The sequence below is a fragment of the Winogradskyella sp. PC D3.3 genome (genome assembly GCF_054366245.1).
On sequence record NZ_CM135962.1, the window covers coordinates 2,319,360 to 2,432,500 of the forward strand.

The 113,141-nt window shown below is 33.2% G+C and carries 106 protein-coding genes, 3 tRNA genes and 4 pseudogenes (1 of these 113 only partly in view); 49 read left to right on the forward strand and 64 right to left on the reverse strand.

The genetic code is table 11. From position 1 onward, the window contains the following. The 13 genes from ACXGSQ_RS10115 to ACXGSQ_RS10175 form a co-directional block, all read right to left on the reverse strand. Nucleotides 1–830, reverse strand: partial view of an NAD(P)/FAD-dependent oxidoreductase gene (locus tag ACXGSQ_RS10115; RefSeq protein WP_458626079.1) — the 5' portion only. 436 nt of this gene lie to the left of the window's left edge; only the first 830 of its 1,266 coding nucleotides appear in the window; it begins with the start codon at nucleotides 828–830; its stop codon lies beyond the left edge, outside the window. 44 nt (nucleotides 831–874) lie between these two features. Next, nucleotides 875–2,467: an oleate hydratase gene (locus ACXGSQ_RS10120; protein WP_458626080.1), complete on the reverse strand. Its 1,593-nt coding sequence runs from the start codon at nucleotides 2,465–2,467 to the stop codon at nucleotides 875–877. 177 nt (nucleotides 2,468–2,644) lie between these two features. After that, nucleotides 2,645–3,211, reverse strand: a complete 567-nt coding sequence (locus ACXGSQ_RS10125; RefSeq protein WP_458626081.1) for an HdeD family acid-resistance protein — start codon at nucleotides 3,209–3,211, stop codon at nucleotides 2,645–2,647. A 12-nt stretch (nucleotides 3,212–3,223) separates the two neighbouring features. Further along, entirely contained in the window at nucleotides 3,224–3,724 is a 501-nt protein-coding gene (locus tag ACXGSQ_RS10130) for a hypothetical protein (protein WP_458626082.1), read from the reverse strand. Next, the gene (locus ACXGSQ_RS10135) at nucleotides 3,721–4,182 is read right to left on the reverse strand and encodes a hypothetical protein (RefSeq protein ID WP_458626083.1); all 462 of its coding nucleotides are present in this window, start codon (nucleotides 4,180–4,182) and stop codon (nucleotides 3,721–3,723) included. Before ACXGSQ_RS10135 ends, ACXGSQ_RS10130 begins: the two co-directional genes overlap by 4 nt. Nucleotides 4,183–4,194: 12 nt before the next feature. Next, complete coding sequence (locus ACXGSQ_RS10140; RefSeq protein ID WP_458626084.1) at nucleotides 4,195–4,902, reverse strand: 2,3-bisphosphoglycerate-dependent phosphoglycerate mutase; 708 nt, start codon at nucleotides 4,900–4,902, stop codon at nucleotides 4,195–4,197. A 48-nt stretch (nucleotides 4,903–4,950) separates the two neighbouring features. Further along, nucleotides 4,951–5,769: a DUF1269 domain-containing protein gene (locus ACXGSQ_RS10145; RefSeq protein WP_458626085.1), complete on the reverse strand. Its 819-nt coding sequence runs from the start codon at nucleotides 5,767–5,769 to the stop codon at nucleotides 4,951–4,953. Between the two features lie 33 nt (nucleotides 5,770–5,802). Next, on the reverse strand, nucleotides 5,803–6,315 hold the full coding sequence (locus ACXGSQ_RS10150; RefSeq protein WP_458626086.1) for a ferritin: 513 nt from the start codon (nucleotides 6,313–6,315) through the stop codon (nucleotides 5,803–5,805). A 199-nt stretch (nucleotides 6,316–6,514) separates the two neighbouring features. Beyond that, on the reverse strand, nucleotides 6,515–8,197 hold the full coding sequence (locus tag ACXGSQ_RS10155) for an ABC1 kinase family protein (RefSeq protein ID WP_458626087.1): 1,683 nt from the start codon (nucleotides 8,195–8,197) through the stop codon (nucleotides 6,515–6,517). Nucleotides 8,198–8,216: 19 nt separating this feature from the next. Then, complete coding sequence (locus tag ACXGSQ_RS10160) at nucleotides 8,217–8,603, reverse strand: hypothetical protein (RefSeq protein ID WP_458626088.1); 387 nt, start codon at nucleotides 8,601–8,603, stop codon at nucleotides 8,217–8,219. 21 nt (nucleotides 8,604–8,624) lie between these two features. Further along, nucleotides 8,625–8,990, reverse strand: a complete 366-nt coding sequence (locus ACXGSQ_RS10165; RefSeq protein WP_458626089.1) for an arsenate reductase family protein — start codon at nucleotides 8,988–8,990, stop codon at nucleotides 8,625–8,627. Between the two features lie 19 nt (nucleotides 8,991–9,009). Further along, nucleotides 9,010–9,237 carry a hypothetical protein gene (locus ACXGSQ_RS10170; protein WP_458626090.1) on the reverse strand — a complete coding sequence of 76 codons (228 nt, stop codon included), beginning with the start codon at nucleotides 9,235–9,237 and terminating at the stop codon, nucleotides 9,010–9,012. 138 nt (nucleotides 9,238–9,375) lie between these two features. Continuing rightward, entirely contained in the window at nucleotides 9,376–9,834 is a 459-nt protein-coding gene (locus tag ACXGSQ_RS10175; protein ID WP_458626091.1) for a hypothetical protein, read from the reverse strand. Between the two features lie 151 nt (nucleotides 9,835–9,985). Between ACXGSQ_RS10175 and ACXGSQ_RS10180 the strand changes: the two genes are divergently transcribed. Then, complete coding sequence (locus tag ACXGSQ_RS10180) at nucleotides 9,986–10,858, forward strand: universal stress protein (protein WP_458626092.1); 873 nt, start codon at nucleotides 9,986–9,988, stop codon at nucleotides 10,856–10,858. Between the two features lie 258 nt (nucleotides 10,859–11,116). Continuing rightward, the gene (locus ACXGSQ_RS10185) at nucleotides 11,117–12,124 is read left to right on the forward strand and encodes a 2-hydroxyacid dehydrogenase (RefSeq protein ID WP_458626093.1); all 1,008 of its coding nucleotides are present in this window, start codon (nucleotides 11,117–11,119) and stop codon (nucleotides 12,122–12,124) included. Nucleotides 12,125–12,144: 20 nt separating this feature from the next. Here ACXGSQ_RS10185 and ACXGSQ_RS10190 read toward each other — a convergent pair whose 3' ends face one another. Continuing rightward, the gene (locus tag ACXGSQ_RS10190; RefSeq protein WP_458626094.1) at nucleotides 12,145–12,369 is read right to left on the reverse strand and encodes a heavy-metal-associated domain-containing protein; all 225 of its coding nucleotides are present in this window, start codon (nucleotides 12,367–12,369) and stop codon (nucleotides 12,145–12,147) included. Between the two features lie 133 nt (nucleotides 12,370–12,502). On the opposite strand from ACXGSQ_RS10190, the gene ACXGSQ_RS10195 reads away from it, so the two are divergent. Genes ACXGSQ_RS10195 through ACXGSQ_RS10205 form a run of 3 tightly spaced genes read left to right on the forward strand, consistent with a single transcriptional unit; the run spans nucleotide 12,503 to nucleotide 15,047 of the window. Continuing rightward, nucleotides 12,503–13,285 (forward strand): MlaE family ABC transporter permease, encoded by a 783-nt coding sequence (locus ACXGSQ_RS10195; protein WP_458626095.1) that lies wholly within the window; start codon nucleotides 12,503–12,505, stop codon nucleotides 13,283–13,285. Then, nucleotides 13,282–14,049 carry an ABC transporter ATP-binding protein gene (locus ACXGSQ_RS10200; protein WP_458626096.1) on the forward strand — a complete coding sequence of 256 codons (768 nt, stop codon included), beginning with the start codon at nucleotides 13,282–13,284 and terminating at the stop codon, nucleotides 14,047–14,049. The genes ACXGSQ_RS10195 and ACXGSQ_RS10200 overlap by 4 nt, the downstream gene beginning before the upstream one ends. Next, nucleotides 14,046–15,047 carry an MlaD family protein gene (locus tag ACXGSQ_RS10205; protein ID WP_458626097.1) on the forward strand — a complete coding sequence of 334 codons (1,002 nt, stop codon included), beginning with the start codon at nucleotides 14,046–14,048 and terminating at the stop codon, nucleotides 15,045–15,047. The genes ACXGSQ_RS10200 and ACXGSQ_RS10205 overlap by 4 nt, the downstream gene beginning before the upstream one ends. 51 nt (nucleotides 15,048–15,098) lie before the next feature. Here the strand turns inward: ACXGSQ_RS10205 and ACXGSQ_RS10210 are convergent, their stop codons facing one another. The 10 genes from ACXGSQ_RS10210 to ACXGSQ_RS10255 all read right to left on the reverse strand — a co-directional run bounded on the left by ACXGSQ_RS10210 (nucleotide 15,099) and on the right by ACXGSQ_RS10255 (nucleotide 23,044). After that, a complete protein-coding gene (locus ACXGSQ_RS10210; protein ID WP_458626098.1) occupies nucleotides 15,099–16,334 on the reverse strand; it encodes a metallophosphoesterase in 1,236 nt (411 codons plus the stop codon). Between the two features lie 174 nt (nucleotides 16,335–16,508). After that, nucleotides 16,509–17,429 (reverse strand): mechanosensitive ion channel family protein, encoded by a 921-nt coding sequence (locus tag ACXGSQ_RS10215; protein WP_458626099.1) that lies wholly within the window; start codon nucleotides 17,427–17,429, stop codon nucleotides 16,509–16,511. Between the two features lie 11 nt (nucleotides 17,430–17,440). Beyond that, nucleotides 17,441–17,737 (reverse strand): chaperone modulator CbpM, encoded by a 297-nt coding sequence (locus tag ACXGSQ_RS10220; RefSeq protein ID WP_458626100.1) that lies wholly within the window; start codon nucleotides 17,735–17,737, stop codon nucleotides 17,441–17,443. Between the two features lies 1 nt (nucleotide 17,738). Then, entirely contained in the window at nucleotides 17,739–18,635 is an 897-nt protein-coding gene (locus tag ACXGSQ_RS10225; RefSeq protein WP_458626101.1) for a DnaJ C-terminal domain-containing protein, read from the reverse strand. Further along, a complete protein-coding gene (locus tag ACXGSQ_RS10230) occupies nucleotides 18,635–18,847 on the reverse strand; it encodes a hypothetical protein (RefSeq protein WP_458626102.1) in 213 nt (70 codons plus the stop codon). Before ACXGSQ_RS10230 ends, ACXGSQ_RS10225 begins: the two co-directional genes overlap by 1 nt. Nucleotides 18,848–18,929: 82 nt before the next feature. After that, entirely contained in the window at nucleotides 18,930–19,604 is a 675-nt protein-coding gene (locus ACXGSQ_RS10235) for an ABC transporter ATP-binding protein (protein ID WP_458626103.1), read from the reverse strand. A gap of 1 nt (nucleotide 19,605) precedes the next feature. Then, nucleotides 19,606–20,868 carry an ABC transporter permease gene (locus tag ACXGSQ_RS10240; protein WP_458626104.1) on the reverse strand — a complete coding sequence of 421 codons (1,263 nt, stop codon included), beginning with the start codon at nucleotides 20,866–20,868 and terminating at the stop codon, nucleotides 19,606–19,608. After that, nucleotides 20,868–21,947: an efflux RND transporter periplasmic adaptor subunit gene (locus ACXGSQ_RS10245; RefSeq protein ID WP_458626105.1), complete on the reverse strand. Its 1,080-nt coding sequence runs from the start codon at nucleotides 21,945–21,947 to the stop codon at nucleotides 20,868–20,870. The genes ACXGSQ_RS10240 and ACXGSQ_RS10245 overlap by 1 nt, the downstream gene beginning before the upstream one ends. A 6-nt stretch (nucleotides 21,948–21,953) precedes the next feature. Continuing rightward, nucleotides 21,954–22,565 (reverse strand): WG repeat-containing protein, encoded by a 612-nt coding sequence (locus tag ACXGSQ_RS10250; protein ID WP_458626106.1) that lies wholly within the window; start codon nucleotides 22,563–22,565, stop codon nucleotides 21,954–21,956. A gap of 92 nt (nucleotides 22,566–22,657) precedes the next feature. Further along, nucleotides 22,658–23,044, reverse strand: coding sequence for a hypothetical protein (locus ACXGSQ_RS10255; protein ID WP_458626107.1), 387 nt, complete (start codon nucleotides 23,042–23,044; stop codon nucleotides 22,658–22,660). Nucleotides 23,045–23,201: 157 nt separating this feature from the next. Between ACXGSQ_RS10255 and ACXGSQ_RS10260 the strand changes: the two genes are divergently transcribed. From ACXGSQ_RS10260 to ACXGSQ_RS10340, 17 genes are all read left to right on the forward strand, one after another. Beyond that, nucleotides 23,202–25,082: a PAS domain-containing sensor histidine kinase gene (locus ACXGSQ_RS10260; RefSeq protein WP_458626108.1), complete on the forward strand. Its 1,881-nt coding sequence runs from the start codon at nucleotides 23,202–23,204 to the stop codon at nucleotides 25,080–25,082. Then, a complete protein-coding gene (locus tag ACXGSQ_RS10265) occupies nucleotides 25,079–26,011 on the forward strand; it encodes a response regulator (protein ID WP_458626109.1) in 933 nt (310 codons plus the stop codon). Before ACXGSQ_RS10260 ends, ACXGSQ_RS10265 begins: the two co-directional genes overlap by 4 nt. Nucleotides 26,012–26,043: 32 nt before the next feature. Then, on the forward strand, nucleotides 26,044–26,133 hold the full coding sequence (locus tag ACXGSQ_RS10270; RefSeq protein WP_458626110.1) for a hypothetical protein: 90 nt from the start codon (nucleotides 26,044–26,046) through the stop codon (nucleotides 26,131–26,133). Nucleotides 26,134–26,217: 84 nt separating this feature from the next. Further along, nucleotides 26,218–27,078, forward strand: a complete 861-nt coding sequence (locus ACXGSQ_RS10275; protein WP_458626111.1) for a universal stress protein — start codon at nucleotides 26,218–26,220, stop codon at nucleotides 27,076–27,078. Further along, a complete protein-coding gene (locus ACXGSQ_RS10280; RefSeq protein ID WP_458626112.1) occupies nucleotides 27,071–27,457 on the forward strand; it encodes a hypothetical protein in 387 nt (128 codons plus the stop codon). Before ACXGSQ_RS10275 ends, ACXGSQ_RS10280 begins: the two co-directional genes overlap by 8 nt. A gap of 365 nt (nucleotides 27,458–27,822) precedes the next feature. Next, on the forward strand, nucleotides 27,823–28,671 hold the full coding sequence (locus ACXGSQ_RS10285; protein WP_458626113.1) for a universal stress protein: 849 nt from the start codon (nucleotides 27,823–27,825) through the stop codon (nucleotides 28,669–28,671). Between the two features lie 5 nt (nucleotides 28,672–28,676). Continuing rightward, nucleotides 28,677–29,513: a universal stress protein gene (locus tag ACXGSQ_RS10290; protein ID WP_458626114.1), complete on the forward strand. Its 837-nt coding sequence runs from the start codon at nucleotides 28,677–28,679 to the stop codon at nucleotides 29,511–29,513. Between the two features lie 61 nt (nucleotides 29,514–29,574). After that, a complete protein-coding gene (locus ACXGSQ_RS10295; RefSeq protein WP_458626115.1) occupies nucleotides 29,575–30,426 on the forward strand; it encodes an ATP cone domain-containing protein in 852 nt (283 codons plus the stop codon). A 5-nt stretch (nucleotides 30,427–30,431) separates the two neighbouring features. After that, nucleotides 30,432–31,805: an MBL fold metallo-hydrolase RNA specificity domain-containing protein gene (locus tag ACXGSQ_RS10300; RefSeq protein ID WP_458626116.1), complete on the forward strand. Its 1,374-nt coding sequence runs from the start codon at nucleotides 30,432–30,434 to the stop codon at nucleotides 31,803–31,805. Between the two features lie 109 nt (nucleotides 31,806–31,914). Beyond that, on the forward strand, nucleotides 31,915–32,367 hold the full coding sequence (locus ACXGSQ_RS10305) for an Hsp20/alpha crystallin family protein (RefSeq protein ID WP_458626117.1): 453 nt from the start codon (nucleotides 31,915–31,917) through the stop codon (nucleotides 32,365–32,367). Between the two features lie 61 nt (nucleotides 32,368–32,428). Continuing rightward, nucleotides 32,429–32,878 (forward strand): hypothetical protein, encoded by a 450-nt coding sequence (locus ACXGSQ_RS10310; protein WP_458626118.1) that lies wholly within the window; start codon nucleotides 32,429–32,431, stop codon nucleotides 32,876–32,878. Between the two features lie 425 nt (nucleotides 32,879–33,303). Next, entirely contained in the window at nucleotides 33,304–33,933 is a 630-nt protein-coding gene (locus ACXGSQ_RS10315) for an NAD(P)H-dependent oxidoreductase (protein ID WP_458626119.1), read from the forward strand. Nucleotides 33,934–34,011: 78 nt separating this feature from the next. Then, the gene (locus ACXGSQ_RS10320) at nucleotides 34,012–35,214 is read left to right on the forward strand and encodes a DegT/DnrJ/EryC1/StrS family aminotransferase (RefSeq protein WP_458626120.1); all 1,203 of its coding nucleotides are present in this window, start codon (nucleotides 34,012–34,014) and stop codon (nucleotides 35,212–35,214) included. A gap of 446 nt (nucleotides 35,215–35,660) precedes the next feature. Beyond that, nucleotides 35,661–37,589, forward strand: a complete 1,929-nt coding sequence (locus ACXGSQ_RS10325) for a tail fiber domain-containing protein (protein ID WP_458626121.1) — start codon at nucleotides 35,661–35,663, stop codon at nucleotides 37,587–37,589. Nucleotides 37,590–37,708: 119 nt separating this feature from the next. Then, nucleotides 37,709–40,420, forward strand: coding sequence for a tail fiber domain-containing protein (locus ACXGSQ_RS10330; protein ID WP_458626122.1), 2,712 nt, complete (start codon nucleotides 37,709–37,711; stop codon nucleotides 40,418–40,420). 296 nt (nucleotides 40,421–40,716) lie between these two features. Next, on the forward strand, nucleotides 40,717–41,619 hold the full coding sequence (locus ACXGSQ_RS10335; protein ID WP_458626123.1) for a hemagglutinin protein: 903 nt from the start codon (nucleotides 40,717–40,719) through the stop codon (nucleotides 41,617–41,619). Between the two features lie 17 nt (nucleotides 41,620–41,636). Then, on the forward strand, nucleotides 41,637–42,530 hold the full coding sequence (locus ACXGSQ_RS10340; protein WP_458626124.1) for a T9SS type A sorting domain-containing protein: 894 nt from the start codon (nucleotides 41,637–41,639) through the stop codon (nucleotides 42,528–42,530). Nucleotides 42,531–42,542: 12 nt separating this feature from the next. Here ACXGSQ_RS10340 and ribB read toward each other — a convergent pair whose 3' ends face one another. The 8 genes from ribB to pheT form a co-directional block, all read right to left on the reverse strand. Further along, on the reverse strand, nucleotides 42,543–43,694 hold the full coding sequence (ribB, locus tag ACXGSQ_RS10345; RefSeq protein ID WP_458626125.1) for a 3,4-dihydroxy-2-butanone-4-phosphate synthase: 1,152 nt from the start codon (nucleotides 43,692–43,694) through the stop codon (nucleotides 42,543–42,545). A 32-nt stretch (nucleotides 43,695–43,726) separates the two neighbouring features. Continuing rightward, nucleotides 43,727–45,730, reverse strand: coding sequence for an LptF/LptG family permease (locus ACXGSQ_RS10350; RefSeq protein WP_458626126.1), 2,004 nt, complete (start codon nucleotides 45,728–45,730; stop codon nucleotides 43,727–43,729). A gap of 17 nt (nucleotides 45,731–45,747) precedes the next feature. Beyond that, nucleotides 45,748–46,389 (reverse strand): LolA family protein, encoded by a 642-nt coding sequence (locus ACXGSQ_RS10355; protein WP_458626127.1) that lies wholly within the window; start codon nucleotides 46,387–46,389, stop codon nucleotides 45,748–45,750. A 66-nt stretch (nucleotides 46,390–46,455) separates the two neighbouring features. Next, complete coding sequence (locus tag ACXGSQ_RS10360; RefSeq protein ID WP_458626128.1) at nucleotides 46,456–48,903, reverse strand: FtsK/SpoIIIE family DNA translocase; 2,448 nt, start codon at nucleotides 48,901–48,903, stop codon at nucleotides 46,456–46,458. A gap of 34 nt (nucleotides 48,904–48,937) precedes the next feature. Then, nucleotides 48,938–49,741: a M15 family metallopeptidase gene (locus ACXGSQ_RS10365; RefSeq protein WP_458626129.1), complete on the reverse strand. Its 804-nt coding sequence runs from the start codon at nucleotides 49,739–49,741 to the stop codon at nucleotides 48,938–48,940. A 136-nt stretch (nucleotides 49,742–49,877) separates the two neighbouring features. Continuing rightward, entirely contained in the window at nucleotides 49,878–50,246 is a 369-nt protein-coding gene (locus ACXGSQ_RS10370) for a diacylglycerol kinase (protein ID WP_458626130.1), read from the reverse strand. 7 nt (nucleotides 50,247–50,253) lie between these two features. Then, a complete protein-coding gene (gene tpx, locus ACXGSQ_RS10375) occupies nucleotides 50,254–50,754 on the reverse strand; it encodes a thiol peroxidase (protein WP_458626131.1) in 501 nt (166 codons plus the stop codon). A gap of 212 nt (nucleotides 50,755–50,966) precedes the next feature. Continuing rightward, nucleotides 50,967–53,393, reverse strand: coding sequence for a phenylalanine--tRNA ligase subunit beta (pheT, locus tag ACXGSQ_RS10380; protein WP_458626132.1), 2,427 nt, complete (start codon nucleotides 53,391–53,393; stop codon nucleotides 50,967–50,969). Nucleotides 53,394–53,662: 269 nt separating this feature from the next. On the opposite strand from pheT, the gene ACXGSQ_RS10385 reads away from it, so the two are divergent. After that, the gene (locus ACXGSQ_RS10385; RefSeq protein ID WP_458626133.1) at nucleotides 53,663–54,877 is read left to right on the forward strand and encodes a peroxiredoxin family protein; all 1,215 of its coding nucleotides are present in this window, start codon (nucleotides 53,663–53,665) and stop codon (nucleotides 54,875–54,877) included. 221 nt (nucleotides 54,878–55,098) lie between these two features. Here ACXGSQ_RS10385 and ACXGSQ_RS10390 read toward each other — a convergent pair whose 3' ends face one another. The 5 genes from ACXGSQ_RS10390 to ACXGSQ_RS10410 are packed head-to-tail and all read right to left on the reverse strand — an operon-like array spanning nucleotide 55,099 to nucleotide 57,348. Beyond that, entirely contained in the window at nucleotides 55,099–55,311 is a 213-nt protein-coding gene (locus ACXGSQ_RS10390; RefSeq protein ID WP_458626134.1) for a hypothetical protein, read from the reverse strand. Between the two features lie 50 nt (nucleotides 55,312–55,361). Next, nucleotides 55,362–56,339, reverse strand: coding sequence for a permease (locus tag ACXGSQ_RS10395; protein WP_458626135.1), 978 nt, complete (start codon nucleotides 56,337–56,339; stop codon nucleotides 55,362–55,364). Continuing rightward, nucleotides 56,332–56,739 (reverse strand): OsmC family protein, encoded by a 408-nt coding sequence (locus ACXGSQ_RS10400; RefSeq protein ID WP_458626136.1) that lies wholly within the window; start codon nucleotides 56,737–56,739, stop codon nucleotides 56,332–56,334. The genes ACXGSQ_RS10395 and ACXGSQ_RS10400 overlap by 8 nt, the downstream gene beginning before the upstream one ends. A 15-nt stretch (nucleotides 56,740–56,754) precedes the next feature. Beyond that, nucleotides 56,755–56,991, reverse strand: a complete 237-nt coding sequence (locus ACXGSQ_RS10405) for a thioredoxin family protein (RefSeq protein WP_458626137.1) — start codon at nucleotides 56,989–56,991, stop codon at nucleotides 56,755–56,757. A 51-nt stretch (nucleotides 56,992–57,042) separates the two neighbouring features. Beyond that, a complete protein-coding gene (locus ACXGSQ_RS10410; protein WP_458626138.1) occupies nucleotides 57,043–57,348 on the reverse strand; it encodes an ArsR/SmtB family transcription factor in 306 nt (101 codons plus the stop codon). A gap of 249 nt (nucleotides 57,349–57,597) precedes the next feature. On the opposite strand from ACXGSQ_RS10410, the gene ACXGSQ_RS10415 reads away from it, so the two are divergent. Together ACXGSQ_RS10415 and ACXGSQ_RS10420 are read left to right on the forward strand one after the other, a co-directional pair. Further along, nucleotides 57,598–57,753, forward strand: a complete 156-nt coding sequence (locus tag ACXGSQ_RS10415; protein ID WP_458626139.1) for a YqaE/Pmp3 family membrane protein — start codon at nucleotides 57,598–57,600, stop codon at nucleotides 57,751–57,753. Nucleotides 57,754–57,767: 14 nt separating this feature from the next. Beyond that, nucleotides 57,768–58,400, forward strand: coding sequence for an SDR family oxidoreductase (locus ACXGSQ_RS10420; RefSeq protein WP_458626140.1), 633 nt, complete (start codon nucleotides 57,768–57,770; stop codon nucleotides 58,398–58,400). Between the two features lie 119 nt (nucleotides 58,401–58,519). On the opposite strand, the gene recG is transcribed toward ACXGSQ_RS10420, so the two are convergent. From recG to ACXGSQ_RS10450, 6 genes are all read right to left on the reverse strand, one after another. After that, nucleotides 58,520–60,622 (reverse strand): ATP-dependent DNA helicase RecG, encoded by a 2,103-nt coding sequence (gene recG, locus ACXGSQ_RS10425; RefSeq protein WP_458626141.1) that lies wholly within the window; start codon nucleotides 60,620–60,622, stop codon nucleotides 58,520–58,522. 193 nt (nucleotides 60,623–60,815) lie between these two features. Then, complete coding sequence (locus tag ACXGSQ_RS10430) at nucleotides 60,816–62,273, reverse strand: AMP-binding protein (RefSeq protein WP_458626142.1); 1,458 nt, start codon at nucleotides 62,271–62,273, stop codon at nucleotides 60,816–60,818. Between the two features lie 12 nt (nucleotides 62,274–62,285). Continuing rightward, entirely contained in the window at nucleotides 62,286–63,266 is a 981-nt protein-coding gene (gene nadE / locus ACXGSQ_RS10435; RefSeq protein ID WP_458626143.1) for an NAD(+) synthase, read from the reverse strand. A gap of 8 nt (nucleotides 63,267–63,274) precedes the next feature. Then, nucleotides 63,275–65,266 carry an asparagine synthase (glutamine-hydrolyzing) gene (gene asnB / locus ACXGSQ_RS10440; protein ID WP_458626144.1) on the reverse strand — a complete coding sequence of 664 codons (1,992 nt, stop codon included), beginning with the start codon at nucleotides 65,264–65,266 and terminating at the stop codon, nucleotides 63,275–63,277. A 23-nt stretch (nucleotides 65,267–65,289) separates the two neighbouring features. Beyond that, nucleotides 65,290–65,538, reverse strand: coding sequence for an acyl carrier protein (locus tag ACXGSQ_RS10445; RefSeq protein ID WP_458626145.1), 249 nt, complete (start codon nucleotides 65,536–65,538; stop codon nucleotides 65,290–65,292). Between the two features lie 189 nt (nucleotides 65,539–65,727). Then, on the reverse strand, nucleotides 65,728–66,330 hold the full coding sequence (locus ACXGSQ_RS10450) for an acyltransferase (RefSeq protein WP_458626146.1): 603 nt from the start codon (nucleotides 66,328–66,330) through the stop codon (nucleotides 65,728–65,730). A 400-nt stretch (nucleotides 66,331–66,730) separates the two neighbouring features. On the opposite strand from ACXGSQ_RS10450, the gene ACXGSQ_RS10455 reads away from it, so the two are divergent. Genes ACXGSQ_RS10455 through ACXGSQ_RS10470 form a run of 4 tightly spaced genes read left to right on the forward strand, consistent with a single transcriptional unit; the run spans nucleotide 66,731 to nucleotide 71,726 of the window. Beyond that, a complete protein-coding gene (locus ACXGSQ_RS10455) occupies nucleotides 66,731–68,698 on the forward strand; it encodes a M1 family metallopeptidase (protein WP_458626147.1) in 1,968 nt (655 codons plus the stop codon). Beyond that, complete coding sequence (locus tag ACXGSQ_RS10460; protein ID WP_458626148.1) at nucleotides 68,698–69,603, forward strand: patatin-like phospholipase family protein; 906 nt, start codon at nucleotides 68,698–68,700, stop codon at nucleotides 69,601–69,603. The genes ACXGSQ_RS10455 and ACXGSQ_RS10460 overlap by 1 nt, the downstream gene beginning before the upstream one ends. Nucleotides 69,604–69,645: 42 nt before the next feature. After that, on the forward strand, nucleotides 69,646–70,530 hold the full coding sequence (locus ACXGSQ_RS10465; RefSeq protein WP_458626149.1) for a patatin-like phospholipase family protein: 885 nt from the start codon (nucleotides 69,646–69,648) through the stop codon (nucleotides 70,528–70,530). Between the two features lie 53 nt (nucleotides 70,531–70,583). Continuing rightward, nucleotides 70,584–71,726 (forward strand): lycopene cyclase family protein, encoded by a 1,143-nt coding sequence (locus ACXGSQ_RS10470; protein WP_458626150.1) that lies wholly within the window; start codon nucleotides 70,584–70,586, stop codon nucleotides 71,724–71,726. A gap of 58 nt (nucleotides 71,727–71,784) precedes the next feature. On the opposite strand, the gene ACXGSQ_RS10475 is transcribed toward ACXGSQ_RS10470, so the two are convergent. Together ACXGSQ_RS10475 and ACXGSQ_RS10480 are read right to left on the reverse strand one after the other, a co-directional pair. Beyond that, nucleotides 71,785–72,024, reverse strand: a complete 240-nt coding sequence (locus tag ACXGSQ_RS10475; RefSeq protein ID WP_458626151.1) for a hypothetical protein — start codon at nucleotides 72,022–72,024, stop codon at nucleotides 71,785–71,787. A 40-nt stretch (nucleotides 72,025–72,064) separates the two neighbouring features. Further along, nucleotides 72,065–72,523 carry an SRPBCC family protein gene (locus tag ACXGSQ_RS10480; protein WP_458626152.1) on the reverse strand — a complete coding sequence of 153 codons (459 nt, stop codon included), beginning with the start codon at nucleotides 72,521–72,523 and terminating at the stop codon, nucleotides 72,065–72,067. A 253-nt stretch (nucleotides 72,524–72,776) separates the two neighbouring features. Between ACXGSQ_RS10480 and ACXGSQ_RS10485 the strand changes: the two genes are divergently transcribed. The 9 genes from ACXGSQ_RS10485 to ACXGSQ_RS10525 all read left to right on the forward strand — a co-directional run bounded on the left by ACXGSQ_RS10485 (nucleotide 72,777) and on the right by ACXGSQ_RS10525 (nucleotide 85,344). Continuing rightward, nucleotides 72,777–74,720: a peptidylprolyl isomerase gene (locus ACXGSQ_RS10485; RefSeq protein ID WP_458626153.1), complete on the forward strand. Its 1,944-nt coding sequence runs from the start codon at nucleotides 72,777–72,779 to the stop codon at nucleotides 74,718–74,720. A 66-nt stretch (nucleotides 74,721–74,786) separates the two neighbouring features. Beyond that, the gene (locus ACXGSQ_RS10490; RefSeq protein WP_458626154.1) at nucleotides 74,787–75,584 is read left to right on the forward strand and encodes a peptidyl-prolyl cis-trans isomerase; all 798 of its coding nucleotides are present in this window, start codon (nucleotides 74,787–74,789) and stop codon (nucleotides 75,582–75,584) included. Continuing rightward, nucleotides 75,532–76,986, forward strand: a complete 1,455-nt coding sequence (locus ACXGSQ_RS10495; protein ID WP_458626155.1) for a peptidylprolyl isomerase — start codon at nucleotides 75,532–75,534, stop codon at nucleotides 76,984–76,986. The genes ACXGSQ_RS10490 and ACXGSQ_RS10495 overlap by 53 nt, the downstream gene beginning before the upstream one ends. Before the next feature lie 6 nt (nucleotides 76,987–76,992). After that, entirely contained in the window at nucleotides 76,993–77,946 is a 954-nt protein-coding gene (locus ACXGSQ_RS10500) for an AAA family ATPase (protein WP_458626156.1), read from the forward strand. 361 nt (nucleotides 77,947–78,307) lie between these two features. Next, entirely contained in the window at nucleotides 78,308–80,578 is a 2,271-nt protein-coding gene (locus tag ACXGSQ_RS10505) for an aconitate hydratase (protein WP_458626157.1), read from the forward strand. Nucleotides 80,579–80,695: 117 nt separating this feature from the next. Further along, entirely contained in the window at nucleotides 80,696–82,963 is a 2,268-nt protein-coding gene (locus ACXGSQ_RS10510; protein ID WP_458626158.1) for a T9SS type A sorting domain-containing protein, read from the forward strand. Nucleotides 82,964–83,071: 108 nt separating this feature from the next. Further along, nucleotides 83,072–83,743, forward strand: a complete 672-nt coding sequence (locus ACXGSQ_RS10515) for a Crp/Fnr family transcriptional regulator (RefSeq protein ID WP_458626159.1) — start codon at nucleotides 83,072–83,074, stop codon at nucleotides 83,741–83,743. A gap of 72 nt (nucleotides 83,744–83,815) precedes the next feature. Beyond that, a complete protein-coding gene (locus tag ACXGSQ_RS10520) occupies nucleotides 83,816–84,694 on the forward strand; it encodes an anti-sigma factor (protein ID WP_458626160.1) in 879 nt (292 codons plus the stop codon). A gap of 74 nt (nucleotides 84,695–84,768) precedes the next feature. Continuing rightward, entirely contained in the window at nucleotides 84,769–85,344 is a 576-nt protein-coding gene (locus tag ACXGSQ_RS10525; protein WP_458626161.1) for a TlpA family protein disulfide reductase, read from the forward strand. Nucleotide 85,345: 1 nt separating this feature from the next. Here ACXGSQ_RS10525 and ACXGSQ_RS10530 read toward each other — a convergent pair whose 3' ends face one another. The 7 genes and pseudogenes from ACXGSQ_RS10530 to ACXGSQ_RS10560 form a co-directional block, all read right to left on the reverse strand. Then, a complete protein-coding gene (locus ACXGSQ_RS10530; RefSeq protein WP_458626162.1) occupies nucleotides 85,346–85,792 on the reverse strand; it encodes a sterol desaturase family protein in 447 nt (148 codons plus the stop codon). Nucleotides 85,793–85,798: 6 nt separating this feature from the next. Beyond that, nucleotides 85,799–86,637, reverse strand: a pseudogene (locus ACXGSQ_RS10535) (phytoene/squalene synthase family protein). 19 nt (nucleotides 86,638–86,656) lie between these two features. Next, nucleotides 86,657–88,117 (reverse strand): phytoene desaturase family protein, encoded by a 1,461-nt coding sequence (locus tag ACXGSQ_RS10540; RefSeq protein ID WP_458626163.1) that lies wholly within the window; start codon nucleotides 88,115–88,117, stop codon nucleotides 86,657–86,659. Continuing rightward, complete coding sequence (locus tag ACXGSQ_RS10545; protein ID WP_458626164.1) at nucleotides 88,110–89,021, reverse strand: MerR family transcriptional regulator; 912 nt, start codon at nucleotides 89,019–89,021, stop codon at nucleotides 88,110–88,112. The genes ACXGSQ_RS10540 and ACXGSQ_RS10545 overlap by 8 nt, the downstream gene beginning before the upstream one ends. 154 nt (nucleotides 89,022–89,175) lie before the next feature. Beyond that, a tRNA-Leu gene (locus ACXGSQ_RS10550) sits at nucleotides 89,176–89,259 on the reverse strand. Nucleotides 89,260–89,313: 54 nt separating this feature from the next. Then, nucleotides 89,314–89,386: transfer RNA gene (locus tag ACXGSQ_RS10555), tRNA-Lys, on the reverse strand. Between the two features lie 292 nt (nucleotides 89,387–89,678). Next, nucleotides 89,679–89,751, reverse strand: a tRNA-Lys gene (locus tag ACXGSQ_RS10560). Between the two features lie 130 nt (nucleotides 89,752–89,881). On the opposite strand from ACXGSQ_RS10560, the gene ACXGSQ_RS10565 reads away from it, so the two are divergent. Next, nucleotides 89,882–90,403 carry a shikimate kinase gene (locus tag ACXGSQ_RS10565; RefSeq protein WP_458626165.1) on the forward strand — a complete coding sequence of 174 codons (522 nt, stop codon included), beginning with the start codon at nucleotides 89,882–89,884 and terminating at the stop codon, nucleotides 90,401–90,403. Here ACXGSQ_RS10565 and ACXGSQ_RS10570 read toward each other — a convergent pair. Genes ACXGSQ_RS10570 through ACXGSQ_RS10580 form a run of 3 tightly spaced genes read right to left on the reverse strand, consistent with a single transcriptional unit; the run spans nucleotide 90,395 to nucleotide 91,884 of the window. Next, nucleotides 90,395–90,898, reverse strand: a complete 504-nt coding sequence (locus ACXGSQ_RS10570; RefSeq protein ID WP_458626166.1) for a phosphoribosyltransferase family protein — start codon at nucleotides 90,896–90,898, stop codon at nucleotides 90,395–90,397. The genes ACXGSQ_RS10565 and ACXGSQ_RS10570 overlap by 9 nt on opposite strands. Beyond that, entirely contained in the window at nucleotides 90,898–91,485 is a 588-nt protein-coding gene (locus ACXGSQ_RS10575) for a methyltransferase domain-containing protein (RefSeq protein WP_458626167.1), read from the reverse strand. Before ACXGSQ_RS10575 ends, ACXGSQ_RS10570 begins: the two co-directional genes overlap by 1 nt. Before the next feature lie 24 nt (nucleotides 91,486–91,509). Beyond that, nucleotides 91,510–91,884 carry an RNA-binding S4 domain-containing protein gene (locus ACXGSQ_RS10580; protein ID WP_458626168.1) on the reverse strand — a complete coding sequence of 125 codons (375 nt, stop codon included), beginning with the start codon at nucleotides 91,882–91,884 and terminating at the stop codon, nucleotides 91,510–91,512. 134 nt (nucleotides 91,885–92,018) lie between these two features. Here ACXGSQ_RS10580 and ACXGSQ_RS10585 point away from each other — a divergent pair, with 134 nt between their 5' ends. Beyond that, entirely contained in the window at nucleotides 92,019–93,071 is a 1,053-nt protein-coding gene (locus tag ACXGSQ_RS10585) for an FKBP-type peptidyl-prolyl cis-trans isomerase (protein ID WP_458626169.1), read from the forward strand. Between the two features lie 72 nt (nucleotides 93,072–93,143). On the opposite strand, the gene ACXGSQ_RS10590 is transcribed toward ACXGSQ_RS10585, so the two are convergent. The 3 genes from ACXGSQ_RS10590 to ACXGSQ_RS10600 all read right to left on the reverse strand — a co-directional run bounded on the left by ACXGSQ_RS10590 (nucleotide 93,144) and on the right by ACXGSQ_RS10600 (nucleotide 95,671). Further along, nucleotides 93,144–93,743 (reverse strand): outer membrane beta-barrel protein, encoded by a 600-nt coding sequence (locus ACXGSQ_RS10590; protein ID WP_458626170.1) that lies wholly within the window; start codon nucleotides 93,741–93,743, stop codon nucleotides 93,144–93,146. Nucleotides 93,744–93,797: 54 nt separating this feature from the next. After that, on the reverse strand, nucleotides 93,798–94,751 hold the full coding sequence (locus ACXGSQ_RS10595) for a transketolase family protein (protein WP_458626171.1): 954 nt from the start codon (nucleotides 94,749–94,751) through the stop codon (nucleotides 93,798–93,800). Nucleotides 94,752–94,825: 74 nt separating this feature from the next. After that, nucleotides 94,826–95,671: a transketolase gene (locus ACXGSQ_RS10600; RefSeq protein WP_458626172.1), complete on the reverse strand. Its 846-nt coding sequence runs from the start codon at nucleotides 95,669–95,671 to the stop codon at nucleotides 94,826–94,828. A gap of 268 nt (nucleotides 95,672–95,939) precedes the next feature. Here ACXGSQ_RS10600 and tgt point away from each other — a divergent pair. From tgt to ACXGSQ_RS10645, 9 genes and pseudogenes are all read left to right on the forward strand, one after another. After that, nucleotides 95,940–97,069 (forward strand): annotated as a pseudogene (gene tgt, locus ACXGSQ_RS10605) (tRNA guanosine(34) transglycosylase Tgt). A gap of 96 nt (nucleotides 97,070–97,165) precedes the next feature. Next, nucleotides 97,166–98,188, forward strand: coding sequence for an LptF/LptG family permease (locus tag ACXGSQ_RS10610; protein WP_458629346.1), 1,023 nt, complete (start codon nucleotides 97,166–97,168; stop codon nucleotides 98,186–98,188). Continuing rightward, nucleotides 98,175–99,062: a DMT family transporter gene (locus ACXGSQ_RS10615; protein ID WP_458626173.1), complete on the forward strand. Its 888-nt coding sequence runs from the start codon at nucleotides 98,175–98,177 to the stop codon at nucleotides 99,060–99,062. Before ACXGSQ_RS10610 ends, ACXGSQ_RS10615 begins: the two co-directional genes overlap by 14 nt. 160 nt (nucleotides 99,063–99,222) lie before the next feature. Beyond that, the gene (locus ACXGSQ_RS10620; protein WP_458626174.1) at nucleotides 99,223–100,176 is read left to right on the forward strand and encodes an acetyl-CoA carboxylase carboxyltransferase subunit alpha; all 954 of its coding nucleotides are present in this window, start codon (nucleotides 99,223–99,225) and stop codon (nucleotides 100,174–100,176) included. A gap of 168 nt (nucleotides 100,177–100,344) precedes the next feature. Further along, nucleotides 100,345–101,877 (forward strand): replicative DNA helicase, encoded by a 1,533-nt coding sequence (dnaB, locus tag ACXGSQ_RS10625; protein ID WP_458626175.1) that lies wholly within the window; start codon nucleotides 100,345–100,347, stop codon nucleotides 101,875–101,877. 73 nt (nucleotides 101,878–101,950) lie between these two features. Beyond that, the gene (locus ACXGSQ_RS10630; RefSeq protein WP_458626176.1) at nucleotides 101,951–102,985 is read left to right on the forward strand and encodes an AI-2E family transporter; all 1,035 of its coding nucleotides are present in this window, start codon (nucleotides 101,951–101,953) and stop codon (nucleotides 102,983–102,985) included. 366 nt (nucleotides 102,986–103,351) lie between these two features. Continuing rightward, entirely contained in the window at nucleotides 103,352–104,536 is a 1,185-nt protein-coding gene (locus ACXGSQ_RS10635; RefSeq protein WP_458629347.1) for an asparagine synthetase B, read from the forward strand. A 162-nt stretch (nucleotides 104,537–104,698) separates the two neighbouring features. Further along, on the forward strand, nucleotides 104,699–104,977 hold the full coding sequence (locus ACXGSQ_RS10640; protein WP_458626177.1) for an EF-hand domain-containing protein: 279 nt from the start codon (nucleotides 104,699–104,701) through the stop codon (nucleotides 104,975–104,977). 17 nt (nucleotides 104,978–104,994) lie between these two features. Continuing rightward, a pseudogene (locus ACXGSQ_RS10645) lies at nucleotides 104,995–105,416 on the forward strand (secondary thiamine-phosphate synthase enzyme YjbQ). On the opposite strand, the gene ACXGSQ_RS10650 reads toward ACXGSQ_RS10645, so the two are convergent. From ACXGSQ_RS10650 to thrS, 6 genes and pseudogenes are all read right to left on the reverse strand, one after another. Then, nucleotides 105,390–106,193 (reverse strand): HAD family hydrolase, encoded by an 804-nt coding sequence (locus tag ACXGSQ_RS10650; RefSeq protein WP_458626178.1) that lies wholly within the window; start codon nucleotides 106,191–106,193, stop codon nucleotides 105,390–105,392. The pseudogene ACXGSQ_RS10645 and the gene ACXGSQ_RS10650 sit on opposite strands and share 27 nt — an antisense overlap. Before the next feature lie 73 nt (nucleotides 106,194–106,266). Next, complete coding sequence (locus tag ACXGSQ_RS10655) at nucleotides 106,267–109,524, reverse strand: amidohydrolase family protein (protein ID WP_458626179.1); 3,258 nt, start codon at nucleotides 109,522–109,524, stop codon at nucleotides 106,267–106,269. A 166-nt stretch (nucleotides 109,525–109,690) separates the two neighbouring features. Further along, on the reverse strand, nucleotides 109,691–110,035 hold the full coding sequence (gene rplT / locus ACXGSQ_RS10660; protein ID WP_215925146.1) for a 50S ribosomal protein L20: 345 nt from the start codon (nucleotides 110,033–110,035) through the stop codon (nucleotides 109,691–109,693). 101 nt (nucleotides 110,036–110,136) lie between these two features. Further along, nucleotides 110,137–110,334, reverse strand: coding sequence for a 50S ribosomal protein L35 (gene rpmI / locus ACXGSQ_RS10665; protein ID WP_215925145.1), 198 nt, complete (start codon nucleotides 110,332–110,334; stop codon nucleotides 110,137–110,139). A gap of 62 nt (nucleotides 110,335–110,396) precedes the next feature. Next, the gene (gene infC, locus ACXGSQ_RS10670) at nucleotides 110,397–110,945 is read right to left on the reverse strand and encodes a translation initiation factor IF-3 (RefSeq protein WP_458629348.1); all 549 of its coding nucleotides are present in this window, start codon (nucleotides 110,943–110,945) and stop codon (nucleotides 110,397–110,399) included. A 35-nt stretch (nucleotides 110,946–110,980) separates the two neighbouring features. Then, nucleotides 110,981–112,923 (reverse strand): annotated as a pseudogene (thrS, locus tag ACXGSQ_RS10675) (threonine--tRNA ligase). Nucleotides 112,924–113,141 lie beyond the last annotated feature (218 nt).

The window sequence follows — 113,141 nt, forward strand, 5'->3', positions numbered from 1 at the left end:
TGTGCTTCCCAATTAGGAAAAACGATTTTCATTTCGGCATCTAAGCTTGTGCCATCTTTAAATTCAATACCTTCCTTGTAAATGCGCTTAATTCCTACGGTATTGGTTTTATAACCATAGCCCATTTCGGCGACCATTGGAAGTAATTGATCGAGAATAGTTTTACCTGCATCTTCAGCAATAACGTCTCCTGGGGTAAATAAGGTAATACTGTTAGCATCACCTTTTTTATGTTTTTTTAGCCAATCTGCCATGGAAAAAGCCAACTCTACAGGGGGACCTTCACAAGCTGCCAATGCTGTTGGGAGTTTAGGTAATTTTGGACTGTGACCTTGAATAAAACGATCGGATCCTATTGCAATATGTCCTCCTTTGTAATCATTGTTTAAATAATGACGAACTTCATTACCGTAGAACGTATCAGAAAACGTATGTCCAAATTCAGCAAAGCCTTCAATTTTATCGTACGCTAGTTTACAGCCTAAAGCAATGACTAAGTAATCGTATGGTATATGTTCTTGAGGAGAACCGCTTCGTTCATTAGGGGTGTAGTAAACCATTTTATTGATTGCATCAATATGTTCTACATCACCTTGAATAAATTCACTGCCATCTGATTTTAGAAATTTCTGAAATTGAAATTCTAAAGTATCGGCTGGGTTATGATTATTAAAAACTTCAATAGGAATATTGGGAATAAAATTGATATAGTTTTTACGATCAATCACCGTGATTTTTATAGAATCATCTGCTTCTCTATGTAAATAACGCGCCACTGTAAGTCCGGCAAAATTACAGCCAAGGACTAAAATTCTTTTTTTATTTTTCATACTATAAGATCTATTTAATTTGTTTGTGTTTAACAAGAATTAGTTTATCCACTAATCGCTTTTGCTGCTCTTATAAGTGCTTCTGGTTTATGAATTGAATCATATACAGGTAACACTTTTTTGTCAGTTTCAAATAGTCCGTATACTGCAGTTTGAGCAGTTCTAACAGAATATTCTACGGTGAAGACGACATCTTTAGGGACTTCAGAAAATTGACCTAAAAACGCAAAATTAGTAGCTCCTTTAGGTAGAACTTTTGGTCTGTCGCCAGATTTTCTAGGCATAAATAAACTATCTATATAAGGCATAGCCGTAGGAATACAATTGACTTTTCCGGCATCCATAATGGGCTTCATTAGGTCTTGAATTTTTAAATGATACCAAAGCTCTTCTAGTATTTCCTTACCTGTACATTCTGCCATTGTTTTATTTACATAGTTTCCTTTTCGATCTGGATATAAGCCATACCCCCAAAATACTTTGACATCTTTTGGTTGATTTGGGAAGTGTGGTTGACGTGCAATAACGATAGACATCATCCAATTAGAATCGGTCATCGTTACTAAACCACCTGTTCCATCGACATTACCAGAAAAGTTTTCCATATAGTCATGAAAGCTGCTATCTTTTAATGTGGCTGTAAACGAGTACCATTTTTGTAAATCGATATGATCACAAAAAGGATCAGGATTCCCAAAAGCCTTGTCTTTTGCGGCTAGTTTTTTCCATAGTTGCCAAGAACCCGATTCGGCAAGTCCTTTTAATTTGGCAGGTCTATCCCAAGCTCCGTTATCTGTACTGTCCGTAATAGAGCCATTGGTAATAAAAACATAATCGTTTTCACTTAATACAATTTCATTTTTATTTTTCAGGTGTAAGACTGTTGCTGTTTTTTTATCAGAGGATAGGTCAAAATCAATGTCAATCACCTCATGATCCATTTCAAAAACGACTCCTTGTTTTTCAAGGTATCTTTTTATCGGTATAACAACAGAATCGTATTGGTTGTACTTGGTACGCATTACTCCACCTAGTCTAGGAAGTCCTTCAACTAAATGGATAAAACGTCTCATGTAACGTCTCATTTCAGCAACGCTGCTCCATTTTTGAAAGGCAAACATGGTAGACCATATATGCCAGAAATTGCTCTCAAAAAAATCTTGATCGAACCAATCTTCTATACGTTTGTTTCCCAGTGATTTTTCTGAAGAAAACAAGAGGTGTAAAAATTCGGATTGTTGTTTTAAGGATAGCCCATAAGACGATACATCCATTTTTTTGCCATCTTTTAAAAGTCGAGCCTGTCCATTAGAAACGAATCTTTTGTTAAATTCGAAAGATTCATCTCTAACGGATATGTTAGGGTCTTCTAAAGAGGGGATGTAAGATAGGAGATCCCAATAGCAGGTATAATGTTCTTCATGCATTCGGCCTCCTCTTACCACAAAGCCATCGTCTTTATTCCCTGCACCATCAAGTGCACCTCCTGGTATGCTGTCCTTTTCTAGAATATGAATGTTAGAACCAAGCACATCAGTGTCTTTAAGCAAGTAAACAGCACTAGCAAGCGAAGCTATTCCGCTTCCTATTAAATAGATTTTTGAATGTTCAGAATTTTTATTTTTTATTCTTTTCATAATAAATAAGAATTAAAACGTAGCGCAATACCTATAGATATAATTTCTATAAGTCGGTTTATAATAGTTGTTTTACCTATTGGAGAGTTTATTCACACAAGTAAGTTCTATTCAAAACCAACCTAAAAAAAGTTAATATTCCTTGACGATTATATCATAGGTATACGGCTACTATTATTAATCAAACGTGTTTTTTATTTTTTTTAAGTCGAAACCGAGAACTATTCTAAAAACTCCAATCATTATAAAGGCGATAGCGGTCATATAGACAAGGCTTAAACCACCAAAAAACGGATTAGCAAGTACTAGAAACGAAAAGATAATAGTCGCTATACCAGAGGCTAATAACCAACCCCAATTAGGGATACCTAAACTACTAGATTCAATAGAAATACCAATAGCCATAATACCTCTAAATAAAAGCCAGAAACCAACAAAATAGGGCAGAATAGCCATGGTCATTACGGGATTAGATATAAGTAAGGTACCAATGATGAGGTCTAAGATTCCTCCTGTAAGATACCAACCCCAACCACGCATTTCTTTTCTGTTTGAAATAGAAAAGGCAATTTCTAAAATACCAGAAATGAAGATAAATACGCTAAAAATTATACTTAAAGAGATATAGCTTTCTAAGGGAGTATTAAATACCCAGAAGCCTACGAAAATGTAGAGAATTCCTATTATAATTGATAGCCACCAATTTTTTGCTGTAGATTTTACAGAACTCATTATTGTTGTCATGATTTCTAAATTTTAGTTTACATTATCTTTAAATAAATCTTTTAAAGCTATACCGAGCTGGCTTGCGTCATGGTTGAATTCACGTTCAAATTTCAATTCAGATTCTATGGCAGATTCGTTGAACTCAATGATGTCTTCATTAAATTTTTGACTTCTTTGCTCTAGTTTTTCTTTTAACGCTTTATTTTTTTGTTCTAACTTATTAAGTTGCATTGTTAGTTTTTCTTGTTCTGCTTTACTAGCCAAAGCAATTTTATCGCGCAATACTTTTATTTCTTCTTCAGTATTATTAATCGCAGTTTCAGAGGACGATTTAAATTTCTCCCAACTTGCAACTACGGTGTTTTGTACTTCTTTCTGAGCCTCTATTCCGGCTTTATTTAAATCTTTTCCAACTTCGGTCAAATCTTCTTTTGCGGCTTTCATATCTTTTTTTGAAGCGTCACCACAACTTGTTAAAAATGTTCCTACCATAAATCCTATTATGGTTAAGGATAAAATTCGTGTTTTCATAATGTTTTGTTTTTTGTGTTTGTTTTGTTTATCAGATCGTTTAGTGCTTTTTCTAAAGTCTTCATGTCACGATTAAATTTGGCTTCAAATTTTTGTTCTTTAGCTTTAGCAACCTTATTGAATTTGATTCGTTTTTCTTTGAAGTCTTGACTGCGCTTTGTTAAACGATTTTGGAGTAAATATTTTTGTTTTTTTATTAAAGCAAGTTCTTTATTAATCTCATTAATACTTTGTATTCCTAATTGAGAAAATACCTTTTCAAAGTCATTAATGGTGTTTTCATTCTTTTTTAGTGCAGTTTCTGATTTTGTTTTAAATGTTTTCCAATTGGTTTCAACATCTCGTTTTACAGCTGTATTGGTATTTGTTTTTACCGGTTGAGGTTTTGAAGAACCGCAACTAAGCAACGAGACTGCAATTACTAATGCAACAATCCGTAAAAACCATAGAGTTCTCATAATTAATACATTTTAAACAGTTAATTTGGCTTCTTGAAGTTGATAATGGTTTGTAAGATTTAGGTTATTATCAAATTCGTAAACAGCAGGTACAGCTGTTTGTACTTCTACATTAGAAATGTTATTCTTGTTAATGTTTTCTATCTGAGCAATTAAAGCACGAATAGAATTACCATGAGCTGAAACCAAAACAGTTTTGCCTTTAGCAAGCTCACAGGCTATGGCTTCAAAAAAATACTGTACCACTCTTTTTTGAGTGTCTTCTAACGATTCACTTCGAGGTAAAAGTGACGGCTCTAAGGTGTTGTATTTAGAATCGAACTTAGGATGGCGTTGATCATTAATGTCTAAAGGAGGTGGAGGTGTACTAAATCCTCGTCTAATGTCCCAGTATATTTCTTCGCCAACTTCAGTTCTAATAGCGTCTTTAGATTTGCCTTGCCAAGCTCCATAGTTTCGTTCGTTTAATTTCCAGCTTTTTATACAATTGACGTGCATCATGTCTGATGCTTCTAGTATAATCCAAGCTGTTTTTATAGCTCTTTTTAAATAAGAGGAAAAGCAAATATCAATAGATAGGTTATGGTTCTTGATGAGTTTACCTGCTGCTTTTGCCTCTTCAATACCTTCAGGAGCAAGATCGATATCGGTCCATCCTGTAAAGATGTTTTCTACATTCCAAAGGCTTTTACCGTGTCTTACTAATATTAGCTTTCCCATTATGTTGTGATTTAATCATTTTGACTACTAGAGTGTCGTTTTTTTATGTTAATCAAGGATATCTTCTCCTAATGCTGCGTGCAATTGAAACAGTTTTTCTTCCTCTCTTTTAATTCTTTTTTTCAATCTATTTTTTCTGATGTTAGAGATAGACTTAGTGATAGAATCTTCATAGTCGTGAAGGCGTGTTTCTAAGGTGTTAATTTTACTTTTTGTTTTGTCTTTTACTTTTTGAAGTGTTGATTTTCTTTTAGCTTTTAATTCAGCTAACTTTGCTTTACGCTGTGCTTTTAAATCGTTAATTTTTGTAATTATTTTGGCTTTTTCGTTGGCTGTTGCTTTATTAAGTTTTTCGCGTTCGTCTTCAATATCGTCTTCAATTTCATCGATTTGTTCCTCTATGTAATGATCAAATTCTACATCAGCTTCAGTTCTAATTACTTCTACATTAAGTGGTTTTAGGTAGTTATCAATAAATACAGCGCTATCTTCTCCGACTTCGGCAATAATGGTAATATCTCCAACTTTCATTTTGTTGGTTACTTTTGCTATAAAATGATCTTCAAAGTTGTAGTGCCCCACATCTAAGACGGCTCCTAAGGCGGTTCCTGAATATAAACCTACAACCAAACCAATTGGTCCTGCAAATGCGCCAATTAGGCCACCTAAAGCCATACCTGTGAAGGTTCGCCATGCGTAGTTGTCCGTTTGGTCATTTAGAACGTCGTACTTATCATTTTCATTTTTACGAATCATAACGTGTTCGTATAACGTGATATCTCCGTAAGCGTCTAATTTTTTCATTTTGTGCAAAGCTTCAATAGCTTTTGTTTCTTCCTTAAAAGAAACGATTATTATGTGTGCCATTTTGTTCTGTATTTTAATTGTTATTTTATCAATCTAGGCTTTTGCTAAATCTCCCATTTCTTCATCTAACTCTCTGAGCATACTTGGTTCTTCACCAAAAGCTTCTAAACGATCTAAAAGGCTTTGGATTTTATTGAGTTCTTCAGCTTGCTCTTTACAAAACCATAAGCCAAGTTCAACCACCATAAAATTGTTTTCGTCATGTGCTGCTTTGGTTAAGGCATAGCATTGGTTGGTTATTTCTTTTTCATGTGATAATGCAGAAATTAGGACATCTGGAAGACTTAAGAAGTCTTGTTTAGGTTGAGCTAAACCTGAGGTGTTTGGTCTAATGCCATTAGCTAATAACATGTTTTTAGCTTTGTCTGCATGTACCAATTCCTCGTCACTATAGTTTTTGAATAACTTAGCGGCTCCTGTGTATCCTTTGGATTCTAACCATTGTGACATGGCAAGGTAGATTCTATATGAAAATTCTTCTTGCTCAACACGATATTGGAGCAACTTTACAATAGATTCGCTTAAAAATTCTGATTTTGTTTTCATGATTATTCTATTTAGAATTAATAGTTTTTGTAGACGTTGTAATCTTAATTACTAAACAAAATTAGAGCGAAAAAATAGGGTTTGAAATGACCTGAGTCAGCGTGTATAAACTGATTTCAATCAGTTTGATTTGAGTCTGTTACAAAATGAAAAAGGAGAGGGCCTAGAAAAGGCGAGAGGCTTGAAATAACAGAGTTGTCTATAGTTTGTTATTTCTGAAAATAGAGATGACCACGATAAAACCGAGAATAGCAGATAGCGTAAACCCAATAGCACCGAGTAATGGAATTCCTTTTACTTTAGGAGGCATATCGGCAATAACCAAAAGCGCAGATCCAATAGATAAGGCTGCGATAATAATAGCAACCACCAAACGGTTAGAGGCTTTGTTTAATGAATGTCTTAGTTCTTCAAGACCTTTAATATCATGGATGATGGTGAGTTTGCCATCCTTTATTTTATGTATAATACTATTAACGTCTTCTGGTAATGTGTCTATTAAAGCATTGATGTTTTGAACTCTTGACCAGTTTTTTTTAAATAAACGTTTTATACTGAATTTTTTACGACTAATAGTCGCCATAAAGGGTTGTAGGTTGGTGTTGATATTAAAATTAGGATCGAGTTTTAAACCGACGCCTTCAATTATGACCAAGGCTCTCATTAACATATATAAATAGTGCGGTAAGGTGACTTTGTTTTGATATAATACGTTTTTGAATTTCTCGATAACGGCTTCTAATTTTATACTTTTTAAGGAGGTATTGCTGACATCCTCAATTAATTCATACAAATCATATTCTAACGTTTTATAGTCTGGTATTTCGGTTTTAATGGCGATTTTCTCAAGTATAGGGATGATTTTCTTAGTGTCTTTACGCATAAAGTTTAAAAGTAATTCTCCAAGAGCTTCCTCATCGTTAGGCATAATTGTGCCCATCATTCCAAAATCTATAAAACAAATTTGACCAGAATTAGGCATCACAAAAATATTTCCTGGATGCGGATCGGCATGAAAGAACCCATATTCTAAGATTTGTTTTAGGTATAAATCAACACCCACATTACCAATTTGTACAGGATCTATATGATGTGCTTTTAGTTTTTCTATATCCGATATTTTAATACCATCAATAAATTCCATGCAGATAATATGATTGTTAGACAATGCTCTATAGACTTTAGGAACATAAATGGCATTATTTCCTTCAAAATTTCGTGCAAAATGTTCAATGTTGTCTAGTTCTTTAGAAAAAAGTAATTCTTCTTTTATACTTTTTTCAAAGGCTGAAACGATACTTAAAGGCTGAAATGCTTTTGCTTGTGGACTATATTTATCTAATGTTTTTGCAATGTGATACATTATTTCAATATCAGACGCAATGACGTCATCGACATTGGGACGTTGCACTTTAAGAACCACATCATCACCATTTAACAATTTTGCTTGGTGCACCTGTGCCAGAGAAGCAGCCGCTAAAGGTTGCGGGTTAACGTATAGAAAATAATCACTAATGCTAATGTTTAATTCAGTTTCAATCGTTTTTTTAACATTAAAATCTTTTAAAGAGGGAACATTATTTTGAAGTTTTTCGAGCTCCTTAATGAGTTTAGGAGGTAACATATCTTCTCGGTTACTAAAAATTTGTCCGAGTTTGACATAGGTAGGACCTAATTCTTCTAATACCATTCGGATCCGTTCAAACTTAGAAAACGAAAGTAGTTTTTGAGTTTCAGGATGTTTTTTTAAATAGCTTTTTGGTATGAGCTTTTTGAGTTGATCATTAGCCATAACATCCTCAAAACCATACTTTGTGAGCACACTAAAAAGGGTGTTATACCTTTTGAGCTCTTGTTTACTGGGCAATTTGAGATCAATCATAGCTTAGATGTTATCGCGTTTACATATATTTTGTGAGAAAGCGGAAAAACTCTTGTTTAAGTTCGGCATAGATATGTCTTTGCGTTTCCATACGATTTCTAAACTCTACATGATTTTTAACAAGTAGTCTATCTAGAGCATCTTCACCCTCGTTATCTAGAGCAGACATGTTTGCTTCGTGTACATGGATATCGTGTTGTAGTATGTCGATAACTTCCCCTTGGCGTATAAAGGCATTTTGATAATGTTCTAATTGTGCTAGCATATCTTCATCAGTCCAGCGAACTACCAATTCTTCTAAGCGATTTTTAAAGGATTTTAATTCATCTTCCCAAAAGGCAAGTTCACTTCTCCATTGGTTATGTTCAAAATGTAAATCTGAATTGTAAATAACTTGAGCTTTCATAATATTTGGTGTTTAATGTTTTTAAATTTTAATGATATCAGTAGGTGTTTCTACCAATAGGGTTTTATCTCCACACAAGACAATGGGTTGTTTCATTATTTCGGGATGATGTTGTATCATTTTAATCCAATCGTCCGTTGAAAAATTATGATGCTCAAAATGGTTTTCATAAGATGGATGGTCTTGATTAACTAAACTACTGACCTCAATATGCAAGCGATCGGCGAGTTCTACAATTTGAGTACCTGTGAGCGGTGTTTTTAGGATGTCTATTTCTTGTATGGCTAAGCCTTTCGTTTTAGCATAGGCTAAGGTTTGCTTTGCGCGTTCAGATTTAGAACTAAAATACACGGTAATTTGTCTATTTGAGGTGGCAATTTCTCCCATGGCTGTTTGTTTTATTATACTATTTGCGTTGTTCTGTTTCTATTTTATAGGTTTCTAAGTGACGTTGTATTAAATCTTTAAGGCTTTCTAGATATTGTTGCATGACTTTTTTATCTATGTGAGGATGACTCGTTACAGGTAAAGTCATTGGGTTTTCATTTAGGTCGCGATAGAGCTCTGGGTAATTGGTCTCAATTTCTAGAGTAAGTCGCGTTATTTCTGTTAAAATATTTTTTAAATCTTTCATAAGACGTCGTTTTATTAAATTTAAGTAATAGTCTTTGTGTTAACAATGATTTATATCAGTTGGTAATGGGTTAAAAAAAAGCACTATAGCTTGTAGCAAAAAGCCACAATATTAGGTTTTGTAGAATGCGATTAAGACTTATCTTTTCTTATTCATGATTTGTTCTACAAATTTTTCATTATCAATGACGTATTCAGTAATCGTTAAAATATCCTTTCTGCTAGTTCTAAAGGCCTTAACAAAATTGGCGATATCATCTTCTAAAGATTCGTGTTCTTCTCTAAGTTTATGAGAATCGTATTTAAATGCATCGTCAATAAGGTTTGCTAAATGAATTAAATGAATACTCGTGCGTTTTAAAAGGGAATTACACTGTTCGCTTGTTTCCATTAAATTAACTTCTACATCTCTGACTTTATCTATGTTTTCTTTTTTTGACATCCATAAAAAATACTTATCTATGAGATGTTGTAAGAATCTTAAATCATCTTTATAGAATAAGAGATCTGCTTTCAGATTTTCTGTAAGTATGTATAATTCTTGCCAGTCAGCATCAAGAATATATCGACCTTTAGGTCTACTTCTAAAATCATTCATGTTGTTATTGTTTTGATGTAAAATTATTCATCGCATTGTGTAAATCATATGATGTAGGTCATTTTGAACGACTATTTTATAACTGACTCAAGTCATTTCCTAAGACGAAATTGGACTTTAATTTTGGGGCAATCTTTTAAATACTATTGTTATGAAACGAATTGTATGTGCCGTCGATTATTCAGAAAACTCAGTCATAGCATTAAAGTATGCCCTCGCCATAAGTAAAACATTAGAAGCAAACGTATTGGTTACTCATGTTTATACTTACCCAATGCCATTAGAATTGGAGGATAGTTATCCAATTCCAGATTTAGTGAGTGATACTTATAGAGAAGAACATGCTAAACTTGAGGAATTTTGTGTTAAACATTTAGGGGAAGATGTTTACGAAATGAATGTGAGTATGGAGGTTGTAGAGGGAATAGCTGTTGTTGATACGATTGTTGAAAAGGCAAATGAAATTCAAGCTTTTATGATTGTTACAGGAATGAAAGGGATGAGTTTATTGAAAGATATAATTATGGGTAATACAACAAGACAGCTCATTGATAAGGCCAATTGTTTAGTCTTAGCAGTGCCTTCAGATGCCAACTGTTCCGTTGTAAAAACTATTGTGTATGCTACTGATTTTGATGCCGATGCAGACATTGAAGTGATTAAAAAAATATCAGGAATAGCTAAAGGATTTGGTGCTACATTAAAAGTGGTTCATATTTCAACTCAGAAAGATTATGAAGTAGAATCGCAAATGGAGTGGTTTAAAACGATGCTCAAAGAAAAGGTAGATTATGATAAAATAACATTCGAAATTATATTTTCAGAAGCCATTTATGAATCCCTCAGAGTCTATTTAGGCGACGTTGGTGCGGATATGGTTGTATTGTTAGAAAGAGAAGAAAATGGGTTTTTAAAGAAAGTCTTTCATCGCGATATAGTGAAAAAACTAGAAGGCTATGGTAAGGTGCCTGTAATGAGTTTTAATGAAAAGAATTTTGGGATGTTTCGCTTTTTAGATCTCTAAAAGAGGAATTGTAAATTATAAGAACAATTTTATAGGTTGAAATAAGATTTTAAAAGTAAAGCTGATAGTGGTAGTCAGCGATTTTTGGTTGGTTTTAAAGCCCTCTTTTAATAATTAAGAGAGGGCTTTTTTATGGTTACTATTTGTATTTAATCTAGAGTGTTAAATTATTTTGAAGCTTGGCTAAGATGATGAATATCATTTCGTTATTTCTGTTTTATAAATAGCTTTAACCTATTCAATATTAAGACCTAAATTATGAAAGTACTCGTCTATAGTGCAAAGGAATTTGAAATTCCATATTTAGAAAAAGCCAATAACAAAAAACATGAACTCACTTTTATTACTGAGGGGTTGTCATCAGAAACCGCAATAAAAGCAATAGGTTATGATGCCATATCTATTTTTTCGTCAGATGAAGCTTGTTTTATTACGGTAGAAAAACTTAAAGATTTTGGTGTAAAATATATAGCCTTAAGATCGGTTGGCTTTAATAATGTTAATTTAAGAGCTGCGGCGCGGCTAAACATTAAAGTCGCTCATGTTCCTAAATATTCACCTTATGCTATTGCAGAGCATGCCGTAGCTTTATTACTCTCCTTAAATAGAAAGCTTATAGCGGCTAATTATAGGGTGACACATTATAATTTTAATCTCGATAATTTAGTTGGTTTTGATTTAAATAATAAAACCGTAGGTATCATTGGTACTGGGCGAATTGGCAGTGTAATGGCTAAAATTATGCATGGTTTTGGTTGTCAACTATTGGGTTATGATATTGAAGAAAATAAGACGTTAAGTGAACAATACAATTTAAAGTATGTTACATTACAAGCGTTGTGTGAACAAGCCGATATTATTTCTTTACATGTACCATTAAATACTGACACATTTCAACTAATTAATGAGGATATTATTTCAGAAATGAAACATGGTGTTATAATTATCAATACCTCAAGAGGTGCGGTGATTAATACAGAGCATGTTATAGAAGGATTATCAAAAGGAAAAATCGGGGCTTTAGGCATTGATGTTTATGAAAATGAAGGGGCTATTTTCTTTAGAGATCATTCTCAGGACATCCCTAACGATGATCTTTTAATAAAATTAAATGCATTCCCTAATGTCCTTATTACTGGGCATCAAGCTTTTTTAACAGCTGAAGCTTTAACAAATATAGCTGAGGGTACGATTTATAATTTAGAGTGTTGGAGTAGCGGTGAAGAGACCGAAAATGAATTAACTAATAGCGATAATCTTCTTTAAGAATGCTAAGTTGTTAATCATTATGGTTTTAATCTGTTTTCTGTACCAATAATAGGATAGCCTATTCCAGAAAGGGCATGTTTTACCATTTCAAAATCGTGTTCGGTATGATAATCAAAAGCGACTGTGCAGGCTTCAGTATTTATATCAACTTCACTGATGTTTTCTATTTTTAATAGTCTATTCATTATCGTTTTTATACAACGATCACATTTTATGTTTTCTATATGAACAGTAGTTCTCATAACTTAAGTTTTATAGCTCTAAGGTATCTTAAACAAATGAAATAGATGTTGATATTAATCAGTCATTCCATATGACGCTTGTCATTTTAAACCGCCTTGAAATCCTGTATATTTGAAAAATACTGTCATGCCAATGTTCGTAATTACACAAATAAGAATGCAATTGAGGTCTTTTTTTACAGAGATAGGAGAGCTTTCATATTTTACAGCTCGATTTTTTAAAAACGTATTTAATCGTCCTTTTGAGTATAAAGAGTTTTTGCGTCAATGTTATCAAATGGGTAATAAGTCTTTATTATTGGTCGGTATTACGGGGTTTATTATTGGTTTGGTACTAACCTTACAAACCCGACCAACGCTGATGGAATTTGGTGCCGTAAGTTGGATGCCTTCGATGGTTGGTATTTCTATAGTGAGAGAAATAGGTCCTATATTAACCGCATTAGTTTGTGCAGGTAAGATTGGTTCTGGGATTGGTGCAGAATTAGGCTCTATGCGCGTTACCGAACAGATTGATGCTATGGAGGTTTCAGGGACTAATCCGTTTAAATATTTAGTTGTTACTCGAGTTTTGGCAATAACTTTAATGTTACCGCTTTTGGTGATTATTGGCGATGTTATTGCACTTTATGGATCTTATTTGGTAGAAAGCTCTAAAGGCAATGTGTCGTTTTTACTTTATTTCAATCAAGTTTTTGAAGCTTTAGAATTTGGAGATATCATTCCGGCGACAATTAAGACTTTCTTTTTTGGATTTGCAATCGGTATCGTCGGTTGCTTTAAAGGTTATTTTTGTGAAAAAGGAACAGAAGGTGTTGGTAAGGCTGCTAACTCGGCAGTTGTGTTTACGTCGTTATTATTATTTATAATAGATTTTATTGCTGTTTTTGTAACGGATATATTCTACGATTTATGAAAGAAGAAACAAACATACAAGATCGAGAGGTTGTTCTTCAAGTAAAAGACTTACATAAAAGTTTTGGAGATAACCATGTGTTAAATGGGTTTAATATGCAGTTGCATAAAGGCGAAAACCTTGTGATAATGGGGAAATCTGGCTCGGGAAAATCGGTGATGATTAAATGTCTGGTTGGTTTAATGGAGGCAGACAGTGGTACGATTACTGTAATGCATAAAGATATAACCAAACTGAACGAAAAAGCCTTAGATATATTGAGATCGGATATTGGGTTTTTGTTTCAAGGGAGCGCTTTATATGATTCTATGACGGTTAGAGAAAATTTAGAGTTTCCTTTAAGACATCATACGAATATTAGTAAAGATGCCAAATCCACGGAACAATTAGTGTTGGATACCTTGGATAGTGTTGGTTTAGCCAATACTATAGATTTAATGCCTTCAGAATTGTCTGGTGGTATGAAACGACGTGTTGCTTTAGCCAGAACACTAATTCTTCAACCTAAAATAATGTTATATGATGAGCCTACGAGTGGATTAGATCCTATTACTTCCAAAGAAATTATTTTACTAATGCAAGACATTCAAGAGAAGTACAATACATCATCACTTATTATAACACACGATGTGGATTGTGCACGGGTAATTTCGGACCGAATGATATTGCTTATCGACGGCATAGATTATGCGGTTGGCACGTTTAAAGAATTATCCACTTCAAATGATCCGAAAATAAAAGCATTTTTTAAACAAGATTTATGAAAAATACGAATTCACAAAAAATTAGATTAGGTCTTTTTGTTATTATAGGGACCCTACTTTTTATTACAGGAGTCTATTTTATCGGTCAGCGAAAAGAGATGTTTAAAAAGACCTTTACTATAAGCTCTTATTTTCATAATATAAATGGTTTGCAAAAAGGAAATAACGTGCGTTATGCTGGTATCGATATTGGAACCGTTAGTTCTATAGCAATGGTGAATGATTCCACGATTAAAATTGATATGTCTATTGACGAAAAAATAACACAACATATTAAAAAGAATGCTATAGCTTCTATTGGGTCCGATGGATTAGTTGGTAATATGATTATCAATATTGTTCCAGGAAGAGGCACTTCTGAAGTTATTAAAAATGGAGATATTATTAAATCGTACAGTAAAATTGGAACGGATGATATTTTAAGTACATTGAGTGTTACCAACGAAAATGCGGCTATCCTGACTTCCGATTTAATGAAAATAACCAATGGTCTTATTGAAGGGAAAGGTACTTTAGGTGTTTTGTTAAATGATACCATATTGGCTCAAGACTTAAAAGAATCTATAGTTAACCTTAAAATGGCAAGTTATGGGGCTTCTAATTCAATCTCCGAGTTAAATCGCATTATACATTCTATAAAAACGAATGATGATACTGTTTTAGGGGTTTTAATAAATGACTCTATTTCGGGGCATCAACTAAAAACGATTATCAATAATCTTGAAATATCAAGTACAGAGATGGAAAATGTATTAACTAATGTTAATGCTGTGGTTAGTGATTTTAATACTAATGAAGGCGCTTATCATTATATCATGAAAGACACCTCATTGGTTAATACTCTAAAATCATCTTTAAAAAATATTAATGATGGCACTGATAAATTTAATCAGAATATGGAAGCCTTAAAACATAATTTTTTAACGCGAGGTTATTTTAAAAGGTTAGAGCGTCAAAAGGAAAAGGACGAAAAAGCAAAATTAAAGGATTTACAATAGTCTTATCGTCTATCTTAATGAATGGCATGGCAGATCTAATTGGACCTCGTATTATGATTTTGGCTCGTTAGGGAGTGTTTGTAATTCAATACATGTAATTTCAGGACGCATACCAATTCTTGCTGGAAAACCCAACCAACCCAAGCCTCTATTGACATAAAGGTATTGCTGCTTGTGTTGGTACAAACCAGCCCAATGTTTAAACTTATATTTTATAGGACTCCATTGTAATTTTTTATACTGAAAAGCTGCTTGCATGCCATGGGTATGACCCGCAAGGGTTAAAGCGATATCTGTTTTATCAATAACTTCTTCTGGCCAATGCGTAGGATCATGAGATAATAAAATTTTAAAAGGTATGGTTTTTACATGTGCCATAGCTTTTTGTAAATCACAGTAGCGTTTAAGAGGAGGTTCTCCCCAATTCTCTACACCAATAATAGCGATGTGTTCATTGTTTTTAGAAATGACTTCAGCTTCGTTTAATAACAATTTAAAATCTATCGTTTTAAAAAACTGCTTAATGGCTTCAGAATTTTCTTGTTTTGCTTCTAAAGTGTCCCAAGTACTATAATCGCTATAATCGTGATTTCCTAAAATAGCATATTTTCCTTTTTTTGCTTTGAGTTGACTAAAGACAGTATCCCAGCCTCGTAATTCCCAAGCATAATTATTTACAATATCACCTGTAAATACAATATAGTCGGGCTGTAGCTTGTTAATTTTTTCAATGGCTTTTACTAATTTCTCATAAGCATAATTAAAACTACCTAAATGGAGGTCTGAGATTTGTACAATTTTAATTCCATTAAAAGATTTTGGTAAAAGTCTGGATTTAATAATATGATGATGGACTTTAAATTTATAAACCGCTATATAAATGCCATGCAGTATCACAAAAAATGGAAGAAATCCTGAAAGTAATCCAACAACAGGAACAATGATGAGTGATTCACTTTCCGAAAACAAATAATTTGTAAAATAAAGCACAGAGATGATAATGACAAAAATCAATTTAGGAACAAATGAAGAAATCGCAAGACCATAAAATTTAGAAATTAAAAGTTGTTTTTTTATAGGGTTTACATCATCTAAAGTCACTTTTAGTACTAAAATAGAAGTGATTAAACCAATAGAAAATAACCAAAATAAAACATGAATGCTTGTCCTTAGTAGTGGCGATGGTATTAGTTGCGTAATAGATTGTAGCCAATAGAACGCGAGCATATCTAAAATTAATATGGCAATACACATTAGTACTATAGAGAAAAGAGAAAATGATTTCATGTGTTCTGTTTTATCAGATCAAAAAATGAAGCCTGCAGTTTAAAAGGCAATAGCTTCAGTAACCATTATTAAAAAAAAAATCATTATTGATACATCTTGAGAATTTTCAATACTAAAAAGGTCACTACCGAAAATTTTAGTGTTGCAGATTAACCTAGCAGGGCTTTTATAAATTTACTCCGTTTGTTTATGATTCATGTTAACTTTTAAATCTGGTATTTTAATAACTTCGACGGTTGCAGAGGCTAAAATAATTTTTCCATTAGTGTTTTCAATTTCCAATCTTATTTTATCATTGAGGAGATGTTTAACATAGCGTCGTTTTTTATAATCCACAATGTATCTCAGGTTAAATTGAATCCAATTGTCAGTAAGCGATATGGCTAAGGTTGGGTCTATCTGTGCATCTTCTATGTAGTATTTATTGACTACAGTGGTCCAATCTGTTTTAGAATTTATGGTATATTCAGAAAGTATTTCAGAAGCAATGTTTATAATCATTGATTTGGCTAAATCGATATCGGAACCATAACGAATAGGTAGGTTAAATTCGTCCCAGATAAATGGAAAATCTTGAGCGTAGTTATAAATTGGGCCTTTAAAAACAAAAGCATTACTCAGTTTTACAATACGTCCGCTATAATTATCACTGCTAACCCATTCGCCAATTTCCATCATGGTGGTGTAGATGCTATCGACATCAATGACATCACCTTTAATTCCATTAATCTCAATACGATCCCCAGGTTTGTACACTTTTACTAAAAAGATATAAATAGAACCGGCAATACTAAGTATCAATTCTTGTAATGTAAAGGCTAATCCTGCGGTAAATAAACCAATAATAATAGTGAAATCTTTAATAGAACCAGAAAAGTAGATAATGGCCATTATGATTAAAAGCACATAGCCAACAAGTTCAATGCCTTTTTGTGCTTTGTAGCGTATAATAGTATTAGATATGTTTTTTTTAAAATACCGTCTTATCAACTGTATCACCATTAAAATAAGCGCAAGTATTATCATAAATTTAATAATACTAACTAATAATGGATTAGTATTAATCCACGCTTTTAATACTTCTAGGTCTATCATTAAAAATTGGTTTATAAATTCTCGTAAAAATCCAATTTATTCCGTAAAGCTGTAATTTCAGACTGAAGGGTTTCTACTTGTTTTAGTAAATTGTAAATAGCATCAATACCTTCAATGTTAATATCTAAATCGTAATGCAAGCGCATCATTTTTTCAACATCATGCAGCTGGTTTGTTTTGAGATAGGTTTTATGATCTGTAATAATAATCTCAACGAGTTCGTACTCATGTAATGTATTAATAAAGCTAACAGGAACATTGTAATGGGTACAAAATTGAGAGATTGATATAAGCTGTGTGGTTTCCATGTTATCTTAATTTTGATAATTCAGTAAAAAGTTCTTTTTCTTTAGGAGTGAGTTTTGTCGGTGTTTTTATAACATAGGTGATGTATAAATCGCCAAACTGTCCTTCTTTTTTATATTTAGGAAACCCTTTGCCTTTGAGTTTTACTTTTGTACCATTTTGTGTTTCTGGTTTTACCGTAAGTTTTACTTTACCATCAAAAGTATCTACCATAATTTCTCCACCTAAGAGCGCTTTGTAGAGATCTAAATCTACTGTAGCGTATAAATTATTACCATCTCTTTTAAAGTTAGTATCATTATGAATTAAAAACTCAATAAGCAAGTCTCCATTTGGTCCGCCATTCACTCCTTTTCCTCCGTGACCTTTTATTTTAATAACTTGACCGTTTTCAACACCTGCAGGAATTGTAATTCTAATGTTTTTATTATTAACCGTTAACGTTCGTTTGTGAGTGCTGTAAACATCTTTGAGGTTAAGCTGTAATTGGGCATTAAAATCTTGACCTCTAAACTGAGATTGTCGACGTTGCCCTTTTGCTCCAGCTGCACCGCCAAACATAGAACTGAAAAAGTCAGAGAAATCACTTTCGCTATAATCTCCATAACTTCCCTGCGAACCTTGTTGTTGCGAATACTGCTTTTGTTGCTGTTTTGCTTTTTCGTATTCTTCTGCATGTTGCCAATTTTCTCCGTATTCATCGTATTTTTTTCGATTTTCGGGATGACTCAATACTTCATTGGCTTCATTGATTTTCTTAAACTTTTGCTCTGCTGCTTTGTCATTGGGATTAAGATCGGGATGGTATTTACGAGCAAGCTTGCGATACGCTTTTTTTATATCCTTATCGGAAGCGGTTTTAGATATTCCCAATATTTTATAGTAATCTATATATGCCATTATTGTTTATTATGAGTTTTAGTATACTGCTTTAACATTTGCTTTAGCGTTTCAAGATAATCTTCCATTATACTGATGGTCATGTGTGGATGTGATGAAGACGGAATTGTAATAGGGCTTTCATCTAAGGATTTGTATAATTCAGGATAATTAACCTCAATACTCGTCGTAAGCCTTATAATTTGATTTTCTAAGTTTTGTAATGTTTTCATAACGTTATCTTTAAAAATACACCATAAAATTAACTAAAAGGTGAAGGTCTTGAAATGATTTATATCAGTGCATAAGGCTATTTTATAACCGTATCTTACCATCTTCCATCTGGATGATTCGATCTGTTTTATTGGCAAAATCTTCGTCGTGAGTAACAATAAGTAACGACAAATTTTCTTCTTTACTTAAACGTTTAAAAATATTAAACACATTTTCCGCATTATGGCTATCTAGATTTCCTGTGGGTTCATCTCCCATAATAATAGAAGGGTTATTAATTAAGGCGCGGGCTATGGCGACCCGTTGTTTTTCACCACCAGAAACACGTGAGGCTTGTTTTTTGGCTAAATGTTCAATATTTAACATTTTTAGTTTTTCCATGGCATCATGCTCAATCTCTTGATACGATTTTTCTCCTAATTTTTTAGCAGGAAGCATTACGTTTTCTAAAATGGTAAATTCAGAAAGCAAATAATGAAACTGAAACACAAAACCAATATGTTTATTTCGCATATAGGATAAATGTTCATTAGCGCTACCAGATATAAGTTTGTTGTCTAAATACAACTCACCGTCGTAATCGGTATCCATAGTAGAGAGAATATAAAGTAATGTAGATTTTCCACAACCCGATTTTCCCATTATGGATGCGAATTCTCCTTTTTTTACCTGAAAGTTGATGTCTTTTAAAACATGAAACAATACAGGGGTTTTAAAGTATTTATTGATATGTTTTGCTTCTAGTACAGTAGTCATGTTATAGGCCTCTTATAATTTTTACAGGATCAATTTTTTTAGCTTTTTTAGAGGGTAAATACCCAGCAAGAAAAGTGGAAAGCATAGCGAATGAAAAACCGATAATAAAAAATGATGGTTGAATGTTGATAGGATAGGTGTCTACAGTTGGAATGGCTTCTGTTTCAAAAGGAACTGTAGCAATTAAGCTCGATAATCCGTAACCAATGAGCAAGCCCATAACACCGCCAACAAAACCTATAATCATAGCTTGACTCATAAATATAAGCTGCACATCTTTACCCGAAAATCCAATGGCTTTTAATATGGCGATATCATTCATTTTTTCGTAAATAAGCATGTTTAAAATATTGTAAATACCAAAGCCAGCAACAATAAGTAATGTAATAGATACGGCATAAGTAATAAGGTTTCTAATGTCAGTACCTGTTTCAAATTGTGCATTAGCGGTTTTAATATCCATTGCTTTTAAGTCAAATTGTTGTTCAATTTTTTGAGCGAGTGGTAAGGCTTTTTCAATATCGTAAAGCTTCACATTAATATCTGTGATGTAATTATTCGCTTCACCCAAAATCCGTTGTACTGTTTTTATATTGCTAAAACTTTGGACAGCATCTAAATCTGCAATACCACTCTGATAAAAGCCGACAATTTTTAGAGGAAAAATGCCTCCGTTAATCGGACTGACTTGTACACGGTCTCCCACTTTTAAAGCCATTTTTTTAGCAATACCAATGCCTAATAAAATACTGTTATCGGTGTTTTGTAAAGCTTCAGCAGAGCCTTCAACAATATAATCTCCTAAATTAAAGAGTTCAACTTCGCTCAAGGGATTTATTCCTGTTAAGTTTCCGGCGAGTTCAATAGAACCAGCCATATAAAAAATTTGAGTTTTAACCTGAGGAAGCGCACCTCTAACCGCTTCATCTTTTTCTAAAAACTTAATAATAGGCAAGCCATTGTGGATTTTTTTCTGACTCAATTTGGGTTTAATAGAATGCACAACGTTAAAGCTTTCCTTTAAATTATCATATAAAGAAATGGGTTGCTTTTCTGAGGGTTCTATTTCATTATAAATATGAATGTGAGGTGTTTGGTTTAAGACTAAATCATCTAACATGGTATTTAAACCGGTCATAAAACAGACTAAAGTAATATATGAGCCTATACCAAATGTAACACCAAGTGCAGCAATAGCGGTTTGCTTTATTTTAGTAAGCAAATGGGTTTTAGCGATACTTAAAATGATATTCCAATTAACCATTAGTTTTGTTTATAAACATAAGTGTCTTTGTTGATTCCAGACACTATTTCGATGTAATCCATATTTTCTAAACCTGTTTTTACAGTAACAATACCGTCATCTGTTTTAACTTTATTCCCATCAATGATATAGGCTTTTGGTAAGGTTAAAACCTTATCTTTTTTTGCAATAATGATATTAGCTTCACCAGAAAGTCCAGGATATAACACTTTGGGTTGTTCTACAAAAACAGCTTCAACTTTAAAGGTTTGGTTTTGTTCATCCTTTTTAGGGTATATTTTTGAGATTTTTCCTTTAAATATCACCTCGTCATAAGCATCTAAACTAATCACAACTTCTTGGTTTAATGCAATGCGAACAATATCAACTTCATCGACCAAAAGCTCTATGATAAATCGATTAGCACTACCAATGCTTGCAATAGGGTCCATGGTAGTTACAATTTCGCCAGGTTCTTTGTATAGGGCATATACTTTGCCATTAATTTTGCTCGTTACAGTGAAATCTTGAGTTTTAATAGATGTAGACTGGTAATTGTTTTGAGCTTGTTTTACGGCTATATCTAATTCTTTTTTCGTTCTATTATATTTATTACGCAAGAGTTTTAATTGCGTTGAAGCCAGTTCATAATTTAGTTTTTTGGTATCGTATTGTACCTTAGATCCAATATGTTGATCCCATAGATTCTTTTGTCTGTAATAATTAATAGAATCATTTTTAAAAGTCAATGTGGCTGCGATTATTTCATCTTCAATACTGCTTAGAATAGCAGCGCTACCCGAATAGTTTTCTTGAGCCAGATGTAAAGCTAGTTTAGCATTCTGACTATTTATTTTGGGTGTACTATTAATGATTTGTATAAGTGGTTCACCTTTAAAAACTAAATCTCCTTCTTCTATTAGATTAGCATCTAATATGCCAGAGACAATCGCATAGACTTGATATAAGCTATCCGGTTGAATAATCGCTGAAGAATACACGGCTTCCGTTAAGGCACGTTCCTCAGGTAAAATTTTGTCTTGCTTAGTTTCACAAGAGAGCAAGATTAAAAATAGATATAGAACGCTATAGAATTTCATTACCAATTATTTTAGCTTTATTAAAGACCATTTGTTGTTTTTGTTTTTCACAGCATATAAATGATCAGAAAGACGTTTTGCAGCAATGGTTGGAGGTTGGCGTAAGTAATCTTTATCAACAACTACATTAACACCAGCTGGATTTAAATAATATTCAACTGTTCCATCAAGGCCAATAACAACTTCGTAATATTTATAGTACACTACATTTTTATCTAAAGCTTTATTTTTGGCTACAGTATTTTTTATGAGTTCTAAAGCCAGTGCTTTTCCATTGTTAAAATTAGCTGCATTTAAAAATTGAGGTGTAATAACGGTGGCGCCTGAAGAGTCTATATAACCAAAGTAAGAAATACCATCTTTAGAGGCTTCAATAATACAGCGATCATCACTAAATATAGGATAACTAACATTGTCGATTGTCGTAGGGACGAGATCGGATCTGTAATCTATAACAATAGCTCCTTTTTTGTCTATAAATGCCCATTGTCCATCTTTTTTGATGGCCGCTAATCCATTGTGAAACGGCGAAACAAAGTCAATATCTTCTATAGTTTGTCCATTTCCAAATAATGGAACCATAACCAGTACTAATAATAGTAATAATGCTCTTTTCATGATTTCTATGTTTTATAATTAATACCTTAAAATTACTTTTGCTAGAAGTCTTATGAAATGATATTGGTCAGATGGCCAATTTTATTTAACCATTACGGCTCCCCTTTTTTTAATTCTAAATCAAGTTTTGCAAGTAGTATTAATTCAGACTTATTTTGTCCTGAAAAACTTGCAGTGATGGCGCTTGCCGTTTTTAAAATTTTAGAATTCATCGTTTTATCAAACAACGAAGAATGTGTGTTTTTAAAATCAACAAAACTTTGAAAATAACTATGAGGATCGTGAGTTTTGTTGTTTTGCAATTGTTTGAATGTATTTAGAATTAAGGTAGCATCATGGTTTAATGGCAACCATTCTGTCTTAATGATAGTTTCAAGACACTTAAATTCCTCTTCCTTTACACTATAATCAATAGCTGAAATAGCATAAAAGAGTTGACCAAGACTTTGATAAAATTCTACAGTGGTTTTTGGGTTCAAAATTCAATGTTTTAAGTCTTAAAATTAAACGCTTTAGTTCATATTTTTTATGATATAAATCAGTTTGAAAATATGCTGTAAAATCAGGAGTGTTTATATTAGGAGAAGTTTTATAAATGAGTTAAATTTAGACACCTATTTTTTTAACCAACCAACCATGCTTCAACAAAATCAAGAAATTTTTAATATCCTATTACGCGCTGTTGCTCAAGGGGTTATAATCGTGGATGACAGACAGCACATTATAGAAGTAAACGCGGCTACTGAAGCTATATTTGGTTATAATAAAAATGAATTACTTCAAAAGCAGTTAAGTCTGCTTATCCCCTCAAATTATCACAAAAAACATGGCTCTCATTTTGACACTTTTATTAAAAAAGGGAAGAAAAGACGTATGGGTGAGGCTAAAGATATTTATGGTCAAAAAAAGAACGGTGAGGTGATTGCTGTTGAGATTGAATTAAGTCCATTTACAATTCTCGATAAGAACTATGTCATGGCTTTAATCAATGATATTTCTGAAAGAAAAGAGATTGAAAAGAACCTAATGTTAAAGAGTAGTGCTTTAGAATCGGCTAGTAATGGTATTATTATAACCGATTCTTTAAGGGAGGATAATCCCATAATATATTTTAACTCTGCATTTCAAAAGCTTACAGGTTATTCTAGTGAAGAAATTCTCAATCATAATTGTCGATTTTTACAAGGCGAAGATAGAAATCAAGAACCGTTTGAAATTATAAGAAAAGCCATTGAAGCGGGGAAAAGTTGTCAAGTTACCATGCGTAATTATAAAAAAGATGGCACCTTATTTTGGAACGATTTATACCTCATGCCTATCATTAATAAAAATGGCATTGTAACCAATTATATTGGTATACAGAATGATGTTACGCAACAAAGAAAATCGGAATCTGAGCGTAATCATTTAGCGACTATTTTTGATGAATCTTTAAATGAAATTTATGTATTTGATGCTAAAACCTTAAAGTTTTTGAACGTTAATTATGGTGCTCAAAAAAATAGTGGTTATTCGGTAGAAGAGCTAAAGGATATGACTCCGTTAGACTTAAAAACACATCAGAGCAGAGAAGAATTTGTTAAAACAATTGAAGTGTTAATCCATGGTGATGTTGAAAAACTAGTGTTTGAAACCAAACACGAAAGAAAGAATGGAACCACGTATCCTGTAGAAGTGCATTTACAGCTGTCTAGTTTAGGCGAAAAAGACGTTTTTGTGGCGATTATTTTAGATATTACCGAGCGTAAAAGCTATACTGAAAAACTAGAGCATAAAGTTGAAGAGCGCACGGAACAATTGCGCATCGCATTATCTAAAGAAAAGGAGCTCAATGAGCTTAAGAGTAGGTTTTTATCTTTGGTGTCTCATGAGTTTAAAACCCCTCTAAGTGGTATTTTAACCTCCTCGGTTTTATTAAGTAAATACAAATTAACAGAAGATCAAGAAAAGCGGAATAAGCACATTAAAACGATTTCCGATAAGGTCTATTATTTAAATAATATTTTAAACGATTTTTTATCTTTAGAAAAATTAGAGGCTGGTAAAATAACCTATAGTTTCAATCAATTTAAATTAAGTAAAATAGTTGATGAAGTTATTTATAATTCTAATATGCTTTTAAAAGCAGGGCAAGACATTGCGTATCCTAAAAATATTAGTGATTTGTCACTTTACCAAGATGAAAAAACAATAGCTTTAGTTTTGTTTAATCTCGTTAATAATGCCATAAAATACTCCCCAGAAAATTCGGTGATCACTATCAATGTAGAGCAAAACGAAACGTTAACCACAATAGAAGTAAAGGATCAAGGTATTGGAATCCCAAAACGCGATCAAAAAAGTATTTTTGAGCGCTACTTTAGAGCAGAAAACGCTATTAATATTCAAGGTACAGGTATTGGCTTGAACATTGCAAAAAATCATATCGAAAATATCGGAGGTACCATTCGTTTTGAGAGTTCTGAAACGACAGGTACGACGTTTATAATATCAATTCCAAATATTGTAAGAGAATGAAAACAGTTTTAATTATTGAAGATGATACGGTTTTAAGAGAAAATACAACAGAACTACTTGAGCTTTCTAATTACAACGTTATTAGTGCTTTTGATGGGATTTCGGGTGTCAAAATGGCTAAAGAACAGCTTCCAGACATTATTGTTTGTGATATTATGATGCCAGGACTGGACGGTTATGAAACTTTGAAAATTTTAGCGCAACACGAGGCCACTAAATGTATTCCGTTTATTTTTCTATCCGCAAAAACAGAGGTTAGAGATGTAAGAAAAGGGATGAGTATGGGGGCCGATGATTACATCACTAAACCGTTTAATGAAGACGAACTTATTAGTGCGATTGAAAGTCGTATCGCAAAAAACGCTATTCTAAGAGAATTAACATTAGGACCTCAAAATGCAGATAAAGAAACGGATAGCAATGAGTTGCAAACACTAAATGATTTAAAAAACTTTATAGATGATCAAGGGACCCGTTTTACTTTTGAAAAGGACACGGTTATTTATCACGAAGGAGAGCATTCTAATTATATCTATCTCATAAATAAAGGGACTGTAAAGTGTTTTCAAATAGATGAACAAGGTAAAGAACTTGTAACGGCTTTATATAACGAAGATGACTTATTTGGGTATACTTCATTTACCGATAATCAGCCACACAAAGAAACGGCAAAAGCCATTGCTAATGTAGAATTAGTGGGCATATCTACGGTTCAGTTTAATAAATTATTAATTGATAATCATAAAATTGCTTTAGAACTCATACAGTTGTTAACCGACAACCTCTTAGGTGTTAAAACACAATTATTAGAGATGGCTTATAGTTCTGTAAATAAAAAAACGGCAGCGACAATCTTAAAATTTGCCGAAAAAATAAATCGCAAACCTGACGATGCTATAAAAATTTCACGAAGTGATTCGCGAGTGTAGCAGGTATTGCCACAGAAACCTTAATTAGAGCATTGGCCAGTTTTAAAAAACAAGGTTTAATAGAAACCGATGGTCGGAATATTAAATTATTAGACATAGAAAAACTGAAACGGATGACGTAATCCGTCGAAGGATTTATTCAATATGATTTATATCATTTTCATTACGAGATCTTACTTCTAAATTTGTGAGAAAGATAACATGTAATGAAAAATATACTTTTACCTACGGATTTTTCTGAAAATTCATGGAATGCAATACAATATGCTATTCTTTTCTTTGAGAATATAGAATGTAATTTCTATGTATTGCATGTTAATAGAATAGAAAACATAGCAGTTAATGACACCTCATTGGTTTTAAGTCAAGATTTAATAGAAGAAATTTATACTAAACCAACTAAACAAAAACTACGTCAGATTTTAAAACAGATTTCAGATTTAGAGATCGATCATAAAAAGCATAATTTTTATACCCTTACAGACTATGGGTTTTTTATAGAGTCCATTCGAAAACATGTGGATGAAAAGGAAATAGATTTCATTGTAATGGGAACAAAAGGCGCATCTGGATTAGAAAAAATAATTTTAGGGACTAATACTGCAGATATCATTACAAAAGTAAAATGTAATATGCTGGCAATACCCGAAAATGCCGTTTTTGTACCACCTAAAGAAATCGCCTTACCTACAGATTTTTCTTTATCTCACAATCTTCAGGTATTACAACCGATATCAGATATATTACAACAGTTTAATTCGGCGTTACGCATTGTTCATATTACTAAAGGCAATGTCGATTTAAATAGTGACCAAAAAAAGAATAAGGAATTATTAGAAGATTACTTTGATCATTATAAGTACACATTTCATTATTTAACCAACAAAAAAGTAGAAGATGCTATACAGTGTTTTGTAGAAAGTAGAAACATTGATATGATTTGTATGGTGGCTAAAAATTTAAATTATTTTCAGCAAATATTATTTCATTCAAAAGTTGAAGAAATAAGTTATCATACAGATGTGCCATTTTTAGTATTACACGAAAAAAACAATTATTATGGATAGTTCAATTTTATTAGCGAAATTCTGGGGTTGGTATCTTATTATTTTCTTTTTAATACTTAGCCTAAACCCCAAACGTTCCTTGCAAATTCTTAGTGATTTAAAGGATCAAAAATTCTTAATTTTAAGTGCTTTTATTGCCATTATAGTCGGGTTGTTAAATATTTTATTTCACAATATTTGGGAACTCAATTATAAAATTATCATAACCTTAATAGGATGGTCGTCTTTATTTATTGGTTTAGCTTTATTTATTCTGCCAAAACAAACGGTTGCTTGGTTGCAGATTGTAAATATTAAACTCGTACAGGTACTTTATATGTTACTGTTTTTTATTGGGATCTATTTACTGAATATCGTTTATGGAATTGTTTTAATCTAAAACACCAAAAATGATATATATCATTAAAGGAGCTAAAAGATTGTATTACATTTAGGATGTCATTGAATTATGACAATACATTCTTTTTATGCTATTAATCGAGAAAGAAGTTAGACGCTATGTTTAGCTTCTTTTTTTTAGAAAAATATAGCCCTTATCTAAAACTCCTAGTGCAAGATTGGAGTTAAGTCGATAATTCTGTAGTCGTCTGATAATTATCATAGTTTTTGAGATTGGAACAAATTAACTTTACTAATGCGATTATAAGGTTTATTGTAGTGCGTACAATTTTATTGGAACTCAAATAACTTCAAGTAGCCTCGATATTCAGCACATAAGGTCAATTTTATTAAAATAAAAACGTCATGAAACATATCTTATTACCAACAGATTTTTCAGATAATTCTTGGAATGCTATTAAATATGCTATTCAGCTCTATAAAGATGAAAGTTGTGTTTTTCATCTGTTTAATGCTTATACTCCTGTGATTTATAATGTAGAGTATGTGTTAGGTTACCCAGCACAATTTGGTTTGGCTGATGCCATTAGAGAGACCTCTCAGACCAACCTAAAAAATATAATAACACAAATTTCAGAGGAATTTCCAGATAATCCTAATCATAAATTTGAAACTTTATCTCGGTTTAATACCTTAATAGAAGGGATAAAGGAATTTATTGAAAATCAAAACGTAGATCTTATTGTCATGGGAACTAAAGGGGCAACAGGCGCTAAAGAGGTGCTTTTTGGTTCAAATACGGTTCATGTTTTTAAAAACATAAAGTGTCCTATTTTAGCGATACCTTCTAATTTTGAATATGAAAATCCACACGAAGTGTTATTTCCTACAGACTTAGAGGTTGATTATAACGCTACTCAACTTCATTTATTAAGGGAAATAGCAGTAACTCATAATTCTAGAATCAATGCGTTACATGTTCTAACAAATAATGAATACACGGCAGAACAAAACAAAAATAAGTTAGCGTTAGAAACCTTTTTTAAAGATGCGTCATTTCTATTTCATGAATATAACATGATGAATGTAACCGAGGCTATTAGTGAATTTCAGATTAAATCAAAAATTAATTTGCTGGTTATGATTAATAATAAGCATTCCTTTTTTGAAAATTTGTTTTTTCAATCGAAACTCAACCAAATAGGCTTTCATTTAAAGGTGCCATTTTTAGTAATACCAGCTCATCAAAAATAAGTATTATGAAACGCTCTATTTTAATACCAACAGATTTTTCAGACAACGCGTGGAATGCTATCGTTTATGCCTTAAAATTATATAAGGATGAGGAATGTACGTTTTGCTTTTTGAATTCTTTTTATTTCTTAAATTCAACAGAAAGAACGTATATCACAACACATTATGTTGAAGATCTTGAAGTTAATTCTTTAAAAGAATTAGCAGAGCTAAAAGAGATGACGGAAGAGGCTAATATTAACCCAAATCATAATTTCGAAACCATTTCTAGTAATGAGCCATTGCATTTGGCTATAGAAAAGGTTATTAAGAGTCATGGCATCGATATGGTGATTATGGGCACCAAAGGTGCGACTAAAGCAAAAGAAATTTTCTTTGGAAGTAATACCGTACATGTGATTAAAAAAATGAAATTATGTCCAATTTTAGTAGTGCCAGATGAGTTTGACTTTGTAGAACCTAAACAAATCGCTTTTCCTACTGATTTTAATCGTTTTTATGGTGAAGAACTCTATCCTATAAAGCGAATGGCAGAACTGTATAATTCAAAAATTAGAATTGTTCATATTACAAAAAAGAAAAATTTAACAGCAAAACAAGATTATAATTTAAGCATGCTAAAAGTATATCTAGAAAATTACCCTCATAGTTTTCATTGGATGCCAAATTATGCCAGTAAGACCCAAGAAATCAATGATTTTATAAAAGACTTAGAGATTGATATTCTTGTTATGATAAATTATGAACACAGCTTAATAGAAGGTTTTATAAATGAACCTGTTGTTACTAAAATAGGCTTTAACCCAATTGTGCCGTTTTTAGTGATTCCTTGTTCTACTTAATACGGTTAGAAACCTTTTAATTTTCTAATACGAGTACAACATGCTTTAATGAATTAAATAGATGAAAAAGGAAAGTTTTGATATTATAAAATCATCGGGTGATAAAGTTAAGTTTTCAGTTGAAAAATTAAGAACATCATTAAACAGAACAGGTGCTGAGAAAGCCGTTGTTAATCAGATTTTAGATAAAGTTAGAGATGAGTTATATCAAGGCATTTCAACAAAAGAGATTTATAATAGGGCCTTTGCATTACTTAAAAAAAAGAAAAGTTATTTAGCCTCAAAATACAAGTTAAAAAAAGCAATTTATGAATTAGGACCAACAGGTTTTCCGTTTGAGCGTTTTGTGAGTGCTATTTTAGAATATTCAGGCTATAAAACAGAGGTAGGCAAAATTTTAAACGGAGCGTGTGTGACTCACGAGATTGATGTTTTGGCACACAAAAACAATCAAACAACACTTGTAGAATGTAAATTTCATGGAGAACCAGGTTTAAACTGTAATGTTAAAATTCCACTGTATATAAATTCTAGGTATAATGATGTTAAGGCCTTTTGGAATAAAAATTTAAAAAAGGACACTATACTTACAGAAGGTTGGCTCGTTACAAACACAAGGTTTACCACAGATGCTTTACAATATGGTAAATGTTGTGGACTTTATTTGCTGAGTTGGGACTATCCCACAAATGACGGTTTAAAAGATAGAATAGATCGATTAGGCTTGTATCCTATAACAGTATCGACTTTACTTACAAATAGAGAAAAACAATTTTTATTAAGTAGGGAAGTGGTGCTTTGTAGAGAATTATTACACGATAAATTTTATTTAGATCATCTCGGAGTTTCAGATAAACGAAAAGAAAAAATCCTGAATGAAATAGCGCTATTATGTACAACTGAAAATCATTAAAAAAAATGGAGAATTTTGTAAACATTAGTTTTTTAGGGGCTTCTGAAGTCGTTACAGGATCTAAATATCTCATTGAAACATCTGAGCTTAATATTTTAATCGATTGTGGCATGTTTCAAGGGCTTAAAGCACTTAGAGAATTAAACTGGTCCGACTTACCTGTAGATGTGCCTTCTATTGATGTGGTTTTACTAACACACGGCCATTTAGATCATGTGGGATATTTGCCACGACTTGTAAAACAAGGCTTTAAAGGAAATATTATTGGTACCGCACCAACACTAGCTATTGCCGAAATTATATTAAAAGACAGTGCTAAAATACAAGAGGAAGAGGCTGAAAAAGCTAATAAGCAAAAATACACTAAGCATGAGCCAGCATTGCCCTTTTATACCATAAAAGAAGCTGAAGACACTATAAAACGTTTTAAGGCTGAAACTGATGATAAGTGGATACCATTATCGGAACATATTAAATATCGATTTCAATATAACGGTCATATTATCGGAGCTGTATTTATTGAATTAGATATTAATGAAAAGCGTTTTGTGTTCTCAGGTGATATTGGAAGAGCTAATGATTATTTACTCAACAATCCAAAATCGCCCGAATGGGCAGACTTCCTATTTATAGAAAGTACTTATGGAGATAAATTACATCCTGTAGAAGATGTAGAAGAAACCTTAGCGACAATTATTAACGATACAATTCATAAAAAAGGAAATGTGATTATTCCAAGTTTTGCGGTAGAACGGCTGCAAACCCTAATGTACATTCTTTGGCAATTGTATAAAAAAAATAAAATACCAAACATTCCTGTGTTTATAGATAGTCCAATGGGAAATAATGTTTTAGAAGTTTTTAAACGATTTCCGAAGTGGCATAAATTATCCACAGAAGATTATAATGCCATGTGCAATTATGTAAATATTGTACAATCGTATAAAGAAACTTGGGACACCATAGATGATAAACGATCTAAGATTGTTATTGCCGGAAGCGGTATGGTTACTGGAGGACGTGTACTGACCTATTTGCAACAATTAATTGATGAGTCTTCTACAACTGTTGTGCTAGTTGGTTACCAAGCAGAAGGAACACGAGGTCGACAGTTACATGATGGTGCTCATGAAATACGCTTTTTTGGAAAATACTATCCTGTAAAGGCTACGATAAAAAGTATCGATAGTTTATCAGCGCATGCTGATCAACACGATTTACTGCAATGGATGAGTACGATAAAGAACATTCCAGAGAAGGTCTATTTAGTGCATGGAGAACCTACAGCATTAGATGCGTTTAGAGTTAAAATAAAAGTGACTTATAATTGGAATGTAACGATACCTAAGCTAAATGAAAGCGATAAGATCTTTATCTAAAGCAGTGCTTATTTTAGATTATTAAACTGATACAGGTCATTTTGTAAAGTATTATATAGAAGTAATTTAGTGTCATAGAATTTAAGTTTAACAATAAAAAATTTTAATTATGTCACTTATTAAATTTAATCACAAAAACAGATTGGTTCCTACTTGGAACAACGACAGCTTAAAAAGTTTTTTAAGTAGCGATGACTTTTTTAACACTGATTTTTTAGAAGAAGATAGTTTAATGCCTGCAATGAATGTGAAGGAGCATAAACATAATTTCGAAATTGAATTCGCAGCACCTGGTTTTTCTAAAAAAGACTTTGAGGTCACCATTAATGATAATATGCTTAATGTTTGTGGTGAGAAAAAAAATGAAGTAGAAAAAAAAGAAGACGACTACACACGCAAAGAGTTTAGTTACAATTCTTTTAAAAGATCTTTAAGTTTACCTAAATCGGTGAATACAGACCAAGACATTAAGGCAACTTATAAAGATGGTATTTTAAAATTAGACCTTCAAAAGAAAGAAGAGGCTAAGCAACCATTTAAGAAAGTAATCGAAGTATTCTAAACTAACAATAAAGCAGAAGGTTGTTATTCTAATGGCGTTCTGCTTTTAAAATCGTATTATCATGGTAACAACGAAAACAAATACGCGTTATGTAAAATGGTTAAGTGCAGAAGAAATGCATACAGAATCTAAAGCGTGGTTGTCACAATTAGAATTTTTAAAAGATGAACACCTGTTTTTTGAAGATCTTATAAAATCATACACGCTTCAACTTATTGAACCTGAAAAATTTTCACACAATAAAGAGATTATTGATGCCATAAACAGATCAGAAAAACAAAACAATCTATTGATTGAGGCGATTAAAGTTCATCAAAATGATCTTAAAATTATGATTGATGGAATAAATCAGCCAAAAGAAGAAGGGGCTTATAGAGAAGAACATAAGGCCTTAATGGTAAGGCTTAATGATTTTCTTAAATACTACAGAGCTTTAAAACAACAATTATTTGATATCGTATCAAGAATAAAAAAAGAAGATAAAAGTAGATTTTTGTTAGATAGTAAGTAACGTAATACGACTTATTTTAAAACGGACAATCATTAACAAAAGCCCTCAAAATTATTTTGGTTTTCATTAAAAAGGTTTTGGCATCTATGCTATACTACTTGTTGTACTAAGCTGATTGTTTGGCTCCTAAACAATCACTTTAGTTCTAGTAGTATACTTTGCTTTTATAATAACGTATTAAACACTTCCAAATGTTGAGATTTAAAGAACAACATCGCACAATACATAGGTCTTTAAAATTTTAAAATGAAAGGCTTTCATTTTTATTTATCTTCCAATTCCCTATTAAAATAATTTACAAATAATTTGTATAACAAGCTGAAGATCTTTAAGGGTCATTCAGATTTTTCTGTTTGTAAGAGGCGTTCTTTTATCTACTAAGCAATCCAAAAGATATATTATGTATTTTTGAAAAAAAAGAACAAATGTCCATCATAGAAAAGTTAAAATGGAGGTACGCAACCAAAAAATTTGATGCTACTAAAACACTTTCAAAGGAAAAATTAAATACCTTAAAAGAAGCATTTAATTTAACGGCGTTGTCATATGGTTTACAAACCATAAAATTAATCGTTGTTGAAGATAAAATAGTACGAGAACGGTTAGTTGAAGTCGCGTATGGACAACGTCAAGTTGTAGATGCTTCTCATTTATTGGTCTTGTGTATTCAAAATGAAATTGATAGTGCCGATGTTAATGAGCACTTTGAAACTATAAAAGCTATAAGAAATACACCAGATGCTATTCTAGAACCTTTTAAGGAGCAAATGAAATCTACTATTGAAGGTATGCAAACCGATAAAAAAGTAAGTTGGGCAACAAAACAAGCTTATATCGCTTTAGGTAATTTAATGACCGTTTGTGCCGTAGAAGGTATTGATAGTTGTCCAATGGAAGGTTTTTTACCTAATGAATTGAACAGAAAATTAGATCTAGACAAGCATGGTTTAAGTTCTGTATTATTACTTCCCGTTGGTTATAGAGCGGACGACGATTTGTTTGCGGATTTTAAAAAAGTAAGACAACCGATTTCAAAAACCGTTATAGAATTATAGCCGTTTTTAACACCTCGAAATAGGTAAAATCATATCTTTGTTTTTCGACTTAAGAAAAACATAAAATTAAAATTCACTATGCCAGGATTCGAGTTATTTAGCGATTTAGAACGCAAAGAAGTTAATGATGTTTTAGACAACGGAGTATTAATGCGCTATGGTTTTGATGGCATGCGAAAAGGCCATTGGAAAGCTAAAGAGTTGGAAGCCGAATTGGCAACCACATTTCAATCGAAGCACGTTCAATTGGTTTCTAGTGGAACAGCTGCAGTATCTGTAGCCTTAGCTTCAGCAGGAGTTGGTGCAGGAGATGAGGTGATTATGCCAACCTTTACGTTTGTAGCGAGTTTTGAAGCTATAATGATGCTTGGAGCTATTCCTATTTTAGTTGATATTGATGACACCTTAACACTAGACCCTAAAGCGGTTGAAGCAGCAATTACACCAAAGACAAAAGCGGTAATGGTGGTGCAAATGTGTGGTAGTATGGGAGATATGGACGCCTTACAAGCCATTTGTAAATCTCATAATCTGTTATTTATTGAAGATGCTTGTCAAGCTATTGGTGGGACATACAATGGAAAACCATTAGGAAGTATTGCAGATCTTGGTTGTTTTTCATTCGACTTTGTAAAGACGATTACCTGCGGTGAAGGTGGTGCTGTAGTAACAAATAATAAAGAGTACTATATAAATGCTGACCATTACAGCGATCACGGTCACGATCATGTTGGTAATGATAGAGGTGCAGAAACTCATCCGTTTTTAGGCTATAATTTCAGAATTTCGGAATTGCATGCAGCTGTTGGTTTGGCACAAGTAAGACGTTTGCCAGAATTTATTGCTATTCAAAAACGTAATTATACCATTTTAAGAAATGCATTAGCTCGAGTTCCTGGTGTGACGTTTAGAACTGTACCTAATGGAGGAGAAGAGAGTTATGCCTTTTTAAATTTCTTTTTACCCGATTTGGAAGCTGCTCAAAACGTAATTGAAGCCTTTAAAATAGGTGGAGTTGATGCGTGCTGGAATTATTATCAAAACAATTGGCATTATATTAAAGAATGGAACCATTTAAAAGATCAGAAATCTCTAGTTCCAATTTCAAAAGAAGTTAAAGAAGGTTTAGAATATCTTCAAACAAAAACCTTCGAACAATCGGACTCATATATTGCTCGTAATATTTCATGTTTAATAAAATTATCTTGGACGGAAGATGAAGTTAAAGTACGAGCAGAGAAAATGGTTAAGGCAATAAAATCTATTTTACTACAGAAGTAACATTTTTAGTCGCATTATTATTGGGTTTAACTATCTTATAATCATAATGTTGTTTAAATTCGGTAAGTGAATTGGCAAATGTTATGAATTTATGCTGTGTCATAATTATCTTATTAATGCTACTATTTTGGTTTAGATAAATCAAAAAACAAATCACAAACTATTTAAAGGACAAGGTAAAATTGCCAAGCGGAGTAGTTTTGGGCAGAGACATTCTATTTGCAAATACTGGTAATTGCTAAATTACATTACAGACTAGTATATAGCTGAATGCTCATTTTAAATAAAAGCGATAATAATTTTAATGTAATCAGTTACGGGCTAAATCTATAGTAATAGTTCGATCAAAAAAAACACTATGGTGAATTTTATAAAAAAAGTTCACGTCCATGTTAACATCTTCAATTTTTTTCACACTCAAGGTAACGAAACAAAAACTCATTACCATGAAACCACGCATTACCTTACTTTTCACCGTTCTATTTTCGACAATTTGTTTAGCACAAAACGGCATCAACTACAAAGCCATTATCAAAGACAGCTCTGGTAATGTTATTTCCAACGATTTAATATCCGTACAATTTACCATTCTACAAGGTGTAGATCAAACCAATGTATACCAAGAAACCCACACACCAACAACTGACGTCAACGGTCTTATTATAGTAAATATTGGTGAAGGTACACCTATAAGTGGCACGTTCGCAACGATAGATTGGGCAAGCGATACCACCTTTTTAAACACTAAAATAAATATAGGAGCAGGTTTAGTAGATATGGGGACTACCGAGTTTAAAACCGTGCCTTATGCTCTAAATGCACTTAAATCTAATGACAATTATTGGAATAAGAATGGTACTGTTGTGAATAACACAAGCGATAATGTTGGAATTGGTAGTGATGTACTTAGTGCTAAGCTAGGAGTCTTACATAACAGTTCAATGGGAAATCCTCACATTTTAGTGCAAGAGGCAGGACAAGATTATGCTCGTATTAATTTAGGTAATATTAATAACGAAACGAATTGGTCTATTCAAGGATATATAGGCGATACTGATAGTGGGATAAACGATCGTTTAAATTTTTGGAATGACCGTATGGGTGATATCATGTCTATTACAGGAGATGGAGAAGTGGGCATTGGCGTAGGTATTAGTCCTAAAGTGAATTTACATGTAGGAAATGAAAAAAGGGTCTTATTTGGGGCAGATACCCTAGGTTCTGGAGATAAACTTATGTGGCTACCAGATTTGCATGCCTTTAGAGTAGGGGCTTTGGCTAATGGAGCCTCTAGTGTCTATTGGAATAATGAGGTTTATTATGACGATTTTCATGAGCGAGAGATCAATTACATAGGTCTATATTCTTTTGCTTCTGGATACAATACAAGAGCACAAGGGTATTGTGCGACAGCCATGGGTAGACATACGGAAGCAACCAGTAATTATGCTTTTGCAACTGGTTATTACACCCATGCAGATGGCAAATATTCTACTGCTATGGGGTATAATACGAATGCTTCAGGTGAAGGGTCTACCGCTTTAGGTTATAGTACTGATGCTATAGGGTCATATTCAACAGCCCTAGGACAATTTGTTACAGCAAAGGCCTATAGTTCTACGGCTGTAGGTCGCTATAATCTTGGTGGAGGAAATGCTGAAAGTTGGGTTGAAACTGACCCTGTTTTTGAGATTGGTATAGGTTCAAGTTCAGTTAGTAGAGCCAATGCCATGACCGTAAAAAAAAATGGAAATGTTGGTATTGGGGTTTCTAATCCTCAGGCCAGATTGCATATAGACAATGGTAATTTACGTATTGGGTCTGCAGAAGAATTCGAAGATGGAGGCAGCTATCTTATTCTTGTAAATTCGACTATAGCTCCAGAGGTCAATGGAATTGCCACCTTAGGTAATTCTAGTTATCGTTGGAGTTCTGTGTATGCCATAAATGGTACGATTAACACATCAGACCGAAGGGATAAGAAGAGTATTGAAGATATAGGTTATGGATTAAAAGAAGTCATGCAATTACGCCCTGTATCTTATCAATGGAAGAATAAAAACTTTTCGCAAGGTAAACCTAAATTGGGGCTTATTGCTCAAGATGTAAAAGATATAATTAGTGAAGTGGTTATAGACAAAGAATGGGTAACAGATGAAAAAACAGGCGAGCAAAAAGAAAAGGCTGCAGAACGTCTTGGAATTTATTATTCAGATTTAATACCTGTCTTAATCAAAGCCATACAAGAACAACAAGAGATTATAAAACAACAAGATTTAAAAATAAATGGGCTTACCGCAGAATTAACCCAACTAAAAACGTTGGATACGCGTGTTGAACAGTTGGAGGCCATGCTTAAAACATTAGATCAATGAAACCTGTTAAAAACCCTGTAAATCAGTAGTTTAATAAAATTATTGTTATTTTTTCATAGATCGTGTTAACATCTTATGTTTTTATCTCACTAAGGATAGATACATAAACAGTAACCACTATGAAATCACTTATTACTCTTATTTTAACCTTATTACTCGCAACACTTGGTTTTGCCCAAAACGGCATCAACTACAAAGCCATTATCAAAGACAACTCTGGTAATGTTATAGCCAACGATTTAATATCCGTACAATTTACCATTCTGAAAGGTGTAGATCAAACCAATGTGTATCAAGAAACCCACACACCAACGACTGACGTCAACGGTCTTATTATAGTAAATATTGGTGAAGGTACACCTATAAGTGGCACGTTCGCAACGATAGATTGGGCAAGCGATACCACCTTTTTAAACACTAAAATAAATACTGGATCTGGTTTGGTAGATATGGGGACTACCGAGTTTAAAACCGTGCCTTATGCCATAAATGCAAAAACGGCAACAAACGTAACTGGGCTCGAGGCATTAAATGAAGGCAATGGCACAGGTTGGAGATTGAAGGGGCGAGACTCTAATAACTATGGCGATATTGGTGCAAATGCAGTAGACATAAGTAGTAATTATTCTCCAAGCACAACTATAGGTGCTACTGGAAGTTATTCCATAGCTATGGGAAGAGGAACGACAGCTTCAGGAGATTTTTCCTTAGCTATGGGTGGTTATACAAAAGCTTCAGGAAATAATTCTATGGCTACTGGGTATTATTCAGAGGCTTCAGGAACTTCTTCTTCGGCTATGGGGTATAATGCTAAAGCATCTGGAGATTATGCTATAGCTATGGGCTTTAATCCAATAGCATCAGGACAGGCTTCGACAGCCACAGGATATAATTCTACAGCATCTCAAGATTATGCTACAGCCATGGGGCATGGTACTATAGCGTCTAATTATAGTTCTACAGCTATGGGGGATTCTACAGAAGCATCAGGTCTAAGTTCTACAGCGATGGGATTTGAAACAGAAGCATCGGGTCAAACTTCGGTAGCGATGGGACAGTCTACAACAGCGTCAGGTCAGACTTCTACCTCCATGGGACTTGAAACAGAAGCATCAGGGAGTTATGCTATAGCTATGGGCTATAAAACATTGGCTTCAGGGGTGGCTTCTACAGCTATGGGGTCATCATCTACGGCTTCAGGTGATTCTTCTACAACTATGGGATCATATTCTACAGCCTCAGGAGATTCTTCTATAGCTATGGGGGCATCCTCTACGGCTTCAGGGTTGGCTTCTACAGCAATGGGATCATCGTCTACGGCTTCAGGAGGTTCTTCTACAGCTATGGGATCATCGTCTACGGCTTCAGGTGATTCTTCTACAGCTATGGGATATCATTCAGAAGCCTCAGGACATTCTTCAATCGCTATGGGATCATATTCTACTGCCTCAGGGTATTATTCTTCAGCCATAGGAAGAAGCACGAAAGCGCAATCAGTTAGTTCCACAGCACTTGGTCAGTTTAATGTTGGAGGAGGAGATGCAGTAAGCTGGGTCGTTACAGATCCCTTATTTGAAATTGGAAATGGTTCTAGTAATGCATTAAGAACAAACGCTTTAACGGTTTTAAAAAACGGAACGATTACCGCTCCTAGTTTTGATTTATCCGAAATAACAGATCCCAAAGCATTAATTACTAAAGAGTATGCAGATACCAAATTAGTAGCTACTGGTCTTGAAGCCATTGATGAAGGCAATGGCACAGGTTGGAGATTGAAGGGACGAGACTCTAATAACTATGGAGATATTGGTGTAAATGCAGTAGATATAAGTGGTAATTATTCTCCAAGCACAACTATAGGTGCTACTGGAAATTATTCCATGGCTATGGGAAGAGGAACGACAGCTTCAGGAGATTCTTCCTTAGCCATGGGGCAACTTACAATAGCATCTGGGTTGCTTTCTACAGCTTTGGGACAGTCTACTGAAGCATCAGGGTATTCTGCTATAGCTATGGGGCGTTATACGTATGCATCAGGATATTATTCTACATCGATGGGAAAAAACACTAGAGCATCAAGTTTAGCCTCTTTAGCTATTGGTAGGTATAATGTAGGTGGAGGTACTGCTACTTCTTGGGTTGAAACAGACCGTCTTTTCGAAGTTGGTATTGGTACAAGCTCAGCAAATAAAACAAATGCTTTTACTATTTTAAAAAACGGTAAAGTTGGTATAGGAACTGCTACTCCATCTTCAAGATTCCAAATAACCAATGGATCTGATGCTAGTTATACTAACAATTCAGGATATATGGTTATAGGTGAAGTAACAGGAACTAACATTGTTTTTGACCAAAATGAGATAATAGCAAGAAATAATGGAGTTGCCTCACCGCTTTTTTTACAACAGGATGGTGGCGATGTTAGAGTCGGAGGTGTCGTAGTGCATAGTAGCGATAGGCGTTTGAAAAAAGATATTACGCCTTTACCTTACGGTTTAGAAACCATTTTAGAATTAAATCCTGTAGAATACTATTGGAAAAACAGAGAACAAGACCATAAATCACTTGGTTTAATTGCTCAAGAGGTACAACCTATACTTAAAAACATAGTGCACACTGCTGATGATGAGGATAAAACGTTAAGCGTTAGCTATACGGAGTTAATTCCTGTTTTAATTAAAGCCATACAAGAACAACAAGCGATTATTACTTTGCAACGCGCCGCATTAAATACAGAGAAATCGATTAATGCTAAACAAAGCGCACAGTTGGAAGCGCTTTTAAACCGCGTAGAAAGTATTGAGAAATTTAGTGCTTTAAAATCGCAATAGTGTTAAAAATCAATTCATAAAAACATTGAAAAGAATGGACAAGGTTATATCTAATACAATATGACTAACGTGATTAAAAGTAAAATCTTAAGGAAACTATACGATAGCAAGGCTTTAATAAGTAATAAAATAGACAATGTTACATACGTTACAACATTTGTTACAATAGTAATATCTATTTGCTCCTATAGAATATAATTTTGAAAAAACATACAATTAAAAAAATGATTTAGTAAAAATAAAACTTTATCTCATGCATATGGAGAGCTTATAATCCATTTTAAAATATACATATTATGAAAACTATAATTACCATTTTCAGTATTGTTATTAGTATAGCTGTACAATCACAATCCATAGAAAAATTCAGTATCGATTCTGGTGGTGCATCCGTAACCGCAGGAGGCATTCAAATGCTCTATACTATAGGAGAGATTAATGTACAAGAATTAAGTGCTGGAGGTATTTCGGTATCTGAAGGCTTTATTAATCCTATGAGTTTAATGATAAAACTAGATCCTAAAATATTTTTGGAAGGTCCTTATAATGCTGGTGTTATGAATGATGATTTGCGTAGTACCGATAATATTCCAACAACAAGTCCTTATGCAGATAATGCCACATGTAATGCTATGGTTTTTGATACCACAGGCAATAATGCCATAATCGATTGGGTATGGATCGAAATACGCGATAGCAATGACGGTTCAACAGTAATAGCAGAAACCTCAGCACTTTTACAAGCCGATGGTGATGTGGTTGCTACTGATGGTACTTCGGTAGTAAATATCAATGTTGCACCAGGAAGTTACTATGTCATGGTTAGTCATCGTAATCATTTAGGAGTGCTTACCGAGAATCCTATAAGCCTATCAGGAAGTACAATAGTCTTAAACCTTACTAATAATAGTGTCTTAGTAACAGGTGGTACCAACGGTATAGCTAACATGGGAGATGGTAATTATGCACTTTTTTCTGGTGATTTTGATGGAAATGGCCAAATACAAAACACGGATAAAAATGGAGTCGTGCCGTTACGAGGGTTGACAGGCTATTATAACGCCGATTTAGATATGAATAGTGAAGTACAGAATACAGATATCAATATATCACTAATACCCAATTTAGGAAAAGGTGAACAATTTGCAAGAAGCCTACTTTTTGCAAAACGAAATGCAGAAAATTTAAACAAAAAATAACCTATAAATTTATCATTATGAAAAACAATTACAAAACAATTTTAAACAGTGTTATATTAAGCATGGCAATGCTACTAAGTCTTAATGCTTTTGCGCAAGACATTCATTTTACCTTTGCGGATGCTGCTATTACTAGCGAAGGAGGTACTGATTTTTACGAAGTGGATGTACTCATACAGACTATTAACGATACGGGGAGTTTTAAGTTAGGTTCAGGGCAGTTATATTTTACATATAATACGGCAGCATTTGGAGAAAATGTATCTGCAAATAATAAAATAGAATTTACTTATCCAGATGACTATATCTGTGGTCAAGGTATTGATGCCACAGACGCTGCAAAAATATACAATCAATTCACGGTTAATGACAATACTGACTTTAGAGTTTCTTGGGCTTTTTCTCAAGCTTTTGATGCCTCTACGTTCACAGGAGATAATGTAACAGAAATACCAACAAAACTCTTTCACATGAAAATTGAGTTTACAGATAGTAATGAAGACCCTATGGTATTATTTGAAGAAGGACCAATTTATCTCGATCAATTTTTTACTGCCTGTGGTGATAATATACCAACAGGAAACCCATTTGCTGCACCAGATTGCGATAATTTTATATTTACACAATTACCTAATGACACTTTTGATAGTAGTCAAGCGACTTTATCTATTGCGGATATTAATTTAGAGGGATCAAAAATCTCTATTTATCCAAATCCAGCAACAGACAAAGTTAATATTGTATCAAATACCCCAATAGATAGTATTGAAGTTTATAACATCTTAGGCAAACAAGTGCAAGTATTAAAAGGTGCTGATGAGGTTAATGTTTCTAAGTTAGAATCTGGAATCTATTTATTTAAAATCCAAATTGGAAACCAAGTTGAAACCAAAAAAATAGTTGTTAAATAAACGCCTATTAAATTAATATTCTACATATTCAACAATCTCCAAACCATAACCAATCATACCAACACGTTTGGTTTGGAGGCTGTTTGATAATAGTTTAAGCTTGCTAATTTTAAGGTCGTGAAGTATTTGAGCTCCAATACCAAAATCTTTAGTATCCATACCTAAGCTAGGTGCTTTTACTAATTCTCCTTCGATTTGATTATCTTTTAAAATAGACAGACGATTTAATAAATTCATTGATTCTGCTTGCTGGTTAATAAAAATAACAGCTCCTTTTCCTTCGGTATTGATCGCATTAAACATATTGTCTAATTTCTGATCTGCATTATTGGTTAACGTTCCAAGGATATCATTATTGACTAAAGACACATTAACTCGTGCTAAAACGGATTCGTCTTTAGACCAGCTACCTTTGGTTAAAGCAATATGAATTTGATTATTAGTCGTTTGTTGGTAAGCTCTCAGTCTAAATTTACCAAAACGTGTTTCAATATTGAAGTCTTCTTTCTTTTCAATTAAAGAATCGTGCTCCATACGGTAGGCTACAAGGTCTTCAATTGAGATGATTTTTAAATTAAATTTCTCTGCAACTTTTAATAATTGAGGAAGTCTTGCCATAGTGCCATCCTCATTTAAAATTTCAACTAAAATACCGGCTGGTTGAAATCCTGCCAAACGCGCTAAGTCAACAGCTGCTTCCGTGTGTCCTGTACGTCTCAAAACGCCACCATTCTTAGCTTTTAGAGGAAATATATGTCCCGGACGCCCTAAATCGTGCGGTTTTGTATCCTTACCAACTAAAGCTTTTATGGTTTTGGCTCTGTCATGAACTGAAATACCTGTTGTACATCCTTGTCCAATTAAATCAACAGAAACTGTAAACTGTGTATGATGCAGAACGGTATTGTTTTGTACCATCATTGATAAATCGAGTTCTTCACAGCGGTCTTCAGTTAGAGGTGCACATATGAGGCCTCTACCATGTTTTGCCATAAAATTTATCATTTCAGGAGTCACCGCTTCCGATGCTGCAATAAAATCACCTTCATTTTCACGATTTTCATCGTCAACAACAATGATAACCTTACCTTGTTTTATGTCTTCTATTGCTTCTTCAATAGTATTTAGACTGGTTTGTGTATTCTTGGTTTTTGTTGTTATCATGGTGCTTTTTTTTAGACGCTGCAAAGATACGTTTATTTTATATTTTGAAGACAGCTGAAGTAGAAGTCTTGAGAAATTCTACTCCTTACAATAATATATTTTAGTGGATATATTGGAAGGGTTAGTATGAGAATTAACGGATTAATTTGCTTTCCTTTTTGATTAATAGTTTTATAGAATTTTGAATATATAAAGGCATTAACAATTACATAAATTACAAAAAATAGAGATCCAATTAGGGCTATACTTAATGCCGAATCTGCAAGTTGCGGAAGCTTATTGTTTTTAAATACAAAATGTAATACTAATAGTATAGCACCAATACAATAACCTATCAATGCTGTTTTTGAATAAGCGTTGTAGTTTTTGAGTAAGGCTTTAGCTTTAATTAGATTATTTGGTATTTCTAAACCTTCAGACTTTAAACCTTCTAGTGAAATGTTACGATTTAATAAATTATGAAGCGCAATCTCTTTTGGTTTTTTATCTAAATCGAAATCGTCTTGTTTCTTTATAATACTAATCAATTCTTCAATTGAGTATTTTGAATAAAAATTATAGACTTTAGTATCACTTTCAGAAAGTTGAAGCTTTTGTTTTGAATTGAATAATCGTTTTAATGGCACAATAATAGCATCAAACTGAAATACACCTTTATCGTTCGTAGCACGTGTGGTTAGATAAATACTTAACGGTAGCATTACGGCTGTAGAAAGCCATGAACCAATAACGGGACTAAAACTACCTTTCTCTGCACTGTTTTTTGCGAAAATACCAAAGAAATGATAGGTTAGAAATAGGACTATGGCAATAACCATTGGTAAGCCAAGGCCACCTTTTCTTATTAAAGCACCAAGTGGTGCACCAACGAAAAAGAGAATAATACAAGCAAAGGCTAAAACAAATTTATCCTGCAATACAATAATGTGCTTGTTTAATAAAACTTGTTTTTTTTCTAAATTTTTTCTATTTGAGTCTAGAATTTGCCTTGTACTATTGGCTGAATTTACTGCTAAATTTAGAATCTGAATTTTTTGTGGGGTCTTATAAAAATCTAAAAGGTTTTTAGTTTTAAAAATTGAATCTTTTAAAATCGTATCTCTTGTTTTACTCGTATCAATATTGATATTTAATGAGGCATAAGTACTTCTATTAAACAGCGTATTTGATAAATTTTTATAATCCGTTTTACGTTTTTGTTGTAAGGTGTCAATGACTTTATTGAGTTGACTTACATTTAGCATGTTGTAGCGGTCGGAATGACTCTTTTCGTCTAAGTCTTCAGAATTTAATATTTCTAAATCTACATTAGTAATGTAATTATCAAAATAGCTTTTAACATGGGGTTTCTTAAGATTCTTACGAACATCTTTACTTATAATTTCTTCGTAATAATTTCCATTAATCAGTTCGAGTTGAAGAATGTTAGAATCTGGACTGCTTTTAAGTTCTCCCTTTTCTGAAATGATAACTTTATAATTACCTCTTCGTGTGCCACTTTTTTCATGAATAACAACACCTTCTAAAAACTGACCACGATCTCCTGTTTTTTTGTCGACCTTAATATTAAGATTACCAATTTCATTAAACTGACCTTCTGCAATTGCAAGGGCCGGTTTCATTTTGGCGATATTACGTCTTAAGTTGTAAAAATTATATTCACCCCAAGGAATAACGTTGTTGGCAAAAAAGAAGCAACCAATTCCAAGAGCAACAATAAATACGCTTAAACTACGCATGGCCCGTTGCAATGAAATCCCCGTTGATTTCATGGCAGCAAACTCATAGTTTTCTGCAAAATTTCCAAAAACCATTATAGAAGATAATAAAATGGTTAAGGGCACTACCAAAGGAATTAACTTTGGCATGTAATACAAAATAAATTTTGCCGTCACCATGACATCTAAATCTTTACCAGCAAGTTCAGCAATGTATAGCCAAACCCCTTGTAAAATGAAGATGAACATGAATATAATAAAGACGCTAAAAAACGTCCTTAAGAATGTGATAAGTATGTACCTATCTAATATTTTCACAAAAATAAAGTTTAGCCTTAATCTATTTTATTGATAAAGTAATCGTCGTATTTACTTTTGTCAAATGTAAATAAGGTTTTTGATATAGGTTGGTCGGTTTTAAAAGAATTAACAGTTAATGTTGTTTTTGTTCCGTTTTTACCAACTTCAATCAAATTATAGATATGTTTTGTCGTAGCATCAATGCCTAATAAGACATGCTTTATTTCAGAATTGGTATCTATTGGACTCAATTTAATGTACTGAATTTTTCTTCCTTTTATGGTCTGAATGATGTCCATTTTATAGGCATACCCATCTTCATAAAATGATAACATTTTACTTGGCGTAATAGTGCTTTCGTCATCGGTGTTATCTGAAGAAATAGTTACTTCTTCGTCTTCAGGGCTAATTGTGTATAATGTTTTTCCGTCGAATATTCTAGTTATACCTAGGATGTTAAGTTTGTACTTTTCATCTTCAATGACCACATCACCACGGGTTTCTTGCTTAATATTTTCGCTAATATTATTTAATTCATATTTAAAATCTAAACTAATATTTTTATAGCTTTTAATTTTTGTGCTAACTTCGTTTAACATGGTTTCTGCTTTAGTGTCATTTTGCGCAAAAGCACTAAAACCAATAGCAATACATGCAATAATAATTAATTTTTTCATTCGTATTTGTTTCTGTTTTTTTGAATATTATAAAATGATATTTTTGTTAACTACTAAAATTTTAATTTATTGTTGTTCATTTTCTAACAACTGATCTAAAGCCACTAAATCTGGCACTAATACTTGACGGGCCTTACTGCCTTCAAAATTACCAACAATACCAGCAGCTTCTAATTGATCAATAATTCGACCAGCTCTATTATATCCTAATTTTAATTTACGTTGTAATAAAGAAGCAGAACCTTGTTGTGCTGTTACAATAAGTTCAGCGGCTTCTCTAAATAATTTATCTCTATCGGATATATCTATATCAAGATTTGTGCCACCTTCTTCACCAACATATTCTGGTAATAAATGGGCTTCTGGATATGCTTTCTGAGAGCCAATAAATTCTGTTATTTTTTCAACCTCAGGTGTGTCAACAAAGGCGCATTGAATTCGAATCAATTCGTTTCCTTGTGTATAAAGCATATCTCCACGACCAATTAATTGATCGGCTCCTGAGCCATCTAAAATAGTACGCGAATCTATTTTACTTGTTACTCTAAATGCGATACGTGCAGGGAAATTGGCTTTAATAATACCTGTAATTACGTTTACAGAAGGACGTTGCGTGGCTACAATTAAATGTATTCCAATAGCACGTGCTAATTGCGCTAGTCTAGCAATAGGGGTTTCTACTTCTTTACCAGCCGTCATAATTAAATCGGCAAACTCATCCACAACTAAAACAATGTACGGTAAAAAGGCGTGACCGTCATTTGGGTTCAGTTTCCGAGCTTTAAATTTCGTATTGTACTCTGCAATATTTCTACAAAATGCATTTTTAAGCATTTCATAGCGGTTGTCCATTTCAATACAAAGCGAATTCAAGGTGTTGATAACCTTAGTGTTGTCGGTAATAATAGCATCTTCACTATCGGGAAGTTTTGCTAAATAATGACGTTCTATTTTGTTGAAAAGCGTTAACTCTACTTTTTTAGGATCAACAAGAACAAATTTAACTTCTGCAGGATGTTTTTTATATAATAAAGAGGTTAGTACCGCATTTAAACCTACGGATTTACCTTGTCCTGTGGCACCTGCCATTAATAAGTGTGGCATTTTAGCTAAATCCACAACAAAGGTTTCGTTACTAATGGTTTTTCCAAAGGCAATCGGTAGATGCATTTCAGATTTTTGAAATTTCTGAGAGGCAATAACAGAACGCATCGATACAATAGTTGAATTCTTATTGGGTACCTCAATGCCAATCGTTCCTTTACCTGGAATAGGTGCAATAATACGAATACCTAACGCTGAAAGCGATAAGGCTATGTCATCTTCTAAATTCTTAATTTTTGAAATTCGGATCCCTGCATCTGGGACAATTTCATAAAGGGTAACGGTTGGTCCTATAGTCGCTTTAATACTCGCAATCCCAATCTTGTAATTGTTTAAGGTTTCAACAATTCTATTTTTATTTTCTTCTAGCTCTTCTTGGTCAATAGAAATACCTTCGTTATCGTATTTTTTTAATAAGTCTAAGGTTGGGAATTGAAATTTTCCTAATTCAAGAGTAGGGTCAAATTGACCAAAATCTTCTACGAGTTTATCGGCTAAATTATCGGATTCTGATTTTTCTTCTTCAACAGTTTCGACTTCCATTTTTAACTCAGGAACATCAATCGTCTCTTCATTAGGTTTTTCAGTCACTTCCATTTGTAACACTTCAACTTTAGAATCCTTTTCAATTTCAGGTTCTGGTTTAGAGTGATTAGTAATGGTCGGTTCTGCCTTTTTTAAAGGAATGTCTAAAGCTGATTTAATGGCTTCAGCTTCTTCGGTTAAACTATTGTCAAAAACAGCTGTTGGCTTGGTTGTGGTTTTTTCAGATTGTAAATCTTCTTTTATAGACGTTTTTGCACGTTTAAAACTATTAACAATGGATTCGCCTGTAACTTTAAATCGAATTGCTAAATAGATGATTAACCCAAAAAGCAATAAAAGTATGGTGCCTACTTTACCAATATAATCTTGAATAAATAGGTTCATTTCAAAACCAATTGTACCTCCTAAAATATCATATTTGTGGGTAAAGAATCCAAAAAGTATAGAAAGCCAAATCACAATGAGTGTTCCCCAAATCCAGTGTTTTCTTAATTTTGACTTCTTTAAATTTAAAGCGACATATATACCTGAAAGAAATAATAAACCAGCAAATATAAAGGATGGTAAACCAAACCCTTTGGTAATAAAAAATTCGCTAACCCAAGCACCAAGTTGACTCGCCCAATTTTTGTATTCAACAGAGCGTTCTGGGAAATTATGAAGTGCACTTTGATCTTCCTTACCCGTAAAAACAAAGGATAAGAATGAAATAAAGAGTAATACCCCTATAATAATAAGAAAACTACCAACAATCAGTTTTTGTTGACTCGATAACTTAAGTGAAGGTTTTTTTAACTTAGTCTTCGCTTTCGCTTTCGGTGCCGCTTTAGTGGTGGTTTTCTTTTTTGTTGTTGTTTTTGCCATGCTTGCTTTCTGAGTATTTCAGAAGTCTATTTATTTAATTGTAATTTTTTGCTTTTTGAGAAATGCCATTTACATAATCGTTTATAACATTTAAATCCTTTGCGATTTCAAAACCCTTAAAATCTGTAATATCTGCAATTGTAATATTTGAATTATAATAGTTCAAATAGTGATTTGCAAGTGGTAAATAGGACCAATGCCATTTTTCAAGATTATAACCTGTTCTACCATTGTCTTTACTAGTGTAAACTTGATAAAATCCAAAATCATTAGCATTTGCACTTAGCCAATCATAGATGGCTTTTCCTTTTCCAGTGCTAAAATACGAATTACTTAAACTATTTAAGTCTAAATCGGTTCCCCAATGATGACGTGATGTACTTGGCATAGAACTGTATTCTAGTATTTTTTGAGCGCGTTGTAAAGGTTTGAGATTAGAATAAGCATTCCATTTACGTTCCCATATGGCTTTTTGTTCAACAAAATTTCGAGTTCCAGATACGATCTGTAACGTAATACCGTTTTGCTTAGCTGCTTCATTCATGTCTAAAAAAGCTTTATAGACTGCTTTATTAAGGTAAATGGTTTTTGCTGAATGTTCAGGGTTCACTTTAGTGAACATAGTGTCTGTTTTATAATCAAACTTACCTAATACAAGAGCCTTATTAATGTCTTTAAAAGGAGCTTTGATTGTTTTTAACGTATCAATTTTAGCGGTATCAATTTTAGTGGTATCAATTTTAGTGGTATCAATTTCGGTAGAACTTATTTTTTTATCGTTTGCATTGCAACTTAAAAGAACCAATATAATAGAAAACGTTGTTAATAATGATTTCATTGTAATACTCAAAAGTTGTGGTTAAAATTAAAAGGAACAAAAATACAAATATGAAACGTTTCTCTTTGCCATTTTGGTATGGAAACACGAATTAAATTTAAGCTTTTTAAAACTTATTAGAACTCCTTTTGTTGCTTTAAATAAGTTTTGGAAGATAGATAATACCAGCAATTATCACTGCTGTGATGGATGCCATAAAAACTGCACCAGCAGCAACATCTTTTATTAATCCGATTTTTTTATGATAGTCTGGATGTATAAAGTCTGCAATTGCTTCAATGGCTGTGTTTATGCCTTCAACACTCATGACTAAGCCAATCATTATGACTTGAGCAATCCATTCTGTTTTTGAAATATTAAAATAGAAGCCAGCAATAGTTACAACTAATGCAATGCATAATTGAACTTTGATACTGGCTTCAGTTCTAATAAGTATAAGCATGCCTTTAAAAGCAAAGCCTATACTTTTTATTCTATTAATTAAAAATGATTCTTTTTTTAGCATTCGGTAATTATGCTAAACTAGCTAATGCGCTGTCGTAGTTGGGCTCATCTTTAATTTCGGCAACTTGTTCTGTGTGCAGAACCGTACCATCAGTGTCAATAACAACAATACAGCGAGATAATAAAGGCACTAAAGGTCCTGTTTTAAAAGTGATACCGTAATCGTTTCCAAAATCTCCGGTTTTAAAATCTGAAAGACTTTCTACGTTATCTAAACCTTCGGCTCCACAAAAACGAGCTAAAGCAAATGGTAAATCTTTAGAAATACATAATACTTTTGTATTGTCTAATGTGCTTGCTTTTTCATTAAACGTTCTAACCGATTGCGCACAAGTACCGGTGTCTACACTCGGAAAAATGTTTAATACTAAACGACTGCCTTTGTAGTCTGCATTAGATTTTGCTGATAAGTCTGTTGCTGTAAGTGTGAAATCTGGTGCTTTTGTACCAACCTTTGGTAATTCACCTGTAGTTTCTATTGGGTTTCCACCTAATGTTATATTTGCCATGGTTTGTTTTTTTATGTTTGTTAAAAATACCAACTTTTATGCGCATTACCCTTAAATAAAGAATAATATTTAGAATTATTCTTGGCGTTGCTGTTACTTTGGTTGTGTTATTTAAGGTATGAAATTAATATTATAGATTTAGCGGGTTATAGATATATAAAAGCCCTTAATCCATATGGCTTAAGGGCTTTTGTTTTGATAATTATAAATTGTTATCGCAATTCAGCACCAAGCTTACTTTCAAAATTAGATTGTAATTTGGACATGATTTTATCAATCTGTTTATCGTTTAGCGTTTTGTTTTCGTCTTGAAATATAAAGCTCACCGCATAACTCTTTTTACCATGAGGTAAATTTTTGCCTTCGTAAACGTCAAATAAATTCACGTTTTTAAGCAAATGTTTTTCGGTTTGTTTGGCTATAGTGTGAATATCTTCAAAAGTTACTTTGTTATCTAATAACAGTGCAAAATCGCGTCGTATTGAAGGGTATTTTGAAATAGGACTAAACTTAATTTTATTGTGTTTAGCCATTTCAATAACATTATCCCAGTTAAAATCAGCGAACAATACATTCTGAGAAATACCAAAGTGTTTTAAAACTGATTTTTTAACCAAGCCAAAGTCAACCATTTTTTTATTTCCTATAGAAAAGCTCATGCCTTCACTGAAAACATCAGAATTATTAGGTGTGGATTTTAAGCGTGTTAAGCCTAAACGTTGTAAAACCACTTCAATGGTGCCTTTTAAATAAAAGAAATCACTAGGGGTTGCAGAACTATTCCAACGTTCTTCTGTTTTGTTTCCTGTTACAAAAAGAGATAAGTGTTTGTGTTCTTCGCGGGCTTCAGTGTATTGATGGTAGGTTTTACCATATTCAAACAACTTTAAGTCGTCACGTTTTCTATTAATATTATGGGCTACCGCTTCTAATCCTGAAAACAGTAATGACTGTCGCAGAACTTCTAAATCATTACTTAGCGGATTAAGCATTGTTACATTATGCTCAGCTTTTAAATCTTCAGTTAACTCTACATATTTTGGCGTGGTTAATGAATTCGCCATAATTTCAAAGAAACCTTGAGATGCTAACTGATTTCCAATAATATTTTGAAGTTTATAATCTTCAAAACGTGATGAGTTAGAAATAGAAGCATTTAACTTCGTTGTTGTTGCGATATTATTATAACCGTATACTCTAAGGATTTCTTCAATGATATCAGCTTCACGCTGTACATCATTTCTATAAGCTGGTACAGTTAAGCCTAAACCAGCTTCAGTAACATTATTGACTTTAATTTCTAAAGACGATAAAATGCTTTTTATTGTTTCTTCAGGAATGGTCTCACCAATTAATTTTTTAGCATTGTCAAAACTCAACCTTACTTCAAAATCTTTTATTTTCTTTGGGTAAGTATCTACAATATCACTTGTGATTTCTCCACCAGCAATTTCTAAGATTAGTAGAGCTGCTCGTTTTAAAGCATATTCCGTAAGGTTAGGATCGATACCACGTTCAAATCTAAAAGAAGAATCTGTATTTAGTCCATGACGTTTTGCTGTTTTACGCACGCTTACAGGATTAAAATAAGCACTTTCCAAGAATATACGAGAAGTGTGTTCTGAAACGCCAGAATCAAGGCCTCCAAAAACACCAGCAATACACATTGGTTTTTTTGCATCGCAAATCATTAAATCATCTTCGTGCAATTCGCGTTCAATACCATCTAAAGTTGTAAATTTTGTGCCAGCTTCACAGGTTTTAACTTCTATTTTATTGCCAGAAATTCTATCTCCATCAAAAGCGTGTAAAGGTTGTCCTAGTTCGTGTAAGACGTAATTAGTAATATCTACAATATTATTAATAGGAGATAAACCTATGGATTTTAAACGGTTTTGCAACCAAGCAGGAGAGGCTTCAACTTTAACCCCAGAAATAGTAACACCACAATAACGTGGAGCTTTTTCATAGTCTTGTACATCGACATCTACTTTGTAAGCTCTAGCATCAACGTGATAAGAACTTACAGAAGGAGTAATGAGTTCTAATGAGATTTCTTTTTGTAATAAACCGGCTTTTAAATCGCGCGCTACACCATAATGGCTCATGGCATCTGCTCTGTTAGGGGTTAAGCCTATTTCAAAAACCTCGTCATTTTCTACCTTAAAAAGCTCTGCAGCTAGTGTACCAACTTTTACATCGGCATCTAAAACCATAATGCCATCATGCGATTCTCCAAGTCCTAGTTCGTCCTCGGCGCAAATCATACCATAACTTTCTTCACCTCTAATCTTTCCTTTTTTAATGGTCCACGCTTCACCTTCTTCAGTGTAAAGTGTTGTGCCAATGGTTGCCACGGGTACTTTTTGTCCGGCTGCAACATTAGGAGCGCCACAAACGATTTGTACCGGAGCATCGGCACCAATATTTACCGTTGTTACCTTTAATCGGTCAGCGTTTGGGTGTTGTACGCAAGTTAAAACCTCACCAACAACAATACCTTTTAACCCACCTTTTACAGATTCGTATGTGTCAATGCCTTCTATTTCTAAGCCAAGATCCGTAAGTAATTCGCCTGTTTTTTCAGCGTCCCAATCGGTCTTTATAAACTGTTTAAGCCAGTTGTATGAAATCTTCATAGTATCAATTTATTCAAGCTGCAAAGATAGTAATAGTTGATTTGTAATAAAATGTGAAAGGATAAAATTTAGAATTGATTTTAACATTGTATGTTTTTTGTTTTTACACGACTAAAAAAAACAATTTCAACGGTCGTGAGCGTTTGTATTCTGCTTGGTTTACGAAAAATGATGTAGCGCTTGTTGAAAACATCGCTTTTTGAAGTTTATATTGAAAAATCATTCCAAATGACGATTTTTAGCAATTAATTAGAATAGAACCGTATTATATGAAGAATAGTTTAAGCATTTTGGCCATCCTTATATTGGTTTCTTGTAAAACAGAAATTACACCTAAAACCCTGCAAAAAGGGATGTATAGAGCCGTTTTAGAAGTGCAAGATGAGCAGGAGTTACCTTTTAATTTTGAAGTAGAATCCGCTCGTGCTATCAAACTATTTAACGCGGAAGAAGTCATTGACGTTAATGAGATTACCTATAAGAATGATTCTGTTTTTATTAAATTACCTGTGTTTGAAGGTTATATTGCTGCAAAATTTGAAGGGTATAACCTTAAAGGTAGCTTTATTAAAGAAAGTTTAGATCGTGTTGTTCCGTTTTCTGCCACTTATAATGATGATAAGCGTTTTAAAATAAAATCGAAGCCATCTCAAAATAGTACTGGTATTTGGGAAACCGTTTTTAGTAAAGGCATTGTTGATGACGAATATATGGCCAAAGGGATTTTTAAACAAGAAGGGGGAAAAGTCACAGGAACCTTTAGAACTACAACAGGTGATTACCGTTATTTAGAAGGAGTAATGGATGGAGATATAATGAAGCTGTCTACGTTTGATGGAGCTCATGCCTTTTTATTTACAGCAACCGTTACCGATTCTACAATGGAAGGCTATTTTTATTCTGGTAACCACTGGAAAGAACCTTTTATAGCCAAACGCAATGCTACTTATGAATTGCCAAGTGCTAATAACCTTACGTTTGTAAAAGAAGGTTATGATGGTATTGATTTTCAGTTTCCAAACACTTCAGATGAGTTAATAGCTCTAAAAGATGATCGTTTTAAAGACAAAGTTGTGATTGTGCAAATTATGGGAACTTGGTGTCCTAATTGTTTAGATGAAAGTAAATATTACGCAGAATTCTATCAAGAGAATAAAGATGAAGGCATTGAAATTGTAGCTCTGGCGTTTGAATATGCTAAAACAAGAGAAGATGCTTTTAGTAGAATAGATCGTTTGCAAGAAAACGTAGGTATAGATTACCCTATCCTTTTGGCGCAATACGGAACTTCAGATAAAGCTAAAGCGCAAGAGAAACTACCGATGTTAAACCATGTGTTGTCGTATCCAACTTCAATTTTTATTGATAAATCAGGCAAGGTACGGAAGATTCATACCGGATTTAATGGTCCAGCAACGGGTGAAAAGTATGTTGAGTTTAAGGCTGAATTTGAAGGATTTGTTCGTAAATTGTTGAAGGAGTAGGGAGGTTCGCTTAACATTAATGATACCATGCCGTTTAAATGCCTTATTAACAATTTTAAAACACTAAAGGGGCAAATTTTATAAATGTTTGCTTTCAAACGATCTTGTAATCAATAGTTTTTTAGTTTTCAATAAGCGGTCACATATGATTATAATTTGTTCTCAGTATTAGGTCGATTAGTCCAATAGTTTTGTGAAAATGGAAACATAATACAGCTCAATTATAATTCTGAAAAATAAGTGTTTAATGTATATTTTGTATTAGCATCAATGGCTTTGCAAGTCATGCATCTGTGGGTAGAGTGGAAGTCTAAAATCTCAATTTTTGAAACAGATTGGTCTATGGCCTGTTCTTTACTTTTGTCTTGTTTGTTGCAAGCTGTGAGTATTAAACCAATGGTGAAGAGGGGTGAAATTTTTAGTATTTTACTCATTTTAGTTTGTTTTCGTGAATCTTAGTTGTCATTTTTAAATGATTTATGGGTTATAACAATAGGTTGAATACATATCCTGAAATGATGATGCAAAGCGTGACAACACCAAAAAAGATGGCTATTAGTTTTAGGGTCATTACTTTCTTTAAAAGCATGGCTTCGGGTAAGGATAAACCTACAACTCCCATCATAAAAGCGATTGCAGTGCCTAAAGGAATACCTTTAGCAACTAATACTTGAACGACAGGAAGTATGCCTGAGGCGTTAGAATACATAGGGACTGCAAAAATGGTAGCAATAGGTACCGCAAAAAGATTGTCTTTGTCCATGTATTGTTCAAAAAAGCCTTCAGGAATATAGCCGTGCATAAGGCCTCCAATGGCAATACCTACAATAACATAAGGTATAATGCCTTTAAGTATTTTTAGGACTTCGTTCCAAATGACAGGTAAGCGTTGTTTTAAGGTTTGTTTTTCGGCAATAAAGGTATCTTGATCTTTTTGAGCATTTGCTAAAAGGTCTTTTACCCAAGGGGTTAAGTGTCGCTCTAGTTTTAATTTTTGAAGAATAACACCTGAAACGGTTCCTAATAAAATACCGCTAATCACATAAATAATGGTGGTTTTTATTCCGAACAATCCAACAAAAAGTCCAATAGCAACTTCATTAACCAAAGGGGATGTAATTAAAAAAGCAAAGGTGACACCTAATGGGATTCCTCCACGTACAAAGCCTATAAATAACGGAACAGAAGAGCAAGAACAAAACGGTGTTACAACACCAAAAAAGCTTGCCATAAGATATTCTAAACCGTATAATTTATTTCTTGACAGGTAATTTTTAACTTTGTCGATAGGGAAATAACTATTCACAATTCCCATAAAAAAGATGATAACAAAAAGTAAAATCAGAATCTTTGTAGTGTCGTAAATAAAGAAGTTTAGGGCTTCAGCTAAATGTTGACCCTTATCTAAATTAAAAACATGATAGACCAACCAATCTGCAATATTTTGAACCCAGTTAAACATTTTCTTTAGTAATAATGGTTCCTGAGATGGTACTCGATAATTTTACAGTATTATAAATTGTGCCAAACTTTTCTATGTTTTTTTTAAGTAAGTCTGTATTTAATGTTTTGTCGTTGCTGTAAATAGTTAAACTATATTCAATATTATCCATCCGTGGTGGATGCTCTAATCGTGTTGCGTGCACTGTAATTGTAGCTTTGTTGTAGCTAAATTTCATCATTCCTGAAAAACGTTCTACGTTTTTTAATATACAAGCAGCAAATGAACTTAAAAATAGCTCTGCAGGATTGGGTAAGGTTTTGGTTGTTTTTGAGGTTGTACCAAAATCAATATAGGATTCTTTAATATGAACAATAGCGTCGTCGTTTGAAGTTGAAGACGCTTGGATTTGATAATTCATAAACATGAAATTTAATTAGTTTAAAAGTGCTATTACTTCCTCTTTTGAAGGTATTCTGCCTTTTACTGTGATAACATCATCGATGACCAATGCGGGTGTGCTCATAACGTTGTACGTCATGATTTCCATAATATCCTCAACTTTTTCAATGGAGGCATCAATATTGTTTTCTGAAACAACTTCTGAAACAACTCTTGTTAATGATTGGCATTTTGGACAACCTGTGCCTAGTATTTTAATTACTTTACTCATAATGTTTGAATTTGTTTATCGCCAATAGACGATTTGATTATTAAAAAAATATCAATCAAAAAATTGCTGAAATAGTGATTTTGCAATCTTCCAGTTATTTTGGTTAATACAGTATTTTATTTTTGGTGGTTTCAATTCTCCTTGAATTAAACCTGCGTTTTTTAATTCTTTAAGATGTTGAGAAATTGTAGATTGTGCTAAAGGAAATACCTCTACCAAGTCACTAGTAAAGCAACAAGATTGTCTTTCAAGATGTTTTAAAATGGCAATGCGTGTTGGGTGTCCTAAGGCCTTTGCAAATTTTGCTAAAGCCTCGGTATTTTCTTTGTATTCTATGGGGTCTAAATTTCTTTTCACCGGTTATGTGTTTTGCTTTAGGTCAGCTATGATTTTCTAATTAGTATTAGGTTGTTTTTTATTGTCTATCGTGAAATTACGATTGGTTTTTGAAATGAAATTTGACATTTATCACATTTGCTAAGTTTTTTTTGAGAGTATATGGAGCAAACTTTGTTTGTTTTAATATGCGCTAACATAAGTTGTATTCAAGTCAATAGACCATAATCCTTTATCCTAATTTTGTATTGAACCAAAAAAAACAAACGAATGTCTTTATTAACTATAATCTTATCTATTCTCTTGCCGCCATTGGCTGTGTTTATAAAACACGGTTTAGGAACCGAATTTTTAATTAGTATTTTGCTTACCCTAATAGGTTGGTTTCCAGGAGTGATTTATGCGTTTTATGTTAATAGTAAATAAAGAATAATCAAATTATGGAAAATATATTAGTAGCTGGTGCTAATGGAGCCACAGGAAAACAGGTTGTTGATCTTCTAAAAGCATCACAATATTTTAATCCAATTGCTATGGTGCGAAAAGAAGTGCAACAAAAGCAATTTGAGGACGATGGAGTAGAAACGGTGCTTGCAGATTTAACCAAAGATTTAACGCATACTGTAAATGGTGTGGATAAAGTGATTTTTGCTGCTGGTTCTGGTGGGAAAAATGTAATAGAAGTGGATCAGGAAGGCGCTAAACGCTTAATAGCGGTTGCTAAAATGGCGAATGTTAATAAATTTGTGATGCTGAGTTCAATGGGGGCAGATCAACCTGAAGCTTCAGAAGAATTACAAGCGTATTTAGAAGCTAAACAAAATGCAGACGACCACCTTAAAAACAGTGGGCTTAAATACAGCATTGTAAGACCAGGAACTTTAACTAATAACGAAGGTAAAGGAACTATAGAGCTAAAAGAAAAATTACATAAACGAGGTGAGATTAGTAGGGCAGATGTGGCACAAACCCTCGTTAAATCTTTAAATGATGATGCGCCATATAATACAACATTCGAAATTTTGGAAGGTAATACTATTATTGGTGAAGCTCTGAGCCAATTAAAACAATAGAAAAAAGGAAATTTACCCGTTGGGTAAATGGTTAGATAGCGCGAAAAGAGATACTTTTTTATAAAGTATCTCTTTTTATTTGTATTAAATATTGAGTAATGATCTTGTAAACGTGTTAGTTAGCTAATGTAGTTCCAGATATTGCGATATTTGCTCATTTGTCTGTAAGTGTTCAAAATAACTTTATGTTCAGGCGCAGCTAAGCTAGGATCTTGTTTTAGAATACTTTTAGCGTAATAGCGGGATTGCTCTAAAATATCCTTGTCTTTAACAATGTCTGCGATTCGTAAATTTAAAACACCACTTTGTTGCGTGCCCATAATATCACCAGGGCCACGCAGTTTTAAATCCACTTCAGCGATTTCAAAACCATCACTACTGCGAACCATGGTTTCTAGTCTAGTTTTACTATCCTGACTCAGTTTATGACTCGTCATTAAAATACAATAACTCTGTTCGGCACCACGACCAACACGACCACGTAATTGGTGCAATTGCGATAAGCCAAAACGTTCTGCACTTTCAATAATCATTACTGAAGCGTTTGGGACGTTTACACCAACTTCAATGACGGTTGTGGCTACCATTATTTGAGTTTCACCTTTAACAAAACGTTCCATTTCGTAATCTTTGTCGGCAGGTTTCATTTTACCATGCACAATCGAAATTTGATAATCTGGCATAGGAAATTCTCTAGAGACACTTTCGTAACCATCCATCAAATCCTTATAATCCATTTTTTCGCTCTCTTGAATTAAGGGGTAGACAATATAGATTTGTCTTCCTAAAGCGATTTCATCTTTCATGAATTTAAAAACTTTTAGGCGATTATTGTCGTAACGATGTACTGTTTTTATAGGTTTTCGACCTGCTGGTAATTCATCAATTACAGAGATGTCTAAGTCACCATATACAGACATGGCTAAGGTTCTCGGAATTGGAGTGGCGGTCATCACTAAAACGTTGGGAGGTAATTCGTTTTTATGCCATAACTTACTCCGTTGGGCGACTCCAAATCGATGCTGTTCATCTATAATCGCAAGGCCTAAATTTTTGAATTTCACCTTGTCTTCAAGCAGTGCATGTGTGCCAATTAAGATCTGTAAATTCCCATTTTCTAGATTTTCATGAATTATCTTTCTGTCTGAAGTTTTAGTTGAACCTGTTAATAATGAAACACTGATGTTTAATGGTTTACATAATTCACTTATTCCTTGGTAGTGTTGGGCTGACAAAATAGCAGTCGGAGCCATTAGACAACATTGAAAATCGTTGTCAAGTCCCATGAGCATTGACATAAAGGCTACGATAGTTTTACCAGAGCCTACATCTCCTTGTAAAAGCCGATTCATCTGTGCATTACTACCTAAATCGAGTCTGATTTCTTTTAAAACACGCTTCTGTGCATTGGTTAATTCAAAGGGTAAATGGTTTTTGTAAAAGGTGTTAAAATAGTCGCCAACTTTATCAAAGGAGAAGCCTTTGATTTTTGATTTGTGAATGAGATTTTTAATAATTAATTGCAGCTGAATGTAAAATAATTCTTCAAATTTTAATCGAAATTGAGCTCTTGCAAGAAGCTCTGGAGTCTTCGGAAAATGAATATTAAAAAGGGCCTCTGATTTTGGAATTAATTTTAATTCAGTCATCACTGAATCAGGCAAGGTTTCAATAAACCGACCGTTGGTTTCCAAAAACAATTGCTGCATAATTTTGGTAACGACTTTGTTTGTGATGCCTTTATTTGATAATTTTTCGGTTGATGGGTATATGGCTTGCATGGCAGAACGTAAGTTGCTCTCATGCTCAGATTTGAGTTCAATTTCGGGATGTGGCATGCTGTATTTGCCATTAAACCAATTGGTTTTTCCAAAAATTACATAGGGTTGACCTGTTTTTAGGTTGTCTCGTATCCATTTTTGACCTCTAAACCAAACGAGTTCCATTATTCCGCTGTCGTCTCTAAAGTTAGCAACTAGGCGTTTGCCTCGTTTTTGGGCCACTTCTTTAAATCCGGTTATGACACCAACGATTTGAACTTCAGCATTGTTACGCTGTAATTCATTTATTTTATAATATCTGGTACGATCTATATAACGATTAGGAAAAAGATTTATGAGGTCTTGATACGTTTGAATGCCTAATTCTGAGCGTAACAAATCCGCTCGGTTTGGGCCGACACCTTTGAGATAATCAATGGGAGTTTGTAAATTCACACTCATAAGAACGAAATTAAACTATTTCGTTATAAAGTAAAAGTTCAAAATGGCTCTTTGATTATTTTATTGAAAATAAATTAATGGTGTGAAAAGGTGCAAAGATTTTAATTTGATATGACAGGAAAATGTTTTCGTTAATAAGGTGCTTTATCTCAAAACGTTGTCAAATTTAATATTTGTAGTTTTAGTGATTTTCTTAACACTTTTTCTTACCAGTGGCACTCATTTGTATAGTGTTTTTAAAAACAAATTTTTGAGGAATTTTATGAGCTGCTAAATGTTTAGCACATTTTTGAAGTATGTTTTCTTTTATTTGGTCTTCATTATGGTTTGTGTTTAGTGTAATTGTGGCTTGTATGGCTTCGCCTAAAAGATTGTCGTCAAAACCAGAGATTGTACAGTCTATGACTTCAGGTATAGATAGAATTACTTCTTCAATTTCCTTAGGGCTTACTCTTTTGCCACGAACTTTTAGGATTTCTTTTTTTCGAGCGACGATGTAGATAAATCCGTCTTTGTCGGTTTTGGCCAAGTCGCCTGTGTGGAGCCAACCGTTTTTTATAGTTAAGTTTGTTGCTGTTTCGTCTTTGTAATACCCTAGCATGATGTTTTCACCACGCGCTAATAATTCGCCTTCTTCATTGGTTTTGGTAATTTCACCTTTTTCATTAACAATTTTTAATTCAACATTTGGAATGGCTTTTCCTATGGAGTCTGTTTTTGTTTTGATGAATTCTGGAGGTAAATAAGATAAGCGTGCGGTAGCTTCAGTTTGTCCGTACATGATGTAGAATTCCTTAGATGGGAATGCTGTGGTGAATTCATCAATAAAAACGGAATGTAGTTTTCCTCCTGCTTGTGTTGCGTATCGTAAACTTGGGAACGTTTCAGTTTTAAAGGATTGTGATTTTTTTAGTAGAATCTGAAAGTGGCTAGGTACTCCTGCAAAGCCAGTGCAGTTATAATTCTTTAAATCGTTGATAACGGTTCCTAAAAACATGAAATTATTATTTAAAACAATTGAACCTCCAACTCTTAAATGGGTGTGTAATAATGATAAGCCATAGCAATAATAAAATGGTAATACAACTTCCATAATATCTTTAGAGGTGAGCTTAAGATATTCAATAATAGAATTGGTGTTAGATATAATATTGTGATGACTAATCATAACTCCTTTTGGTTTTCCTGTGGAACCAGAAGTGAATATTATTTCTGCAATTGGGTTTAAATAATTTGTAGAGGTGGTTGTTGTATGTTTCTTGTTGCTAGTTAGTTGTGTGTGTTTTGTTTCGTCTACAAGATTAATCGTTGAAGAGCATTCTAATTTGCGTTGCGCAATTTTATCTACAAAAATAGTTTTGCATTCTGTGGTGTCAATAATGTAATCTAAATTGCTTTGTTCAACGGCAAAATCTATTGGAACACACGTGTTTCCTGATTTTAAAATGCCTAAATATGCGGTTATAAAGAAAGCAGAATTAGAGCTTATTAATAGAATGTTTTTGCCTTTTCCAATAGTTTCGTTTAAATAGGATGCAATATTTAGGCTATCGTTATATAATTTTTTAAAAGAGGCTGTTTCTTTTGTGCCTAATAAGAAATCTTTATCAAGATTTTTGGACGTTTCAAACAGATAATCAAAAACATTCATAAGAATAGGTTTTTAAAATATTGGTCGCATTCTTAAGTATTCTGTAGTCTTTTTTTTGCGCTCAAAGTTTTTATAGATGCTTTCGATCTCTTCTTTAGTTTTGTTCATCACTTTACTAACTTCTTCAGCTGAATAGTTGTTCTCCCAACCATACCACATGAGATCCATTTGTTCAAATGGCATTTGATAAAAGAAATCTTCTTGGGTTTGTTCTGCTGTATACGTATCTGTGGTCGGTGTTCTGTCTATAATTTCTTGAGGCACTCCCAAGTGTTTTGCTATTTGATAAACTTGGGTTTTGTATAAATGACCAATTGGCATTACATCAGCCGCTCCATCGCCATGTTTAACAAAGAAGCCTTGTTCTACTTCGTGTTTGTTTGGAGTGCCAATAACGGCATAATGCAGTCGTTCGGCATGATAATAAAGCATGCTCATTCGGCTACGTTGTTTAAAGTTTGTAGATGCTACAATTTGAAGGTATTCTCTAACGGGTAATAATTTACTTATCACTTCTCCATTTGGTTTTATAGCCGTTACAGAAAAGGCTGGTGGTAAATTAGAGGCTGCATCTTGCTTGATTTCAATTTTTGCTTTATCAACAGTTGGGTTAAAATCAGTAATAACTCTAGCGATAGCTTCATCTCTTCTTTGGTAACAGCCAAAACCACTTAAAGCTTGTGTGATATCCTCTACTAAGGTGTCAGTAACACCAAATTTTGCTGCTAATTTTTCGGCTAGTATTCTGCTGTCATCGCTAGAATCTTGTTCGGGTAACATGATTGCAGTCACCTTATTTGGTCCAAAAGCTTTAGCTGATAAGGCTAGGCAAACAGAAGAATCAATACCTCCGCTAATGCCAATAACAGCACCTCTACGTTGCAGTTTTTTTGCAACATCGGTTTTTAGTTTTTTTATGATGTCATTGCAAACGGTTTCAATATTTTCAATATGCAATAGGTCTTTAGAAAAAGGTTTGTTTGGTGTTTTCATAATTAATTTTATGTTACAGTTGGTGTGTCTATTATTGTTTTATTCAATACTACAAGTTCATGTTCTTGTAGTTTTGGAATGGACTTGTTAATAAATAGATCATATAATATTTGAGTTGATAAAACGGCTGTAATTGCCATATTATCAATTTCAGAGACCTGTTTGTTTTGTTTCATTTTATTTATGAGCTGGTTTACAAAGTCTGGATTAAAAATTCCATAACTTGTAATGTTTTCTTCGGATAACATGCTGCTTAAATAGGGCGGCATCTCTTCAGAAAAGAAAGTGCTTCTTATGGGGGCTCTATAGGCTTGTTTAGATCTGTTTAGTATAGATTCTGGGATTCTGCCTTTCATCATATATTTTAAAAGATATTTCTCATTTAAGCCTTTAAGTTTTAAGTCTGGATTTAGTGTCATACAAAACTCAATCACTCTGTGGTCTAAAAAAGGATAGCGACCTTCTATAGAGTTTGCCATTCCCATGCGGTCTCCTTGTGAAGACAATAGGTACTTAGACATGAAAAAGTTAATTTCAATCCACTGGGCTTTTGTAAGGTAGTCATAGCCGTTTAGTTGCTCTTTTAATTGGTCTTCAATTTTAGAAATTGGATGGTAATTAGAAATGACTTCTTGGTAGGGTTTGGATAAATAATTATTGATGCGAGAAGTGTTATTCCATCGCAATAAATGCGAATAAATAGGTGAGGACGTCTCGTTCAGTTTATATCCAAAAAAGAGTTTTAATATGTTGTTATTCGCTTTGCTAATTTGTGGAATATATGGATATAGTTTTTTTAGCAACAATGGACGATACTTAGATTGCGGATCTTTAGCCCAAAAGTGTTTAATCTTGGTTTCTTTAAAGATGTTATAACCTCCAAAAAGTTCATCTGCACCTTCTCCAGTAATCACCACTTTGATATTCTGAGCTCGTACGCTTTTAGCTAATAAATTCATTGGAGTAGGAGCTGTACGCAGTAGTGGGGCTTCTGCATGCCAAACGACCGCTTTAAAGCTATCTGAAATGTCTTTAGGACTGCAGGTGACACTAGAGTGTTGTGTCTCAAAATAATCTCTAGCAATGTTTTGATACGATGACTCGTCAAAATCTTTTTCAGTAAAACCAATCGAAAATGTGCGAAGGTTGTCTGGTGATATTTTCTTTATAAAGGCAGTCGTTATGCTAGAGTCTAAGCCGCCACTTAAATAGGCTGCAATAGGAACATCTGCTCTTAATCTTAATTTTACAGCATCTGTAAAAAGCGCTTCAAACGCATCTGCTGCTTCGTTTACTGTATTGAATTTATAAGCATTAGGCCTTGTGATGGGGAGCGTCCAATACGTCTTAATGGATTTTGAATGTGCATTAATGGTCATGTAGCTACCTGGAGGTAGTTCAGAGACGCCTTCAAAAATCGTGTCTGAAGATAATGACGTCCAAAACGTGAAATATTCTGATAATGTTTTTTCGGAAATCTTTGGGTGAAACTCAGGGAATTCTAAAAAGGATTTAATCTCTGAAGCAAATACAAAGGAGTCTCCAATTGTAGTGTAAAATAATGGTCTAATGCCTACTCGGTCTCTTGCTAAAAATAATTCTTGTTTAGTTTTATCCCAAATAGCAATAGCGAACTGGCCATTTAATTTATTAAGAAACTCTGGGCCATATTCTTCGTATAAATGCACAATAACTTCCGTGTCGCTTTGGGTTTTAAACGTATGATGCTTTGCTAATAATTCGTCTCTTAGTTCTATGTGGTTAAAGATTTCACCGTTAAAGACAATCCATAAATCGTCGTTAGCATTAGATAATGGCATTGTACCTGTGGCTAAGTCAATAATACTAAGACGCACGCTACCAAGACCAGCAGATTTAGATACGTAAATGCCGCTTTCGTCAGGACCTCTGTGCTTAATTCTAGTAAGCATTCGTCTTAGCGTGTTAGCTTTATCTTTTGTGTCTAAATTAAAATTAAAAAAGCCTGCTATTCCACACATATTTAAAGAATAAAAGTTCGAAATTACATTTTACTCTCAATGAAGGCTATAATGTTATTAATCGATTGAAAGTTTTCGACAACGAGTTCTTCATCACTAGTTGTTAAGTTGAATTCTTCTTGTAAAAATTCAATTAAAAATAATAAACCCATAGAGTCTAGGATACCTTCCTCAAAAATAAGAGTGTCATCTTTTATCTTTTCGATATCATCAAACGTAGATTGGATAATATAATTTTTTATTTTGGTTTTTATATCGGTTTCTATATGCATTATTAGGTTATTGTTATCTATAAATTGTTTAACGTATTTTGAATTTGTAATTCAAACATTTTGCTATTAAGAATCACAAACTTATTAATTGTCTTACAAGAATATCTATTGATGTATTGAAAGGTTTATTGTATAATTGTTCATAAATAGGGTGTTTAAACAGTTAAAAGTGTTGTATGTAATTGAAGCTTAATTGTTGTTTTGTTTTAGTGTTTCAAGGAATTTTTGTTTTTTATGTAATAAATTTTTAGATCGTTTTGTGAGTTTTTTTAACGGGTTTCCAGTATACAATGTCCATGAGCTCAAATTTGAGCTAACTAGAGATAAAGCCCCAACCGCAGCTCCTTCTCCAATAAGAACATTAGGAAGTATTGTGCATCCAGCTCCGATTATGGTGTGTTCTCCTAGTGATACCCTTCCTTTTTTCATGGATTTGTATGAATCCGGTATTGTAGGATTTGTTAATGAGTTACCTGAATAATCATCTGTTTTACTGTATATTTTTACACCTTGAGAGAGTCCACAAAAATCGTTAAGCTCTATACCATCAGATGCTAGTAAATGGCAATATGAAGCAATATGTACAAAAGATCCAATATTTAAATATCCAGTTCCAGGTGCTATGAGGGAGCAAAATGAATCTATGATAACATTATGGCCAATAGAGATATTGTGAATGCCAAAAATTAAACAATTTTTAGCGATTTTAACATTTTTTCCAAGGGATTTAAATCCAAGTGGTTCTAAATCACTATTGTCGTAATAACCAATTTCAAAAAGGTTTGTGGTCATTGGAAGTGTTTTAATTAAAATCTTGATATTTAATTGTATAAGAGAAATTTAACAACGTAAAGGTACGGATAAAATTAAAGAAAAACATGATTTTTGTCAGTTGGCAAATAAGGAATCTTTATAATAATTGAAATTAGTTTTAATATTAAAAAGAGGATTGTATTCTGAAGGCAATAAGTCTGCTTGGTTGAGATCAATGTTTTTGAGATGGTCGGGGTGCATTTGTACAATAACAATTAAAACTTTTGTTAATTCTGTTGAAAAAGGAAGTTCTGTTTTGTTATTTTGAGCCTAAATAGAAATCTTATATTTTTAGTGTATTTACGAGATTTCTCAATCGGACCTCATTCGAAAAGACAGAAAATCGTATTTTGGTCTTTATTCTCACTTAAATTTCATGATGAAGAAAATTGTAGTCGTTTTATGTATATTCATATTTAATTTATCTCTTGCTCAGCAGACGGATTATTTGGATTTTAAGAAAGCCAAAGTTTCTCTAGACGCTTTTGATGAAAATTTAAAAAAGGTTATTGGTAAGGTCGATTATGTGTTTGACGTACTGAAGCCCGTTGATTCTATATTTTTAGATTCGAAAAATATTCATGGTTATATCGTCTCGTTGAATGGTAACGATAATATTAATTATTATGTTGAGAATGATAAGTTTTGGTTGATTCATAAGCTTAGACCTTCTAAAGACAATGTTTTAAGTCTAACGTTTGAGGCTAATCCTAAAAAGGCATTGTATTTTCTTAATCGAGATAATGATACTCAAATCTGGACACAAGGTCAAGGTAAGTACACCAGTAATTGGTTACCAAGTTTAGACGATGTAAATGATAAAATTGAATATGATTTTTCAATTACATTCCGAAATGGTTATGAAGTTCTGGCTAACGGAAAACTAATAGATAAGCAGGTTGGAGATGCTGTAACAACCTGGAAATATGATATGAAACAACCAATGTCTAGCTATTTGGCAGCAATAGTAATTGGTAAATACAATAAAAAAACAGCGACTTCTAAAAGTGGTATTCCTTTAGAGTACTATTATTATGTAGAAGACTCTTTAAGAGTTGAGTCAACCTATCGTTATTCTAAACAACTATTCGATTTTTTAGAAGAAGAAATAGGGGTTCCTTATCCATGGAAAAACTATAAACAAGTGCCTGTGCACGATTTTTTATATGCAGGAATGGAAAATACAAGTCTTACGGTGTTTTCAGATGCTTTAGTTGTTGATGATATTGCTTTTAACGATAAAAACTATGTTGGTGTTAATGCGCACGAGTTAGCGCATCAATGGTTTGGTGATTTGGTAACGGCTAAATCTGGAGAGCATCATTGGTTGCAAGAAGGTTTTGCTACCTATTACGCACTTTTAGCAGAACGCGATGTTTTTGGCGATAATTATTTTCATTTTAAATTGCTTGAGTCCGTCCTAGAGCTAAGTAGGCAAGATCTTTCAGGGAAGGGTACATCACTTTTAGATCCAAAATCTAGTAGTTTAACGTTTTACCAACGTGGTGCTTGGGTCTTGCATGCGTTAAGAGATAAAGTGGGGGAAGTTGTTTTTAAGAAAGCGGTTGAAAATTACTTAAAAAAGTATCAATTTAGCACTGTTGAGACATCTGATTTTATTGTTCAAGTTGAAAATTTATATGGTCAATCCTTATCTCATTTCGTTAATTATTGGATAAAAAATAAAGCTTTCCCTTATGAAGCGGCGTTTTCTATATTGAAACGACAATCAACGTTTATTAATGAATACGCGATGGTCGATTGTGAAGCCAAATCGTCAAAATGTGCTGAGTATCTTAAATATTATGTGTCTGATGAGGCTAAAGTGAAAATTATTTCACAAGTACCAGAATTAGTAACGGCAGATACGTTTAAGAATAGCTTAAAGGTGCGTCAGGCTATAGCAGAACATGTGACTAAGATACCAGAGGATTTAAAAGGAGAATATGAGTCATTGCTAGATGATAAGTCTTATATTACTATTGAGAAAGCCTTGTATAATCTTTGGGTTAATTTTCCTTTAGAGCGTTCCAAGTATCTTTCTAAAACACGTGGTAAAATGGGTTTTAGCGATAAAGGCTTGCGAATGTTATGGATTATTTTGAATTTAAACACTCCTTATTACGAGGCAGATGGTAAGCAAGAATTGTTTAATGAGTTGGTAAGCTATACCGGAGAAGCGTACAATGCAGATGTAAGAATCAATGCGTTTAATTATTTGGATTTAATAAAATCTTGTAATGAAGCATGTCAATCTAATTTAGAATTGGCAAAATCACATCACAACTGGCGATTGGTTAAGTTTGCCAAACAATTATCAGAAAAACTAGAGAAAAAAGAAAATTAATGCGAGCATTGGTCATATCTGGTGGAGGAAGTAAAGGTGCATTTGCAGGAGGTGTGGCTCAATATCTCATTGAAAACAAAAAGCATAAATATGATTTGTTTATTGGAACTTCAACAGGTAGTTTGCTAGTGTCTCATTTGGGGTTAAACAACGTAGAAAAAATAAAGGCTGTTTATACGAATGTTAATGATAAAGCTATCTTTGATAGTTGCCCGTTTACAATAAAGAAGAAGAAAGGGGTTCAAACTATTGGGATTAATCATATTGAGGTGCTTCGGAATTTTATAAAAGGGCATAAAACATTTGGGACTAGTCTTAATTTGCGAAAACTAATTAAACAAACCTTAACATTAGAAGATTTTAAAGTTTTAAGAGGTAGTGGTGCTGATATTGTTGTTACGGTATCTAACTTGTCACTGAATCAAGTAGAATATAAATCTATTAGAGATTTTGACTATGAGGAGTTCTGCGAATGGATATGGATATCTTGCAATTACACACCATTTATGTCGTTAGCTAAGAAAAATGGTTGTGAATATGCGGATGGAGGTTTGGGGTCTATGGTCCCAATTGAAGAAGCTATTAAGCGCGGCGCTACAACGGTAGACGCTATTATTTTGCAAACAGAAGTGAGTCAGTTAAATAGGATGCCATCGACCAATGCTTTTTCTTTGTTGACTAACATGTTTGCATTTATGTTAGATAGGATTGAAAGTCAGAATATTAAAATCGGGAAGTTTGTAGCGTCTAATCACGATGCAATTATTAATTTTTACTATACTCCAACAGTATTAACTACCAATTCTTTAATTTTTGATAAGGTTAAAATGACAAAATGGTGGGAGAGTGGTTTTAATTATGCGAAGCATAAAAATGAAGCCTTAAGTCCTTTAGAAATAGAATAATTAATTATAAAATTTAAATCTTTAAATAAGACCAATACATACATGCGAGCATTAGTAATATCAGGAGGAGGAAGTAAAGGTGCATTTGCAGGAGGTGTTGCTCAGTATTTAATGGAGCGCGAAAAGCATAATTACGATATGTTTCTAGGAACTTCCACTGGAAGTCTTTTAGTGCCACATTTAGCGGTTAATGAAATTGGAAAGCTCTACGATATTTTTACAAATGTTCAGCAACATAACATTTTTAGTATTAGTCCTTTTGTGCAACGTAAAAAAGGTGATCGAGAATATGTTTCAATCGACTTTATTAATTCGCTTTGGCAATTTATTAGACGTAGAAGAACTTTTGGAGAAAGTAAAGCTTTGAGACGGCATATTAGAAAACACGTGACTTATGAGGAGTATCTGAAAATTAGAAAAGAAAAGCACGATGTTGTAGTAACCGTTACTAATTTATCGATGAACCGTGTGGAATATAAATCTATACAAGAGTGTTCTTACGAAGAGTTTTGCAATTGGATATGGATTTCTTGTAATTATATTCCGTTTATGTCCTTAGCAAAAGTGGATGGTTATGAATATGCCGATGGTGGTTTGGGGAGTGTAATTCCTATAAGAGAAGCCATAAGACGTGGTGCGACTGAAGTTGATGCTATTGTTTTGGAAGCTGAAACTTTAGGGAAGCAAAAAGTGCTAGGTAAAAATCCATTTTCCTTAATGATAAGTCTCTTTGGTCATTTATTAGATCAGGTAGAGCGGAATGATATTGTTATTGGGAAATTAGCGGCTAAACAAAATAATGTAAAACTAAATTTATATTATACTCCAACAAGTCTTACTGAAAACTCATTAATCTTTAGTAAGCGTCTCATGGAAAAATGGTGGATAGAAGGCTATGAGTATGCCGAAAAACGCCATGATAAGTAATAGTTTCTGTAGGCTTTAAGGACTAAAGATTCAATAGTTAGAACAGAATTCAGGTGAAATTAAATTACGATTATATTATTTTAGGAGCAGGTGCTTCGGGTTTAATGTTAGCATACAGAATGGCTCAAGATGCTTTTTTTGATGCAAAATCCATTTTGATAATCGATAAAACTAAAGCGAAAGGTAATGATCGGACTTGGTGCTACTGGGACAATGGTGCTGGAGAGTGGGACGATTTAGTATCTAAAATGTGGCCTAAAATTTTCTTTGGAAGTGATACTTTTTCTAATACAATTGCAATAACTCCATTTAATTATAAAATGATTAGAAGCGCATCGTTTTATAAGAAATTGTGGAAACGTATAGAGCAGAACTCTAATTTTACTTTTGTAGATGATGTTGTAGATGCTTTTGTAGAATTAAATGACGGTGTAGAGGTGTTAACTCAGAGAACAAGGTATAAAGGTTTAAAATTATTTAATAGTTTACCCAATCCTGAAGCTTATAATTTACAGAATGAATTTCCGCTGATACATCAACATTTTGTGGGTTGGTTTGTAAAAACAAAAACGGATACCTTTGATGCTACTGTAGCGACCTTTATGGATTTTACCGTGCCGCAAAATGGAAATACGCGTTTTATGTACATTCTGCCAATAGATAAAAAGACGGCTTTATTTGAATATACATTATTTTCTAAAGACTTATTAAAGCATTCTGAATATGAGTCTAGTATTGTGGATTATCTGAATACTAAAAATATAACCGAATACGAAATTGTTGAAAAGGAAAAAGGCAATATTCCTATGACGTCTTTTAAGTTTTTAAATTTAAATTCTAAGCATGTTTTAAATATTGGAACAGCAGGTGGATGGACAAAAGCTAGTACAGGTTATACCTTTAAAAACACATCTAAAAAAACAAAAGAAGTAGTAGCCTTTTTGAAACAAGATAGTGACTTATCTAAGTTTCACAAGAAAACAAAATACAGGTTTTATGATTTAATATTTTTAGATGTATTAGCTAATCATAACGAAGAAGGTGCGGCATTGTTTTCGTCGATGTTTAGAAAAGCAGATGTTAAAACTATTTTTAGATTTTTAGATGAAGAGTCATCAATTTTAGAAGATTTAAAAATCATTCTGTCGGTACCACCTAAGCGTTTTATTCAGGCATTTTTTAAGCGCCTTTTTTAAAACGTTGTAATACACATAATAGAGATACCTTTAAAGGAGTTGAATAGGTTACTCTAAACTAAAGATCTTGATAAACCAGACCTCTATGTGGTTTTAGGGAATCTCTAATTGGTTTCATTTCAGATTCATCTACAACTAAATAGGCTAAACTGTGCATGTCATTTATAGTTTCAACACCTGTAATGGTAATATCTAAGGTGTTAATTTTAATGTATTCTTTTAAATGTATGAGATGGTGTTCTGCCGTTTTTTGTCCGGCAGGTCCTCTAAAATCCCAAATCAATTTTAATTTTCGCATGGTTTAATTTCTTTTGTATTGGTTTAAATCTTGAGAGAGATTAATGTGAATGATAAACAGAGAAGCCTTGTTCAATAAATTTTTTAAAGTTGTCCATATAGGTTTCTGTTTGCTTTTTAAAAGCACTTGGTATTAAAAACAACATTAAACTCATCTTAAAACTTGTGGGTTGACATTCATTGGTTGAAATCCATTTGGTTGTATTGGGGCCTGTAGCTTCAAAATAATTCTCTTGAATGTTACGAATCCCTTGTGCAGTGTAATTAACATGAAATTTGTTAGGGAAATCTTGCATTGTAATCGTTTCAATGATTTCCATTTTACGTTTGCCAAAATTATAATTTAATCTTGTTTTAGCACCGAGTTGGTAGGGAATTCCTGAAATATGTTCAGCACTTTCTAGACCATTTTGCCAGTGCTTTAAATTATCAATAGAATTAAATTTTTTAATGACTTCTGAAATCGATTTCTCAATTAGTATTTCAGTAGTGTATTGCATGTTTTTTTGAAGTTTTTATAAAAATAGAAAAACCCTTAACAAATACATTCAACTAATCGATGTTAGACTGTTTTAATTGTTAAAATCATCGTAAATTATTATAACTTGTTATTCTAGTCTAATTTTTACGGCGTAACTAGCAATAACTATTAAAATAATGCCTTTTAAAGCTCTTGTTAAATACGCTATTTATGTTACTTTTGCTGAGTTTTAAAAGTAAGTTATTTATTTCAATACAAATCAAGTTTAAATTATGAAGCTTAATATTAAATGTTTGTTTTTGGTGTTTTTTGCACTAAATTTTTCGTTTTCACAAGATAAGGATGAAGTGCTTTTAAAGGTTGATGGAGAGCCTATTATGGCTTCTGAATTTTTAAGGGTTTATAATAAGAATTTAGATTTAGTTCAAGATGAAAGTCAAAAGGATGTTGATGGCTATTTAAAACTATTTACAGAGTACCAATTAAAATTAAAAGAGGCAAAGCGTTTAAAATTAAATGAAGATAAAAACTATCAGCGCGAGTTTACCAGATATAAAAAACAATTAATTAAAAATTATATCTCTGAGAATGAAGTTACTGAAGCTTTAGTTAAAGAAGCTTACGAGCGTAGTTTATCGGATGTCAATGCATCACATGTTTTAGTGCGTTTAGATGCCGCTTCAAAGGATACGTTGAGTGCTTATAATGACGTTTTAGCGTTGAGAAAACGCGTTTTAGAAGAAGGATTTGATAAAGTAAAAGCAGAAATGCATAATGGAAAGACCATTTTTGTTGAAGATTTGGGTTGGTTTTCAGCATTTAAAATGGTTTATGAGTTTGAAACCGCAGCTTATAATACAAATGTTGGTGAAGTTTCAATGCCGTTTAGAACGCAATTTGGATATCATGTGGTGAAAGTTAATGATAAAAAACCGTCACGAGGGACTATAGAAGCGGCTCATATTATGGTAAGCTTAAATCCTAAAGATTCACTTACAGACCCAGAGCAACGCATAAATGATATTTATAAAAAATTAAATCAAGGAGAACGTTTTGAAGCTTTAGCTAAGCAGTTTTCAGATGATAAAAGTTCAGCAAGAGATGGTGGTAAAATTAAACCGTTTAAAAGTGGTCAATTAAGCTCTTCTGAATTTGAAGATGCAGCATTCAATCTTAAAAACAACGGAGATGTAAGTAAGCCTTTTAAGACAGATTACGGTTGGCATATTGTAAAGCGATTAGATTTTAAGCCAATTGAGCCGTTGGAGAATTTAAAAGAATCTTTTGAATCTAAAGTTAAGAGAGATTCGATATTTAAGTTAATTAAAGAGACGATGATTGCTAAGCTTAAGGACGATTATGAGATTGTCTATAATAAGGAGGCTAAATCGTATTTTATATCTATACTTAATAATGATTTTTTTAGTCGTTCTTGGATTTTACCAGCTGACTTTAAGGCTGACGAGACCATGTTCTCAATTAATAAGGCTACGTTTACTTTTGAAGATTTTGGGAAGCACTTAATGACAGCACAACGTATCTATTCAGGTAGGTCTATGCCTTTTGCTACTATTATAGATAAAGAGTTTGATAGCTTTTTTGAAAACGCAATACTTCAATATAGAGAAGATAACTTAGAAGTAGAAAATTTAGAGTACGCAAATATTCTAAAAGAATATAGAGACGGGTTATTATTATTCGATTTAATGGAAAAGGAGGTTTGGAACAAAGCCTCTAAAGATTCAACAGGTTTAGAAACGTATTATAATAGTAACAAATCTAAATACCAATGGGGAGATCGAGTTGATGTGGTGATGGCTTCATCTGCAAATAAATCTAAAATGAAGAAAATCCTTAAAATGATGAAAAAAGGAAAATCTGAAGATGAGATTAACAAAGCGTTAAATACTAAAGGCAAGCAAAATGTTATCTTTACTAAAGGAATTTATACCGTAGATGATCCTATATTGCCTTCAGACTTTGAAGCCAAAAAAGGGATTTCAGAGATTTATAAACATAATGAAGCGTTTCATGTTATTAATGTCATAGACGTTTTGCCAGCAGAACAAAAAACCTTAGAAGAAGCAAAAGGAAATGTGATTAATGATTATCAAACAGAAATAGAAACTAACTGGATTAATGATTTGTATAATCGTTTTAAAATAGAAGTTAACCAAGAAACCCTAAATTCGATTAAAGCTAAAATCGGAAACTAATTGCTGTAATTTTTGAAATATTATATATATATATGCGGTCTGATTTTGCTTTTTACAAGTTGTGACTTGTTAAAAAAGCCTGAAGGACAAGATGCTGTGGCTAGAGTTAATGAACACTATCTTTATAAGGATGATATTAAAGGTATTGTTCCCGAAGGCACTCCTAAAGAAGATAGTACATTAATTGTTAGCGCCTATATTAATCGCTGGGCAAGACGTATATTATTAATGGATGGCGCTTTGGTTAATCTTTCAGAGGAGAAGCAGAACGAGTTTTCTAAATTGGTAGAGCAGTATAAAAATGATTTATACACTAAAGCCTATTTAGAAGGCTTGGTTAAAAAGAATATAGATTCTGTCGTCAAACGCGAAACCGCAGAATTATTTTATGAGCAGAATAAAGAATCTTTTAAGCTTAATGATAATTTAATTCAATTTAGATATATCAGTTTACCCTTAAATCCCGTAAACTTAGATACAATTAAAAAACGCTTTCAACGTTTTGAGTCTAAAGATAAAGTGTATCTAGATTCTATCTCTGTACAGTTTAGATCGTATTCCTTAAACGATTCAATTTGGTTGAAATTAAGTCGTGTAGCAGAAAAGATTCCTATAATTAACAGTAAAAATAAAAATGAACTGTTAAAAAAAACTAATTTCTTACAACTCAAAGATTCATTAAACCTATATTTGATGCAAGTAAATGACGTACGACTTCAAAACGACTATGCACCTTTGGATTATGTAAGTTCGTCAATTAAAAAAATTGTTATAAACAAGAGAAAATTAGAGCTCATCAAGCAACTCGAAAATGATATTACAAACGATGCTATTAAACAAAATAAATTCCAAACTTATAATTAAGGCCGTTCTTTTAGTAGCCTTTATTTCATTCAACTTTAGCCATGCTCAAGAAATTATTGAGGACGAGGTGCTACCTGTTGAACAAACCAAAGATAGTTTAGTTAATAAAACTAGAATTAAAGCCGATGGAGTTGCCGCAGTGGTTGGTGATTTTATTATTCTTGAATCAGATCTCGATAGAGAAATTGCACAGCTTAAAGCGCAAGGTGCAGATTTAAAGGATTTAACTAGATGTGAACTTTTCGGTAGTTTATTAGAAAGTAAATTATATGCGCATCAGGCGATTCAAGACAGTATTATTGTTAATGAATTGTATATTAAATCACGTACTGAACAACAGATACAAGGTATTTTAGCACAGACTAAAGGAGATATGCAAGGGCTGTTAGATTTCTATAAAAAAGATTCTGAACAAGCATTACGAGACGAAATGTATGAGATTAATAAAAATGGTTATCTCGCACAAGAAATGCAAGCTAAAGTTACTGGTAACATTGAAGTAACACCAGAAGAGGTTCGTACATTTTTTAATGATATACCAGAAGATGAACGTCCAATATTTGGAACAGAACTTAAGTTAGCTCAGATTGTGATTATTCCAGAAGTTACGGAAGAAGCAAAGCAAGCGGTCATTGATAAGCTAAAAGGATTTAAAAAAGATGTCGAAGAGAATGGGTCTAGTTTTACAACTAAAGTGCTATTTTATACAGACGATGCAGCTTCTAAATCTACAGGAGGAAAATATACACTGAATAGAAATCAACCTAGAATGGTTAAAGAGTTTAGAGATGTCGCATTCTCTATGCAGGAAGGGGAAATCTCAGAGCCTTTTGAAACGGATTTCGGTTATCATATTATATACCTAGAAAAAATTAGAGGTCAAGAATATGATGTAAGACATATTTTATTGCGTCCAGAATTAACGCAAGAAGCGATTCAAAAAGCTAAAGATGAAATTGATGAAGTTAGAGCTAAAATAATAGATGGAACTTTAACTTTTGCTGAAGCGGCAAGAGAGTTTAGTGACGAAAAGGAAACGAAATATGAAGGAGGTCAACTAACGAATCCAACAACACAAGATTTTAATTTTGAATTAACACGTATGGAACCAGAATTATATTCTCAAATTCAAGATTTAAAAGATGGAGAGATTAGTGAGGTCTTACAAGATGAAGATCGTGTGAATAGAATTAAATTTAAGATTTTAACCGTAACAGATCGTATAGACGACCATAAAGCAGATTTCGCAAAAGATTATTTAAAGATTAAAAATTTAGCCTTACAAGACAAACAAATTAAAGCTGTTGAAAAATGGCAAAAGGAAACCATTAAAGATACTTACATTAAGATTAATGGTGAGTATAGAGATTGTGATTTTCAAAGTAATTGGTTAAAAAAATAATAAAGTATGTCTGATGTTGCAATAATTGAAAATTTTGTTAAAAAATATGCTGCACTAAAACAAGAAATTTCTAAAGTCATTATTGGTCAGGATGACGTTGTAAATCAAATATTAATTTCTATTTTTTCAGGAGGTCATTCACTTTTAATAGGTGTTCCTGGCTTGGCAAAAACGTTGATGGTTAATACTATTGCACAGGCCTTAGGTTTAGATTTTAAACGTATTCAGTTTACTCCAGATTTAATGCCGAGTGATATTTTAGGTAGTGAAATCTTAGATGAAAATAGACAATTTAAATTCATAAAAGGACCAATCTTTTCTAATATTGTATTAGCAGATGAGATTAACCGTACTCCTCCAAAAACACAAGCGGCTTTATTAGAGGCAATGCAAGAGCGCTCGGTTACGGTTGCAGGGCATCAGTACAAATTAAGTTTACCCTATTTTGTGTTGGCAACTCAAAACCCAATAGAACAAGAAGGAACCTATCCTTTGCCAGAAGCGCAATTAGACCGTTTTATGTTTGCTATTAATTTAGAATACCCTTCGTTTCAAGAAGAAGTTGATGTTGTAAAAGCTACAACAACAGATGTTAAGATAACGGTTAATTCATTATTTACTGCCCAAGAAATTATTGATTTTCAAAATGTGATTCGTCGTATTCCTGTAGCAGATAATGTTATTGAATATGCCGTGTCCTTAGTCGCTAAAACTAGACCTAAAGCAGATTCAGCAGCAGAAATTGTTAAAGAGTTTGTAGATTGGGGAGCTGGGCCTCGAGCGTCTCAAAATTTAATTTTAGCAGCTAAAACGCATGCGGCTACAACCGGTAAGTTTTCACCAGATATTGAAAATATTCAAGCAGTAGCAACTGGAATTTTAAGACATAGGATTATTAAAAACTACAAAGCCGAAGCAGAAGGTATTACTGATGAGAAAATTATTCAAAGCTTGTTCTAATAGTTCTCATAATCTACTTTAAAAGGTCTCCTTACTGAGGCCAAATTAATAGGGCTGTATATTTCGTCTTTTGAGTATAATAATGCTTTTATTACGAAGAGATTATTGCCTGATAGTCACATCTAATAAAAGAATTCATAATTATTCTAAATAAGCGTAATTGCTAATTTGATATTTATCACACTATAGAATTATTAAATATGTATTTTATTACAATAAAACATATTGAATCTATAGTAAATTGTACCGAATCCGTATTTTATTCAACAAAAACCCAATTTTGTTACATATTTTTAAAAACCCTTTATAATTCGTAAATTTGTGATACAAATAAATGAATTATCAACCTTAAATAAACTATATGGCTTTTGACATCGATATGATTAAAAAGGTTTATACTAACATGACTGAGCGCGTTGATGCTGCTAGAGAAATTGTTGGAAAACCATTAACACTTTCAGAAAAAATATTATACTCACATTTGTGGGATGGAAAACCGAATAAGGCTTTTACAAGAGGAAAGGATTATGTAGATTTCGCTCCAGACCGTGTCGCTTGTCAAGATGCAACTGCACAAATGGCGTTATTGCAATTTATGCAAGCGGGAAAACCAAAAGTGGCAGTACCAACAACCGTACATTGTGATCACTTAATTCAAGCGAAAGATGGTGCTGCAACAGATTTAAAGCACGCTAATCAAACAAGTAGTGAAGTATTTAATTTCTTGGAATCTGTTTCTAATAAGTATGGTATTGGTTTCTGGAAACCTGGAGCTGGGATTATACACCAAGTAGTTTTAGAAAATTATGCATTTCCTGGTGGAATGATGATTGGTACCGATTCACATACAGTAAATGCAGGTGGATTAGGTATGGTTGCCATTGGAGTAGGTGGTGCTGATGCTGTGGATGTCATGGCTGGAATGGCTTGGGAACTTAAATTCCCTAAATTAATTGGTGTAAAATTAACAGGAAAACTTTCGGGTTGGACAGCACCAAAAGATGTCATTTTAAAAGTGGCTCAAATTCTTACGGTTAAAGGTGGAACAGGAGCTATCGTAGAATATTTTGGTCCTGGTGCAACGTCTATGTCTTGTACAGGTAAAGGGACAATCTGTAATATGGGAGCTGAGATTGGTGCAACAACATCAACATTTGGTTACGATGATTCTATGGAGCGTTATTTACGTGCTACTGATAGAGCAGACGTTGCTGATGAGGCAAACAAAATTAGAGCATACTTAACTGCAGATGCAGATGTGTACGTTAATCCAGAGCAGTATTTTGATCAAGTTATTGAAATTAATCTTTCTGAATTAGGACCTTTATTAAATGGACCTTTTACTCCAGATTTATCTACAGAAGTAGGTGCTGCAATGACTGAAAAAGCGACTGCAAACGAATGGCCTCTTCAGGTAGAATGGGGACTTATCGGTTCTTGTACCAATTCATCTTATGAAGACTTGTCTAGGGCTTCGTCTATAGCACAACAAGCTTTAGATAAAGGCTTAAAAATGAAAGCTGAATTAGGAATTAATCCAGGTTCTGAACAAGTGCGTTATACTGCTGAACGTGATGGTATTTTAGGGATCTTTGAAAAATTAGATGCTAAAATCTTTACTAATGCTTGTGGACCATGTATTGGTCAATGGGCAAGATATAGTGATCCTAAAAATGCACCAAAAAATAGTATTGTACATTCTTTTAATAGAAACTTTGCTAAGCGTGCAGATGGAAACCCTAATACACATGCTTTTGTTGCTTCACCAGAATTAACAGCTGCGATTGCTATTGCAGGTCGTTTAGATTTTAATCCGTTAAAGGATAAATTGATAAATGAAAATGGTGAAGAAGTTATGTTTGAAGAACCAACAGGATGGGAATTACCTCCTAAAGGTTTTGAAGTTAAAGAGAATGGGTATTTAGCCCCAGTTGCAGATGGTAGTGGAGTAGAAGTATCAGTGAGTCCAACATCTGAGCGCCTACAATTACTTACTCCTTTCGAACCTATAGGAAATGAAATTAATGGAGCTAAGTTATTAATAAAAGCTTTTGGAAAATGTACTACTGATCATATTTCTATGGCTGGACCATGGTTACGTTTTAGAGGACATTTAGATAATATTTCTAATAACTGTTTGATTGGTGCTGTTAATGCATTTGGAAAGAAAACCAATTTTGTTAAAAATCAATTAACAGGTGAGTTTGGTGGTGTTCCAGATACAGCAAGAGCTTATAAAGCTGCAGGAGTAAAATCAATTGTAGTAGGTGATCACAATTATGGTGAAGGTTCTTCAAGAGAACATGCGGCTATGGAGCCAAGACATTTAGGTGTCGTTGCTGTAATTGTAAAATCTTTTGCGCGTATTCACGAAACAAATCTTAAAAAACAAGGTATGTTAGGTTTAACATTTGCTAATGAATCAGATTACGATTTAATTCAAGAAGATGATACCTTCAACTTTATCGATTTAAATGAGTTTGCACCAGATAAACAATTACATCTCGAAGTTGTACATGCAGATGGAACTAAAGACGTAATTGCTTTAAACCATACGTACAATGATGCACAGATTGATTGGTATAACGAAGGTTCTGCTTTAAACTTAATTAAGAAAGAAAACAACGCTTAGTTGTTAATTTATAATTAAAAAAAATCCGTTAGAATTTCTAACGGATTTTTTTATGCCAATTCATAAAGGAATGGTACTAAATTAAAAAGAGTATATTCGTTCTTATAATTCAATCTTATGAAAAAAAGACTACTCTTTTTAAGTGTCATCTTGTTGTTGCAAACCAATGCAATTTTTGCACAAACCATCGATTTGCCACCTAGTTTATATTTGTGTGATACTGGTTCTCTTGAGCTTGATGGAACTGTAATAAATACGACTGATACAAATATTACCTATCAATGGTATTACGGATTCTCATTTAGTTCTGCAAATGAAGAAATTGTTGGAGCAACGAATCCTTTACTAACAATCACTGGAAACAGCAATGGACTTGGGTTTTACAAGGTGGTAGCCACATTATCAGACAATAGCAATCGTATTGGTTGGGTTGAAATCTTAAAGAGTGACTATCTATACAATAACAACGATGAATTTGTTCAGTGTAATGATTTTTTTATTCATGATTTGCAGAGCTATAACTATTTATCTAGCGCTTCTAATATAACAACTAAATATTATCATACTGAGAGTGGCGCTATTCTGGGTAATGATAACAATATTTTTTATTATAGTTTATATGACTACGTAGCTATATTATATCTACGTATTGAAGAAAATAATGGTTTATGTGTAGATATTATTCCTCTAGAGGTTTTTACTGAAATTCCGAATTTATTGCCTAACTTGGTTCCTAATATGGGTGATTGCTCTACTGATTCCGCAAATAATGTATTTGATTTAACAAGTAATGATAATCAAATTTTAGGAGGTCAACTAGCAACAGTAGGCTATTTTGAAAGCTATAATGATGCTAGTAATTTAAGTAACCAAATAGCGAATGCTTCTACTTATACGGCATTGTCGCCTAATCAAACTATTTATGCTAGAGTCTATGATCCAAGTAACGTTAATTTTAATTGCGATCCATCTCAAAGTATTATCCAATTTCAATTATTATCAATTTCTGAACCAACACCGAATACGGAATTAGATTATATCGTTTGTGATACTACAAGTGGCTCTGCTACTGATGGCATTGGTGCTTTTAATTTAACGAGTAGAAATAGTTTAGTGTTATCTGGCTTAAGTACATATCAGTATAATATAAGTTATTATAATACTTTAGTTGATGCAGATACTAATACCAATCCCATTTCATCTCCTAATAATTATATAGGGAGTAACGAGGTAATCTATGTGAGAGTAGAGAGCAGTATAAACTCAGAATGTGTTCAAATTTCACAGATGAATTTAATAGTACAAGATACTTGTGATGATATTTCAGTGAATTTGCTATCCTATTGGTCAGCTCCTAGACCAGGATTTACATATAGAAATATGCTAATTGTAAAAAATAATGGAGAGTCAACGGTAAGTTCTGGTTCTATAGAATTTGCTAAAGATGATATAGTAGAATATACAGGGTCAACAGGATTGAGTGCAGGAAATACCATTACACCAACTACAACTGGGTTTACTTTAGATTTTGTGGATTTACTGCCAGGCGAAAGTGAAGTCATTGATATTGATTTATTGGTCTCCACTTCTGCGAATTTAGGAGATATGATTACTAATGTTGCAGAGTATACAACATCTTCCAGTGATGTGGTCGTTGAAAACAACACCTCTAGTTTATCGGAAATCATTATAGGTTCTTATGATCCTAATGATATTAACGAGTCTCATGGACCAGAAATTGAACACGTTAGTTTCACGGAAGACGATTATTTATATTACACGATTAGGTTTCAAAATGTGGGTACGGCTAGTGCAATAAATGTAACCATAGAAAATGTTTTAGATCCAAAGTTAGATAAAACTACATTTCAAATGTTAAGCGCAAGTCATTCGTACGCAGTTGAACGCGATTTTGATGCCTTAACGTGGCAATTCAATAATATTAATTTGGCCGATGAAACTACTGACGAACCTAATAGTCATGGATTTGTATACTATAAGATAAAGCCATTAGCTGGTTATGAAATTGGTGATATTGTACCAAATACAGCAAGTATTGTATTCGATTTTAATGCACCAGTAATAACAAATACTTTTAATACTGAATTTGTAGCTCCTCTAAGTTTAACAGAAAATAGTCTTAATTATCAATATGTACTATTTCCAAATCCTTTAAAAGATGTTGTGAGTTTGAGTTTTAGTTCAGAACAATCAAACGTTGAAGTTATTGTTTTTGATATTTTAGGAAAGATAGTATTAACGCAAAAGGAACAATACGTTTTAACACTAGAACTCAATCTATCGTCTTTAGAAAATGGTGTTTATTTCGTGAAAGCTAAAGATGATAAAGGACAATGGGGCTCAAAAAAGGTTATTAAAGAGTAATCTCTAACGTTTTTATAAAAGTAAAGCCTTTGAGAAATCAAGGGCTTTTTTATGTTAGGATGATTGTTTTTTTTCGACTATAAAGCCATCTAACAAATTCACTTACTAATGCAGTCACTGTGGTTCTTTGACAATGTTAACCTTTTTAAGGTGCTTTGTCCTCATAAAGTTAAAATTTATAAAAATGAACACAGTTTTTGTTCTTACAAAAAGAAGGACTACATATATATTCAAGCAGATGCGGCCAACAAAGTCTATTTAATTGAAGATGGAAAAGTTAAAATTGGCTATTATAGCGAAGATGGAAATGAAATCGTAAAAGCCATTCTTACAAAGGGAGAATTATTTGGTGAAAAAGCTATTTTAGGAGATGAAAAGCGCGATGAATTTGCACAGTCCATAGATAACGAAACTTCTATATGTCCTATAAGTGTTGATACCATGCACGATTTAATGAGAGACAATCAAAATTTTAGTTTTAAAGTCTATAAATTCATTGGTTTAAAGTTTAAAAAATTAGAGCGTAGGTTACAATTGTTATTGTTTAAAGATACTAAAACACGCTTAATTGAATTTCTAGATGAACTTTGTGTAGATTTTGGTTACGACTGTGACAAAACCGGAGATTATGTTATTAAGCATCCCTATACTCAAAAAGATATTGCTTCGCTTATAGGTACCTCAAGACCAACAATAAATATTCTGCTTAATGAGCTAAAAGATGAAAATTACTTGGATTTTAACAGAAAAGAAATAAGAATCTTAAAAAAATCAGCATAGTGTTAGCTATCTAACATTTAAAGAGGTTGTGGTCGTTTAATTTTGAAATATAATTTTAAAATTAAAAAAGCAATGAAGAAAAAAATGATTTTAGCGGTATTGGCATTAGGGATTTTTGCCAGTTCGTGTAGTAGTGATGATGATAACACAAGCTCAGTAAATTCAAATTTAACCCTCAACCTTGATGGTTTAGAAGCGTTAGGTGATGATTTTGTTTATGAAGGATGGATTATTGTAGATGGATCTCCAGTATCTACAGGAACATTTAGTAGTGTAGATTTTCCTCAAACATTTAATGTAAATTCAGAACAGTTAGCTATGGCAACGACATTTGTATTGTCTATTGAACCTGCAGTAGATTCTGATCCTTTACCAGCAGCAACAAAAATTTTAGCAGGTGATTTTTCAGGTGCTTTGGCTAATGTGGATTCTAACGGTATAGTGGCGAATTTTGGAACAGCTACTGGGAGTTACATTTTAGCAACACCAACAGATGTTGATGATACTAATGAAGAAAGTGGAGTTTGGTTTTTAGATAATTCTAGTGGAACTGCTGTTGCAGGCTTAAATTTACCAACTTTAACTGATGGTTGGAAATATGAAGGATGGGCTGTTTTAAACGGGATACCGATTAGTACAGGAACATTTACTAGTGCTATTGGAGCAGACGAAAATGCTACAACGTCTGTTTTTAAAGGAGATGCAGGAAATGGACCCGGTTTTCCTGGAGAAGATTATTTGCAAAATGCACCAGCAGGAATAACATTTCCAACAGATTTAAGAGGAGCTACAATTGTTATATCAGTTGAGCCTAGTCCAGATAATAGTCCAACGCCTTTTACATTAAAGCCATTGGTGCATGTCGTTCCTAGTGATGCTGCAGTGCATACAACTATTCCGATGGGAGTAGGACCAACTGCTGTTATTTCAGGTTCGGTAACAAGAAATTAATACTGTTGTTTATTTTGTTAAATTTGAAGCGTAATATGAATTTTCATATTACGCTTTTTTAATAGACTTATTTTATGACTGAAGCTAAAATGACTAAGAATAGAATTTATAATGTTATAGCTATTTTGCTAATTAGTTTGTTTGTGATTCCGCAAACAAGGCAGCCAATTCAGGTTTTTTTTCATAAAGGATTTAGCTATATCAATAAATCAAGCTTTATAGATAAAGACCAACGAAAGACCATTAATAATTTAAATTGGAACTTAGTTTCTGATTCAGGTAAAAAATTCGATTTTAACGCCACAAAAGGTAAAGTTGTATTAATCAACTTTTGGGCAACATGGTGCCCTCCATGTATTGCAGAAATGCCTAGTCTTCAAGAATTATATAAGGATTATGGTGATAAAGTTATATTTCTGTTTGTTACTAATGATGACTTTGACACCGTAGAAACCTTTAAAACAAAACGAGATTTTACATTTGAAGTATTTACACCGCTAAGTGAAGTTCCAGAAAATTTAAGGGCACATTCTATACCGAGAACGTTTATATTAAACAAGACTAGTGAAATTGTTATTGACGAGTCTGGTGCGGTAAATTGGAATAGTCCTACAGTTAGAAAACAACTTGATGAACTACTTTCCGAATAAGCTATTTAAAATATTTAAAAGGTACTATTAACATTCCAAAGTTCTCACCTTTGTGCTTTCCTAGATGCTTATGATGAATTTTATGAGCACGTCTCAGGCCTCTAGCATATTTGTTATCAATATTTCTAAGCCATTTAAAACGTTGGTGTATAAAAATATCATGAACGATAAAATAAGCAATGCCATAAGCTAAAATACCTAAGCCAATAGGAAGTGTATACCAAACGTTTTCGTAACTCCAAAGGTAAAAACAGGTTATACTCACTAAGGCATAGAAAATAAAAAAGGCGTCATTTCGCTCAAACCAACTATCGTGGTCTTTGTGATGATGATCTTTGTGTAAATTCCATAAAAAGCCGTGCATGATGTACTTATGGGTAAACCACGCATTAAATTCCATGATAAAGAATGTTCCAAAAAAGATTAATATCCAATAAAACGTTTGCATAACTATTTAAAGTAAATTGAGTTGATATTTAACGTAGCTTCTAGTCAATAATTCTATCTTTCGATAGTTTGGCACTCTAATCCTTGTTGATTTTATTTGTAATGCTGGTGTTTTTTTTAGTTTTTCTAATAGTTTGTTGTAATAACGATAGGCCATAAAAACCCCAAACTTAGCTTCTAGTGGTAAGCGTTTTATGCCTTCTAAACCATTTTTAAAGTCAGTTTCAATATCTGAGATAATGGCTTTTTTTGAAGCTTCATCTAATTGATTTAAATCGGTATTTGGAAAATAAGTTCGATCTAAACCTTCAAAGTCAGCTTTTAGATCACGTAAAAAATTTACTTTCTGAAAAGCAGAACCTAAACTCATTGCTGAAGCTTTTAGATCATCATATTTAGCGTTGTCTCCTTTAACAAAAACTTTAAGGCACATTAAGCCAACCACATCTGCCGAGCCATAAATGTATTTTTTGTATTCTTCATCAGTTAAATAGTCTTTCTTATGAAATATAATCGCATACTGTTCATAAAAGAATCTACAAGATGCTTATCGATTCCGTAATTGTGATAAGTTTCTTGAAATGAATTAAGAATCGGATTGAGACTAATCTTGTGGTGTAAAGCAGCTTCAAGATCGGTTTCAAACATGTTAAAGAGTTTTTCTTTATCATAATCATGAAATGAATCTACAATTTCGTCAGCGAATCTTACAAAACCATAAATATTGTAAATGTCTTGCCTTATACTGTGGGAAAGCATTTTGGTAGCCAAAGAGAATGAGGTGCTGTAGGCATTAGTTACTGCTTTGCTACAGGTATGAGATATGTTGTCAAAAATTAATTTCATATGGTGATTATCTTTGCTGTTAAACTTCGTTTTTTTCAATCAGTTCTGCAACAAGCTTTCCTGAAATTAAGGCTGGTGGAACTCCTGGTCCAGGAACGGTAAGTTGTCCTGTGAAATAGAGTCCGTTTACTTTTTTACTTTTTAATTTAGGTCTTAAAAAAGCGGTTTGCATTAAGGTGTTAGCCATACCATAGGCATTTCCTTTATAAGAATTGTAATCTTTAATAAAATCATTAACACAATACGATGCTTTAAAAAGGATATGTTCTGTAACTTGCTGTTGTGTTCTTTCTTCAAAACGCTTCATAATAAGATCGAAATATTGCTGTCGTAATTCTGGTGTATCTTCAAGTCCTGGAGCAATTGGAATTAGAAAAAAACCAGTTTCACAATTTTCTGGCGCCATACTTGCATCTGTTACAGAAGGAAAGTTAGCATAAAATAATGGATTTTTAGGCCATTTTGGATCGTCATATATTTCTTCGGCATGATTTTCAAAATCGGTATCAAAGAATAAATTGTGATGTTCTAAGTGTTTAAGCTTCTGATTAAAACCAACATAAAAGAGTAGAGAGGAAGGAGCAAAGGTTTTGCTTTTCCAATACGATTCACTGTATTGTCTGTGTTGCTCATCTAAAAGTGTTTCAGAATGATGGTAATCCGCTCCACTTAAAATAATGTCTGAATATATAATGTCGTTATTAACGGTTATGCTTTTAGCGTTTTTGTTTTCTACACTTATTTTTTCAACATTACTGTTTGTGTGAATCGATACACCTAAGCTTTCAGCTAAACTTTTCATGGCTTTAACGATTTCGTACATACCTCCTTTGGGATGCCATGTTCCTAAACCAAAATCAGCAAAATTCATAAAACTATAAAATGACGGAGTTTGATTGGGTTTAGCACCTAAGAATAAAACAGGAAATTCTAAAGTTGAGATAAGTTTTGGATTTTTAAAGTTCTTTCGGACGTCTTGGCTAATCGTTTTATAGAAGCGATCTAAGCGCGTAATGGTTTCTTTAGTAACCAATTCAAAAGGGGAGAGACCAGGCTTTAAAACCACTTTATTTATAGCGATATCGTAATTTTCTTGTGCTGTTGCTATAAATTTACGAAGTGGTTTAGAACTGCCAGTTTCAATACGTTCAAATTCTTTACAAATCTTATCCATATGATCTCCAATGGTGATGACGTCATCAGAAAAGAAAATTTTATAGGCAGGACTCAATTTATCAAGTTGATAATAGTCACTTGTGCTTTTATCAAAATCATTGAAAAATTTTTCAAAGATATCTGGCATCCAGTACCAACTAGGGCCAATATCAAATGTAAAACCATCTTTTTTAAACTGTCTAGCTCTTCCACCTACAGTATTGTTCTTTTCGTAAATGGAAACGTTATGACCTGCTTTAGCTAAATAGCAAGCTGCTGATAAAGCTGAGAAACCAGAACCGATTATGGATATTGTCTTACGCATTTTTGTCTAACTCATTAATTAGTGCCTTTATAGAATCAAAAGGTTTGATATGTTTTGGTAACTGGTCTTTGTCAATTGCGTCTAGCATTTTTCCTAAAATCCAAAAATTTGTATTAGAGTTCTTTAATAGAATGTCATTAAATTCGTTAATGTAGTTTGAAAGGTTCTCTTTTTCAGGTTTAACTGTAAAATAAGAAACGAACACAATGTCATCGTAATAATTTTTAAGATCTCTAAGACTTTGTATTGGAACGCTTGGGCCTAAAAATATAGATCTATAACCGTGTCTAATAATTTCATAATTAATAAACATTAAGCCGAGCTCGTGTATTTCGTTATCAGGTAAATAGAGTACAAATGTTTTATTCGATTTATGCGTTTGTTTGGATTGAATTTTTTCAGTATTGACTAATATTTTCTGACGTATAAGTGTTGAAACAAAATGTTCGTGAGCAGGAGTAATGGTGTCTGTCTGCCATAATAAACCAATCTCAGTTAAAAAGGGGATGAGGATGTTGTAAAAGATATCTTGAAAAGCCTTTTCGTTAAGAAGGGAATCATACGTCTTATAAAATAGAGCTTGATCAAAATTGAGCATGGAAAGTTTAAATGCATTTATAGCATGACTCTCCATATTAGATTCTGTAGCAATTTCTCTGACTAATTGTGGGATTTTCTGAGAATCGATGGTGGCAATCTTAGAAATTTTATAACCGTTATTATTAAGGTAGCTTACGTTGAGAAGCTTTTGAAAACTAGCCAGGTCATAATACCTAATATTTGTTTCTGTACGCTTAGGCTCAAGTAAATTATAGCGCTTTTCCCATATTCTAATAGTGTGTGCTTTAATTCCAGTAAGGTTTTCAAGATCTTTAATGCTAAACCTATCTTTAATATTGTTCATTTTTTTTTGAAAATGTTTAAACAAAAATAAGGTTTATACCAATACGAAGTTTGGAATTAACAAAAATTATAAAAAAAAAGAATTGCAAAAGAATATAAAGCTGATTTAAGGCTTAATGATTGATGAAGAAAAGAAATGTGGTTTTGAGTATTTGTGCGCACGAGAAGACTCGAACTTCCACGGACTAATGTCCACCAGCCCCTCAAGCTGACGCGTCTACCAATTCCGCCACGTGCGCAAAATAATGAAGTAAATATAAAAAAAGTTAAGCATAATGCTTAACTTTTTTTAGTGACCAGTCTGGGGCTCGAACCCAGGACCCTCTCCTTAAAAGGGAGATGCTCTGCCAACTGAGCTAACTGGTCGTTATGTTTTTCTAACGAGGGTGCAAATATAAAACCTTTATCCAAATACAAAGAATAGAATTCAAAAAAAAAATATTTTTTTTTATCATATGATGGTTTTAAGTTTTATTAATTGTTCCTTTTTACTTGTAATTGATTGTTTTATAATTTTTTAGGGTTGTAAAGGGGTGGTTTTAATTATTTGCTATTTCTTGTTTTGTAGTGTCGATATTTTTAAAAAACATTCTATTTTTGGAGGATTACCTAAGTTTTGGCCAAAAAAAAAGTTAAGCATAATGCTTAACTTTTTTAGTGACCAGTCTGGGGCTCGAACCCAGGACCCTCTCCTTAAAAGGGAGATGCTCTGCCAACTGAGCTAACTGGTCATTTATGCTTTTCTCTAACGAGGGTGCAAATATATAAGCTTTCTTTAATTTAACAACACTTTTTTAAATTTTTTTTTCGTTTTTTTGTTGTCAACAAACCTATGGGTTTAATAATCAATTTATAAGTGTTATGATTATAGTTTTATTAGGATATATGGGGTCAGGAAAATCAACTATTGGTAAGGAATTAGCTACAATGTTGAAGTACAGTTTTTTAGATTTAGATGATTATATTTCAAACAAAGAAAATAGGACAATTTCAGAATTATTTAAAACTAAAGGAGAGATTTACTTTAGGAGAAAAGAAGCTCAATATTTAAAGGAGGTGCTAAAGTCTTCAGAAAATATTGTTTTAGCACTAGGTGGAGGTACACCTTGTTATGGCAATAATATGGAGATACTAATTAATAATACCAATGTTAGTAGTTTTTACATTAAGTTGTCCATACCACTTTTGACAAAACGATTATTCAAAGAAAGAGAAAAACGACCTTTAATAAGTCATTTAAATTCTGAAACTGAATTATTAGAGTTTATAGGTAAGCACTTATTTGAGCGCAATCAATATTATAGTAAATCACAATTTACACTCAACACAGATCATAAAACGAAACAAGAAATTTTAGAAAATCTTGTAGTGCATTTAATCTAAATAAGCCTCATAAGGTTGTTTGGAAAGATTAACATGGACATGCTCAAACAAAGAAGTCGAAAGAGAGATACCTTTGAAATCAGCTTTTACGGGATATTTTTTATGATTACGATTAACTAAAACTGCCGTTTTAAACTGTTTGAGTGGTACGTCTAAAAAGTGTTTAATACCATATATTAATGTACTCCCAGAGTTTAAGACATCATCAATAAGTACAATAGACTTATTGGTATACGCTTCTTTAGGTATTGAGGTTGTAATTGCCGCGGTTGGTTCTAATTTATTTATAGTCACCTTACACAAGGTAGATTCAATGGTAGAAATCTTATCTAAGTTAGACTTTATTTTTTTTGCAAGCAGATAGCCATTGCTTTCTATCCCTGCAATGATGAGCTCGGTTTCATTAACATTGCTTTCATAAATTTGATAAGCAATACGTTTTATTTTGTGCTCAATTTCTTTATGACTTAAAATGGTGTTTTTTGTAAGTGCCATTAGCTCTTTTTTTCAAAGATAAAAAAGAGTTCATTACCTTGTCTTTCTTTTATGGAATTAATTGATGGTTCTAGAACTTTTATTTTAAATAGCGGTTGAAAAAGGGATTGATATTCCGAAATATTCCCACCAAAAGGTGGACCAGCATCAGTCAATTTAAAATTAAACAATAAACCGACAAGTTTACCATTCGGTTGTAATAAATGAAGCATCTGATTAGCGTAGTTAGATCTTAAATTAGGATGGAGAGCACAGAAAAAGGTGTTTTCAAAAATTAGATCAAATTTGTTATCCAACTCAAAGAAATCTAGATTCAAAAGTTGACTTTCAGGAAAGTCAGGAACACGTTCTTTAAAATTATGTAAAGGTTGCTGAGCATAATCTAAGACATAAACGTTTTTAAAACCATGCAGCCATAAATATTCGGCTTCATAACTATTACCTGCACCAGGAATTAGAATGTTTACAGACTTATCCTTTAGTTGATCAAAATACGTTTTCAGCGGAGTAGAAACATAACCCGTATTCCAACCTGTTTTGTTAGACGCGTAGCGCTGTTCCCAATAAGTCTTATCAATTTGGTTCATATTAGAAAATGGGGTTTACGGAAACTATTCTTCGTCATCTTCATAAAAGTCGTCAATATCACGTCTGTCTTTTTTTGTGGGGCGTCCAGTACCTTTCTTTCTGTAATAATCTTTACTGTATTGTAGTAACTCCTTCGCCTCAAAAGCGGATTTGGGTGTGGTATCTACGCGATATATATCCACAAGTTTTGCACCAACACGGTTAGGAGGCAAGTCATTAACCGTAAGTTGGTAAATGATTTGGTCTTTTCTTAATTCAATTTTATCTGTAGGAAACACTTCTCTTGAAGGTTTTACAGCGGCTCCATTAACTTTTACTTGTCCTTTTTTACAAGCTTTAGTTGCAATACTTCGTGTTTTGTAATAACGAACACACCATAAATATTTATCAATTCGCATATCTTTTTTACTAAAAACTACGTTAATCTTGTAGTGCAAAAATATTATATTATTGTATCTTGCGCGTTAAAAATAAGCAATAATGAACTTCGTATACAAACTGTGGTGGTTTGATGCGATCAATATAAACTTCTATGAAAATTAAAACTTTAAAATTTAGTCTTTTATTAATCGCTTTAATCTCTATTGTTATCTCATGTAAGGACGATGATGATGATGTTGCTGTTTTTTATGAAGAGGATAGAACAGAACAACAAGCTAAGGATAAGGATTCTTTATTATTATACTTGTCTACACATTATTATAATTCAGGATTCTTTGAAACAGGTTCAGATCATAAATACACAGACATTGTAATTGAAGAGTTACAAGAAGGTGATGTTTTACCAGAGGGTCATACTTTATTAATTGATGCTGTGACTACTCATACAACAGAATACTTAGATACAAGTTATGATTATTATATCTTAAACTTAAATCAAGGTGGTGGTGATTCGCCAGCATTTACGGATATAGTTCGTGTTAGATATGAGGGAAGTTCAATAAATGAAGCTTTAGCAGGGAATGATGAAGTATTTGATTCTAGCGTAACTCCTGCTGATTTTAACTTACAAACCAATGGTTTTTCTAGTGGAGTTATAAAAGCATGGCAACTTGTAATGCCTTATTTTAATGCGGCTGCGCCTTCAGATTATATAATTGATGAAAATGGCAATATTACGTTTAGTGATTTTGGTCTAGGAGTTATGTTTGTACCTTCTGGTTTAGCATATTTCTCAGGTACGGCTACGGGGACATCGTATGATAACCTTATGTTTAAATTTGAACTATTACAGTTTGAAGTTGAAGATCATGATAATGACGGTATTCCTTCTTACCTTGAAGATATAGATGGAGATTTAGACGTCACTAATGATGATTCGGATGGAGATTTTACTCCTGATTTTATTGATGTAGATGATGATGGGGATTTTGTTTTAACTATAGATGAATTAATTCCAACAACGTATACGGTAAATACTAATCTTGGTGAAGTGCTACCAGTACTTGCAGCTAACGAGTTTGAAAGAAGTAGAACCGAAGTTGATGGTATTATTACCATAAAAACAGTAACAATAGCTGATTCTAATAATGATGGTATACCAGATTATTTAGATCCAAATATTACAATTAATTATAATGAATAAATTTGTTAGTTATAAATAAAAAATAAAGCCACTCAAATTGAGTGGCTTTATTTTTTATTTATATTCTTTCCTTTAAAGTGCTACTGACAGACTTAAAATTAATTGATCTGGTCTTGTATCAATTCGACTAACCACTCCAGAGCCTAAATTATTATCAATAAAAGTAGCTTCGTTATGATTAAAACCGCGTTCATACCTTAAATCAATACCTAGGTTATTAAAGTTAAGTCCAATTCCGAAATTTAAACCAACTGAAAAATCATCTTCAACAGTGTCAATATCAATACCTTCAAAATCCGTATTTAAAATATACTGTAATGATGGTCCGGCAAAAACACTAACGGGTCCTAATACTTTCAGACCTACTAATAAAGGAGCGTCAATTTTCTTTATAGAAAACACATCGCTGTTATAATCACTTTTTGTAGCCGTATAAACTAGTTCTGGTTTAAAGTAAAGTTTATTTCCTATTTTTCCAAAAAGACCAATATGATATCCAATATTACGATCTGGATTTTTGGCATTGGCATTTATAGATTCAAAATATTTTCCATTGGCACTATAATTTAAACCACCTTTAATTCCAAATGCGCTTCCATTTTGTGCATTCATTGATAAGCCAACAAAAGCAAAAAACACAGTTGCAATAACTGATTTTTTCAAATTTCTCATAATGTTCGTTTTTAAGATTAGGTTCGTACTTCCAAAAACGATGCCAAAACAAAATTATTTCCTTTTCAGTACTTTTTTAACAGCATTTTGAATGGCATCACTATTCAAACCGTACTTATCCATAAGTTGAGCTGGTGTTCCAGATTCTCCGAAAGTATCGTTTGTAGCTACAAATTCTTGAGGTGTTGGATGGTGTTGTGCTAAAACTCTAGCAACACTTTCGCCTAAACCACCAAGATAATTGTGCTCTTCGGCAGTAACAATACAACTAGTCTTAGCCACAGAGTCTAAAATAGCTTTATCATCTAAAGGTTTTATAGTGTGAATGTTAATCACTTCGGCAGAAATACCAGCTTCATGTAATGCTTTTGATGCTTCTAAAGCTTCCCAAACTAAGTGACCTGTGGCTACAATAGTAACATCAGTACCTTCTGTAAATTTAATGGCTTTACCAATTTCAAATTTTTGATCAGCAGGAGTGAAAATTGGAACAGACGGACGACCAAATCTTAAATATACCGGGCCATCATATTCTGCAATAGCAATGGTTGCTGCTTTTGTTTGGTTATAATCACATGGATTAATAACTACCATTCCTGGTAACATTTTCATTAATCCAATATCTTCTAATATTTGATGTGTAGCACCATCTTCACCTAACGTTAAACCAGCGTGAGAGGCACAAATTTTTACGTTTTTACCAGAGTAAGCAATAGATTGACGAATTTGATCATAAACGCGACCTGTAGAGAAATTAGCAAAAGTACCTGTAAAAGGGATTTTTCCACCAATGGTTAAGCCAGCAGCAATGCCCATCATGTTAGCCTCTGCTATTCCAATTTGGAAAAAACGTTCAGGATTCTCTTTAATGAATTCGTCCATTTTTAAAGATCCAATTAAATCAGCACAAAGCGCAACGACATTAGGATTCGTTCTTCCTAATTCAGCTAAACCTGCTCCAAATCCACTTCTTGTATCTTTTTTCTCTGTGTATGTATATGTTTTCATTCCTATGCCCACGAAAGTGGGTATCTTTTAATTAATATTCATTTTTTAACTCCTTCTTTTCGGGAAGGGTAGGATTAATAATCCCCTAAAGTTTCGGGGTTTTGAGCTAAACCGTTAGCCAGTTGCTCATCGTTTGGTGCTTTACCATGCCATGCGTGTGTATGCATCATAAAATCAACGCCATTACCCATTACTGTATGTAATAAAACACAAACTGGTTTTCCTTTTCCTGTTAAGGATTTAGCTTCTTTCATGCCTGTAAGAACAGCTTCAATGTCATTACCTTTTTCAATATCTAAAACGGTCCAACCAAAAGCTTCAAATTTAGCTCTTAGACTTCCCATTGGTAAAACATCATCGGTAGAACCATCAATTTGTTGATGATTTAAATCTATTGTTGAAATTAGATTATCAACTTTTTTAGCCGAAGCATACATAATGGCTTCCCAGTTTTGACCCTCTTGTAACTCTCCATCACCATGAAGACTATAAACTAAATGATCATCATGGTTTAGTTTTTTTGCTTGTGCTGCTCCTAGTGCAACAGACATACCTTGGCCTAATGAACCAGAAGCAATTCGGATTCCTGGTAAGCCTTCATGTGTTGTTGGGTGGCCTTGTAAACGTGAATTGATTAATCTAAAGGTATTTAGTTCTTCAACAGGGAAATATCCAGATCTAGCCAATACACTATAATATACAGGAGAAATGTGTCCGTTTGAAAGAAAAAATAAATCTTCTCCAATTCCGTCCATATCAAAACCGTCTTTAGTTTCCATGAGCTCTTGGTATAGAGAAACAAAAAATTCGGCACAACCTAATGATCCACCTGGGTGACCGGAGTTTACTTTGTGTACCATTCGTAAAATATCTCTACGAACTTGAGTAGTTAAATCAGTTAATTCTTTAATGTTTGGCATCTTATATTGCTTAAGTTATATGCTACAAAAATAACTTTTTACTAAGGGTTTTCAAAAGTTGAAAAGGTGCACTTATTAACGAATTGTATGATTTGCTAACAATTTTAATTGATTATTTGGATTTTATTAAGAAGTAATGTTTTTGAGTTATTTATATTTGCCATCTGACTTACAATTCAGGGAACAAACTGGCTATAATTATTATTGGTTAAACAAATGATTAATAGTAAACAACAGGTGTCTTCTGAAAAACTATAAGTACAAACACATGAAATTTAAAAGAGTAGCAAACGATAAAGAAACCAAAGCAAGAGCTGGTTCAATAACAACAGATCATGGGATTATAGAAACTCCTATTTTTATGCCTGTTGGTACAGTCGCTTCTGTAAAAGGAGTGCATCAACGTGAGTTAAAAGATGAGATTAATCCTGATATTATTTTAGGAAATACCTATCATCTTTATTTAAGACCACAAACTTCAATTTTAGAACAAGCTGGTGGTTTACATAAATTTATGAATTGGGATCGTAATATTTTAACCGATTCTGGTGGGTATCAAGTGTACTCAATGTCTTCAAACAGAAAAATTAAGGAAGAAGGAGTAAAGTTTAAATCACATATTGATGGTAGTTACCACGTGTTTACACCTGAAAATGTAATGGAAGTACAGCGAAGTATTGGTGCCGATATTATTATGGCTTTTGATGAGTGTACTCCTTATCCTTGTGATTATAACTATGCCAAACGTTCAATGCATATGACACATCGTTGGTTAGAGCGTTGTTTAAAACATCTTAAAAAGACCCCATATAAATACGATTATGAACAAACTTTTTTTCCTATTGTTCAAGGAAGTACTTATAAAGATTTAAGACAACAATCTGCAGAATACATTGCAAATGCTGGAGCAGAAGGTAATGCTATTGGAGGACTTTCTGTGGGGAACCTGCAGAAGAAATGTATGCCATGACAGACGTAGTTTGTAGTATCTTACCAGAAGACAAACCACGTTATTTAATGGGCGTAGGAACACCAATCAATATTTTAGAAAATATAGCGTTAGGTGTAGATATGTTTGATTGTGTAATGCCAACCCGAAATGCCAGAAACGGTATGTTGTTTACGGCTCATGGTTCTATTAATATTAAGAATCTAAAATGGGCTAATGATTTTTCGCCAATAGATGAGATGGCAATTACTTTTGTAGATACCGAGTATAGCAAAGCGTATTTAAGACATTTATTTACAGTTAATGAATTATTAGGAAAGCAAATTGCTACCATTCATAATTTAGGTTTTTACCTTTGGCTAACAAGAGAGGCTAGAAAACATATTATTGCTGGTGATTTTAGAACTTGGAAAGAAAAAATGGTAAAGCAAATGGATAACCGTTTGTAAAATTTGAATAATAGTTTTTACATTAACAACTAAACGACAAACTTGAAAATATTAGATTGGTACATATTAAAGCGGTATTTATTTACATTTCTAATGATGTTATTACTGTTTGTTCCTATTGGAATTACAGTTGATTTAGCAGAGAAAGTAGGTAAAATGCTAGAGAATGAAGTGCCTTTTGGTGAAATAGCAGCATATTATTTAGATTTTACAGTTTATTTTGCAAATCTATTATTCCCACTATTTTTATTCTTATCGGTTATCTGGTTTACCTCCAAACTGGCTAATAATACAGAAATTGTTGCGTTTTTGAGTTCTGGTGTGTCGTTTTCTCGGTTTTTAAGACCTTATATGATTGGCGCTTCTATTGTAGCAGGATTCGCTTTGTTTTTAGGTATGTATTTAGCTCCAATTGCAAGTCAAGGCTTTAATGAATTTAAATTTAAGTACTTAAAAAAGAACAAATCCGTTCAGCAAACTAGAGATGTTTACCAACAGATTAATGATAATGACTATATCTATGTTAGTAATTTTATACCTAAGACTAAATCGGGTTTAAACTTTACTTATGAGCATTTTGAAGGTAACGAATTAAAATATAAAATCTTTGCAGACAATATTCGATATATCGAAGAAGATACCTTGTATAGGCTGTCTTCATATTTAAAACGGTCATTTAATAATGGTATTGAAACCGTAGAAAAAGAAAATCAAAAATTAATGGATTTTCCTTTTGAACTCGAGGATTTAACACCTGTAGAATATGCGGCAGAAACAAAATCTTATGGGGAACTCCTTGATTTTATCGCAGCAGAAAAGCGAAGAGGATCACCTAATATAGGACGTTATGAAGTGGTGAAATTAAAAAAATGGAGTTTACCCGTTTCAATATTTATTCTTACCATCATTGCAGTATCTGTGTCTTCTATAAAACGTAGAGGAGGAATGGGAGTGAATTTAGCTTTTGGTATTGCCATTGCAATGATTTACGTTTTCTTTGATAAGGTCTTTGGAGTAATGGCCGAACAGTCTAATTTCCCTGCAATCATTGCGGTGTGGTTTCCTAATGTAATATTTGGTATTTTAGCAATATATCTGCTACAAAATGCCAAACGCTAAACTAAAGCATTATTTACATTTACACTTTCTTGTGATTATTGCTGGGTTTACAGCAATACTAGGAGAGTTAATTACTATTGGTGCTCTAGAATTGGTTTGGTATAGAATGGCCATGGCGGGAATTTTAATGTTTATTTACATTAAAATAGTTCGCATAAATATAAAAATTTCAAAAAGAATATTTTGGCAATTTTCAGCAGCAGGAATCATTATAGCACTGCATTGGATAACCTTTTTTGAAGCCATAAATCAAGCCAATGTATCTATTGCTTTAGCGATGTTTTCTTCGGGGGCTTTTTTTGCTTCTTTTATAGAACCTATCTTTTTTAAACGACGTATTTTAGGTTATGAAATAATCTTCGGACTCATTGTGATTCTCGGAGTATTATTAATTACGAGTAGCGAAATGGGATACATTAATGGTATTATTTTAGGCTTGTTTTCTGCACTTTTCTCTACTTTATTTGCCGTAATTAATGGACGTTTTATTGAGAAACATAGTGCCACCGTAATTTCATTTTATGAATTTATAAGTGGAGTCCTTTTTCTCACTGTTTTTATATTGTTATCAGGTAAATCCTTTAATGCCGAATTTTTTACACTGTCTAGTTCTGATTGGATATACCTTTTTATTCTAGCATCAATTTGTACGGCTTATGCCTTTATAGGTTCTGTAGAGGTGATGCGTTTTATTAGTCCGTTTACGGTCATTTTGAGCTATAACCTAGAACCTGTATATGGTATTGCCATTGCCTTGTTTCTTTTTCCAGAGACCGAAAAAATGTCGCCTCAGTTTTATATAGGTGCTATTCTCGTTTTGATAACGGTATTATTTGACGCTATTTTCAAAAATTATAAAAGAAGAAAAACGTAAAGTCAATAGTATTAACAATTAAAGTTTATAGATTTTTATTTTATAATTTCTATTTTTGTGAATTGGAAAAAGAGAACCTACTTTTCTTTATATAATAGAATAAGAATACGTAGGTTTGTATCCTAACTATACTAACTAAATTAAACTAATTTCAAATTGTATGGAATATTTAGAGTTTGAATTACCAATAAAAGAATTAGAAGATCAATTAGATAAATGTCAGATTATAGGCAAAGAAAGTGATGTTGATGTTACAGGAACCTGTAAACAAATTGAAAAGAAGCTTTCGGAGACTAAAAAAGAAATTTATAAAAATCTTACAGCTTGGCAACGTGTTCAGTTGTCTCGTCATCCTAACAGACCTTATACGTTAGATCATATTAAGGCTTTATGTGGTGATACGTTTTTAGAACTACATGGAGACCGAAATGTAAAGGACGATAAAGCAATGATTGGTGGTTTGGGGAAAATCGGTGATCAATCTTATATGTTTATTGGTCAACAAAAAGGTTTTAATACCAAAACTAGACAATATCGTAATTTCGGAATGTCTAATCCTGAAGGTTATCGTAAAGCATTGCGACTTATGAAATCTGCCGAAAAATTCGGAATTCCTGTCGTTACTTTAATTGATACACCAGGTGCTTATCCAGGTTTAGAAGCTGAGGAGCGAGGACAAGGTGAGGCTATTGCGAGAAACATTTTAGAAATGGCACGTCTTAAAGTACCAATCATTACTATAATTATAGGTGAAGGTGCTTCAGGAGGAGCCTTAGGTATTGGAGTAGGAGATCGCGTTATGATGTTAGAGAATACGTGGTATTCTGTAATTTCACCAGAATCTTGTTCTTCGATATTATGGAGAAGCTGGGAGTATAAAGAACAAGCTGCTGAAGCCTTAAAATTAACGGCAAAAGACATGAAACGTATGAAGCTTGTCGATTCTATTATTAAAGAACCACTTGGTGGAGCACATACTGATAGAGATAAGACGTTTTCTGCTGTAAAAGACGCCATTATTAAATCTTACGAAGAGCTTAAAAACTTATCACCAAAAGATTTAGTGAACCAACGTATGGAAAAATACGATGCTATGGGAGTTTATAAAGACTAAATCCACTAAACATAGGAAACCAAAAAAAACTGAAGTTTTGACTTCGGTTTTTTTTGGCACTATTAACAATATAATCAAGTTATTAACAGTTAAATTGTTGATGACATGTTAACATCGGAAAGCGAGCATTTTCATTTTCTCAACACTATTTAACTACTTTTGTTACTTATGAAACAACCAAATCCAGTACAAGGCTACAAAGTTGATAAAAGCACTATCATTAATTTAGAGAAAGGTAAAATACCGCCTCAAGCAACTGATTTAGAGGAAGTTGTGCTTGGAGCGATGATGATTGATAAAAAAGGTGTAGATGAAGTCATTGACATCTTAAGTCCTGATGCATTCTATAAAGAAGCGCATAAACATATTTTTGAAGCCATCTTTAAATTATTTGAAAATAGTGAACCTATTGACTTATTAACTGTTTCTAGTCAATTAAAAAAAGATCAAAAGCTAGAAGCGGCTGGAGGTGATTTTTACCTTATTTCCTTAACACAACGTGTCTCGTCTTCAGCACACATCGAATTTCATGCACGTATTATCCTTCAGAAATTTATTCAAAGAAGTTTGATAAAAATTTCCAGTGAAATTATTGAAGAAGCTTATGATGAAACTAAGGATGTTTTTGATCTTTTAGATACTGCTGAAGCTAAATTATATGAAGTCACCCAAGGTAATGTTAAGAAATCTACGGAGTCGGCGCAAAGTTTGGTAATTCAAGCAAAAAAGAAAATTGAAGAAATGTCCAATAAAGAAGGGATGAGTGGTGTCGCTTCTGGTTTTGACAAACTCGATAAGCTAACTTCTGGTTGGCAACCTAGTGATTTAATTATTGTTGCTGCACGTCCAGGTATGGGTAAAACAGCCTTAACACTAACCATGGCAAGAAATGTTGCTGTTAATAGTAATACGCCTGTGGCTTTCTTTTCTTTAGAGATGTCTTCAGTACAGCTAATTACACGTTTAATTTCTAGTGAAACTGGTTTATCTTCTGAAAAACTAAGAACAGGTAAATTAGAAAAACACGAATGGGAACAGCTTAATGTTAAGGTAAAAACATTAGAACAAGCTCCTTTATTTATTGATGATACGCCTTCACTTTCCATTTTCGATTTAAGAGCAAAAGCACGTCGTTTGGCATCTCAATACGGTATTAAGATGATTATGATTGACTATTTGCAATTAATGACAGCAGGAGGAAGTCAAAAAGGAGGTAATCGTGAACAAGAGATTTCGATGATTTCTCGAAACCTAAAGGCTTTAGCAAAAGAATTAAGTGTTCCTGTAATTGCATTATCTCAGTTATCGCGTGCTGTAGAAACGCGTGGTGGAAGTAAACGTCCTTTGTTATCCGATTTACGTGAATCTGGAGCGATTGAGCAAGATGCCGATATTGTAGCGTTTATTTATAGACCAGAATACTATAAGATTGATGAATGGGATGATGAAGAACGTTCACCTACCGAAGGACAAGGTGAATTTATTGTCGCAAAACACAGAAATGGTGGTTTAGAAAATATACGATTGAAGTTTATTGGACACTTAGGTAAGTTTGATAATTTAGATGATTTTGATACTCCTTTTGGGGAATATCATTCTAAAATGAATGAAGCTGCTAATGATAACACCTTTTCTCCGGATAGCTTCCCTTCACCTTCTGATGCTTTTGGCGGTCCCGAAGATGATGGTGTCCCTTTTTAATAGGATTTTATAGAAATGAAAACTGTATTTTAACTTATCTTTGAATCTTTGTAGTTAAAAACAAATTTGCCTCATGTTAGAACAAAGACGTACAACAAATATTTTGTTGTTAATCATAGTAGTTCCCTTAGTATTTTATTTGCTTAAAATACTGTCCTTTATATTTATACCATTGATATTTTCAATGTTTATTGCCTTATTATTTTTACCCATAATGCGATGGTTGGGACGTAGAAATGTGCCAAAAATTATTAGCATTATTATTGTTTTGTTATTAGTGGCACTTGGACTAAAATTAGGAATTGAATTAATACAGTTGTCTAGTAAACAAATATTAGCGAATAATACCGAATTTTTAGCTAAAGCCGAATTAAAATTAGCAGACCTTAAAATCTACCTTCTTAATAATTTTGGTATCGAGATTGAACAAGAACATGGGGTTTTTGGACAATTTTTTCAGAAGGAAAACTTAGGCTCTACACTTGGGTTTTTAAACTCGTTTTTAACAGGTTTATTAATGACGGTATTCTTTGTTGTTTTATGGTTGGCGGAATCTATTAATGTGCATAAGTTATTAAATAGTACTTTACTTAAGAGAAAACACACGTCGATTAAAACCTTTATGAAAATCGAAAATGATCTCATTAAATTCATTAAAGTAAAATTTTTAGTTAGTGCCTTAACAGGAATTTTTACAGGTTTAATGTGTCTGTTTTTTGATGTAAGCTTTCCTATTTTTTGGGGATTATTTGCTTTTGCCATTAACTTTGTGCAAATGGTAGGTTCTTTTATTTCAGTTATACTATTGTCAATATTTGCATTCGTGGAGTTAGATCCAACGAGTACATTATTCTTTTTTATAGTTTCAATCTCTATGGTTCAAGTTACCTTTGGAGCAGTATTAGAACCTATATTTATGGGAAAATCCTTTTCTATAAATGTTATTGCTGTATTGGTAATGTTAATGTTTTGGGGCTTTTTATGGGGGATTCCAGGTTTAATAATGGCTATCCCTATTACGGTGTTTATCAAAATTATTTTGGAGCAGTTTGAAGGGACCAAAATTATTGCTGGTATTCTTTCTGGTAATGAAAAAGCTATAAGTTAAACACATTTTAAGTGTAGGTTAAATTTATCCTTTTAGCTTAAATAGGTGTTAAAGGTAGCGTTAATGATGTACTTCTGATAGGTTGTCTAAATTAGGTATTGCTTCGGAAATGTGATGCCATCTTAATAGCATGTGTCAGATGAATATAGTCTATACCATTTAAGTCTTATGATTTGAGTGTCGTCTTCATTACAATAATCATATACTATGTTCAATTTAGGTCTTAAAAGAATGATAAATAGGAAGCGTAAAGACTAAAAATTAATTATATTTCGTTCTAAATCTATCCACTTGAAAAAAATCGCTTTTATCTTATTTATACTTTTATGTCATGCTAAAGCTTTTGCATCCTATATTCTTATCCCAATGGATGTAGAAACGCAAAGCAATCATTTAAAAGCTTACGGTATAACATATTGGACTTTAGAGCGTGAGCTAAAAGTAAAATGGTTACTCAATTATAGAGGAGGCTCATTTTTATTGCCAGACGCTGAAATTATTCAACGCGAATGCCAAATTAGAGGCGTATCATTTGAGATAATATCAGATGCTAAGGCGGCTCAAATTTTAGAAGATATTGCGAGTCCTGCAGTAAATCAAGAGGCTGTTGTTTTAGAAAAAGCACCCAAAATAGCGGTTTATACCCCTACAGGATTGAAACCTTGGGATGATGCGGTAACTATGGTTTTAACCTATGCTGAGATTCCTTATGAAACTATTTATGATGAAGAGGTTTTAAATGATGAATTATTGCTTTACGATTGGTTGCATTTACATCATGAAGATTTTACTGGACAATATGGAAAATTCTATAGAGCTTATCGATCTGCTGCATGGTATATTGAAGATAAAAAAGAAGCCGAAGAATTAGCCAAACGATTAGGTTATAATAAAGTCTCAGAGGAGAAATTGGCTGTTGCATTAAAAATCAGAGATTACGTTGTTGGTGGTGGATTTATGTTTGCCATGTGTTCTGCAACGGATAGTTTTGATATAGCGTTGTCGGCTGAAGGTATAGATATTTGTGAACCGATGTTTGATGGAGATGGCAGTGACCCTGGATATCAAAGTAAAATTGACTTTTCTAAAACCTTCGCGTTTAAAGATTATGTACTAGAACGTAGTCCTAATGTATATGAGTTTTCGTCTATAGATATGACTCAAAAACGTCAAATTCCTAAGATGACAGACTATTTTTCTTTAATGGAGTATTCTGCAAAATGGGACCCAATCCCTACAATGTTAACTCAAAATCATACCGCTTTGGTAAAAGGCTTTATGGGGCAAACGACCTCTTTTAGCAGAGACCAAATTAAATCTAATGTATTGGTAATGGGAGAAAATAAAACGAATGGAGAAGCCAAATACATCCATGGAATAAAAGGAAAAGGATTTTTTACTTTTTACGGTGGTCACGATCCCGAAGATTATACACATCGTGTAGGTGATCCAAAAACAGAATTAGATTTACATCCTACATCTCCAGGATACCGATTGATATTGAATAATGTATTGTTTCCTGCAGCTAAAAAGAAAAAGCAGAAAACGTAATGTAAAATTTATTTTGTGAATCAGTACTAAAAACTTTTAATTTTAATCAGGATTATCAAAACGTTAGAACTATAATCATTAACTACAAGGTCGCTTTAAAGTGACCTTTTTTTATTAACTTAAACGTGTAGTATTACTTATTTAATAAAACTCTCAAAACAAATGTTATCAAAAGAAACCATACTTAACAAAATTCAAATCTTAATTACCAATCATTTTAAAACACCAGAAGATGCCTTTGCATTTTTTGATAAAGATGGTGATGGAAAACTCAATAAAGCTGAAATCGTAAAACTATTAAAGGATGCTGAAATTACCGGATTTATTCGTGGTATGGTCTCTTCAAAATTAATCGAAGGCTACGATAAAGATGGTGATGACCTTATCAGTTGGAAAGAATTTAAATTTGCTATTGACGAAATTACAGGGGAATCTAAATAAAAAAATGTTATAGCCATATGAATTTTTTTCAAAAAGAAATAAAACTACAAGCGTTTTCACGAGGTTTCCATCTGATTACATCAGATATTTTACGAGCAATTCCAGAACTAAAACAAATTAGTATAGGGCAATTACAAGTGTTTATTAAGCATACATCAGCGAGTTTAACGATAAACGAAAACGCAATCCAACGGTAAGATTAGATTTTGAAAGCCATATCAATAAAATGGTTCCAGAAAATCAGGCTTATTACCAACATACTTACGAAGGTTCTGATGATATGCCTGCCCATATAAAAGCATCATTAATGGGAACCTCTGTTCAAATTCCTATCACAAATGGTCAATTAAATCTCGGGATTTGGCAAGGCATTTATCTCTGTGAACATAGAAATAGAGCAGGAGGTAGGCAACTAGTGCTTACGGCTTTCGGTAATTAGTTGTTCTAAAACCAATTCTACACCATTATTATCATTAGATGCTGTTTCAAAATTAGCAATAGCTTTCACATTAGGATGTGCATTTGCCATCGCATAACTATATTTGGCACATGTCAACATTTCTAAATCATTGTTATAATCTCCAAAGACCATAGTTTCAGAAGGTAAAATATTGAGATGCCTCTGTAAAAAGCTTAGCGCATTTCCTTTATTAGTAATAGCTTCAGAAATATCGACCCAATGATTTCCTGAAACCACAACATTGAGTTCTGGTTTTAGGTGCTTCACAAAGGGAAATATATGTTTTTCAGAATTTGTGGTGTGATATAATGCTATTTTAATGACATCATCTGTGATGTCTTCAAAGGAATCAATAATGGTATAGTCTGAGTAATATTCAGAAAAAGTCTTTACCAAATCATCTGAAGCCCTAAGAATGAAAGCTTGATGTTGCGTACAGAAAATAGGGTAGGTATCTGCAATAGTTGAAACCAAGGTATAAAGTTCTAATACTCTATTTGGATTTAGCTGATTAGAAAGCAGTACGTTTTGATTTTGAATAACTAAACCACCATTTTCTGCTACGATTATAATATCATTTTTTATAGGTTGAAGTTTTTTTACAATGCTATAATAAGGCCGTCCACTTGCCGCAACAAATTGGATATTTTGTTGTTTTAAGTCTTTAAATAGCTCAAAGAATTTGGAACTCACATCGTGATTAGAGTTTAGTAAGGTACCATCCATATCTGTAACTACCATTTTAACGTCCTTCATATTGTATTCTTAAAAATTGTATTCAAATTAAGTAAAATAAAAAACCGATTCATAATGGAATCGGTTTTTGTTTTTAGTGAGCGCCTACATGGCAACCGCAGGTTTCTCGTGTAAAACTTTGCGATGCCTCATGCCACGGAAACGCTTGGTTATATTTATTATTTTCCCAGTAGAATTTGGTACGTTCCTTTGGGTGATTTCCAATTTCATTCATGGTTTCAGTGTCGTATAATCGGCCATTAATCATAGTGTAAATAATACTTTCAGAATTTCTAATGTCTTCTAAAGGGTTTTTATCCATTACTATCAAATCGGCCAATTTTCCTTTTTTCAGCGAACCAATATCATTACCTGCTCCTATGTAATTGGCACCATTTATAGTGGCAGCTTTTAAGACGTCATGATTGGCCATGCCTCCTTGTTGAAGTGACCATAACTCCCAGTGCGCTCCAAGGCCTTGTAACTGACCATGTGCCCCAAGGTTGACTTTTACGCCAGCATCACTAAGTGCTTTAGTAGTTTTAGAAACTAAAATATGGCCGTTCTCATATTCTTCATCCGGAACCATAACCCGATGTCTCGAACGCGCATCGATAATGCCTCTTGGAGTATACTTTAAAAGCTTTTCATTTTCCCAAACATTAGTTTTTTGGTACCAATAGACTTCACTATTCATACCACCATAATTTACAATAAGTGTTGGTGTATAACCCACATTACTATTTCCCCAAAGTTCTAAAACATCTTTATAAACAGGTGCTACTGGGATGTTGTGTTCTACACCAGTATGCCCATCCATAACCATGGTGATATTGTGGTAAAATGTTGAGCCTCCTTCTGGAACCACAAAGATACCTTCCTCTCTAGCGGCTTGTAATACTTGTTGTCGTTGCTCGCGTCTTGGTTGGTTATAACTCTTAACCGATAAGGCACCGAAAGCTTTGGTTCTTCTAATAGATGAACGCGCATCTTCAAGATTATTGATGACCGCTTTAAAATCTCCATCAGCTCCATAAAGAATAAACCCTGTAGAGTAGAGACGTGGTCCAACAAGTTCTCCTGTTTTTTGTAATTCCGAAAGCGCAAAAATAGTTTCAGAATGCGCAGATGGATCATGAGACGTCGTCACTCCATAAGCTAAATTCGCGTAAAATTGCCAGTGTTTTTGTGTGGTTAATCCATATCTAAAGCCACCAATATGTGCGTGCGCATCCACCATGCCTGGCATTATTGTTTTTCCTGAAACATCATAGACTTTTGCATCGGAAGGAATTGTGATGTCTGAAGTATTTCCAATAGATTCAATGATATTGCTATTAATAACGATGGTGCCATTTTCTATGACTTCATTACCTTCCATAGTAATCAGTCGCGCTCCTTTTAAAGCAATTCTTCCTGAAGGTTTATCGGTTTTTGCTTCTAAATTAATTTTTATTCCTTTTTCGACGAGTTTAGTGTCTTCAGAAGCTTTAGCTGAAAAATATTGGTTGCCTAATGTCCAATGTAATGTTTTGCTGTCTTTAGACCAATGAAGATTAATCCCTGCGTCTTTAGAAAGCTGCGTAATTGGAACATATTTGCTTTTATCAGTTAAGTCTAAAGTATGTCCAGACTTAGGCATTGGTGCTAAATGCACTTTATGTAAATGAACAAAAGCAATCCAGTTGCTATCAGGACTTGGTACCAAAATATTACCATGTTTTGATTTAACGAGTGTGCGTTCATCAAAACCATTGAGATCAACACTTTTCAATGCTTTAGTTAAAGCCCCAAAAAATTGTCCGCCATTTTGGTAAATAATTCGTGTATCATCAGCATTAAACATTGGGAAATCTCCTTCTTTGGTTACAAATTTGGTGTTTGTCCCATCACTATTCATCAAATACAAACCTGGCTTTTTTGAAAATGTTCGACCTTGTTCGTTGTTTCCTCCTTCTTTTCTGTAGACAATATGTTTACCGTTATGTGAATACGACGGGTTTCTATAAATGCCTTTTTCTGAAGTCAGTTTTGTAGCAGTACCACCAGTTGAAGGAATTGAATAAATAGCACCTAAGTTTTGATCATTCCAAGTTACATAAGTAATGGTATTTCCATCAGGTGAAAAGGAGGGTTCAAATTCAAAATCGGTGCCTTTAGTTAAGCGTTTAGCTTTTCCATTGGGTAATTTTTGTGTGTACATATAACCAAGGGCATTAAAGACAATTGATTTTCCATCAGGAGACGTGGTCGCATGACGAATCACTTTAGCGTCAAAAGTATCAGGTGCTACAGGAGTATCAAATTCAACCGCTTTAGCAATCTTAATAGTAGCGTTAGCTTCAAACGGAATGTCGGATACGTTAAGCGAATTGATATTGATTTTATTAATTTTTCCACCAGACCAAATTACGATGTCTTCATTATTTGGCATCCAATTAAAGTTGGTGTATACTCCAAAAATAGCCCAAGCTTCTTGTTGGTCTTTATTTAGTTGGTCATAAACAGGCCATTCTTCTCCTGTTTCTAAATCGTGAATATATAAAACAGTTTTAGTGCGTACACGTTTAATAAAAGCTAGTTTTTTTCCATCTCTAGAAATTTGAGGACGTGCAGCACCTCCTGGACCTCCGGTGATTCTTGTCGTTTTACCAGTTTTCATATCATAGCGATTGATGACATAGATTTGACTGTTTGGGTCTTTGTTGTATTGAAAAACACCTCCAGGATAAACATCTTCACTGTAGTATAAATACTTCCCATCTGGAGAGATAGTTGGTTCGTTAACATCTTGTTGGTCATTCTTCTTTTTAGTAAGCTGTAAACCGCTACCGCCAGTTTTATGATATAGCCATAGTTCGCCAGCTCCTAAAGAACGCCCAGAAGTAAAATGTTTTCGGGCAATAAGATAATCGCCATCCGGTGTCCAAATAGCATTGTTTAATAATCTGAAATTTTCTTTTGTGGTTTGCTTAGCATCAGAACCGTCAGTATTCATGACCCATATATTGTCACCACCACCAGCATCACTAGTAAATGAAATCTGTTTGCCATCAGGGCTAAATCGTGGTTGAATTTCAAAGGGCAAACCTTCTCTTAGTAGTTTTGCTTTACCACCATTGCTGTCCATGATATAGATATCGCCTAATAAATCAAAGACAATAGATTTTCCATCTGGACTGACATCTAAATTCATCCAAGTACCTTCGGTAGTTGATAGTTTGAGGTCTTTGAAATTCCAATCACCTTCGGGGTTAGAGACGTCCCACGATTTGGGCTTTTCTTTATCTTGAGAATAAGCGTTAATAGTAACAAGTAGAATGAGGGTTGCAATGAGTTGAATACGCTTCATGGAATTGGTTTTTAATTAAAACGTAAGTTAAAACTAAAAAATGAATTTCGTAGGAATTGGTGTTTTTGTAAAAGATATAATTTTAAACTTATCGCATAAAAAATCCGATTCAAATTAATGAATCGGATTTTATAAGCGAAATGTTGTTATTAATTTGGCTAAAAGCCTACTTTACTTTGTTTACTATAGCTTCAAAAGCTTCTGGGTGATTCATCGCTAAATCGGCAAGGACCTTACGGTTCAATTCGATATTATTAGATTTTAATCCTCCCATAAATTTTGAATAGCTCATTCCATGTTGTCTTGCACCTGCGTTAATACGCATAATCCATAACGAACGGAATGTTCTCTTTTTTACTCTACGGTCTCTGTACGAATATTGCATCGCTTTGTCAACCGCATTTTTTGCTACTGTCCAAACGTTTTTACGTCTTCCGAAGTAACCTTTTGCTTGCTTAAGAACCTTTTTTCTTCGGGCTCTTTTTGCTACTGAATTTACTGATCTTGGCATTTCTTTAATTGTTTTTGTAGTAGGCGGTCTAAATGGACACTTGCTAAATTGTTTTGCCTAACTCCAGGGTTTATAATTTGTTTTAACCGATTAAAACCGTATTACTTTAAACGTAACATTGTTTTAATATTGTCCTCATCTGCTTTATGTACTAAACCATCATGAGTCAATTTTAGCTTACGCTTTTTAGATTTTTTTGTCAATATGTGACTCTTAAAAGCATGCTTTCTTTTAATCTTACCAGTGCCAGTTAGTTTGAAACGTTTCTTAGCACTTGATTTTGTTTTCATTTTAGGCATTTTCTCCTCTTTTTAATTTACGTTTCGCTTAGTATCGTATGAGCTGAAAATTCAGCTTTTAATTATTTTTTCTTAGGTGCGATGAACATAATCATTCGCTTTCCTTCAAGTTTAGGCATTTGTTCTACCTTTCCATATTCTTCAAGATCTTGGGCTAATTTTAATAATAAAATTTGTCCTTGTTCTTTAAAGACAATGGATCGTCCTTTAAAGAATACAAACGCTTTTAATTTCGCTCCATCTTTCAAGAACTTTTCGGCGTGTTTCTTTTTAAACTCGTAATCGTGGTCATCTGTTTGAGGACCAAAACGAATTTCTTTAACGATGACTTTAGTCGCTTTAGACTTTAAAGTTTTTTCTCGTTTCTTCTGCTCGTAAAGGAATTTTTTATAATCCATAACTTTACAAACAGGAGGGTTCGCATTTGGCGAAATCTCTACGAGATCTAAACCTTGTTCATCGGCTATGGACAATGCTTGCTTAACAGGGTAAACACCTATTTCAACATTATCTCCGACTAATCTTACTTCTTCAGATCTGATTTTGGAATTTATACGGTGTTTATCTTCTTGAGATACACGTCTTGTAAAATTCTTTCTGTTTCTACGTATTGCTATGGCTTCTGTATTTTAAATTAAACTTAATATTATTTAAAAGTTTTTAAACTTTTACTAATTCTATCTTTTACAATTTTCACAAAGTCTTCTACAGTAATTGTGCCAAGGTCTTCTCCACCATGTTGGCGCACAGTTATTGTATTATCTTTTTCTTCTTGTTCACCGACAATAATCATATACGGAAACTTTTGCATTTCAGCTTCGCGAATTTTCTTACCTACAGTTTCATTTCTGTTGTCTGTGAGGGCGCGAATTTCGTCATTTTCTAGCGAAATTAAAACTTTTTCGGCGTATTTTTCATATTTCTCACTTATAGACAGTACAATTACTTGTTCTGGCATCAGCCAAAGTGGGAAATTTCCACCTGTATGTTCAAGTAAAATTGCTATAAATCGTTCCATGCTACCAAACGGAGCACGGTGAATCATAACAGGCCTGTGCATCTCGTTATCACTACCTTTATAGGTTAAGTCAAAGCGTTCAGGTAAGTTATAATCAACCTGTATTGTTCCTAATTGCCATTGTCTTCCTAAAGCATCTTTTACCATAAAATCTAATTTAGGACCATAGAAAGCGGCTTCACCTGTTTCTACAACATAATTTAAATTTTTATCAATGGCTGCATTTAATATGGCTTGTTCTGCTTTTTCCCAGTTTTCATCACTCCCAATATACTTTTCAGGTTTTTCCGGATCTCTTAAAGAGACTTGAGCTGTAAAATCTTCAAAGCCTAAAGAACCAAATACATATAAGACTAAGTCTATAACATCCTTAAATTCTTTATCTAATTGATCTGGAGTACAGAAAATATGAGCATCATCTTGAGTAAAACCTCTCACGCGAGTTAGACCATGTAATTCACCACTCTGCTCATATCTATATACAGTACCAAATTCAGCGAAGCGTTTAGGGAGCTCTTTATAAGAAAATGGTTTACTATTATAGATCTCACAATGATGTGGGCAATTCATTGGTTTGAGTAAAAATTCTTCACCCTCAGCAGGAGTTGTTATAGGTTGAAAACTATCAGCACCATATTTAGCATAATGACCAGAAGTAACATAGAGTTCTTTACTTCCAATATGTGGTGTTACCACCATTTCATAACCTGCTTTCTTTTGGGCCGCTTTCAAAAAGTTTTCTAAACGTTCACGTAATGCAGCACCTTTAGGTAACCACAGAGGCAACCCTTGTCCTACTTTTTGTGAAAACGTAAAAAGTTCAAGTTCTTTTCCCAGTTTTCTATGATCTCTTTTTTTAGCTTCTTCTAGTAACTCTAAATATTCAGTTAATTCCTTTTGCTTAGGAAACGAAATACCATAAACGCGTGTTAATTGTTTGTTATTTTCGTCTCCTTTGTAGTAAGCACCTGCAACACTTAAAATCTTTACAGCTTTTATAATACCCGTATTAGGTATATGGCCACCACGACAAAGATCGTAAAAGTTGAGTGATCACAGAAACTAATAGTACCGTCTTCAAGGTTTTCTATTAAATCAACTTTATAGTCATTCTTTCCTTTATAATAGGATAAAGCGTCAGCTTTAGAAACATCACGCATTTTAAAGTCGTGCTTACCTCTAGCTATTTCTATCATTTTGTTTTCGATAGATTTAAAATCCTTTTCAGAAATAGTACCTTCTTCTCCTAAGTCAACATCATAATAAAATCCATTGTCAATTGCAGGACCAACCCATAACTTAACATTAGGATATAATTCTTCTAAGGCTTGTGCTAACACATGGGCAGAAGAATGCCAGAATGCTTTTTTACCAGCATCATCTTTAAAAGTATATAAAGTAAGACTACCATCAGTGGTTAGTGGAGTGGTGGTTTCAATAACAGTGTCATTGAATTTTGCTGAAATTACATTACGCGCAAATCCTGCACTAATGTCTACAGCCACTTCATAAGGAGTTACATCTTTTTCGAAAGATCTAACTGAACCATCTGGTAGAGTAATTTGTATCATTATATATAGTATAAATTTTAGCCTACAAAGATATACCTATATAAGGAATAGACAAAGTGAAGTTTCTATAAATTTGATTTGTATGTTTAGGGCATTCCCCTTTTGCTTTTTAGGAGCAAAAGGGGCGCGTCATCCGCTATATCTTTTTTTTACAAGCAGCGCTTTACAATAGGATATTTAATCACAATTATAAAGTATGTATTATATGGTATAATTAT

Excerpts from the sequence above, each read along its gene's own strand:
- ACXGSQ_RS10120 (WP_458626080.1), bottom strand. The coding sequence starts at position 2,467 with ATGAAAAGAATAAAAAATAAAAATTCTGAACATTCAAAAATCTATTTA.
- ACXGSQ_RS10125 (WP_458626081.1), bottom strand. The coding sequence starts at position 3,211 with ATGACAACAATAATGAGTTCTGTAAAATCTACAGCAAAAAATTGGTGG.
- ACXGSQ_RS10130 (WP_458626082.1), bottom strand. The coding sequence starts at position 3,724 with ATGAAAACACGAATTTTATCCTTAACCATAATAGGATTTATGGTAGGA.
- ACXGSQ_RS10135 (WP_458626083.1), bottom strand. The coding sequence starts at position 4,182 with ATGAGAACTCTATGGTTTTTACGGATTGTTGCATTAGTAATTGCAGTC.
- ACXGSQ_RS10140 (WP_458626084.1), bottom strand. The coding sequence starts at position 4,902 with ATGGGAAAGCTAATATTAGTAAGACACGGTAAAAGCCTTTGGAATGTA.
- ACXGSQ_RS10145 (WP_458626085.1), bottom strand. The coding sequence starts at position 5,769 with ATGGCACACATAATAATCGTTTCTTTTAAGGAAGAAACAAAAGCTATT.
- ACXGSQ_RS10150 (WP_458626086.1), bottom strand. The coding sequence starts at position 6,315 with ATGAAAACAAAATCAGAATTTTTAAGCGAATCTATTGTAAAGTTGCTC.
- ACXGSQ_RS10155 (WP_458626087.1), bottom strand. The coding sequence starts at position 8,197 with ATGATTGATCTCAAATTGCCCAGTAAACAAGAGCTCAAAAGGTATAAC.
- ACXGSQ_RS10160 (WP_458626088.1), bottom strand. The coding sequence starts at position 8,603 with ATGAAAGCTCAAGTTATTTACAATTCAGATTTACATTTTGAACATAAC.
- ACXGSQ_RS10165 (WP_458626089.1), bottom strand. The coding sequence starts at position 8,990 with ATGGGAGAAATTGCCACCTCAAATAGACAAATTACCGTGTATTTTAGT.
- ACXGSQ_RS10170 (WP_458626090.1), bottom strand. The coding sequence starts at position 9,237 with ATGAAAGATTTAAAAAATATTTTAACAGAAATAACGCGACTTACTCTA.
- ACXGSQ_RS10175 (WP_458626091.1), bottom strand. The coding sequence starts at position 9,834 with ATGAATGATTTTAGAAGTAGACCTAAAGGTCGATATATTCTTGATGCT.
- ACXGSQ_RS10180 (WP_458626092.1), top strand. The coding sequence starts at position 9,986 with ATGAAACGAATTGTATGTGCCGTCGATTATTCAGAAAACTCAGTCATA.
- ACXGSQ_RS10185 (WP_458626093.1), top strand. The coding sequence starts at position 11,117 with ATGAAAGTACTCGTCTATAGTGCAAAGGAATTTGAAATTCCATATTTA.
- ACXGSQ_RS10190 (WP_458626094.1), bottom strand. The coding sequence starts at position 12,369 with ATGAGAACTACTGTTCATATAGAAAACATAAAATGTGATCGTTGTATA.
- ACXGSQ_RS10195 (WP_458626095.1), top strand. The coding sequence starts at position 12,503 with ATGTTCGTAATTACACAAATAAGAATGCAATTGAGGTCTTTTTTTACA.
- ACXGSQ_RS10200 (WP_458626096.1), top strand. The coding sequence starts at position 13,282 with ATGAAAGAAGAAACAAACATACAAGATCGAGAGGTTGTTCTTCAAGTA.
- ACXGSQ_RS10205 (WP_458626097.1), top strand. The coding sequence starts at position 14,046 with ATGAAAAATACGAATTCACAAAAAATTAGATTAGGTCTTTTTGTTATT.
- ACXGSQ_RS10210 (WP_458626098.1), bottom strand. The coding sequence starts at position 16,334 with ATGAAATCATTTTCTCTTTTCTCTATAGTACTAATGTGTATTGCCATA.
- ACXGSQ_RS10215 (WP_458626099.1), bottom strand. The coding sequence starts at position 17,429 with ATGATAGACCTAGAAGTATTAAAAGCGTGGATTAATACTAATCCATTA.
- ACXGSQ_RS10220 (WP_458626100.1), bottom strand. The coding sequence starts at position 17,737 with ATGGAAACCACACAGCTTATATCAATCTCTCAATTTTGTACCCATTAC.
- ACXGSQ_RS10225 (WP_458626101.1), bottom strand. The coding sequence starts at position 18,635 with ATGGCATATATAGATTACTATAAAATATTGGGAATATCTAAAACCGCT.
- ACXGSQ_RS10230 (WP_458626102.1), bottom strand. The coding sequence starts at position 18,847 with ATGAAAACATTACAAAACTTAGAAAATCAAATTATAAGGCTTACGACG.
- ACXGSQ_RS10235 (WP_458626103.1), bottom strand. The coding sequence starts at position 19,604 with ATGACTACTGTACTAGAAGCAAAACATATCAATAAATACTTTAAAACC.
- ACXGSQ_RS10240 (WP_458626104.1), bottom strand. The coding sequence starts at position 20,868 with ATGGTTAATTGGAATATCATTTTAAGTATCGCTAAAACCCATTTGCTT.
- ACXGSQ_RS10245 (WP_458626105.1), bottom strand. The coding sequence starts at position 21,947 with ATGAAATTCTATAGCGTTCTATATCTATTTTTAATCTTGCTCTCTTGT.
- ACXGSQ_RS10250 (WP_458626106.1), bottom strand. The coding sequence starts at position 22,565 with ATGAAAAGAGCATTATTACTATTATTAGTACTGGTTATGGTTCCATTA.
- ACXGSQ_RS10260 (WP_458626108.1), top strand. The coding sequence starts at position 23,202 with ATGCTTCAACAAAATCAAGAAATTTTTAATATCCTATTACGCGCTGTT.
- ACXGSQ_RS10265 (WP_458626109.1), top strand. The coding sequence starts at position 25,079 with ATGAAAACAGTTTTAATTATTGAAGATGATACGGTTTTAAGAGAAAAT.
- ACXGSQ_RS10275 (WP_458626111.1), top strand. The coding sequence starts at position 26,218 with ATGAAAAATATACTTTTACCTACGGATTTTTCTGAAAATTCATGGAAT.
- ACXGSQ_RS10280 (WP_458626112.1), top strand. The coding sequence starts at position 27,071 with ATGGATAGTTCAATTTTATTAGCGAAATTCTGGGGTTGGTATCTTATT.
- ACXGSQ_RS10285 (WP_458626113.1), top strand. The coding sequence starts at position 27,823 with ATGAAACATATCTTATTACCAACAGATTTTTCAGATAATTCTTGGAAT.
- ACXGSQ_RS10290 (WP_458626114.1), top strand. The coding sequence starts at position 28,677 with ATGAAACGCTCTATTTTAATACCAACAGATTTTTCAGACAACGCGTGG.
- ACXGSQ_RS10295 (WP_458626115.1), top strand. The coding sequence starts at position 29,575 with ATGAAAAAGGAAAGTTTTGATATTATAAAATCATCGGGTGATAAAGTT.
- ACXGSQ_RS10300 (WP_458626116.1), top strand. The coding sequence starts at position 30,432 with ATGGAGAATTTTGTAAACATTAGTTTTTTAGGGGCTTCTGAAGTCGTT.
- ACXGSQ_RS10305 (WP_458626117.1), top strand. The coding sequence starts at position 31,915 with ATGTCACTTATTAAATTTAATCACAAAAACAGATTGGTTCCTACTTGG.
- ACXGSQ_RS10310 (WP_458626118.1), top strand. The coding sequence starts at position 32,429 with ATGGTAACAACGAAAACAAATACGCGTTATGTAAAATGGTTAAGTGCA.
- ACXGSQ_RS10315 (WP_458626119.1), top strand. The coding sequence starts at position 33,304 with ATGTCCATCATAGAAAAGTTAAAATGGAGGTACGCAACCAAAAAATTT.
- ACXGSQ_RS10320 (WP_458626120.1), top strand. The coding sequence starts at position 34,012 with ATGCCAGGATTCGAGTTATTTAGCGATTTAGAACGCAAAGAAGTTAAT.
- ACXGSQ_RS10325 (WP_458626121.1), top strand. The coding sequence starts at position 35,661 with ATGAAACCACGCATTACCTTACTTTTCACCGTTCTATTTTCGACAATT.
- ACXGSQ_RS10330 (WP_458626122.1), top strand. The coding sequence starts at position 37,709 with ATGAAATCACTTATTACTCTTATTTTAACCTTATTACTCGCAACACTT.
- ACXGSQ_RS10335 (WP_458626123.1), top strand. The coding sequence starts at position 40,717 with ATGAAAACTATAATTACCATTTTCAGTATTGTTATTAGTATAGCTGTA.
- ACXGSQ_RS10340 (WP_458626124.1), top strand. The coding sequence starts at position 41,637 with ATGAAAAACAATTACAAAACAATTTTAAACAGTGTTATATTAAGCATG.
- ribB (WP_458626125.1), bottom strand. The coding sequence starts at position 43,694 with ATGATAACAACAAAAACCAAGAATACACAAACCAGTCTAAATACTATT.
- ACXGSQ_RS10355 (WP_458626127.1), bottom strand. The coding sequence starts at position 46,389 with ATGAAAAAATTAATTATTATTGCATGTATTGCTATTGGTTTTAGTGCT.
- ACXGSQ_RS10360 (WP_458626128.1), bottom strand. The coding sequence starts at position 48,903 with ATGGCAAAAACAACAACAAAAAAGAAAACCACCACTAAAGCGGCACCG.
- ACXGSQ_RS10365 (WP_458626129.1), bottom strand. The coding sequence starts at position 49,741 with ATGAAATCATTATTAACAACGTTTTCTATTATATTGGTTCTTTTAAGT.
- ACXGSQ_RS10370 (WP_458626130.1), bottom strand. The coding sequence starts at position 50,246 with ATGCTAAAAAAAGAATCATTTTTAATTAATAGAATAAAAAGTATAGGC.
- tpx (WP_458626131.1), bottom strand. The coding sequence starts at position 50,754 with ATGGCAAATATAACATTAGGTGGAAACCCAATAGAAACTACAGGTGAA.
- pheT (WP_458626132.1), bottom strand. The coding sequence starts at position 53,393 with ATGAAGATTTCATACAACTGGCTTAAACAGTTTATAAAGACCGATTGG.
- ACXGSQ_RS10385 (WP_458626133.1), top strand. The coding sequence starts at position 53,663 with ATGAAGAATAGTTTAAGCATTTTGGCCATCCTTATATTGGTTTCTTGT.
- ACXGSQ_RS10390 (WP_458626134.1), bottom strand. The coding sequence starts at position 55,311 with ATGAGTAAAATACTAAAAATTTCACCCCTCTTCACCATTGGTTTAATA.
- ACXGSQ_RS10395 (WP_458626135.1), bottom strand. The coding sequence starts at position 56,339 with ATGTTTAACTGGGTTCAAAATATTGCAGATTGGTTGGTCTATCATGTT.
- ACXGSQ_RS10400 (WP_458626136.1), bottom strand. The coding sequence starts at position 56,739 with ATGAATTATCAAATCCAAGCGTCTTCAACTTCAAACGACGACGCTATT.
- ACXGSQ_RS10405 (WP_458626137.1), bottom strand. The coding sequence starts at position 56,991 with ATGAGTAAAGTAATTAAAATACTAGGCACAGGTTGTCCAAAATGCCAA.
- ACXGSQ_RS10415 (WP_458626139.1), top strand. The coding sequence starts at position 57,598 with ATGTCTTTATTAACTATAATCTTATCTATTCTCTTGCCGCCATTGGCT.
- ACXGSQ_RS10420 (WP_458626140.1), top strand. The coding sequence starts at position 57,768 with ATGGAAAATATATTAGTAGCTGGTGCTAATGGAGCCACAGGAAAACAG.
- recG (WP_458626141.1), bottom strand. The coding sequence starts at position 60,622 with ATGAGTGTGAATTTACAAACTCCCATTGATTATCTCAAAGGTGTCGGC.
- ACXGSQ_RS10430 (WP_458626142.1), bottom strand. The coding sequence starts at position 62,273 with ATGAATGTTTTTGATTATCTGTTTGAAACGTCCAAAAATCTTGATAAA.
- nadE (WP_458626143.1), bottom strand. The coding sequence starts at position 63,266 with ATGAAAACACCAAACAAACCTTTTTCTAAAGACCTATTGCATATTGAA.
- asnB (WP_458626144.1), bottom strand. The coding sequence starts at position 65,266 with ATGTGTGGAATAGCAGGCTTTTTTAATTTTAATTTAGACACAAAAGAT.
- ACXGSQ_RS10445 (WP_458626145.1), bottom strand. The coding sequence starts at position 65,538 with ATGCATATAGAAACCGATATAAAAACCAAAATAAAAAATTATATTATC.
- ACXGSQ_RS10450 (WP_458626146.1), bottom strand. The coding sequence starts at position 66,330 with ATGACCACAAACCTTTTTGAAATTGGTTATTACGACAATAGTGATTTA.
- ACXGSQ_RS10455 (WP_458626147.1), top strand. The coding sequence starts at position 66,731 with ATGAAGAAAATTGTAGTCGTTTTATGTATATTCATATTTAATTTATCT.
- ACXGSQ_RS10460 (WP_458626148.1), top strand. The coding sequence starts at position 68,698 with ATGCGAGCATTGGTCATATCTGGTGGAGGAAGTAAAGGTGCATTTGCA.
- ACXGSQ_RS10465 (WP_458626149.1), top strand. The coding sequence starts at position 69,646 with ATGCGAGCATTAGTAATATCAGGAGGAGGAAGTAAAGGTGCATTTGCA.
- ACXGSQ_RS10475 (WP_458626151.1), bottom strand. The coding sequence starts at position 72,024 with ATGCGAAAATTAAAATTGATTTGGGATTTTAGAGGACCTGCCGGACAA.
- ACXGSQ_RS10480 (WP_458626152.1), bottom strand. The coding sequence starts at position 72,523 with ATGCAATACACTACTGAAATACTAATTGAGAAATCGATTTCAGAAGTC.
- ACXGSQ_RS10485 (WP_458626153.1), top strand. The coding sequence starts at position 72,777 with ATGAAGCTTAATATTAAATGTTTGTTTTTGGTGTTTTTTGCACTAAAT.
- ACXGSQ_RS10495 (WP_458626155.1), top strand. The coding sequence starts at position 75,532 with ATGATATTACAAACGATGCTATTAAACAAAATAAATTCCAAACTTATA.
- ACXGSQ_RS10500 (WP_458626156.1), top strand. The coding sequence starts at position 76,993 with ATGTCTGATGTTGCAATAATTGAAAATTTTGTTAAAAAATATGCTGCA.
- ACXGSQ_RS10505 (WP_458626157.1), top strand. The coding sequence starts at position 78,308 with ATGGCTTTTGACATCGATATGATTAAAAAGGTTTATACTAACATGACT.
- ACXGSQ_RS10510 (WP_458626158.1), top strand. The coding sequence starts at position 80,696 with ATGAAAAAAAGACTACTCTTTTTAAGTGTCATCTTGTTGTTGCAAACC.
- ACXGSQ_RS10515 (WP_458626159.1), top strand. The coding sequence starts at position 83,072 with ATGCAGTCACTGTGGTTCTTTGACAATGTTAACCTTTTTAAGGTGCTT.
- ACXGSQ_RS10520 (WP_458626160.1), top strand. The coding sequence starts at position 83,816 with ATGAAGAAAAAAATGATTTTAGCGGTATTGGCATTAGGGATTTTTGCC.
- ACXGSQ_RS10525 (WP_458626161.1), top strand. The coding sequence starts at position 84,769 with ATGACTGAAGCTAAAATGACTAAGAATAGAATTTATAATGTTATAGCT.
- ACXGSQ_RS10530 (WP_458626162.1), bottom strand. The coding sequence starts at position 85,792 with ATGCAAACGTTTTATTGGATATTAATCTTTTTTGGAACATTCTTTATC.
- ACXGSQ_RS10540 (WP_458626163.1), bottom strand. The coding sequence starts at position 88,117 with ATGCGTAAGACAATATCCATAATCGGTTCTGGTTTCTCAGCTTTATCA.
- ACXGSQ_RS10545 (WP_458626164.1), bottom strand. The coding sequence starts at position 89,021 with ATGAACAATATTAAAGATAGGTTTAGCATTAAAGATCTTGAAAACCTT.
- ACXGSQ_RS10565 (WP_458626165.1), top strand. The coding sequence starts at position 89,882 with ATGATTATAGTTTTATTAGGATATATGGGGTCAGGAAAATCAACTATT.
- ACXGSQ_RS10570 (WP_458626166.1), bottom strand. The coding sequence starts at position 90,898 with ATGGCACTTACAAAAAACACCATTTTAAGTCATAAAGAAATTGAGCAC.
- ACXGSQ_RS10575 (WP_458626167.1), bottom strand. The coding sequence starts at position 91,485 with ATGAACCAAATTGATAAGACTTATTGGGAACAGCGCTACGCGTCTAAC.
- ACXGSQ_RS10580 (WP_458626168.1), bottom strand. The coding sequence starts at position 91,884 with ATGCGAATTGATAAATATTTATGGTGTGTTCGTTATTACAAAACACGA.
- ACXGSQ_RS10585 (WP_458626169.1), top strand. The coding sequence starts at position 92,019 with ATGAAAATTAAAACTTTAAAATTTAGTCTTTTATTAATCGCTTTAATC.
- ACXGSQ_RS10590 (WP_458626170.1), bottom strand. The coding sequence starts at position 93,743 with ATGAGAAATTTGAAAAAATCAGTTATTGCAACTGTGTTTTTTGCTTTT.
- ACXGSQ_RS10595 (WP_458626171.1), bottom strand. The coding sequence starts at position 94,751 with ATGAAAACATATACATACACAGAGAAAAAAGATACAAGAAGTGGATTT.
- ACXGSQ_RS10600 (WP_458626172.1), bottom strand. The coding sequence starts at position 95,671 with ATGCCAAACATTAAAGAATTAACTGATTTAACTACTCAAGTTCGTAGA.
- ACXGSQ_RS10610 (WP_458629346.1), top strand. The coding sequence starts at position 97,166 with ATGTTATTACTGTTTGTTCCTATTGGAATTACAGTTGATTTAGCAGAG.
- ACXGSQ_RS10615 (WP_458626173.1), top strand. The coding sequence starts at position 98,175 with ATGCCAAACGCTAAACTAAAGCATTATTTACATTTACACTTTCTTGTG.
- ACXGSQ_RS10620 (WP_458626174.1), top strand. The coding sequence starts at position 99,223 with ATGGAATATTTAGAGTTTGAATTACCAATAAAAGAATTAGAAGATCAA.
- dnaB (WP_458626175.1), top strand. The coding sequence starts at position 100,345 with ATGAAACAACCAAATCCAGTACAAGGCTACAAAGTTGATAAAAGCACT.
- ACXGSQ_RS10630 (WP_458626176.1), top strand. The coding sequence starts at position 101,951 with ATGTTAGAACAAAGACGTACAACAAATATTTTGTTGTTAATCATAGTA.
- ACXGSQ_RS10635 (WP_458629347.1), top strand. The coding sequence starts at position 103,352 with ATGGATGTAGAAACGCAAAGCAATCATTTAAAAGCTTACGGTATAACA.
- ACXGSQ_RS10640 (WP_458626177.1), top strand. The coding sequence starts at position 104,699 with ATGTTATCAAAAGAAACCATACTTAACAAAATTCAAATCTTAATTACC.
- ACXGSQ_RS10650 (WP_458626178.1), bottom strand. The coding sequence starts at position 106,193 with ATGAAGGACGTTAAAATGGTAGTTACAGATATGGATGGTACCTTACTA.
- ACXGSQ_RS10655 (WP_458626179.1), bottom strand. The coding sequence starts at position 109,524 with ATGAAGCGTATTCAACTCATTGCAACCCTCATTCTACTTGTTACTATT.
- rplT (WP_215925146.1), bottom strand. The coding sequence starts at position 110,035 with ATGCCAAGATCAGTAAATTCAGTAGCAAAAAGAGCCCGAAGAAAAAAG.
- rpmI (WP_215925145.1), bottom strand. The coding sequence starts at position 110,334 with ATGCCTAAAATGAAAACAAAATCAAGTGCTAAGAAACGTTTCAAACTA.